Source organism: Streptomyces sp. WM6378 (genome assembly GCF_001279695.1).
Classification (GTDB): domain Bacteria; phylum Actinomycetota; class Actinomycetes; order Streptomycetales; family Streptomycetaceae; genus Streptomyces.
The window spans coordinates 1-113,777 of record NZ_LGDD01000234.1; the positions used below are offsets into that span (position 1 = coordinate 1).

General features: G+C 71.9%; 96 protein-coding genes, 1 tRNA gene and 1 pseudogene (1 of these 98 running past the window's edge). 50 read left to right on the top strand and 48 right to left on the bottom strand.

Features of this window, described 5'->3' with window-relative positions:
• Positions 1-92: 92 nt before the first annotated feature.
• Together ADK54_RS18325 and ADK54_RS18330 are read left to right on the top strand one after the other, a co-directional pair.
• Positions 93-1,259, top strand: coding sequence for a thiolase domain-containing protein (locus ADK54_RS18325; RefSeq protein ID WP_053726720.1), 1,167 nt, complete (start codon positions 93-95; stop codon positions 1,257-1,259).
• A 131-nt stretch (positions 1,260-1,390) separates the two neighbouring features.
• A complete protein-coding gene (locus ADK54_RS18330) occupies positions 1,391-1,627 on the top strand; it encodes a DUF397 domain-containing protein (protein WP_053726879.1) in 237 nt (78 codons plus the stop codon).
• Positions 1,628-1,826: 199 nt separating this feature from the next.
• Here the strand turns inward: ADK54_RS18330 and ADK54_RS18335 are convergent, their stop codons facing one another.
• The gene (locus ADK54_RS18335; protein ID WP_053726721.1) at positions 1,827-2,888 is read right to left on the bottom strand and encodes an isoafricanol synthase; all 1,062 of its coding nucleotides are present in this window, start codon (positions 2,886-2,888) and stop codon (positions 1,827-1,829) included.
• 301 nt (positions 2,889-3,189) lie between these two features.
• On the opposite strand from ADK54_RS18335, the gene ADK54_RS18340 reads away from it, so the two are divergent.
• The 3 genes from ADK54_RS18340 to ADK54_RS18350 all read left to right on the top strand — a co-directional run bounded on the left by ADK54_RS18340 (position 3,190) and on the right by ADK54_RS18350 (position 8,367).
• Positions 3,190-6,078: an ATP-binding protein gene (locus tag ADK54_RS18340; RefSeq protein WP_053726722.1), complete on the top strand. Its 2,889-nt coding sequence runs from the start codon at positions 3,190-3,192 to the stop codon at positions 6,076-6,078.
• 177 nt (positions 6,079-6,255) lie between these two features.
• Positions 6,256-6,756, top strand: coding sequence for a hypothetical protein (locus ADK54_RS18345; protein ID WP_053726723.1), 501 nt, complete (start codon positions 6,256-6,258; stop codon positions 6,754-6,756).
• A gap of 282 nt (positions 6,757-7,038) precedes the next feature.
• Complete coding sequence (locus tag ADK54_RS18350; protein WP_053726724.1) at positions 7,039-8,367, top strand: N-acetylmuramoyl-L-alanine amidase; 1,329 nt, start codon at positions 7,039-7,041, stop codon at positions 8,365-8,367.
• 72 nt (positions 8,368-8,439) lie between these two features.
• On the opposite strand, the gene ADK54_RS18355 is transcribed toward ADK54_RS18350, so the two are convergent.
• Positions 8,440-9,573, bottom strand: a complete 1,134-nt coding sequence (locus tag ADK54_RS18355; protein WP_078966457.1) for an aminoglycoside phosphotransferase family protein — start codon at positions 9,571-9,573, stop codon at positions 8,440-8,442.
• Between the two features lie 233 nt (positions 9,574-9,806).
• Here ADK54_RS18355 and ADK54_RS18360 point away from each other — a divergent pair, with 233 nt between their 5' ends.
• On the top strand, positions 9,807-11,300 hold the full coding sequence (locus ADK54_RS18360) for a hypothetical protein (RefSeq protein WP_053726726.1): 1,494 nt from the start codon (positions 9,807-9,809) through the stop codon (positions 11,298-11,300).
• A gap of 66 nt (positions 11,301-11,366) precedes the next feature.
• Here ADK54_RS18360 and ADK54_RS18365 read toward each other — a convergent pair whose 3' ends face one another.
• Both ADK54_RS18365 and ADK54_RS18370 read right to left on the bottom strand, forming a co-directional pair.
• Positions 11,367-12,800 (bottom strand): PP2C family protein-serine/threonine phosphatase, encoded by a 1,434-nt coding sequence (locus tag ADK54_RS18365; RefSeq protein ID WP_053726727.1) that lies wholly within the window; start codon positions 12,798-12,800, stop codon positions 11,367-11,369.
• Positions 12,801-13,044: 244 nt separating this feature from the next.
• A complete protein-coding gene (locus tag ADK54_RS18370; protein WP_107090560.1) occupies positions 13,045-13,692 on the bottom strand; it encodes a DUF1275 family protein in 648 nt (215 codons plus the stop codon).
• A 135-nt stretch (positions 13,693-13,827) separates the two neighbouring features.
• Between ADK54_RS18370 and ADK54_RS18375 the strand changes: the two genes are divergently transcribed.
• Both ADK54_RS18375 and ADK54_RS18380 read left to right on the top strand, forming a co-directional pair.
• Positions 13,828-14,598, top strand: coding sequence for a DUF2127 domain-containing protein (locus ADK54_RS18375; protein WP_053726728.1), 771 nt, complete (start codon positions 13,828-13,830; stop codon positions 14,596-14,598).
• A gap of 83 nt (positions 14,599-14,681) precedes the next feature.
• On the top strand, positions 14,682-15,086 hold the full coding sequence (locus tag ADK54_RS18380) for a hypothetical protein (protein ID WP_053726729.1): 405 nt from the start codon (positions 14,682-14,684) through the stop codon (positions 15,084-15,086).
• Positions 15,087-15,090: 4 nt separating this feature from the next.
• On the opposite strand, the gene ADK54_RS18385 is transcribed toward ADK54_RS18380, so the two are convergent.
• Positions 15,091-16,092, bottom strand: a complete 1,002-nt coding sequence (locus tag ADK54_RS18385) for a cytochrome c oxidase assembly protein (RefSeq protein ID WP_420717329.1) — start codon at positions 16,090-16,092, stop codon at positions 15,091-15,093.
• Positions 16,093-16,291: 199 nt separating this feature from the next.
• On the opposite strand from ADK54_RS18385, the gene ADK54_RS18390 reads away from it, so the two are divergent.
• Both ADK54_RS18390 and ADK54_RS18395 read left to right on the top strand, forming a co-directional pair.
• The gene (locus tag ADK54_RS18390) at positions 16,292-17,524 is read left to right on the top strand and encodes a cytochrome P450 (protein WP_053726880.1); all 1,233 of its coding nucleotides are present in this window, start codon (positions 16,292-16,294) and stop codon (positions 17,522-17,524) included.
• A 31-nt stretch (positions 17,525-17,555) separates the two neighbouring features.
• Complete coding sequence (locus ADK54_RS18395; RefSeq protein ID WP_053726731.1) at positions 17,556-17,768, top strand: ferredoxin; 213 nt, start codon at positions 17,556-17,558, stop codon at positions 17,766-17,768.
• Positions 17,769-17,786: 18 nt separating this feature from the next.
• Here the strand turns inward: ADK54_RS18395 and ADK54_RS18400 are convergent, their stop codons facing one another.
• On the bottom strand, positions 17,787-18,356 hold the full coding sequence (locus ADK54_RS18400) for a TetR/AcrR family transcriptional regulator (protein ID WP_053726732.1): 570 nt from the start codon (positions 18,354-18,356) through the stop codon (positions 17,787-17,789).
• On the bottom strand, positions 18,353-19,828 hold the full coding sequence (locus tag ADK54_RS18405; protein WP_053726733.1) for an MFS transporter: 1,476 nt from the start codon (positions 19,826-19,828) through the stop codon (positions 18,353-18,355). Before ADK54_RS18405 ends, ADK54_RS18400 begins: the two co-directional genes overlap by 4 nt.
• 169 nt (positions 19,829-19,997) lie before the next feature.
• Here ADK54_RS18405 and ADK54_RS47575 point away from each other — a divergent pair.
• Positions 19,998-20,090 (top strand): annotated as a pseudogene (locus tag ADK54_RS47575) (phosphodiesterase); the annotation flags it as partial.
• Here ADK54_RS47575 and ADK54_RS18410 read toward each other — a convergent pair.
• The 5 genes from ADK54_RS18410 to ADK54_RS18430 form a co-directional block, all read right to left on the bottom strand.
• Positions 20,087-21,634, bottom strand: a complete 1,548-nt coding sequence (locus tag ADK54_RS18410) for an alpha/beta hydrolase (RefSeq protein WP_053726734.1) — start codon at positions 21,632-21,634, stop codon at positions 20,087-20,089. The pseudogene ADK54_RS47575 and the gene ADK54_RS18410 overlap by 4 nt on opposite strands.
• Positions 21,635-21,767: 133 nt before the next feature.
• Positions 21,768-22,670, bottom strand: coding sequence for a nitroreductase/quinone reductase family protein (locus tag ADK54_RS18415; RefSeq protein WP_053726735.1), 903 nt, complete (start codon positions 22,668-22,670; stop codon positions 21,768-21,770).
• 368 nt (positions 22,671-23,038) lie between these two features.
• Positions 23,039-23,710 carry a hypothetical protein gene (locus tag ADK54_RS18420; protein WP_053726736.1) on the bottom strand — a complete coding sequence of 224 codons (672 nt, stop codon included), beginning with the start codon at positions 23,708-23,710 and terminating at the stop codon, positions 23,039-23,041.
• Positions 23,711-23,780: 70 nt separating this feature from the next.
• Positions 23,781-24,998, bottom strand: a complete 1,218-nt coding sequence (locus ADK54_RS18425) for a cytochrome P450 (protein WP_053726737.1) — start codon at positions 24,996-24,998, stop codon at positions 23,781-23,783.
• Between the two features lie 133 nt (positions 24,999-25,131).
• Positions 25,132-26,271, bottom strand: a complete 1,140-nt coding sequence (locus ADK54_RS18430; RefSeq protein WP_420717330.1) for a hypothetical protein — start codon at positions 26,269-26,271, stop codon at positions 25,132-25,134.
• Between the two features lie 204 nt (positions 26,272-26,475).
• On the opposite strand from ADK54_RS18430, the gene ADK54_RS18435 reads away from it, so the two are divergent.
• The 4 genes from ADK54_RS18435 to ADK54_RS18450 are packed head-to-tail and all read left to right on the top strand — an operon-like array spanning position 26,476 to position 29,410.
• Positions 26,476-26,940, top strand: coding sequence for a MarR family winged helix-turn-helix transcriptional regulator (locus tag ADK54_RS18435; protein WP_053726739.1), 465 nt, complete (start codon positions 26,476-26,478; stop codon positions 26,938-26,940).
• Positions 26,937-27,764 (top strand): ABC transporter ATP-binding protein, encoded by an 828-nt coding sequence (locus ADK54_RS18440; protein WP_053726740.1) that lies wholly within the window; start codon positions 26,937-26,939, stop codon positions 27,762-27,764. The genes ADK54_RS18435 and ADK54_RS18440 overlap by 4 nt, the downstream gene beginning before the upstream one ends.
• Positions 27,724-28,587 (top strand): ABC transporter permease, encoded by an 864-nt coding sequence (locus tag ADK54_RS18445; RefSeq protein ID WP_053726741.1) that lies wholly within the window; start codon positions 27,724-27,726, stop codon positions 28,585-28,587. Before ADK54_RS18440 ends, ADK54_RS18445 begins: the two co-directional genes overlap by 41 nt.
• A gap of 22 nt (positions 28,588-28,609) precedes the next feature.
• On the top strand, positions 28,610-29,410 hold the full coding sequence (locus tag ADK54_RS18450; RefSeq protein WP_053726742.1) for a class I SAM-dependent methyltransferase: 801 nt from the start codon (positions 28,610-28,612) through the stop codon (positions 29,408-29,410).
• Positions 29,411-29,441: 31 nt separating this feature from the next.
• On the opposite strand, the gene melC2 is transcribed toward ADK54_RS18450, so the two are convergent.
• The 4 genes from melC2 to ADK54_RS18470 all read right to left on the bottom strand — a co-directional run bounded on the left by melC2 (position 29,442) and on the right by ADK54_RS18470 (position 32,899).
• Entirely contained in the window at positions 29,442-30,269 is an 828-nt protein-coding gene (gene melC2, locus ADK54_RS18455; protein ID WP_053726743.1) for a tyrosinase MelC2, read from the bottom strand.
• Positions 30,270-30,344: 75 nt separating this feature from the next.
• Positions 30,345-30,734 carry an apotyrosinase chaperone MelC1 gene (melC1, locus tag ADK54_RS18460; protein ID WP_053726744.1) on the bottom strand — a complete coding sequence of 130 codons (390 nt, stop codon included), beginning with the start codon at positions 30,732-30,734 and terminating at the stop codon, positions 30,345-30,347.
• Positions 30,735-31,155: 421 nt separating this feature from the next.
• Positions 31,156-32,247: a phosphatidylinositol-specific phospholipase C domain-containing protein gene (locus ADK54_RS18465; protein ID WP_078966458.1), complete on the bottom strand. Its 1,092-nt coding sequence runs from the start codon at positions 32,245-32,247 to the stop codon at positions 31,156-31,158.
• A 205-nt stretch (positions 32,248-32,452) separates the two neighbouring features.
• Positions 32,453-32,899 (bottom strand): subtilase-type protease inhibitor, encoded by a 447-nt coding sequence (locus ADK54_RS18470; RefSeq protein ID WP_053726745.1) that lies wholly within the window; start codon positions 32,897-32,899, stop codon positions 32,453-32,455.
• Between the two features lie 334 nt (positions 32,900-33,233).
• On the opposite strand from ADK54_RS18470, the gene ADK54_RS18475 reads away from it, so the two are divergent.
• The gene (locus ADK54_RS18475) at positions 33,234-34,166 is read left to right on the top strand and encodes a LysR substrate-binding domain-containing protein (protein WP_053726746.1); all 933 of its coding nucleotides are present in this window, start codon (positions 33,234-33,236) and stop codon (positions 34,164-34,166) included.
• A gap of 18 nt (positions 34,167-34,184) precedes the next feature.
• Here the strand turns inward: ADK54_RS18475 and ADK54_RS18480 are convergent, their stop codons facing one another.
• Positions 34,185-35,339 carry a D-alanyl-D-alanine carboxypeptidase family protein gene (locus tag ADK54_RS18480; RefSeq protein WP_078966459.1) on the bottom strand — a complete coding sequence of 385 codons (1,155 nt, stop codon included), beginning with the start codon at positions 35,337-35,339 and terminating at the stop codon, positions 34,185-34,187.
• Positions 35,340-35,366: 27 nt separating this feature from the next.
• Entirely contained in the window at positions 35,367-35,831 is a 465-nt protein-coding gene (locus tag ADK54_RS18485) for a hypothetical protein (RefSeq protein ID WP_053726747.1), read from the bottom strand.
• Positions 35,832-35,990: 159 nt separating this feature from the next.
• On the opposite strand from ADK54_RS18485, the gene ADK54_RS18490 reads away from it, so the two are divergent.
• From ADK54_RS18490 to ADK54_RS18505, 4 genes are all read left to right on the top strand, one after another.
• Positions 35,991-37,220: a carbohydrate-binding protein gene (locus ADK54_RS18490; protein WP_053726748.1), complete on the top strand. Its 1,230-nt coding sequence runs from the start codon at positions 35,991-35,993 to the stop codon at positions 37,218-37,220.
• A 213-nt stretch (positions 37,221-37,433) separates the two neighbouring features.
• Positions 37,434-37,925, top strand: coding sequence for an LPXTG cell wall anchor domain-containing protein (locus ADK54_RS18495; protein ID WP_159047833.1), 492 nt, complete (start codon positions 37,434-37,436; stop codon positions 37,923-37,925).
• Between the two features lie 97 nt (positions 37,926-38,022).
• The gene (locus tag ADK54_RS18500) at positions 38,023-38,673 is read left to right on the top strand and encodes an RNA polymerase sigma factor (RefSeq protein ID WP_053726750.1); all 651 of its coding nucleotides are present in this window, start codon (positions 38,023-38,025) and stop codon (positions 38,671-38,673) included.
• A complete protein-coding gene (locus ADK54_RS18505; RefSeq protein ID WP_053726751.1) occupies positions 38,670-39,173 on the top strand; it encodes a hypothetical protein in 504 nt (167 codons plus the stop codon). Before ADK54_RS18500 ends, ADK54_RS18505 begins: the two co-directional genes overlap by 4 nt.
• 12 nt (positions 39,174-39,185) lie before the next feature.
• On the opposite strand, the gene lepB is transcribed toward ADK54_RS18505, so the two are convergent.
• From lepB to ADK54_RS18525, 4 genes are all read right to left on the bottom strand, one after another.
• The gene (gene lepB / locus ADK54_RS18510) at positions 39,186-40,058 is read right to left on the bottom strand and encodes a signal peptidase I (RefSeq protein WP_078966474.1); all 873 of its coding nucleotides are present in this window, start codon (positions 40,056-40,058) and stop codon (positions 39,186-39,188) included.
• 167 nt (positions 40,059-40,225) lie between these two features.
• Positions 40,226-41,338, bottom strand: coding sequence for an alpha/beta hydrolase (locus ADK54_RS18515; RefSeq protein ID WP_053726752.1), 1,113 nt, complete (start codon positions 41,336-41,338; stop codon positions 40,226-40,228).
• A 189-nt stretch (positions 41,339-41,527) separates the two neighbouring features.
• Positions 41,528-42,286, bottom strand: coding sequence for a hypothetical protein (locus ADK54_RS18520; RefSeq protein WP_053726753.1), 759 nt, complete (start codon positions 42,284-42,286; stop codon positions 41,528-41,530).
• Between the two features lie 70 nt (positions 42,287-42,356).
• Positions 42,357-42,872 carry a YceI family protein gene (locus ADK54_RS18525; protein ID WP_053726754.1) on the bottom strand — a complete coding sequence of 172 codons (516 nt, stop codon included), beginning with the start codon at positions 42,870-42,872 and terminating at the stop codon, positions 42,357-42,359.
• 168 nt (positions 42,873-43,040) lie between these two features.
• Here ADK54_RS18525 and ADK54_RS18530 point away from each other — a divergent pair, with 168 nt between their 5' ends.
• From ADK54_RS18530 to ADK54_RS18540, 3 genes are all read left to right on the top strand, one after another.
• On the top strand, positions 43,041-44,246 hold the full coding sequence (locus ADK54_RS18530) for a sensor histidine kinase (protein WP_053726755.1): 1,206 nt from the start codon (positions 43,041-43,043) through the stop codon (positions 44,244-44,246).
• A 3-nt stretch (positions 44,247-44,249) separates the two neighbouring features.
• On the top strand, positions 44,250-44,900 hold the full coding sequence (locus tag ADK54_RS18535; protein ID WP_053726756.1) for a response regulator: 651 nt from the start codon (positions 44,250-44,252) through the stop codon (positions 44,898-44,900).
• 316 nt (positions 44,901-45,216) lie between these two features.
• Positions 45,217-46,926: a ricin-type beta-trefoil lectin domain protein gene (locus ADK54_RS18540; RefSeq protein ID WP_234392122.1), complete on the top strand. Its 1,710-nt coding sequence runs from the start codon at positions 45,217-45,219 to the stop codon at positions 46,924-46,926.
• Between the two features lie 8 nt (positions 46,927-46,934).
• On the opposite strand, the gene ADK54_RS18545 is transcribed toward ADK54_RS18540, so the two are convergent.
• On the bottom strand, positions 46,935-47,531 hold the full coding sequence (locus ADK54_RS18545) for a Type-2Aa cytolytic delta-endotoxin (protein ID WP_053726758.1): 597 nt from the start codon (positions 47,529-47,531) through the stop codon (positions 46,935-46,937).
• 281 nt (positions 47,532-47,812) lie between these two features.
• On the opposite strand from ADK54_RS18545, the gene ADK54_RS18550 reads away from it, so the two are divergent.
• The 3 genes from ADK54_RS18550 to ADK54_RS18560 all read left to right on the top strand — a co-directional run bounded on the left by ADK54_RS18550 (position 47,813) and on the right by ADK54_RS18560 (position 52,493).
• Positions 47,813-49,300 carry an aldehyde dehydrogenase family protein gene (locus ADK54_RS18550; protein WP_053726759.1) on the top strand — a complete coding sequence of 496 codons (1,488 nt, stop codon included), beginning with the start codon at positions 47,813-47,815 and terminating at the stop codon, positions 49,298-49,300.
• A gap of 87 nt (positions 49,301-49,387) precedes the next feature.
• Complete coding sequence (locus ADK54_RS18555; RefSeq protein ID WP_053726760.1) at positions 49,388-50,929, top strand: APC family permease; 1,542 nt, start codon at positions 49,388-49,390, stop codon at positions 50,927-50,929.
• On the top strand, positions 50,910-52,493 hold the full coding sequence (locus ADK54_RS18560) for a GMC family oxidoreductase (RefSeq protein WP_053726761.1): 1,584 nt from the start codon (positions 50,910-50,912) through the stop codon (positions 52,491-52,493). The genes ADK54_RS18555 and ADK54_RS18560 overlap by 20 nt, the downstream gene beginning before the upstream one ends.
• A 48-nt stretch (positions 52,494-52,541) precedes the next feature.
• Here ADK54_RS18560 and ADK54_RS18565 read toward each other — a convergent pair whose 3' ends face one another.
• The gene (locus tag ADK54_RS18565) at positions 52,542-53,015 is read right to left on the bottom strand and encodes an Lrp/AsnC family transcriptional regulator (RefSeq protein WP_053726762.1); all 474 of its coding nucleotides are present in this window, start codon (positions 53,013-53,015) and stop codon (positions 52,542-52,544) included.
• 59 nt (positions 53,016-53,074) lie between these two features.
• Here ADK54_RS18565 and ADK54_RS18570 point away from each other — a divergent pair, with 59 nt between their 5' ends.
• Positions 53,075-54,283 carry a trans-sulfuration enzyme family protein gene (locus tag ADK54_RS18570; RefSeq protein WP_053726763.1) on the top strand — a complete coding sequence of 403 codons (1,209 nt, stop codon included), beginning with the start codon at positions 53,075-53,077 and terminating at the stop codon, positions 54,281-54,283.
• Positions 54,284-54,307: 24 nt separating this feature from the next.
• On the opposite strand, the gene ADK54_RS18575 is transcribed toward ADK54_RS18570, so the two are convergent.
• A complete protein-coding gene (locus ADK54_RS18575; protein ID WP_053726764.1) occupies positions 54,308-54,796 on the bottom strand; it encodes a hypothetical protein in 489 nt (162 codons plus the stop codon).
• Positions 54,797-55,033: 237 nt separating this feature from the next.
• Here ADK54_RS18575 and ADK54_RS18580 point away from each other — a divergent pair, with 237 nt between their 5' ends.
• Positions 55,034-57,253, top strand: a complete 2,220-nt coding sequence (locus ADK54_RS18580) for an RICIN domain-containing protein (protein ID WP_053726765.1) — start codon at positions 55,034-55,036, stop codon at positions 57,251-57,253.
• Between the two features lie 9 nt (positions 57,254-57,262).
• On the opposite strand, the gene ADK54_RS18585 is transcribed toward ADK54_RS18580, so the two are convergent.
• Complete coding sequence (locus tag ADK54_RS18585; protein WP_053726766.1) at positions 57,263-57,649, bottom strand: PPOX class F420-dependent oxidoreductase; 387 nt, start codon at positions 57,647-57,649, stop codon at positions 57,263-57,265.
• Between the two features lie 273 nt (positions 57,650-57,922).
• Here ADK54_RS18585 and ADK54_RS18590 point away from each other — a divergent pair, with 273 nt between their 5' ends.
• A complete protein-coding gene (locus ADK54_RS18590; RefSeq protein ID WP_053726767.1) occupies positions 57,923-58,957 on the top strand; it encodes a methyltransferase in 1,035 nt (344 codons plus the stop codon).
• A gap of 21 nt (positions 58,958-58,978) precedes the next feature.
• On the opposite strand, the gene ADK54_RS18595 is transcribed toward ADK54_RS18590, so the two are convergent.
• The 4 genes from ADK54_RS18595 to ADK54_RS18610 form a co-directional block, all read right to left on the bottom strand.
• Positions 58,979-59,446, bottom strand: coding sequence for a hypothetical protein (locus tag ADK54_RS18595; protein ID WP_199826993.1), 468 nt, complete (start codon positions 59,444-59,446; stop codon positions 58,979-58,981).
• A gap of 80 nt (positions 59,447-59,526) precedes the next feature.
• Entirely contained in the window at positions 59,527-59,961 is a 435-nt protein-coding gene (locus tag ADK54_RS18600) for a hypothetical protein (protein WP_107090561.1), read from the bottom strand.
• A gap of 57 nt (positions 59,962-60,018) precedes the next feature.
• Positions 60,019-60,759, bottom strand: coding sequence for an SDR family oxidoreductase (locus ADK54_RS18605; RefSeq protein WP_053726768.1), 741 nt, complete (start codon positions 60,757-60,759; stop codon positions 60,019-60,021).
• A 182-nt stretch (positions 60,760-60,941) separates the two neighbouring features.
• Positions 60,942-61,451, bottom strand: coding sequence for a MarR family winged helix-turn-helix transcriptional regulator (locus tag ADK54_RS18610; RefSeq protein WP_053726769.1), 510 nt, complete (start codon positions 61,449-61,451; stop codon positions 60,942-60,944).
• 136 nt (positions 61,452-61,587) lie between these two features.
• On the opposite strand from ADK54_RS18610, the gene ADK54_RS18615 reads away from it, so the two are divergent.
• Positions 61,588-62,004: an organic hydroperoxide resistance protein gene (locus tag ADK54_RS18615; protein ID WP_053726770.1), complete on the top strand. Its 417-nt coding sequence runs from the start codon at positions 61,588-61,590 to the stop codon at positions 62,002-62,004.
• A 17-nt stretch (positions 62,005-62,021) separates the two neighbouring features.
• Here the strand turns inward: ADK54_RS18615 and ADK54_RS18620 are convergent, their stop codons facing one another.
• The 5 genes from ADK54_RS18620 to ADK54_RS18640 form a co-directional block, all read right to left on the bottom strand.
• A complete protein-coding gene (locus ADK54_RS18620; RefSeq protein WP_053726771.1) occupies positions 62,022-62,975 on the bottom strand; it encodes an NAD-dependent epimerase/dehydratase family protein in 954 nt (317 codons plus the stop codon).
• Positions 62,976-63,225: 250 nt separating this feature from the next.
• Complete coding sequence (locus tag ADK54_RS18625; protein WP_053726772.1) at positions 63,226-64,728, bottom strand: MFS transporter; 1,503 nt, start codon at positions 64,726-64,728, stop codon at positions 63,226-63,228.
• 138 nt (positions 64,729-64,866) lie between these two features.
• Complete coding sequence (locus ADK54_RS18630) at positions 64,867-66,411, bottom strand: carboxylesterase/lipase family protein (RefSeq protein WP_053726773.1); 1,545 nt, start codon at positions 66,409-66,411, stop codon at positions 64,867-64,869.
• A 168-nt stretch (positions 66,412-66,579) separates the two neighbouring features.
• The gene (locus tag ADK54_RS18635) at positions 66,580-66,783 is read right to left on the bottom strand and encodes a hypothetical protein (RefSeq protein ID WP_053726774.1); all 204 of its coding nucleotides are present in this window, start codon (positions 66,781-66,783) and stop codon (positions 66,580-66,582) included.
• Positions 66,784-67,061: 278 nt separating this feature from the next.
• Complete coding sequence (locus tag ADK54_RS18640) at positions 67,062-69,629, bottom strand: DEAD/DEAH box helicase (RefSeq protein WP_053726775.1); 2,568 nt, start codon at positions 69,627-69,629, stop codon at positions 67,062-67,064.
• 213 nt (positions 69,630-69,842) lie between these two features.
• Between ADK54_RS18640 and ADK54_RS18645 the strand changes: the two genes are divergently transcribed.
• Entirely contained in the window at positions 69,843-71,177 is a 1,335-nt protein-coding gene (locus ADK54_RS18645; protein WP_234392123.1) for a serine hydrolase domain-containing protein, read from the top strand.
• Between the two features lie 57 nt (positions 71,178-71,234).
• On the opposite strand, the gene ADK54_RS18650 is transcribed toward ADK54_RS18645, so the two are convergent.
• On the bottom strand, positions 71,235-72,944 hold the full coding sequence (locus ADK54_RS18650; RefSeq protein ID WP_159047834.1) for a PQQ-binding-like beta-propeller repeat protein: 1,710 nt from the start codon (positions 72,942-72,944) through the stop codon (positions 71,235-71,237).
• A 196-nt stretch (positions 72,945-73,140) separates the two neighbouring features.
• On the opposite strand from ADK54_RS18650, the gene ADK54_RS18655 reads away from it, so the two are divergent.
• Complete coding sequence (locus ADK54_RS18655) at positions 73,141-74,043, top strand: hypothetical protein (protein ID WP_234392124.1); 903 nt, start codon at positions 73,141-73,143, stop codon at positions 74,041-74,043.
• Between the two features lie 53 nt (positions 74,044-74,096).
• On the opposite strand, the gene ADK54_RS18660 is transcribed toward ADK54_RS18655, so the two are convergent.
• A complete protein-coding gene (locus ADK54_RS18660) occupies positions 74,097-75,881 on the bottom strand; it encodes a M4 family metallopeptidase (RefSeq protein WP_053726777.1) in 1,785 nt (594 codons plus the stop codon).
• 397 nt (positions 75,882-76,278) lie between these two features.
• Here ADK54_RS18660 and ADK54_RS18665 point away from each other — a divergent pair, with 397 nt between their 5' ends.
• From ADK54_RS18665 to ADK54_RS18675, 3 genes are all read left to right on the top strand, one after another.
• Positions 76,279-80,043, top strand: a complete 3,765-nt coding sequence (locus ADK54_RS18665; protein WP_063802005.1) for a helix-turn-helix domain-containing protein — start codon at positions 76,279-76,281, stop codon at positions 80,041-80,043.
• Between the two features lie 202 nt (positions 80,044-80,245).
• Positions 80,246-81,121: a C40 family peptidase gene (locus ADK54_RS18670; RefSeq protein ID WP_053726778.1), complete on the top strand. Its 876-nt coding sequence runs from the start codon at positions 80,246-80,248 to the stop codon at positions 81,119-81,121.
• Between the two features lie 44 nt (positions 81,122-81,165).
• The gene (locus tag ADK54_RS18675) at positions 81,166-81,543 is read left to right on the top strand and encodes a hypothetical protein (RefSeq protein WP_053726779.1); all 378 of its coding nucleotides are present in this window, start codon (positions 81,166-81,168) and stop codon (positions 81,541-81,543) included.
• Between the two features lie 116 nt (positions 81,544-81,659).
• Here ADK54_RS18675 and ADK54_RS18680 read toward each other — a convergent pair whose 3' ends face one another.
• On the bottom strand, positions 81,660-82,643 hold the full coding sequence (locus ADK54_RS18680) for a trypsin-like serine peptidase (RefSeq protein ID WP_159047835.1): 984 nt from the start codon (positions 82,641-82,643) through the stop codon (positions 81,660-81,662).
• Positions 82,644-82,814: 171 nt separating this feature from the next.
• On the opposite strand from ADK54_RS18680, the gene ADK54_RS18685 reads away from it, so the two are divergent.
• Positions 82,815-83,849, top strand: coding sequence for a PHP domain-containing protein (locus tag ADK54_RS18685; protein ID WP_053726781.1), 1,035 nt, complete (start codon positions 82,815-82,817; stop codon positions 83,847-83,849).
• Positions 83,850-83,935: 86 nt separating this feature from the next.
• Here the strand turns inward: ADK54_RS18685 and ADK54_RS46080 are convergent, their stop codons facing one another.
• Both ADK54_RS46080 and ADK54_RS18690 read right to left on the bottom strand, forming a co-directional pair.
• Positions 83,936-84,109 (bottom strand): hypothetical protein, encoded by a 174-nt coding sequence (locus ADK54_RS46080; RefSeq protein WP_159047836.1) that lies wholly within the window; start codon positions 84,107-84,109, stop codon positions 83,936-83,938.
• 78 nt (positions 84,110-84,187) lie between these two features.
• Positions 84,188-85,345 carry a serine hydrolase domain-containing protein gene (locus ADK54_RS18690; RefSeq protein ID WP_053726782.1) on the bottom strand — a complete coding sequence of 386 codons (1,158 nt, stop codon included), beginning with the start codon at positions 85,343-85,345 and terminating at the stop codon, positions 84,188-84,190.
• Between the two features lie 187 nt (positions 85,346-85,532).
• On the opposite strand from ADK54_RS18690, the gene ADK54_RS18695 reads away from it, so the two are divergent.
• The 5 genes from ADK54_RS18695 (at position 85,533) to ADK54_RS18715 (ending at position 88,255) form a co-directional block, all read left to right on the top strand.
• The gene (locus ADK54_RS18695; protein ID WP_053726783.1) at positions 85,533-85,718 is read left to right on the top strand and encodes a DUF1059 domain-containing protein; all 186 of its coding nucleotides are present in this window, start codon (positions 85,533-85,535) and stop codon (positions 85,716-85,718) included.
• Positions 85,719-85,881: 163 nt separating this feature from the next.
• Positions 85,882-85,955: transfer RNA gene (locus tag ADK54_RS18700), tRNA-Met, on the top strand.
• A 317-nt stretch (positions 85,956-86,272) separates the two neighbouring features.
• Positions 86,273-86,716, top strand: a complete 444-nt coding sequence (locus ADK54_RS18705; protein WP_053726784.1) for a lamin tail domain-containing protein — start codon at positions 86,273-86,275, stop codon at positions 86,714-86,716.
• 215 nt (positions 86,717-86,931) lie between these two features.
• The gene (locus tag ADK54_RS18710) at positions 86,932-87,456 is read left to right on the top strand and encodes a DUF3592 domain-containing protein (protein WP_053726785.1); all 525 of its coding nucleotides are present in this window, start codon (positions 86,932-86,934) and stop codon (positions 87,454-87,456) included.
• Positions 87,457-87,544: 88 nt separating this feature from the next.
• Positions 87,545-88,255, top strand: a complete 711-nt coding sequence (locus ADK54_RS18715; RefSeq protein WP_053726786.1) for a ribonuclease H family protein — start codon at positions 87,545-87,547, stop codon at positions 88,253-88,255.
• A 73-nt stretch (positions 88,256-88,328) separates the two neighbouring features.
• Here the strand turns inward: ADK54_RS18715 and ADK54_RS18720 are convergent, their stop codons facing one another.
• Positions 88,329-88,952, bottom strand: coding sequence for a hypothetical protein (locus ADK54_RS18720; protein WP_063802006.1), 624 nt, complete (start codon positions 88,950-88,952; stop codon positions 88,329-88,331).
• A gap of 308 nt (positions 88,953-89,260) precedes the next feature.
• Positions 89,261-90,394, bottom strand: coding sequence for a glutamate--cysteine ligase (locus ADK54_RS18725; RefSeq protein WP_053726787.1), 1,134 nt, complete (start codon positions 90,392-90,394; stop codon positions 89,261-89,263).
• Positions 90,395-90,828: 434 nt separating this feature from the next.
• Here ADK54_RS18725 and ADK54_RS18730 point away from each other — a divergent pair, with 434 nt between their 5' ends.
• The 7 genes from ADK54_RS18730 to ADK54_RS18760 all read left to right on the top strand — a co-directional run bounded on the left by ADK54_RS18730 (position 90,829) and on the right by ADK54_RS18760 (position 104,186).
• Positions 90,829-91,263, top strand: a complete 435-nt coding sequence (locus ADK54_RS18730) for a DUF6299 family protein (RefSeq protein WP_053726788.1) — start codon at positions 90,829-90,831, stop codon at positions 91,261-91,263.
• Positions 91,264-91,616: 353 nt separating this feature from the next.
• Positions 91,617-92,888, top strand: a complete 1,272-nt coding sequence (locus tag ADK54_RS18735; RefSeq protein WP_107090562.1) for an MFS transporter — start codon at positions 91,617-91,619, stop codon at positions 92,886-92,888.
• 94 nt (positions 92,889-92,982) lie between these two features.
• Positions 92,983-94,275: a non-ribosomal peptide synthetase gene (locus tag ADK54_RS18740; RefSeq protein WP_053726789.1), complete on the top strand. Its 1,293-nt coding sequence runs from the start codon at positions 92,983-92,985 to the stop codon at positions 94,273-94,275.
• A 166-nt stretch (positions 94,276-94,441) separates the two neighbouring features.
• Complete coding sequence (locus ADK54_RS18745) at positions 94,442-97,618, top strand: non-ribosomal peptide synthetase (protein WP_053726790.1); 3,177 nt, start codon at positions 94,442-94,444, stop codon at positions 97,616-97,618.
• On the top strand, positions 97,618-99,501 hold the full coding sequence (locus tag ADK54_RS18750; protein ID WP_234392125.1) for a non-ribosomal peptide synthetase: 1,884 nt from the start codon (positions 97,618-97,620) through the stop codon (positions 99,499-99,501). Before ADK54_RS18745 ends, ADK54_RS18750 begins: the two co-directional genes overlap by 1 nt.
• Before the next feature lie 46 nt (positions 99,502-99,547).
• Positions 99,548-101,341, top strand: coding sequence for a non-ribosomal peptide synthetase (locus ADK54_RS18755; protein ID WP_234392126.1), 1,794 nt, complete (start codon positions 99,548-99,550; stop codon positions 101,339-101,341).
• Positions 101,331-104,186: a condensation domain-containing protein gene (locus ADK54_RS18760; RefSeq protein ID WP_053726792.1), complete on the top strand. Its 2,856-nt coding sequence runs from the start codon at positions 101,331-101,333 to the stop codon at positions 104,184-104,186. The genes ADK54_RS18755 and ADK54_RS18760 overlap by 11 nt, the downstream gene beginning before the upstream one ends.
• Before the next feature lie 139 nt (positions 104,187-104,325).
• Here the strand turns inward: ADK54_RS18760 and ADK54_RS18765 are convergent, their stop codons facing one another.
• Positions 104,326-105,165 carry an SAM-dependent methyltransferase gene (locus ADK54_RS18765; RefSeq protein WP_053726793.1) on the bottom strand — a complete coding sequence of 280 codons (840 nt, stop codon included), beginning with the start codon at positions 105,163-105,165 and terminating at the stop codon, positions 104,326-104,328.
• Positions 105,166-105,508: 343 nt separating this feature from the next.
• On the opposite strand from ADK54_RS18765, the gene ADK54_RS18770 reads away from it, so the two are divergent.
• Positions 105,509-106,141: a hypothetical protein gene (locus ADK54_RS18770; protein ID WP_234392127.1), complete on the top strand. Its 633-nt coding sequence runs from the start codon at positions 105,509-105,511 to the stop codon at positions 106,139-106,141.
• A gap of 98 nt (positions 106,142-106,239) precedes the next feature.
• Here ADK54_RS18770 and ADK54_RS18775 read toward each other — a convergent pair whose 3' ends face one another.
• Complete coding sequence (locus tag ADK54_RS18775; protein WP_078966463.1) at positions 106,240-107,451, bottom strand: sulfite oxidase; 1,212 nt, start codon at positions 107,449-107,451, stop codon at positions 106,240-106,242.
• Between the two features lie 255 nt (positions 107,452-107,706).
• Here ADK54_RS18775 and ADK54_RS18780 point away from each other — a divergent pair, with 255 nt between their 5' ends.
• Complete coding sequence (locus tag ADK54_RS18780) at positions 107,707-109,089, top strand: FAD-binding oxidoreductase (protein ID WP_053726794.1); 1,383 nt, start codon at positions 107,707-107,709, stop codon at positions 109,087-109,089.
• 27 nt (positions 109,090-109,116) lie between these two features.
• Here ADK54_RS18780 and ADK54_RS18785 read toward each other — a convergent pair whose 3' ends face one another.
• The 4 genes from ADK54_RS18785 to ADK54_RS18800 form a co-directional block, all read right to left on the bottom strand.
• A complete protein-coding gene (locus tag ADK54_RS18785) occupies positions 109,117-110,523 on the bottom strand; it encodes a lipase maturation factor family protein (protein WP_053726795.1) in 1,407 nt (468 codons plus the stop codon).
• A gap of 143 nt (positions 110,524-110,666) precedes the next feature.
• A complete protein-coding gene (locus ADK54_RS18790) occupies positions 110,667-112,595 on the bottom strand; it encodes a glycoside hydrolase family 5 protein (RefSeq protein WP_053726796.1) in 1,929 nt (642 codons plus the stop codon).
• A gap of 192 nt (positions 112,596-112,787) precedes the next feature.
• Positions 112,788-113,363 carry a TerD family protein gene (locus tag ADK54_RS18795; RefSeq protein ID WP_053726797.1) on the bottom strand — a complete coding sequence of 192 codons (576 nt, stop codon included), beginning with the start codon at positions 113,361-113,363 and terminating at the stop codon, positions 112,788-112,790.
• 57 nt (positions 113,364-113,420) lie between these two features.
• Positions 113,421-113,777, bottom strand: the 3' portion of a protein-coding gene (locus tag ADK54_RS18800; RefSeq protein WP_053726798.1) for a hypothetical protein. The gene runs 333 nt beyond the window's last position; the window shows 357 of its 690 coding nt (coding positions 334-690); its start codon lies off the right edge, out of view; its stop codon occupies positions 113,421-113,423.

A 113,777-nucleotide genomic window follows, 5' to 3' on the forward strand; every position in this document is an offset into this window, starting at 1 on the left:
GCCGTCGAGCGGCTCGCATGGCTGGCCGTACCCCACCGGGACCGAGAGGTCACAACCCTATCCACCAGGGCTGCAGAAGGGATGGTCCTCTAGTGAGCAAGGAACCCGTGGCCGTCGTCGGCGTCGGCCAGACCAAGCACGTGGCCGCCCGGCACGACGTCTCGATCGCCGGACTCGTCCGCGAGGCCGCCGGGCGGGCCCTGGACGACGCCGAGTTGACCTGGTCCGACATCGACGCCGTGGTCATCGGCAAGGCGCCCGACTTCTTCGAGGGCGTGATGATGCCGGAGCTGTACCTGGCCGACGCGCTCGGCGCGGTCGGCAAGCCCATGCTGCGGGTGCACACGGCGGGCTCGGTCGGCGGATCGACCGCGCTCGTGGCCTCCAACCTGGTCGCCGCCCGCGTGCACAGGACCGTGCTGACCCTGGCCTTCGAGAAGCAGTCCGAGTCCAACGCCATGTGGGGCCTTTCGCTGCCCGTGCCGTTCACGCAGCCGCTGCTCGCCGGGGCCGGCGGCTTCTTCGCGCCGCACGTACGGGCCTACATGCGGCGCACCGGCGCCCCGGACACGGTGGGTTCCCTCGTCGCGTACAAGGACCGGCGCAACGCGCTGAAGAACCCGTACGCGCACCTCCACGAGCGCGACATCACCCTGGAGAAGGTCCAGGCCTCGCCGATGCTGTGGGACCCGATCCGCTATTCCGAAACCTGCCCGTCCTCCGACGGGGCCTGCGCGATGATCCTCACCGACCGGGCGGGCGCGGCCCGTTCGCCCCGGCCGGCGGCCTGGGTGCACGGCGGCGCCATGCGCAGCGAGCCGACCCTGTTCGCGGGCAAGGACTTCGTGTCGCCCCAGGCGGGCAAGGACTGCGCGGCCGACGTGTACCGGCAGGCCGGCATCGCCGACCCGCGCCGCGAGATCGACGCCGTCGAGATGTACGTGCCGTTCTCCTGGTACGAGCCGATGTGGCTGGAGAACCTGGGCTTCGCCGCCGAGGGCGAGGGCTGGAAGCTCACCGAGGCCGGCGTCACCGAACTCGACGGCGACCTGCCCGTGAACCCGTCGGGCGGCGTCCTGTCCACCAACCCCATCGGCGCATCCGGCATGATCCGCTTCGCGGAGGCGGCCCTCCAGGTGCGCGGCCTGGCGGGCGAACACCAGGTGGACGGGGCCCGCAAGGCGCTCGGCCACGCCTACGGCGGCGGCTCTCAGTTCTTCTCGATGTGGCTGGTCGGCGCCGAACCGCCCACCCGCTGAGAGCCGTACGCGACGGACGGGCCGCGGTACTCCTTCCGTGGCCTGTCCGTCACAGCGGGCGATCGCTAGTCTGGCCCCGGACGACAGAACCGGGGAGGAGCACGGACGTGGACACCACCACCCAGCACACCTTGCAGGCTCTTGCGGGGCACACCCGTTCCGGCTGGGACAAGCCGGAGCTCGATCTCAGCAAGGCCGAGTGGCAGTCGAGCAGTCAGGGCGCGGGGGACGTCCAGATCGCCTTCGTCGAGGGCTTCATCGCGATGCGCAACAGCGGCAGCCCGGGCAGCCCGTCGCTGATCTTCAGCCCCGCCGAATGGCGGGCCTTCGTGATCAACGCCCGGGACGGGGAGTTCGACCTCACGTAGCGGCTCTCCTCGCCCGGAGATCCTGGAGCGGAGCAGTGCGCGCGGCCGACCGTCGCCCCCGGGGCGGCGGCTCCGGACGCGCGCACCGCGCTGCTGGGGCCGCAAGGGGCCGGTCAGTCCCGCAGGGACGAGCGGGCCGAAGAGGCCGCTGGAGTCCTCAACGACCTTTCCGCTCACGCCAGTTGAGCAGTCGCTCCTCTCAGCCCTCGGCGGCCTGCTCCGGGAACAGCTGGGCCCAGGGCCGCTGGCGGCCCTCGCTGACGGCGGCGATGCCCGCCTCGCCGTACCGGGCGGTCTCCAGGGACCAAGCCAGATTGCCGCTCATCAGGGCCCGCATCCCGTCGACGTAGTCGTCCACCTGAGCCCTCGCCCGCTCGGGCAGCGAGGTCTTGTCGAGCCGGACGCCGAGCTCGGCGGTCAGCTCCTGGAAGCGGGCGATGCGGGAGTTGGCCGTGGCGGCCACCCGCCGCACGGCCTGGTCGAGGGTGCACATCTCCTGTCGGAGCAGGATGATGACGCTGTTGTTGACGTCGCCCGCGGCCAACTCCTTGTCCACGGACACCATGTCGTTGACGAAGATCACCACATCGGCCGTGATCTCCCGCATCTCGGCCAGCGGCTCCCCCTCGTGCAATTCCCTGGGCAGCGTGTAGCCGCCGCAGCGCTCCACGAGGTCCAGGCAGGGCTGCACGCCTATGGAGTCCCGTCGGCCGCGCAGGAACCCGGGCAGCGACAGAGTGCCGTTGCGGGTCCGGTTGAGCGCCTCCCAGTGATAGGCCGTCAGATACTCCCGCCAGTGCGCGCGGAAGCGGTCCTGCCACAGCAACGGGGCGCCCGCGGTGACCCGTTGCCACAGATCACGGAAGCTTTCGGCGAGCCGGTTCGTCGCCTCGCCCGGCACCGGCGGCTGGTCACCCATGGTGCGAAGCACCGTGTCGATCTGGCGGAGCACGACGTCGGGCCGTTTGCCGAGCGGGCCGTCGAACTGGTCGTCGAAGACGAAGAACCACGCGTTGAGGTCCGTCGCCAGTGCGAGATGCGCGTCCGAGGCGTCCGGATAGAAGTACGCCATCAGGCGTTCCAGGCCCATCGAGTCGTACTCGGCCGTCGCCTGCTCGCCCGCCAGCATGCCGAACTGATGGAGCCAGTCCAGCGTGTGCTTCCGGGCAAGGTCGTGCCGGGGATGACGGCGAGGCGGAAACGGAATGTCGACGGAACCGGTCCGCGTCCGGGCCGACCGGACTCTGCCAGTGCTGCCCATGTGGCACCGCCTCCTTAGTGCTCCGTACGTCTTTCAATCATCAACGGGGCCGCGGCCCGGGAGAAGTCGTGTTGCGCCGGAGCCCGACAGCGCACAGGGGGCGTGCGCAGCGCCCCTTGGCGCCCCTCATTGACACTCCGACCCCGACCGTCCACGGATTCAGCCAACGTAAAGGGTCAAGGAGGAGACGGAAGTCGGTTATTCATGTCACGGTACGTGTCCGGGGGCGTAGGCTCGGTGCTACTGCCAGAAGGGGACCGCTGTGGCGGAGACGAGGGGCCGGGGCGGAGTTCCGCGCCGGATGCTCTTTGAGCGCGACGAAGAACTGCTGCTGTTCGACGGCATGTTGAACGACCTGTGCGGCCGCGCGGGCGAAGGGAGCGCGCCCAACGGCGGCCTGCTCGCCATCGCCGGAGCGGCAGGCCTGGGCAAGACGACACTGGTGGCCGAAGTGCGCCGCAAGGCCGCGGCCCGCGGCTGCACCTTGCTGGCCGCGCGCGGCAGCGAGCAGGAAGAAGGCGTGGCCTTCCACGTCGTACGCCAGCTCGTGCAGCCGGTGCTCGCGGCATCGAGCGAGGCCGAACACCGCAAAATACTGGGGAGTTGGTACGACATCGTCGCGCCCGCGGTCGGCCTGGTCGCGGGCCAGAGCGGGGTCGCACCCGACCCACAGGGCGTCCGGGACGGCCTCGACTGGCTCGTCACCCGCTTCGCCGTCCAGTACGCACCCGTGGTGCTCGTCGTGGACGACGCGCACTGGGCCGACGAGGAGACGCTGGCCTGGCTGAGCTCGTTCGCGCTGCGCGCCTCGGACCTGCCGCTGCTGATCGTCGTCGCCTACCGGCCCGAGGAACTGCCGCGCCACGCCACCGAGTTCCGCAGGCTCGCCACGCGGCACGGCTCGCGTCCGCTCGACCTCGCGCCGTTCACCCCGGCCGCCGTCAGTGACCTGGTGCGTGACGTGCTCGGCGAGGGCGGCGACGAACTGTTCGCGCGCGAATGCTGGGCACTGACCGCGGGCAACCCCTACGAAGCCGTCGAACTCATCGCGAGGATCCGCGACCGCGGCATCAAACCGCAGTACGTGAACGCCACCGAACTGCGCGAGCTGGCCTCCGCCGTGCGCGGCAGCGGCCTCATCGAGCGTCTCGAACGGCTCGGCCCGTCCGCGTTCCGGCTCACCTGGGCCGTCGCCGTGCTCGGCACCGACGCCGACCGCGAAATGGCCGCGGGCGTCGCGGGACTCGGCGCCGAGGAAATGGCCGACGCGGTCAACCGGCTGCGCGAGGCCCGCATCCTGGCCCCGCAGGGGGACGGCCCCGGACGGCTCGACTTCTTCCACCCGCTCGTCGGGACCGCCGTCTACCGCGCCATCCCGGCCGCCCTGCGCGTCGCGATGCACGGCCAGGCCGCCTTCGCCGTCACCGAGGCCGGACTCGGACCGACGTCCGCGGCCCGGCACATCCTGGAGATGCACCCCGAGAACGACCGGTGGGCGGTGCGCCAGCTGCGCGCCGCCGCCCGCGACTACCTGCGGGCGGGCGCACCCGACGCGGCGAGGCGCTGCCTGGCCCGCGCGCTGCGCGAACCGCCCGCCCTGGAGGAACGCGCGGAGGTGCTCTTCGAGCTGGGCTGCTCGGCACTGCTGAGCGAGCCCGCCACCACCGTCAACCACCTCAAGGCGGCCCTCGAAGAGAGCGAACTCGCCCCGGAACTGCGCGAAGCCGTCACCTACCGCCTTGCCCAGGCACTGGCTCACACCGACCGCATGGGCGAGGCCGCGGCCATCGTCGCCGCCGAGGCCAAGCACGCCACCAACGCCCGCACCCGGCTGCGCATGCAGGCCGAGACGTTCCAGTGGAACGCGTTCCGCGCCGACGAGGAGGACTCCCCGGCCCGCTCGCGCAGCCTCGCCCGGCTCGCCGATCACCTCAACGGCCGCGGCAAGGCCGAGCGGTACATCCTGGGCCTGCGCGCCTGGGACGCCATGGTGCGCGGCGAACCCGCCGAGACCGCCCTGCGCTACGCCGAGGAGGCGCTGGAGGGCGGGCTGCCCTGGACCGACGACAACTGGGGCTTCGAGGTCCCGGTCATGGTCGCGCTCGTCTTCATGTATTGCGACCAGCCCGGCCGCGCCGACGAGCTGTTCAACCAGGGCATCGCCGACTGTGAACGCAAGGGCTGGCGCGGCGCCCACCTGTCCTTCGGCCTGACGCTGCTCGGCTACATCAAGTTCCACCGCGGCCGGCTCGCCGAGGCCGAGGACCTGGTGCACAGCGGACTGCGGATCGCCGACCGGGTCGGCCAGCAGATCCCCGCCCAGTGGTTCGCGCTCGGCATCCTCATCGAGATCCTGCTCGCCCGCGGCCGCATCCAGGAGGCCCAGGAACTCTCCGACACCTACAACTACGGCCAGGTCGTCCCGGGCGCCGTCGTCTACCCCGACTCCGAGACCGTCTACAGCGAGCTCCTGATCGCCCGGGGCCTGCGCACCGACGCCGAGGCACGGCTGCGGGCGGTCGGCCGCAGGCTCGAACCGCGCGGCATGCGCAACCCCATGTGGTGCCCGTGGCGGCCGCTCCTGGCCCAGACGATCGCCCACACCGATCCCGGCGAGGCCGCCGACATCGCGCAGGAGGCGGTGGACATCGCCCGCCGCTTCGGCACCCCGGGCGCCATCGGCCGAGCCCTGCACGCGGCGGCCAAGGTGGCCTCCGGCGCCGACAGCCTGGCCCTGATGGCCGAAGCCGTCCGCCAGCTCGAACGGTCCCCGGCCGCCTACGAGCTCGCCCAGGCCCTGGTCGACCACGGCGCGATGCTCAGTCGCGCCGGGCTGCCCCAGGACGCCGCCGACCTGCTCATGCGCGGACTGGAGAGCGCCGCGCTCTGCGGTGCCGACGCCCTGGCGGCACGGGCCCGCGAGGAGCTCGCGGCCTCCGGCCTTCGCCCGCTCCAGCTGCGCGCCGTCGACTCCGACTCGCTCACCTCCCAGGAGAAGGCGGTGGCCGAGCGGGCCGCGCAGGGCTGGGAGAACAAGCGGATCGCGGAGGAGCTGAGCATCAAGGAGCGCACCGTGGAGCTCCTGCTGTCCGGCGCCTTCCGCAAGCTCGGCACCGACCGCAGCGGCCTGGCCGGGCTGCTGCCCCACCAGACCCGGGGCTCCGGCGTCCGAGGAGTGCCCGGCGCCTGAGAACCCGGGTCCGAACCCCACCGGACGGCCCCGGCCCCGAGCCACCAGCTGGCAGGGGAGCCGGGGCCGCGCCGTACGGCGGCCGGTGCGGACGCCCTGCCCGCGCGGGCCCGCCGACCCGCCCAGGCCCCCGGGCCCGGCTCCGCCCGACCGCCCCGGGCACGTACCATTGACGGCATGTCCTTCCTCCGCCGCCGCAGCGCCGCCACTCCCGCGGGCCCGGACTTCGATGTCCTGGCCATGGACCCGGGAGACTGGCCCGGCAACCTGGGCGCCGGCCTGCTGCCCGCCCCCGACGGCAGCTGCCAGGGTGTCTTCCTGCGCTACGACCTGTTCGGCGGGCGCGGCCCCGCGATGATCATCGGCAATCTGCCGGAGGGCTCCCCGGCCCGCGAGATGGCCGAGGGACAGGTCCCCTTCGAGGTCGCCCAGCTGCTCGTGGCGCTGGAGAACGACGAGCCGATCGAGGTCGTCAGCACCGAGGACATGCCGGTGATGCAGGGCGACAACCTCCTCATCGTGCGCCGCCTCAAGCTCTCCGAAAGCCGTATCTCCTGCGTGCAGTTCGACCGCAGCGACAATGTCCTCGTCACGATCGCCAGCTGGGACCGGCCGATCACCGACGACCTGTACGCCCTCCTGAAGCCGCTGCCCGCGGAGCTCTTCCAGCAGAACTGAGCCACACACCGGCGTTTCGCCGCACAGCCCGGCACCTTCCGTCCAAGGTGCCGGGCTGCTGCACGTCGTCCCCGACCGTGAACCGGCCCCGCCCCACGGCCCGTTGACCGGTCCCGCCACCAGCAGGTCAGACGCCCTGCCAGAGGTCTGGGCCACTGATACAAGTCAGCGCGCCCGAGGGGTACTTGACGAGCCGTCATCCCGGGTCACACAGTGTCCCGCGCGTACCCACGCGCCGCACGGCGAGAGAGCCCATGCACCTCCCGGCAAGAAGGGTTGTCCATGACGTCCAAGCAGAGGATCAGACTCGCGCTCGCGACCGCGACGGCCGGCGCCCTGGGCCTCGCCCTGGCCCCCGCCTCACCGGCGAGCGCGGCCGCGGGCGGCACCGAATGCCCCCGCGTCCTGAAGTGTGACTGGGTTCCGGCGGCCTACCAGCAGACCGGCGACCCGGCCAACAAGGAGGCGTACGGCAGCTACGACCTCTCGGACCGCCCTCACACCAACAAGATCAAGTACATCGTCCTGCACGACACCGAGGAAACCTTCGCCACCACCCTGAAGATCTTCCAGGATCCAACGCGGGCCGCCTCCGCCCACTATGTCGTGCGCTCCAGTGACGGCCACGTCACCCAGATGGTGAAGACCAAGGACGTCGCCTGGCAGGCCGGCAACTGGTACATGAACTCCGAGTCCATCGGCATCGAGCAGGAGGGCTACGCCACCGAGGGCGCCACCTGGTTCACCCCCGAGATGTACCGCTCGACGGCGGCCCTGGTGCGCTACCTCGCCGCCAAGTACGACATCCCGCTCGACCGCCAGCACATCCTCGGCCACGACAACGTGCCGCCCACCACCCAGTCCGGCACCGCCGCCATGCACTGGGACCCGGGCCCGTACTGGGACTGGAACCACTTCATGACCCTGCTCGGGAGACCCGCCGAGCCCACCGGCCGCCCGGGCGGCCAACTGGTCACGATCAACCCGCAGTTCAAGCAGAACCTCCAGGCCGTCCGGGACTGCGAGAAGAACATCGACCTGCCCGTGCAGCCCTCCAGCGCGGTCCCGCTGCACACCGAACCCTCCACCACCGCCCCGCTGTTCGCCGACCCTGGGCTCCACCCGCCCGGCCAGCCCGGCACCAACTGCGCGGGCGACTGGGGCAGCAAGATCAGCGCCACCCAGCAGGCCGTGGTCGCCGGCCGCAAACCCGGCTGGACCGCGATCTGGTGGTACGGCCAGAAGGCCTGGTTCCAGAGCCCCGAGCACACCCGCACCACCACCCCGACCGCCGGCTACGTCGTACGCCCCAAGCCGGGCCTGACCGATGTGCCGGTCTACGGAACCGCCTACCCGGTGGCCCGCGACTACCCGGCGGACTTCACGGCGCCCCGCGTGAGCGCCCCGCTCGGCTACACCATCAAGGCCGGCCAGTCCTACCCCGGCGGCGAGCCGACGCCCGCGGGCTACTACTACGCCCCCACCATCGACTCGTCGTACCCCTACGACCACACGTACTTCCCCGGCAGCACCCGCTTCGTGACGGTGCAGATCGGCCACCGGATCGCCTTCGTGAAGGCCTCGGACGTGGACGTCGTCCGGGTGCGCTGACGCACGACAGCGCGCTGCGCGCCCAGTGTGTCGGCACTGGACGCGCAGCACGCTTCCCCCTCTGCCCGGCGGTCAGCGCGTCCCGACCGCCGCCCGCACGGCTCGCCGCGCCAGCGCGCAGTCGTCGTGCAGCCTGCGCAGCAGCAGCCGCTGCTGCTCCCCGGCGGACAGCACACCCGGCGGGGGGTTCTGCGCCGGGCTCGCCGGTGCGGCGTCCCGCATCGTGCGCTGCACCGCCGTCTCGTACGTCCTGATCTCGCGGGTCAGCACGAGCATCAGGTTCACCAGGAAGGCGTCCCGCGAGGCGGGGCCCGCCGCCTGAGCGGCCTGGCTGATCCGCCGCCGCTCCATCGGGGCGTCGCCGAGGACCGCCCACAGCGTCGCCAGGTCGTACCCGGGCAGGTACCAGCCCGCGTGCTCCCAGTCGACCAGGACCGGACCGGCCGGTGAAAGCAGGATGTTGGAGAGCAGCGCGTCACCGTGTGAGAACTGCCAGTCGACCCGGCCGGACAGGGCCAGACCGTGCACCAGTTTCTGAAGGTCACTCAGATCCCGGTCGGTGAACAGGCCGAGCTCGTGGTAGCGGGCGATCCTCGGCGCGTAGTCCAGCGGCCTGCCGAACATCTCGGCGGGCGGCCGCCAGGCGTTGATGCGCCCGATCGCCCCGAGGGCGGCCCTGACATCGGCACGCGGCGGAGCCTCGACCGGGTGCCGTTGCAGGGCCGCCGCCCGGCCCGGCATCCGCTCGATCACCAGGGTGCAGTTGTCGGGGTCGGCGGCGATCAGCCGCGGCACCCGCACCGGTGGGCGGTGCCGGACGAAGGCGCGATACGTAGCTATTTCGTGCCTGAACCGCTCGGCCCAGGCGGGGGAGTGGTCCAGTAAACACTTGGCGACGGCCGTCGTGCGTCCTGTCGTGCCGACGATCAGCACCGAGCGTCCGCTGTGCCGGAGCACCTGCACCGGATTGAACTCCGGACAGATGCGCTGCACGGAGGAGATCGCGATGCGCAGCTGCGCGCCCTGCGGGCCGGACAAGTCGATTCTCCCGCTGAGCGGCTGCGTGCCCGCCCCGGGCCGGCGCGGCATCCGGGCCGCACCGTAGGCCGACCCGGCGTGGGTGGGATCGAGGTACGGTCCGCCACCCGCCCCCAGAGGACGGTGCGGCCGGGGCGGCGCGGACACGGAGGACGATGCTGTGTACATGGGGTGACAGATCCCTTCGTGTGCCGACAAGTTGCGTGCGCTACCCGTCCCGGTGGCCGAGCCGCACCCTGGGGAATGGGGTCCGGCCCCCGGGTCGGGGTGGCGCTCTCTTACCTGACACCCGGCCGCGGGTGGCACACCATCTGGCGTGCCCTGGCGAACCGTGGCGAATACTCGCGCCGCATCTGACAGGGGGATTACTGTCAACTCAGCCGAGAACCTGGGGGCTTGACGTGAGCGGACAACCCAACACCCGCCTGAACGACCTGTTCGGCCTCGCCGGCTGGTCCAAGGGCGAACTCGCGAGAATGGTGAACCGGCAGGCGGCGGCCATGGGCCACCCCCAACTGGCGACCGACACCTCGCGGGTGCGGCGTTGGATCGACATGGGGGAGACCCCGCGCGATCCGGTGCCCAGGGTGCTGGCGGCGCTGTTCACCGAGCGACTCGGCCGTGTCGTGACCATCGAGGACCTCGGGTTCGACCGGCACGGGCGCGCTGGAAAGCGGAACAACGTCAGGAACACGAAGAATCCGGACGGCCTTCCGTGGGCGCCCGAACGGACGGCAGCGGTCCTCACCGAATTCACGGGAATGGACCTCATGCTCAACCGACGCGGTCTGGTGGGCGCGGGCGCCGCGCTCGCCACCGGCTCCGTACTCAGCAGCGCCATGCACGACTGGCTGCACACCGACCCCGTACTCTCGGCCGACGCCCCCCGCCTCCACGACCCCCTGCACGCCGATCCCGCCGGGTTCGACCGCTACGAGGCCGCCCCCATCGGATCGCAGGAGATCGACGCCCTGGAGCGTTCGGTCGAAGTGTTCCGTGCCTGGGACGCCTCGCGCGGCGGCGGGCTCCAGCGCAAAGCGGTGGTGGGCCAGCTCAACGAGGTGGGCGGCATGCTCGCCTACCGCCACCCCGACCACCTCCAGCGGCGCCTGTGGGGCGTCGCCGCCAACCTGGCTGTCCTCGCGGGCTGGATGTCCCACGACATCGGCCTCGAACCCACCGCGCAGAAGTACTTCGTCATCGCCGCGCACGCGGCCCGCGAGGGCGGCGACCGCCCGCGCGCCGGCGAAGCCCTCTCGCGGGCCGCCCGCCAGATGGTCCACCTGGGCCGTCCCGGCGAAGCCCTCGACCTCATGAAGCTCGCCAAGTCCGGTTCGGGCGAGGAGACCCTGCCGCGCACCAAGGCGATGCTGCACACCATCGAGGCGTGGGCGCAGGCGTCCATGGGGCGCGGCCAGGCGATGCGCCGCACCCTCGGCGAGGCGGAGGAGCTCTTCGTCTCCGACAAGGGCGATGTGCCGCCGCCCAGTTGGATGCAGATGTTCGACGAGGCGGATCTGCACGGCATGGAAGCCCTGGCCTTCCGTACGCTCGCCGAGCACGATCCGGCGGCGGCCACCATCGCGCAGCGCCACGCCAAGCAGGCGCTTGAGCTGCGGGTGGGCGGACGGCAGCGCTCGAAGATCTTCGACTACATCTCGCTGGCCTCGGCCTGCTTCATCGCCGACGACCCGGAACAGGCGGACCGCTACGCCCGCCTGGCGCTGGTGTCGATGGGGGAGACCTCCTCGCACCGCACCTGGGACCGGCTCCGCGAGATGTACCGGCTCACCGGCCAGTACGCGAGCTACGCCAAGATCCAGGATCTGCGGGAGGAGATCGAGCTGGCGCTGCCCCAGGCGCCGGCGAAGCGGAGCCGGATCGCGGACATCTAGAAGGGGGTTGTACGCCCGACGCGTACAACCCCCGGGCCCCCCTCGGGCCGTTCCTCCGCCTGTGCGTCAGGGCCCGATGCGGGCCACCAGCACACAGGCGTCGTCCTCGCGCTCGTGCTCGCCGAACTCCTCGACGATCATCCGCACGCAGTCCTGGGCTGTGCGGCCGCCGTCGAAGAGCGGGGCGAGTTCGAGCAGTCGGCGCTGTTCCGACGCCTCGGACGCGCCCCGCCGGGTCAGCCCGTCGGTGCCGAGGACGAGCAGGTCGCCCGCCTGGAGCGTGACCTCGGCCTGGCCGTAGGACGCCCCGTGGGTGGCGCCGAGCAGCACCCCCTCCGGTGCGCCGAGCGCCCGCCCCGTCCCGTCGCGGAACAGCAGCGGGGCGGGGTGGCCCGCCTGGGACCAGGTGAGCCTGCGCCCGGCGGGTTCGTAGCGACAGCAGACCGCGCTGCCCAGGGCGGGCTGCACGGTCGTCTCCAGAAGCTGGTTGAGGTGGCCCATCAAAGGGCCCGGGCCGATGCCCGCGACGGCCATTCCGCGCAGTGCGCCGAGCAGCATCGCCATGGCGCCGGTCGCCGTCACACCGTGCCCCGTGAGGTCGCCGACGGTCAGTAACGAGGCCCCGTCGGGGAGTTCGAGCGCGTCGTACCAGTCGCCTCCGATGAGGGCGCTGGAGGAGGACGGCAGATAGTGCGCGGCGATGTCGAGCGCGCCGGGGCCGCCCTGCGGGAGTCGCAGGGAGCCGCGCCACGGTGGCAGTACGGCTTCCTGCAGCTCGACCGCGAGCCGGTGCTCGGTCTGGGCGATGTGGCGTTGGCGCTGCAGACAGTCGCGGCTCTCCCGCACGGCTCGCTGACTGCGCCGCAGCTCGCTCACGTCGCGCAGGACGGCCCACATCGAAGCGGTGCAGCCGTCGGCGTCGAGCACCGGTTCGCCCATCATGTGGAGCGTGCGGACGCTGCCGTCGGTCCGTACGATCCGGAACTCCCCGTCGATCGGCCGGCCGTCCACCAGGGCGCCGGTCACCATCGAGGTCAGCAGGGCCTGGTCGTCGGCGAACACCATGGTGGGCAGTTCGTCGAGCGACAGGCCGCCGCTCTCGGGCGACCGCCCGAAGATCTGGAAGAGCTCCTCGGACCAGCTCACCGCGTCGGTCAGCAGGTTCCATTCGGCGCTGCCGACCCGGCTGAGCAGGGTGTCGGCGCCCGGGTCGTCGCTGAACGCGCTCTCGACGGCGAGTGCGGCCGCGTCCTCCTCCTCGGCGCTCAGCCCCTCGCGCAACTGGTCCAAGTGCGAGCCCAGGTCGTCGAGTTGATGGACCGCCAGGTCGCACAGGGCGCGCTGCCAGCGGCCCTGCGCGTCGTCGTCGTCCACGAACGCGTCGCGGCGCACCGCGTCCACGCCCCCGCGCAGCCGACGGGTCTGCGTGATCAGTGCGTCGACCGTGCCCCGCTCGGGCGGTTGTGGAGCGGGACGGTCCGCGAACAGATGGGACGGCATGACGTTCTCCGATGCGGCCGCGGTAGTGCCTGGTCTGATGAAGTGGACCGGTAACGACTGTTGCACAGGGAGCGATGCCCCGTAAGGGATTTGGCAACACTCGATACGGTGGTGCTTTTGGCATATGCCAAAGGCGAGCGGTTTCGCCTGTCGTGAGCGGGGGTTACCGCCGGGCATATGCGGCTGGTCCGATCGGCGGGCCTTCTCGCGCGGCGGCCGGCCGGCGCCGCTGCCGAGCCGCGGACTAGGCCTGCGCGGAGGCCGATTGGCGCGGCCGGAGGGTGAGCGCGGCCGCGCAGAGCACGGCCCCCACCGCGCCCGCCGCGGCGGGCGACCACCAGTCGACCAGGGACGTGCCGGCCGCCCCCGCCACGACGGCCACCAGGCGTCCCGCCACCCAGTGGTCCGCCTCCCGCACCTCCCGCTTCGCGAGCCGCCCCGCGAGGCCCGTGAACGTACCCGTGAAGTACGTGGTCGGAGTGCCCCACGCCCGCGCCTGCACCCCCATCGCGAGGGCCGCCGCGAGCAGCAGCACCAACTGCGAGCCGAGCGAGCGCCCGAGCCCCAGCGCCCAGCCGGCCGCCGTGAGCGCGAGCAGTACGGTCTGGGCCGCGAGCAGCAGCCGGGGCGCGAGGCGGTGGGCGCCGAGGGCGGCTCCGGCCGCGCCGAGGGCGTACCCGAGCAGCGCGGTCAGGGCGCGGGGCACCGCCTCGCGGTCCCCGGCGCCCACCGATGCGCCGACCAGGACGAGGTTGCCGGTCATGACCCCCGCGAACACTTTCCCCAGACAGAGGAAGGCGAACGCGTCGGTGGCCCCGGAAGCCGCGGAAAGGACAAGGAGGAACTTTTCGTCGGACCGGGCGGCAGAAGTTGTCGTGATCGCGGAACTCATCAGCGCATTCTCGTCTCCTTAGCAGAACGGAGGCGGCAGGGACCCGACCCCGTGGCAAGTCCACGACAAGAGTCCACTACGGTCCCTGTGAGTACACCGGTCCGCGCGCGTCGCGGGCCTCACGGGAGGAAGAGCATGAAGATCGACTGGGACCGGCGCACCTGTGCGCGCCGCGGCCACGTGACGTACGCGCCGCAGGAGGACGTGCTGCGCGACCGGTTGCGGGCCGACACCGGTCTCGGCGAGGCCTGGCGCTGTCTGCGCTGCGGAGACTTCGCCCTGGGCGCGCCGCACGGCTCCGGGCCGGCCGACGAGGCGCCGCTGGTACCGCGCGGAAAGGTCCTGCGCGATCTGTTCATCCTGCGCTTCCTGGCCGTCGAGCGGGCCGTGCGCGGCGTGTTCATCGTCCTGGTGGCGCTCGCGGTGTGGAAGTTCAGCAACAGCCAGGACTCGGTGCGCCAGTTCTTCGACGAGTACCTCGACGTGTTCCGGCCGGTCTTCCGCCACTTCCACTACGACCTCGACCACTCGCCGGTCGTCGGCACCATCCAGAAGACCTTCGACTACAAGCACTCCACGCTGGTGATCGTCGCGGTGGCGCTGCTCGTGTACGCGCTGATCGAGATCGTCGAGGGCGTCGGCCTGTGGCGGGCCAAGCGCTGGGCCGAGTACCTCACCGTCGTCGCCACGGCGATGTTCCTGCCCCTGGAGATCTACGAGCTCACCGAGAAGATCAGCTGGGTGAAGATCGCCACCCTGACGATCAACATCCTCGCGGTCCTCTACATCCTGCTCGCCAAGCGCCTGTTCGGCCTGCGCGGCGGGTTCGCCGCGTTCGAGGCGGAACGCCACAGCGCCTCGTTCATCGAGGTGGAGACGACGGCGGGCGTCGCGGCGCACCGCTGAGGCGTACCGATCTCTTGTCGGGTACAGATACAGACAGCGTGCGGCAGGTCCGCCGCACCGAGCGTCCCTGGGGGATGACAACCATGAACGAACCGCACTCCACGCCCACTTCGCGGACCGGCCGGGGTCCGCTGCGCCGCGCCGCCGTGCTGCTCGCCCTGCTGCTCGGCACCGCCCTGGTGGCGGGACCGGTCGCGGCCGAGGCCGCACCCCGTACCACGGTGGTGGCCTCGACCGCCCAACAGGCCACCTCCGTACGGGACTTGGCGCAGCCGGTCCAGGCGGCGGCGCAGGCCGGCCGGCACACCGTCGCGGGCAAGTCCAGCGTCCTCGCGTCGAAGAAGTCCAAGTCCAAGAAAAAGAAGAGCAGCTTCTTCAAGAAGCTCGGGATCTTCCTGCTGATCCTGGTGATCCTCTTCATCGCGTTCGTCGTGTTCGTGATCTGGTTCATCGTGAGCCGGCTGCGCAGGCGCCGCGACCGGCACTGAGCACTCAGTCGCCGGGCCGCTGACGCATCCGCTGCCCGACCGTTCCGCCGTCGGTCTCCCACCAGGGCCGTACGAGCTCGGTGTCCTCCGGCCGTCCCGCGATCGGGGCGGCCGGAGCCAGTTCCACGTCCAGGCGGCGGTCGAGCACGACGCGCTGGGCTCGGTCGGCACGCGACCACTGCACCAGGATCGCGAGCAGGAACGGCAGCGACACCAGCTCCGCGATGGTGATCATCGCGCCGCCGCCGAGCTGCTGGTCACGGTGGACGTCGGGCGCCCAGGCGGGTGCGTGGTGGAGGTACCAGGAGCCCGCGATCAAGGTGCTGTGGGTCATCACCACGATGCCGGGCACGGCGTCGATCAGGCCGTCGACGAAGACGAGCGCGGCCCGCACCGGGTGGCTGCACCAGGCGGGCAGGGCCTCCTCGCGGGTGAGCACCGGCAGCACGAACAGACTCCCGGCGAGCAGCAGCTGGAGGTACATCAGCTCGTGCAGCGGGCCGTGGCGCAGCGCGGTCTCGAAGTACGGCGTGAAGTAGATGCACAGCTCGGAGGCGAGCACCAGGCCGGTGCTGACCAGCGGGAAGGTGAGGAAGCGGACCAGGCGCCCGCTCATCGCACCCTTCAGCCGGCCGGCCCCCCGCTCGGGCAGCGCGAGCACCCCGAGCCGCAGCGGGTCGCCGAGCGCGAGGCCCAGCGGCGCGATCAGGTCGAGCAGGACGTTCTGCACGGCGGCCGGCCAGAACAGCTCGGTGTCGTACACCGCGAGCGCCGACATCGTGGCGACGGCCAGGCTGCCGAGCCCCAGGAACACGAAGGCCGCGATGCGCGGCAGCGGCCAGCGCTCGCCCCGGCGGCGCAGCCGCAGCACGCCCCAGCCGTACAGGCCGCCCAGGACGACGATCAGCAGCAGCGCCGCCGCGTCCGGCTGCCACACCGACAGCAGTCGCCCCGTCGTCAGCTCGGGCAGGCCGCCCGCCGCCTCGCTCAGCGTCATACCGGACATCCGGCTCGATCTCCTCACCGGCCCGTGACGTACGACGGGCCGCCAACACGCTAGACCCGCCGCTCCGGGGCTCTCGCACCGGCCCCCGCGGGCGCTCGGCCGAAGGTATGGATTCGGCCGAAGAACGTGTAGACGTCATAGGTGCCCGAGGCATGTAGTGGAGATCGGCAAGACGGAACCCTTCGCTTGCGAGGTCTACATGACAGGCAGCAACACCAGCGTCAACACGGACCACACCGCCACCGACACCGGCAGCGTCGCCTTCCCGCAGGACCGCAGCTGCCCCTACCAGCCGCCCACCGCATATCAGCCGTTGCGCGACGAGCGACCGCTCGCCCGCGTCCGGTTCTACGACGGCCGCACCGTGTGGATGGTCACCGGGCTCGCCGAGGCGCGCGCCCTGCTCGCCGACCCGCGGCTCTCCTCCAACCGGGAGAACCTGGCCTTCCCGTCGCCGACGGCCCGCTTCGCCGCGATCACCAGGCGGCGCACCGCGCTGCTCGGCGTCGACGACCCCGAGCACGCGACCCAGCGCCGGATGCTCATCCCGAGCTTCACCCTCAAGCGCACCGCCTCACTGCGGCCGCAGATCCAGCGGACCGTCGACGAGCTGCTCGACCGGATGATCGAGCAGGGGTCGCCCGCCGACCTGGTCAGCGCCTTCGCGCTGCCCGTGCCGTCCATGGTGATCTGCGCGCTGCTCGGCGTCCCCTACGAGGACCACGAGTTCTTCGAGGGCCAGTCCCGCAAGCTCCTTCGGGGGCCGGAGACCGCCGACGTAGAGGCGGCCCGCGACGCGTTGGAGGACTACTTCGTCCGCCTGATCGACCGCAAACAGAAGGAACGCGGCGACGGGCTGCTCGACGAACTCATCGAGCAGCGCCTGAACGAGGGGACGCTGGACCGCCAGGAACTGGTGGATTTCGCCACCATCCTGCTGGTCGCGGGCCACGAGACCACCGCCAACATGATCTCGCTGGGCACGTTCACGCTCCTCCAGCACCCGGAACAGCTGGCCGAGCTGCGCTCCGAGGCGGCGCTCGTGCCGGCCGCGGTCGAGGAACTCCTGCGCTATCTGTCGATCGCCGACGGGATGCTGCGGGTGGCCCTGGACGACATCGAGATCGGCGGCCAGACCATCCGGGCCGACGAGGGCGTCGTCTTCTCGACGTCGATCATCAACCGGGACAACGCCAGCTACGAGGCCCCCGACCAGCTGGACTGGCACCGCACCAGCCGCCACCACGTCGCCTTCGGCTTCGGCATCCACCAGTGTCTGGGCCAGAACCTGGCGCGGGCGGAGATGGAGATCGCGCTCCGCTCCCTCTTCGACCGGCTGCCCGGCCTCCGCCTGGCGGTGCCCGCCGACGAGATCCCGTTCAAGCCGGGTGACACCATCCAGGGAATGGTCGAACTCCCCGTCGCCTGGTAGCGCGGCAGGGGCCGACGGAAAGGAGCCGCACATGCGGATCAGCATCGACAAGGACGTCTGCATCGGCGCGGGGCAGTGCGCGTTGACCGCCCCGAGCGTCTTCACCCAGGACGACGACGGGTTCAGCGCGCTGCTGCCCGGCCGCGAGGACGGCGGCGGCGACCCCCTGGTCCGCGAAGCCGCCCGGGCCTGCCCGGTGCAGGCCATCACCCTCCACGACCAGCGAAACACCCTTAACGACTAGCGAAACGTCCGGTTTCGGTCACTCCGAGCCGGTGATCATCCGCTGCACAGCCGGCGCGTACAGATCCGCCAGCTGCTCGGGCGTGGCGCGTTCCCCGGCGCCCGGCCGGTGCAGGCTGAGGGTCGCGCCCAGGCCCAGCAGCAGACCGGCGATCAACTCGGCCCTCAACTCGCTGTCCCCGCCGCGCAGTTGACCGGCCAGCCGGGACGTGACCTGCTCGCGGAACCGCTCCCGCAGCAGTGTCCGTTCATCCACGTTCCCCAGCGAGAACACTGCCCGCAAAAGCGGATCCCCCTGATCCTCGCGCCGCATCCGCACCATCGTGAGGACCAGGTGCCGCCCGAGCCCCTCAAGGGGCGCCGCGAACAGCGCGTCGGCGGCGGGCTCGAAGTCCGCGACCGTGTGGAAGAGCCGCTCCTTGCTGCCGAACCGCTTGACGATGAGCGAGGCGCTGACCCCCGCGTCGGCGGCGATCGAACGCATCGTGACCTCGGCGTACGGGCGCAGCGTGAACGCCCGGCGGGCCGCCCGCAGGATCGCGTCCCGGCCCGTCTCCGTGTCGCCGCCGGTGGCAGGCTGCCCCGTCATGCGCTCTCCTCGGCCGTCGTACGTCCCGTCGCGGCCTCGGCGCGGTCCGCCCCGACGGTACCGGTGGCGGGGGCGGTGCGGCCCGGCAGGAACAGGGTTGCGACCAGTGCGGCGAGGGCCGCGCCCGAGGCGATCAGGAACACCAGGAGATAGGCGTGGAGCGTCGGTGCGGTGTGCCCGCCGGCCTGGAAGGTGACGTTCGCCAGGACCGCGGCCACCACCGCGCTGCAGCAGGCCTGGCCGACCGAACGCATCAGGGTGTTGAGCCCGTTCGCGGCGCCCGTCTCGCTCACCGGGACCGCGCGCATCACCAGGGCCGGCAGCGCCGAATAGGCGATCGCGGTGCCGCAGGACACCACCGTGGCCCCGGCGATGATCAGCGGCAGGCTGTGGCTGGTGAAGAACCGCACCCCGTAGCCCACCGCCATGACGGCGGCCGCCAGCGCGAGCGCGGCCTTCGGGCCGTACTTCGCCGAGATCTTGGCCGACACCGGGGACAGCGCCACCATCGCGAGCCCGCCCGGCAGCAGGCAGAGCCCGCTGACCACGATGGACGCGCCGAGCCCGTACCCGGTGGCCTTCGGCTCCTGCACCATCTGCGCCGTGACCAGCGAGTTGGCGTAGAAGGCAAAGCCGATCAGGAGGGCCGCCACATTGGTGAGCAGCACCGCGGGCCGCGCCGAGACCCGCAGGTCCACCAGCGGCGAGCGGGTGCGCAGTTCGTACGCGCCCCACAGCGGCCAGATCACCACGGCCGCGCCGAGCAGGGCGAGAGTGCGCGGCGAGGTCCAGCCCCAGTCGGCACCCTGGGTGATGGCCAGCAGCACCGCGACCAGCGCCGCCGAGAGCCCGAGCGCGCCCACGGCGTCGAACCGGCCGCGCGAGCGCAGCGGCGACTCGGGCACGCACCACAGGACCAGGGCGATGTCGAGCACCCCGAGCGCGGCCGACGCCCAGAACATGGTGTGCCAGTCGAAGTGCTCGACGACCAGCGCCGCGACGGGCAGTCCCACGGCCGCGCCGATGCCCAGCGTCGAACTCATCAGGGCCACCGACGAGAGCACCTTCGCGGGCGGCAGTTCGTCCCGCATGATGCTGATGCCCAGCGGAATCACCGCGAGCGCCGCCCCTTGCAGGGCGCGGCCCGCGATCAGGATCCCGATGTGCGAGCTCACCGCGCACATCACCGAGCCCGCCGTGAGCACCCCGAGCGAGACGAGCAGCAGCTTTCGCTTGCCGTACATGTCACCGGCCCGGCCGAGCACCGGCGTGAAGACCGCCCCGGTGAGCAGCGTGACCGTGACCAGCCAGCTCGCCGCGGCCGGGGTGCTGCCGGTCAGCGCGGGCACATGCGGAAGCAGCGGCACCACCAGCGTCTGCATGACAGCCACGACCACGCCGCAGAACGCGAGGACCCCGACGAAGAAGCGGGGGCGCGGCGGGTCGGTGGCCGCGGGTATCGCTGGGGGCATGACTCTCCGTATGACTGGAATGAGGGCAGGGGTGTACGTCCGTTCACCCCCAGGGTAAACGCTTGTGCACCCCCTGTTGCCCACCGGGGCGGTCTCTCCTCGGGGTCAGTCCTTCGCGCTCCGGTGCCTGCGGTAGTGCCGGGCGGCGCGGGCCCGGTTCCCGCAGGACGGCCCGGCCGACCGCGACCAGCCGCCGGGCCTCGCCTTCCACGTCCTGGGCGAGGGCCGACGGCTGACCACGCACTACCGCGTGGTGATCTAGCCCCGCACCGCGGGCTGCGGCAACGGCGTGCCCGCGCACGTCGTGTCCTTCGCGGGCAGCGTGCCGTCGAGGAGGTAGTTCTCGACGTAGCCGTCCGCGCACGCGTTGCCGGTCTGGAACTGGCCGTGATCGCCGTCGTCCACGGTGATCAGGCGTGAGCCCGCAAGTGCGCGATGGGCGCGCAGCGCGCCCTCGTAGTAAGCCGCCGGGTCGTGCGTCGAGTTGAGCATCAGGACCGGCGGCAGCCCCTTCCCGGTCACCTTGATGTGCGGCGCCTTCGACCGCGGCCAGTTCGCGCAGACGGCGGCGAACGTCAACTCCCTTGCCCCGGCAAGGGGGTTGACGCGCGTTGCCTCGGCGCTCTTGGCCACCCAGTAGCCGCTGTCGCGCGTCCACGACGTGTCGCCGCAGGTGACCGCGAAGAAGTCGGCGAAGTAGTTGGCACCCATGAGGTGTTGGAGCTGCTCGGCGACCTTCTTCTTCGCGTCCGCCGGAGCGCTGTCGGGGTGTTCGAGCAGGCCCATCAGTGAGGCGAAGTCCCGGAACCTGTCGCCCGCGTTGTACATCGCGTTCGTGGCGGCGGCGTCGAGGTGGTTGGGTGTGATCACGGTGCCGTCGAGGTCGAGCGGGTGGTCGTGCAGCGAGGCCCGCAGCCGCTCGTAGGACGCCTTGGCCTCGGCGGGGGTGCGGCCCTGGTGGTAGGTGGCGTCGTTCTTCGCCAGCCACGGCAGGAAGTCCTGCTCGAACCGGCGCTGGAAGCTCATCGGCTGCCCCGTCAAGAACGACTCCCAACTGCCGGCGAAGTCGACGTTGCTGTCCAGGACGACCCGCTCGACCCGGCGCGGGAACTCGGTCGCGTAGTACGCCCCGAGGACGGTGGCGTAGGACGGCCCGTAGTAGGACACCTTGTCCGCGCCGAGCAGCGACCGGTACAGATCCATGTCGTGCACCGCCTGGTCGGTGGTGATGTACGACAGCAGGTCACCCGAATTGCGCTCGCAGTCCGCGACGAAGTCACGAGCCCTGTCGAACGTGGCGCGCAGCGCCTGCGGTGAACGGTCCCGCAGGTCCCCGCTGTTGAAGAAGCCGTCGACCTTGTCCTGGTCCGAGCAGACCACGTTGGTGCTCGCCCCGACCCCGCGCTGGTCGAAGCTGACGACGTCGTACGCCGCCGAAAGCTTCGGGCTGTGCTCGGTCAGGTTGGCCGGGCGCTGGTAGCCCGAGGAGCCGGGCCCGCCCGCCGCCATCATGAGCACGCCCTGCCGCTTGGCCGGGTCGGTCGCCCGGTGCCGGGACACCTGGATGCTGAGGCTCGGCCCGGCGTCGGGGTGGTACCAGTCGCGGGGCACGGCCATCGTGGCGCACTCCAGCGTGCCGGACACGCACGGCTGCCAGTCGAGCCGCTGGAGGCGGTAGCGGTCGGGCACGGGCGGGGTGGTGCTCTTCGCGGCGGCGCTCGCCGCACCGGCCGGCAGGGCCGCCGCGGCGAGCAGCCCGCACGCGGCGGCCGCGGCCCAACGGGCCGGCTTCCTGAACAACTGCATGTGTTTCTCTCCCCGTTGGGATCGCTCGCCTTGCGGTGAATCGGTCGAACAGATCGTCCACCGCCCGGGACCCCTGCCGCGATCCGGTCACCACCCGGATCGGGGGTGGCACGAATGCCACCCCCGAGGTGGTTCAGGGACCCGTCGGCGGGAACGGCACGGCCTTCAGGACCGGCAGCAGCTTCTCCTCCTCGTAGATCAGGTGAGCGGTCAACTCCTTTGTCATAGCGTCTAGTTGGGTGCGGAAGTCGAAGGGGTCGGCCGTGCTGAGCGTGTCGAGCAGTGCGACGAGGCCGCCCTGGATGCGGGCCACCGTCTCGTGCTCCTCGCGCAGCCGCTCCAGGGCGTCGCCCAGCGCGGGGTGGTACTGCGCGAGCCCCGGGAACATGTGGTGGTCCTCGGCGGTGTGGTGGAACTCCAGCGCCTGGCAGAACGCCAGGCAGTGCTGACGCAGTTGGAGGCCGAGCCCCGGAGCCGGGGCGTCGCCCGGGCCCTCGTGCGCGGCCCGCGCGGTGAAGTACGCGTCGGCCTCGGTGGCGACGTGCCGCAGCTGGGTGCGCAGCCAGGTGTGCACCTCCATGAGCTTGTCGGCCAGGTTGGTGACCTCGCGCGGTGCCTCGGGTCCGGGCTCCGGCCGCTCCAGAACCACGACCGGCAGGGTCCGTTCGGTCCCGGCCTGGTAGTCGCCGTATCCGGGCAGCACCCGCACGATCCGCGCGAACAGCCGCTCGCGGCGCGCCCCCTCGGCGGGTACGGCGATCGCTTCGAACTGCTCGGCGCCGAGTTCCACCCGCACCACGGGACGGGCCAGCAGGTTGTGGTACCAGTCGGGGTGGCTCGGCGCGCCGAGGTTGGAGCCGACGACCATCAGGCGGCCGCCGTCCCGGACGTAGGCCAGGGGGACGGTGTGCGACTCACCGGACTTCGCGCCGGTGGTGGTCAGCAGGAGCAGGTCGCCGCCCTCGAAGGGGCCGCCGACCTTTCCGGCGTTGGCCCGGAACTCCTCGATGACGCGCTGGTTGAAGGACATGGTCATGCGGTGTGGGATCTCCCAAGAATCAAGGTGTGTGGATGCTCGCGATGTGGCGCGGCAACGCCGTCCCCGGCACGCGCGGCGGTGGACGGTCGCCGAAAGGGGCGGCGGCCGTCACGAAAGGCGGGGCGTATCCGGGTCGTCGCACGGCGGTGCGGGGCGCCGCTCGGGACGGGTGGACGACGTGCGCGGAGGCTGTCGTCAGGCGGGGGATGCGGAGTGTGAACTCATGACACGGTCCCTCGAAAAGGGTGTCCGCCCGACTGCCGGCCGGCCCACTGCTCTTTGACCGGCGTCACGCGACACGCGGGCCATTACAGCCAGCCGCGCTCCACGGTGTCAACCCCGCGGCCCGGCACGGCTCCGGCCGGTCATGCCTGCGCCAGCGTGTTCCAGAACATCGACTCGTAGGTCTGGAGCAGCCGCCCGTAGTGCGCCCCGCTGCCGACGCCCTCGCCGTGCTCGTCGTCCGAGCCGGCGGCGACCGCCGCGACAGCCTGCTGTTCGAGCTCGGGGGCCGGGCCCGCGAAGAAGTCGAAGAACCCGCACGCCTGGTCGGTGAACCCGTACCGGGTGCGCAGCGCCGCGGCCACCCGCGCGCAATAGCCGCCCCAGGCGGCGAAGTTGGCGGTCAGCGCGAGGGCCACGCTCGGCGGTTCGCCGTTCAGCGCCAGCCACGCCACATACGCCGGATAGGCCTGGCAGCCCGCCTTCGTCTCGTACTGGCCGATGGCCTGCGGGGTGAGCCCGCAGGCGCTCTCGTACGCGCCGAGCCGTTCGAGCGCCAGCGTCTCGCCCACCACGAGCGAGCCGAAGAACTCCGCGCACGCCGTGCCCCTGCCCGAGCGTTCGGCCAGGAGCTCGAAGGCGCGCCGGTCGGAGGCGATGATGTGGCGCTGCTCCAGGGCGAGCCCGGCGAGCGCGGACAGCGGTGCGGTCCCGGCCTCGACGAGCGGCACGAGCAGATTGTCGTCCGCCGCGGGGGCGAGCGCGGCCGACGTCGCCGCGATGATGTCCTTGGCCGTGCGCGTCTGACGAGTCATCAGGGACCCTCTTCGCAAGAATGCCGGTGCGGTCCCGTCCAGCGTCTCACGCGGCCCCGCCTTCGCGTGCTCACCAGGTGACGGGCAGCCCGCGAAGGCCGCACACCCGGCTTCCCGTCGTCCAGGTCAGCTCCTCGGCCGGGACGGCGAGCGCGAGCCCCGGCAGGCGTCGTACGACCGCTTCGAGGGCGGTCCGGACCTCCACCCGGGCGAGATGCGCGCCGAGGCAGAAGTGCGGCCCGTGGCCGAAGGAGAGGTGCTTGCTGTCGGTGCGGCGGATGTCGAACCGGCCGGGCTCGGGAAACCGTACGGGGTCGTCATTGGCCGCCACCATCGGGGCGAGCACCGCCCGGCCCCGGGCCACCGCGGCGCCCGACGGCAGCGTCACATCCGCCGTCGCCACCCGCAGCAGCGCCCCGTGGCCGGGAATCTGCAGGCGCAGGATCTCCTCGACCGCGTCCGGCAGCAGTCCCGGATCGGCCCGCAGCGCGGCGAGCTCGGCCGGGTGGCGCAGCAGGGTGAGGACGCCGCGCGCGATGACGTGGGCGGTGGTCTCGTGGCCCGCGACGATCAGCCCGCACACCATCCGCACCAGCTCCGCCTCGCTGAGCCGGTCGCCCTCGTCGCGCGCCTCGATCAGCGCGTCGACGAGGTCGCCGCCGGGCGCCCGGCGGTGCTCGGCCACCAGGGCCTCGGCGTACGTCCCGAACTCGGCCAAAGCCCGCCGCCGCTCGTCGGCCGCGGCCGGCGTCAGCGAGAGCAGGGCGTCCGACCAGGCCCGGAAGAGCCCGCTGTCCTTCGCGGGCACCCCTAGCAGCCGGCAGATCACCTCGACGGGCAGCGCGAACGCGTACGAGGCGAGGAGATCGGTCGGCGGCCCCGCATCGACGATGCCGTCCAGGAGCTCCTCGGCGATGGCGCGCACCTGCGGGCGCCGGGCCTCCGCGCGGCGCGGCGTGAACGCGCCCTGCACGATGCGCCGCAACCGCGCGTGCTCGGGGCCGTCCATGCTGGTCAGCGCGCCCGGATCCGCGCCAAGCGCGTCGCCGGGCAGCATCCGGGGCGCGCCCGGGTAGCGGAGGTCGCGCGAGAAGGACGCGCCCGCGAGCACCTCGCGGATGTCGTCGTACGCCGTGGCGAGCAGCACCTCGTCGCCGCTGGGCAGCGTGACGGGCCCCAGCGGACACTCCGTACGCCGCCGCCGGTACTCCTCGGGGCAGCCGCCCAGCGGACCGGGCGGGAAGGGGAACGACCCGCTGTCGTGCGGGGGTTGCGACACCTCGGCCATGACGGCGGCTCCTCTCGGCCGGCCGCCGGCACCTGTCGGGCGGCTTCGCCGAGCATCGCATCTGACGCACCGTCATGTCATCGGCCGGGCGCCAGGGAAGTTGCCCGAGGCGGCGATTTGGGCCGGGCGGCCCTCAGGCGGGCACGGAGGCGGACCGGCGCCTTCGCCTGCGGTCCCGGGTTCTGTCGCGCTGCGGCCACAGCAGCACGTACGCCGTCGAGACGACCACGAACGCGAGCCGGATCAGCCCCCGCGCCGCATCGTCGGGCACCACGAACACGCTCCCGTACAGCGTCAGGAGCGCGAGCCAGCTCCACCACGGGACCAGCCTGCGCTGGCCGATCACGTCCCACAGGAGGGTCCCGAGCAGGACCGACGCCGTGTAGTACGTGTAGACGCTGGGGTCCAGGACGATCCGCGCGTTCGCGCCGAGCAGCACTACCGCCGCCCACCGCCCCCGCCACACCGCGATCGCGCCGAGCAGCAGACCGAGGGCCGCCTGCGCGGGGCGGTCCCAGCCGGGCGTCTCGGCGTCGGCCACCCCGAGCCAGCGCAGCGCGGACGCGGGCTGGTTGGGTATCGCGAAACCGGCGGCCGACATCGAGTGCGGGTTGGTGAGGAAGAACGGCGCCCAGGCGACGGCGACCACCGCCGCGCACCACAGCCCCGCCCGCAGCCACTGGTGGCGCGGTAGCGCGAAGAGCAGCGCGGCGAACGTCACCGCAGTCGGCTTCGAGTCCATCGCGAGCGCGAGCCACACCCCGGTGCCCACCGCGCTGTCGCGGGTCACCGAGCGGACGGCGAGCGCGGTGAAGAACAGCGCGAGCACGTCGTCGAGGTGGCCGAAGCGCACCGACACCTCGATCCACATCGGGATGAAGGCGAGACCGGCGATGAGCACCCGCTGCCGCAGCCGCTGGTGGTTGGTGCCGGTCCCCAGGAAGTACCAGGCGGCGCTGCGCCCGGCGAGCACCACGATCACCAGGCCGAGCACCGACATCAGGAGCGCGGCCAGGAACTGGCCGGTCCGTTCGGGGAACGGGTTGAAGAGCCCGGCCGTCAGGAAGCTGACCGGGCCCATCTGGAGCTCGGGGTGGTGGGCGTAGAGGTTGAGCCCGCCGGTGCCGTCACCGGAAGGGCCCTGGAAGATGAGTTCGCCGCCGGCCCGCAGATAGTGCCAGGAGAAGCCGCCGTTGGGCTCCACCACGGCGAACCACAGCGCGGTCCATGCGGAGAGCAGGATCAGATGCATCCTCTGACTGATGGCCGGCACGTGCGTTCAGCTCCTGTTTCCCTGCCCGTTGCGAATGGCGTTGCGTGGAGCACGGGAGGCCCCGGGGAAAGATGTCATGCGGGCCGAGTCCGTTCTCACAGTGGGTCCACATGTGCTCGTCGCCACACTCCGCGGGGTCCCTGCCGCGCGTGGGTCTGGGCAGGGGTCTGGCCGATACCTCTCAGTGAGAGATAAAATAGGGGCATGGCTGTCGAAGAGGCCGAACCGTTCGACGACTCCTTCGCCGATGTGCTCGCCGGTGTCCAGCGGCTCGTCCGGCGGCGACTGCGCCGCGGGCTCACCGTGCCCCGGCTGCGCGGGGCCCACATCGAGCTGCTCAGACTCGTCGCCGGCCGGCCCGGCATCGGGGTGTCGGCCGCCGCCAAGGAGCTGTACCTCGCGGGCAATTCGGTCTCCACGCTGGTCAACCAGCTGGTCAAGGACGGATACATGCGGCGCGAGACCGATCCGGGCGACCGCCGCTCGGCCCGGCTGTACGCGACGCCCGCCGCGGTCGAGCGACTGCGCGACTGGCAGCGGCGCCGCGCCGCGCTCGTCCGGGAGCAGGTGGCGCGCCTGGACGCGGCCGACCGGGCCGCCCTCGCCGCGGCCCTGCCCGCCCTGCGCCGGCTCGCCGAGAACCTGCACGAGGAAGCGGAGGGGTCATGAACGACGACGGCGCGGTGATGTGCGACGGCTTGGAGTACGCGTTCGGCGAGACCAGGGCGGTCGACGGGCTCGACCTGTCCGTCACCACGGGCGAGGTCTTCGGCCTGCTCGGCCCGAACGGCGCGGGCAAGACCACCGCGATCCGCTGCATCACCACCCTGCTGCCGGTGCCGGCGGGCCGCATAAGGGTCTTCGGCCACGACGCGGCCAGGGAACGGATGGCGGTGCGCCGGCTGCTCGGCTACGTACCGCAGCAGCTGTCGGCCGACGCGGGCCTGACCGGGCGCGAGAACGTGGCCCTGTTCGCCCGCGTCTTCGACGTCCCGCGCAGGGAGCGCGCCCGCCGCGTCGCGCAGGCCCTGTACGCCGTCGACCTCACCGAGGCCGCCGACCGCATGGCCCGCACCTACTCGGGCGGCATGATCCGCCGCCTCGAACTCGCCCAGGCGCTGGTCAGCGCGCCCCGCCTGCTCATGCTCGACGAGCCGACGATAGGCCTCGACCCGATCGCCCGCACCAGCGTGTGGGAGCACATCAACGCGGTGCGCCGGGCCACCGGAATGACCGTGCTCGTGACCACCCACCACATGGACGAGGCCGACCAGTACTGCGACCGCCTCGCGCTCATGCACCGCGGCAGGATACGCGCGCTCGGGACGCCCGCGGGCCTCAAGGCCGAGCTGCGCGAGCGCCGCGGGACCGACGATCCGCCGCCCACCCTGGAGGACGTCTTCCGCGACGTCGCCGGCCGTGGGCTCGACAGTGAGGGAGGTGACTTCCGCGATGTCCGCAGCACCCGCCGCACCGCAGCCCGCCTCGGCTGAGTCCCTCGACACCGCAGGCGCCCTCGATCTGCTCCTCGTCCCGCCGCGGCCCCGCACCGGCTGGCGCGTCCTGCCCGCCCGGGTCGGCGCCCTGTGCGCGGTCGAACTGCAAAAGCTCCGGCACGACCGCGCCGAGCTCTACACCCGGGCCGTACAGCCCGCCCTGTGGCTGCTCATCTTCGGCGAGACCTTCACCCGCATCAAGGCGATCCCGACCGGTGGCATCCCGTACATCGACTATCTGGCGCCCGGCATCATCGCCCAGTCCGCCATGTTCATCGCCATCTTCTACGGGATCATGATCATCTGGGAGCGGGACTCGGGCATCCTCACCAAGCTGCTCGTCACCCCCACCCCGCGCTCGGCGCTGATCACCGGCAAGGCCTTCGCGGCCGGAGTCAAGGCGCTCATCCAGGCGGTCGTGGTGATCGCGATCGCGGCCCTGCTCGGGGTGGCCCTGACGTGGAACCCGCTGAAGCTGATCGGCGTCGGCGTCGCGGTCGTCCTCGGCTCCGCGTTCTTCTCCTGCCTGTCGATGTCCATCGCCGGGATCGTGCTGACCCGCGACCGCCTGATGGGCATCGGCCAGGCCATCACGATGCCGCTGTTCTTCGGCTCCAGCGCCCTGTACCCGGTGTCGATCATGCCGGGCTGGCTCCAGGCCGTCAGCAAGGCCAACCCGCTGAGCTACCAGGTCGACGCCCTGCGCGGACTGCTGCTCGGCACCCCCACCCACCTCGGCCTGGACTACGGCGTACTGCTGCTCGCGGCGGCGCTCGGCATCCTGGCCGCCTCCTCGCTGCTCGGCAGGCTGGCCCGCTGAGCCGACTGCCATCATGATCGGTATGACCGAGGACAACGGATACCTCCTGGACAACCGGCAGACCGAGGCGGGCGAGCGGTTCGACGCGCTCGCCGAACTCTTCGACGCCACGACGTTCCGCCACTTCGACGCGCTGGGCCTCACGGCCGGGCACCACGTGTGGGAAGTGGGCGCCGGCGGCCTCTCCGTCCCGCGCGGCCTGGCCGAACGGGTCGGCCCCGACGGGCAGGTGCTCGCCACCGACCTCGACACCGGATGGCTCACCGGCGTCACCCTGCCGTCGAACGTCGAGGTCCGCCGCCACGACGTCGGGCAGGACGAAGCACCCTCGGGGCCCTTCGACTTCGTGCACGCCCGGCTCGTCCTGGTCCACGTGAAGGACCGGGCCCGGGCCCTGCGCTCCATGCTCGGGGCGCTGCGCCCCGGTGGCGTCCTGCTCATCGAGGACGCCGACCCCGCGCTCCAGCCGCTGCTCTGCCTCGACGAGTACGGCCCCGAACAGGAACGCGCCAACCGCCTGCGCCGAGGCTTCCGGCAACTCCTCGCCGAGCGCGGAGCGGACCTCTCGTACGGCCGCAAACTCCCGCGCCTGCTAAGGGAGTTGGGCCTGGAGAGCGTAGAGGCCGACGCGTACTTCCCCGTCACCTCGCCCGCCTGCGCCGTCCTCGAAGCGGCCACCGTGCGCCAGGTCGGGGACCAGCTCGTGGACCGGGGCCTGGCGAGCGACGACGAGATCGAGCGCCATCTCGCGAGCGTCGCCGCGGGCCGCCTCGACCTGGCCACCTCGCCGATGATCTCCGCATGGGGCCGCCGGCCGGCCTGAGGAAGCGACCGGCGGCCCGGCGGGGGCGGGCTCAGGCCGCCGTGTCGTACGTGTAGTAGCGCGTGTGGTCGAGGAGATCCGCCGGGGTCACGTTGTTCCACGGCCGCATCGTGTCGTGCAGGTCCACCACGTCCCGCGTTCCCGCCGTCGGCAGATAGGGCGAGCCCGGGTGCATGGCCTGCCACTGCGACCAGAGCTTGTCCACGAACGCGTGGTGCATCCAGAACACCGGGTCGTTGGGCGAGGCCCCCGTCCCCATCTGCCCGCCGACCCAGACGTGGACCCGGTTGTGCAGATTGACCCCGCGCCAGCCTTCGAGGTGGTTGCGGAAGCCGTCGGACGCGCTGTTCCACGGCGCCGTGTCGTACGTCGTCATGGCGAGGACGCCGTCGACCTCGGCCCGGGTCGGCAGCTGGGCGACGTTCACGCCGAGCGCCCGGCGCAGGTAAGTGCGGCCGTCCACCCGGACGTTGACGGGCCAGCCGCCCGCGCTCTGCGCGAACGGTCCGTCCATCACCTGGCCGTCCCGGCTGCGCCCGGTGCCGCCGAGGAAGTCGGCCGCCCACAGCGACGAACTCGGGGTGCGGTCGACCGTCCAGTCCCAGTACGGCACGGTGACCGAAGGGTCGACCGACTGCAGGGCCTGCTCGAACTCGATGAGGAATCTGCGGTGCCAGGGCAGGAACGACGGCGAGCGGTGGCCGACCCGGTCGCCCGTGTCGGTGTCGCTCATGATGAAAGCGTTGTGCGTGGTGACGAAGGCGTCGTACTTTCCGTTGCGCTTCAGCTGAAGCAGCGCGTCGACGAGGCGGCGCTTCTCGGCGGCGGTGAGATGCGCCTGATTCTTGCGAACGGCCATGGCTGTGCTCCTGGTTGGGCTGGGCTGCGGGAGGGCGGGTGAACCGGGCGGGCCTCGCGGGCCCGCTTCCTCGGCTCAGGCGAGCGGGACGAGGGTGGCGCCCTGGAGCTCCACCACGGCGGCGCGGGCGATCGCGCGGGGCGTGGGAGAGGGCTGGTAGTGGTTCACCACACTGATCCAGGTCCCGTCGGCGTTCTGCATCACATGCAGTTCCTGGCCGTCTATCCGCACGGCGTACCCGCCGCCGTGGTGCATGTGCCCGGCGCCGGGCGCGCCCTGTATCCGGCGCCCCTGGAACACCTCGTCGAAGGCTTCGGGCGCGTCGTGTCCCTCGTGGCCGGTTCGTGCCGCGTCGGACGGCGTGCGGGCGGCGGCGGTCGAGGCGTGTGCCGAGCCGGCCAGGGCGAGACCGGCGAGGGTGCCGGCGGTGGCGCCGAGGGCCTGGCGGCGGGTGGGTCGAGACATTGGAATCCCCATTGATTCGCGGTGGGTTGGCAAGTGGTTCAGTGCCATCCCTACCGGCCAGGGCCACGGAGCAAGAAGTCCGGACGAATTGGTTGGCCGCTATGCGGACATGTCCCGATTCGAAGTGCAGTGTTCAACAAGGGGGTTCTTGCTGAACACTGGTCACCAGACCGCCATTCGTGAAGATTCCCCGGGGAATATGCCAAGTCTGTGAAAATCTTGTTGCCTCGGTGGACTGGCTGTGGTCGGCCTCACGCCCGGAAGGTGACCGGAAATGCCCGCCTGTGTTCGGCCGGTGGCTTGAACGGGCCACGGGCGGCCGCCGTGGCCGAGCAGAACCGCACGGACGGGGCGGCGGCCGTCAAGTCGCCCACCGAATGGGCCGGTTGAGATCCGCCGCCCCGGTCCGTGCGGGTTCCCGTCAGCCCACCCCGCGGGGCAGGGCCAGCGACTGGACCTGGGGAAGAGAGGTCCAGTCGTTGGAGGCGACACTGGCGTGGGCGGCGGCGAGCCGGGCCACCCGTGCCTGGGCGTCCGCCGGGGACGGGTTCTTGTCGTCGAGGGCCGGGGCCACGTTCTGCGCGTCGGTCATGACGACGAAGTAGTGGTGCGCGTCGTACCAGTTGGTGTCGATCGAACCGTTCGTGTACGTCGCCGCGTCACCGTCGAAGACCACGAACCACGGACGGATCGAGGTGTCGGCATAGCGTGAACGGGGGTCGCCCGCCTGGGCGTTGTGGACCGCCGGGAAGACCTGGGCCTGCCCCGTGCGTCCGGCAGCCGCGAGGTCACGCAGGTAGCGGGCGTACTCGACGTCCGTCCACAGGCTGTCGGTGGGGTTGCCCTCCTCGACCGTGCCCGGGATCACTTCGAGCATCACCTTGCCCGCGAGCGCCGCGCGGGTCGGCCAGTTGCCCGCGTTCGCGGCCTCGTCGAGCGTGGCGTACTGGCCGCCGCCCGGCTTGGCGAGCAGGTCCGCCGGGCGGAAGACCGCCGAGCCGAGGTGGTCGCTGATCGCCTGGTCGAGCTTGGCGGGGCCCATGCCGTACGTGGCCTGGAAGCCCGCCTTCATCTCCAGCTTGATGACCAGCGGCGGATGTCCGGGGTGGGCGGCGAGCCAGACCCGTACGTCGTCCAGGCAGCTCTCCAGGTTCTTGTTGGCGCCGCCGGTGTAGAGCTGGCCAGGGGTGCTGGCGTTGACGCAGTTGTTGCTGTTTCCCAGCGGGTTGGAGTGGCTGACCTTCCACTCCTTGGTGATGAAGTCGTCCCACACGTCGAGCTCGATCATCGACGTGCCGGTGTCGAGGGCCTGTGCCAAGTACGGGAAGGCGGCCGGGTCGTAGGTGTTGTGCAGGCCGGAGACGGTGGCCCCGGACAGCGGCAGGGTCTCCGGCCCCGCCGCGGAAGCGCTGCCGCCGGCACCCGCCGTGGTGAGGGCGAGGCAGGCGGCGAGCGCGCCGAGCAGGGCTGTGCGCGGCCGGGGCGTGAATCGTCTGGGCCGGGGATCCGACACGGGTCCTCCTAGTGGGGGGTGACTCTCCGTCAGGACAGTGCCATCGTCGGGTGAAGCGACGAAGACATGTCAAGTAACGCGAGTTGGATTCCTCCTGTCACCCCCTGCGGCCGGTCCGGCCCGAGGATGTGACCCGCGGGGCCCCGCCCGAGGGTGAACCCGGCCATGTATGGGCCGAGTTGAAAGCAGGCTCGGAGCCGGCCGCCTAGAAGTTGAACACGGCCTCGGAGCCGGCCGCCTTCATGCAGGAGTTGCCGTAGGTCTGTACGTGGCTGACCCGCTTGCCGTTCCAGACGCCGTCCGCCCGGACCGTGACCGGGTTCCACACCTTGGTACAGATGCGTGGGGCACCGCTCGCGGAGAGGGCGGTGAAGTCGCCCTGCGCGCGCTTGAGTTCGGCACAGGCCGCGGCCGGCGCGGGGTGCGTGCCCGACGGCGTCGGGGTGCAGCTGAGGGTGACCGCACGCTGGACGGAGGCGCCCTCGTCGCCGGTTCCGGCCTCGATGCTGATCACGAGCGCGGACGGCGGGTACAGGCTCATGGGCTTCATGGCGTCGGCCGGGGCCGCGGTCGCGCTGCCGAGTCCCGTACCGACAAGTCCGTTGGCCAGCAAGGCGACGGCGAGGGCGCTGACTGCTGCGATCTTCCGCATTTCGAACACTCCTGGGGGTTGGTTTCCGAAGAACGAATAGGAGTCTCTCCCGCAGCTGAGAGCTTCGCGCAACACACCGGAAACATTCGGTCACGCGAAGTGACCCGAGGGAGTCGCATCCATGCAGGACATCGCACTGGTGTGCAGGTCGCCGACCTCCCCAACGTCGGCCAAAAGAAAGGCGTGTTGCTGGATGCTTGGTCGATTTCAAGGCAAACGAAAGCTGGATTCTGGGAATCTTAGGCCGAATTGAGGACTGGTCAGAGCGTGACTCTGTGGTGGGGGAGAGCTGCGGCCCGGTGGGTGCGATCTTCGCGCGATTAGGATCCGGGGCATGGAGCTTCGACAGCTGCGGTACTTCGTCGCGGTGGTGGAGGAGGCCAACTTCACCCGCGCCGCCGCCCGTCTGCATGTGGCACAACCCGGGATCAGCGCGCAGATCCGGCAGTTGGAGCGGGAGCTCGGCCAGCCCCTCCTTGACCGCACCGGCGGCTCGGTCACCACCACCGAGGCGGGCGAGGCGGCACTGCCCCACGCGCGGGCCGCGCTGGCCGCCGTCGACGCGGTGCGGCACACCGTGGACGAGTTCACCGGGCTGCTCCGCGGCCACGTCACCATCGGCGTGGTCCCCGGAGTCGTCACCCAGGATTTCGACGTGGCGGCCTTCCTGGCCGACTTCCACGACGCCCACCCCGGCGTCGAGATCACGCTCACCGAGGACACCTCCGAGCGGATGCTCGCCGCGCTGCTCGCGGGACGGCTCGACATCGCCCTGGCCGGACTCGCGCAGGACGCGGTGCCGCCGGGGATCTCGCTCGAAGTGGTCGTCGACGAGCCCCTGGTGGCCGCCGTCGCCCCGGGGGACCCGCTCCTGACTGCCGGCCGCACGGAGGTCCGCCTCGCCGAGTTGGAGGGCCGCCCGCTCATCAGCCTGCCGCGCGGCACCGGCCTGCGCGCGCTCCTCGACCGGGCCTGCGCCGAAGCAGGAATCCGGCCGCGCATCGCCTTCGAGGCGGGCTCCCCGCAACTCCTGGCCCGGCTCGCCGTGCGCGGTCTCGGCGTCGCCGTGCTCCCCGCGTCCCCCCACGGCGCGGGCTACGCCACGGGCCTGCGGACCCTGCGCATCACCGAGCCGGAACCGCGCGGCCGGATCGCCCTGGCCTGGCGCACCCAGGGCCCGGCGGGGCCGGCGGGCCGGGCCCTGCTGGCCCGGCTGCGAGCCGCGCTCGCCGGGCCGGCGCCCGCCGGCCGAACAGGGCCGAGCTGACGCGTGCGCGGTGGGCGCTCACTCCACGGGACGCTCTTCGCGAACCCGGCCCGTGCGGCGGCGCACCAACAGGACGAACGTTCCGGCGACGGCGAGGCCCCCGGCCACGGAACCCGCCACCGGCCAGACCGAATCGCCTTCGTCCGCCGCACGGATCGGCTTCGCCGCCGCCGCGTGCGTGATCTGCGCCTGGCGCCTGGCCGACTTGGTGGGCCGTACGGGTTCCAGGGAGCCCACCGCGTCGACGCTGTCCCAGGCCCTGAAGCCCCAGTCGAGCAGGCTGCGGGCCTCCTCGTAGACCGTGAATCCGCCGCCGGCCTGTGGATTCATGACGGTCACCAGCAAGGTGCGCTCGCCCTGTTTGGCGGCCGCGATCAGGGTGTTGCCCGCATGGGTCGTGTAGCCGTTCTTGACCCCGATGATCCCCGGATACCGGGCGATCCCGTCGGTCCCGGACAGCAGCCGGTTGGTGTTCACGATCCCGTACGAGCCGCCTGTGCCGGGGAACTGCGCCGACGCGGTCGAGCAGTATTCGGCGAAGTCCGGGCGGGCCAGGCCCGCCCGGGCGAACACCGCGAGGTCGAACGCGGAGGAGACCTGGCCCGGGCTGTCGTAGCCGTCGGGCGAGACGACCTCGGTGTCGAGCGCGCCGAGCCGCCGGGCCTGGGCCTGCATCTGGGCCGCGGTCTCCTCCCAGCCGCCGTTCAGCGAGGCAAGGACGTGCACGGCGTCGTTGCCGGAGCTGAGGAACACCCCGCGCCACAGGTCGGACACCTGGTAGGTGTGCCCGGACTCGACGCCCACCAGACTGCTGCCCGGGCCGATGCCCGCGAGGTCCTGGTCGGAGACCGTGTGCCGGTCCTCGGCGCGCAGATGGGGGAGCGCCGTGACCGCGAACAGCGTCTTGAGGGTGCTGGCCGGCGGCAGCTTGCGATGGGCGTCCCGGGCGGCGAGGACCTTGCCCGTGCGGGCGTCCGCGACCACGTACGAAAGGGCCGACACGTCACTCGGAAGGGCGGGCGCGTCCCGCCGAGGGCGTACGTGTTCGCCCGTCGGCGGGCCCGGCTGGGGCGCGGCGGCGGAGCTCTCGGGCGTCGGAGCGAGGCAGCACAGACCGATGGCGGCAGTGGCGGTGAGAGCAGCCATGGAGCGGAATCCGGATCTGATGACCATTCAGCCACCGTAGGAACAGAACGGACATCACGCAGGTCGGCTTGTGCCGTCCGGCCTACACGGCAGGCCTCCGGCGGCGGCCAGGCCGGGGTCCGGCCGCACGACCGCGCCGACGTCGCGGTCGCTGGACGCGGTGAGCCTGCGGACCAGCTCGGCGAGGCCCGACAGCGGGCCGAGGGCCTCTTTGACACTGTCGGCCGAGGCCGCACCGCTGCGGGGCTGCGGCAGCAGGGGTTCGTGCTCGACGGGATGGAGGCGGTACGGCGGGGTCGGTGGGACGCCGTGCGCCAGGACCTCGCTCTGCTCCCGCCAGTGCCGGGCGTCGTGCGGCTCGCCGTACGGCTCGATCGTCGTGGCGTCGTCCACCAGCGGGCCCATCGCCGCCCCGGCCGGCTCGTCGCGCAGCACCTGCGCGGACAGGGCGTGCAGCCGCTGCTCGGCCGGCACGTACCGGGCGGCCGTGTGCACGGCGGCCGCAGGAATCTCAGCCATCCGATGCATGTGCCGCGCTGTGCGCCCCTTGTGGCCGGTTCTGTTCGCGGGGGCCCGTTTCCTTTGTTCAAGGAACAGCAATGGTCTAGTCCAAGTCGTTGACGTGTTCCGGCCACCGCCCAATTCTGGGAGCCCCTCCCACCCCCAGGAGACCTCGACATGAAGCCACTTCGTGCTCTCCTCTGCGGCGCCGCCAGCGCCGCACTGGCAGCGGCCGGGCTCACCGCCTTCGTCACCGGTCAGGCTTCGGGCGCGACCGCGGACGCGGCCGGGCTCGGCGGCCGCTGGTACGCGGCCGCGCCCTATCTGATGCCGCTGGACAACAACCCGCCCGACACCTCCGCCATCATGGACGCCACCGGCCTCAAGGCCTTCCAGCTCGCGTTCGTCCTCGCCCCCAACGGCGGTGGCTGCAGCCCGACTTGGGGCGGTACGGCGCCCGTCTCCTCCGACACCGCGGTCGCCGGAACCATCTCCTCGATCCGCGCCAAGGGCGGCGACGTCTCGGCCTCCGTCGGCGGCTACGGCGGCACCAAGCTCGGCCAGAACTGCTCGGACGCGGCCTCCACCGCGGCCGCGTACCAGCAGGTGATCACCAAGTACCAGCTCAAGGCGATCGACTTCGACCTGGAAGAGCCGGAGTACGAGAACACCACCGCCATCTCGCACGAGATCGGCGCCGCCAAGATCCTCCAGCAGAACAACCCCGGCCTGTACGTGTCGGTGACCACTGCCGGAACCGCGGACGGCACCGGCTGGTTCGGGAAGCAGATGCTGAACGAGGCCAAGACGCAGGGCTTTGTGCCCGACAACTTCTCGATCATGCCGTTCGACGGCGGGTTCAGCGGGGCCGCTGCCCAGACGGGCGCGCTGACCAACTTCAACTCGATACTCCAGTCGACTTTCGGCTGGGACGCGGCGACCGCCTACGCCCACGAGGGCTTCTCCGGGATGAACGGCCGCAGCGACTCCGGCGAGTTCTTCTCGCAGGCCGATTTCCAGACGGTGCTGGACTACGCGACGAGCCACGGCATGGCCCGCTTCACCTTCTGGTCCCTCAACCGGGACCGGCAGTGCAGCCCGCCCGACAACAACGGCACGACGTCGGGCACGTGCAGCAGCGTTCCGCAGGCCGCCTGGGACTTCGCCAAGTACTCGGTGAAGTTCGCCGGGGCCACCCCGCCCTCCTCGCCCCCGCCGTCCTCCGCGCCGCCCTCCTCGCCGGGCGGCACCTGCGCGGTGGCGGCCTGGAGCTCGGGCGCGGTCTACACGCAGGGCAACGAGGTCTCCCACAACGGCCACAAGTGGAAGGCCAAGTGGTGGACCCAGAACGAGGAGCCCGGGACCACGGGGGAGTGGGGGGTCTGGCAGGACGAGGGCACCTGCTGAACCTCCCACGGCCCGAGCTCCTTTGAGGAGACGGCTCCGGCCCGCGCGCCACACCGCGCCGGGCCGGAGCCGTCCCCGTGCATGGGGACGAGGGGGTTTCACCGGCCCCGGAAGTTTTTTCGCGGACGAGCGGCAACCCCCGTCGCCACCGCACGTCGTCAGGGGTGAAGGCGCAATTACCGCGCCGCCCCGCCGACCGTGGAGAAGCACAACGTGACCGTCCCCCAGCACAGTCCCGACCGCCCCGCCTCCCGCAGCCCCCGCCGGCTCGCCGGCGCCGCGGCGGCGACCGGCCTGCTCCTCGCCCTCGCCGTCCCCGCGCTCGCCGGTACGGCGTACGCGGACGGGCCGAGTGCCCAGCCCAAGCGCCCGGCCCCGGCCGCGGCGGCCGACGCGAGCGCCGTCCCGTCCTCACCGGTCAAGCGCGCGGGCGAGGGCAAGCAGCCGGCCGAGCCGCCGACCGCGCAGCCCGCGGCCGCACCCCCGACCGCGCAGCCGAAGAGCCCGGCGACGCACGGTGTGGAGGCGCCCGGCACGGCGGCTGGGCCCGCCGCACCGGCCGCCGCCCCCGCACCCTCGGACCAGAAGGAGCTGGCCCATACTGGTTCGTCCACGACCACCACGGTGACGGGCGCCGGAGCCGGCGCGCTGATCCTCGCGGGCGCCGGAACCGTCTACGCCGTACGGCGGCGGCAACAGCACTGAGAACCGGTGTCCGGACGGGGTTCGGACACCGGCACCGAGGCACCCCACGGCCCCGCCCACGACGAGGGCGGGGCCACGCCTGCGCACCGAGGAACTGATGGAGTACACCGCCGCACCGCACCCGGCCATCCCCTTCGCGCCGAGCCGACTCGCCCCCCGGTGGCGTGGACTGCTGCGCCGGGGCCGCACCACACCCCGCGAGGGACGCGTGGAGGTGTTCGGCCGGGGCCGGTCGGGTGACGCCTGCGAGCCCGGGGCCGCGCCGCCGACGGTCAGCGAGCTCTACCACGCGCACCGGCTCAAGATGGTGCATCTCGCGGTCATGCTGGTGGACGACCGGGCGAGCGCCGAGGACGTCGTGCAGGACGCGTTCACCGCGCTGTACCGCCGCCACGGCGAGCACATCGACGAGATCGACAACGCGCTCGCCTATCTGCGCACCGCCGTCGTCAACGCCTCGCGCTCCGTGCTGCGCCGGCGCCGCACGGCCCGCGGTTACACCCCGCCCCACATACCCGACGCACCCTCGGCGGAAGAACGCGTCGTCCTGGACGAGGAACACCGCGAAGTCCTCGCCGCGCTGGGGCAGTTGACGGTGCGGCGCCGCGAGGTGCTCGTCCTGCGGTACTGGAGCGACCTCACGGAGGCGGAGATCGCGACCACCCTCGGCATCAGCCGGGGCTCGGTGAAGTCCATCGCGAGCCGGGCCCTCGACTCGCTGGAGAAGATCCTGGAGGCACGGGCATGAGCGGACACTGGAGCGGGCCCGAAACCCCCGAGCGTCCGGTCGAGACGCGGCTGCGCGGCGCGCTCGCCGCCCGCGCGGACGGCATCACCCACGCGGATCTGCGGCCCGCCGACCCGCCGGGACCCCATCTGCACCGCACCCCGCTGGCCCGGCTGCGGCTGCGCCGGTTCGCCCTGCCGCTGGCCGGGCTCGCCACGGCCGCTGCCGTGGCGGTCGGCTACGTCACGCTGGCGCCCGGCCACGACGAACAGCGCCCGCTGCCGGCCAACTCGCCGGGTCCGGTCCAGCCCCCGCCGACGCCGACGCCGGCTCCGTCCAAGACACCTGGCCCCGTACCGTCGCCGCCTGCGGACCCGCCGTCGGGCGACCGCTCGAAGTCGGGGAGCGAGACGCCCACCCCGCCCTCGTCGAAGCCCGGGGCGGGCCCGGTCACGGGAGCACCGTCGCGCGGCGCCACGCCCCGCGGGCCCGCGCCGCCGTCCGCGCCCGCGACGCGCTGACGCCGGGGCCGGTCAGTCGCGGCGGCCGCTGATCCGTCGGCGGCGCACCAGCACCGCGGGCACCGCGCCCGCGAGGGAGAGCGCGCCCGGCGCGAGAGCGGCTGCGGTGTTGATGCCGGACTGGTCGAAGGTGTCGGGGACGGGCAGCGTCGCCCAGCGGGATACGGGCCAGGCGACCACGAAGGCGCGGCCCACGGCGTCGCCGACCGGGACGAACCCGTGAGTCTTGTCGTTCTGGTGGTAGCGGGAGTCCGCGGAGCGCTGCCGGTTGTCGCCCATCACCCACATCTTGCCCTTGGGCACGGTCACCTTGAACTGGCCGCCCTGGTCGTCGGCCGAGCACGGAGTGCCGCTGGGATTGACGTACGGCTCGACGAGCGGCTCTCCGTTGACCTTCAAGGGGCCGGTGCCCTTGCACTCCACGGTGTCGCCGGCGACCCCGATGACCCGCTTGATCAGGTCCTGTTCGTTGGCCGACGGCATGACCCCGACGAACGACAGGATCTTCTGCACGACGTTCGGCTGCGAAGTCGACTCTCCGTCAAGCCAGTTGGCGGGATCGTGGAAGACGACGACCTCGCCGCGCCCCGGCTCCGAGCCGAACCAGGGCGTGAGCTTGTCGACGAGGACGCGGTCGCCGGGCCGCAGCGTGTTCTCCATGGACTCGGACGGGATGGAGAACGCCTGCACCAGAAACGTCTTGATGAGGAGCGCGAGCACCAGCGCGACACCGATGAGGATCGGCAGTTCCCTCCAGAACGAGCGGTGCTTCCCGGCTTTGGGTCGGTGCGGTCCGTGCGGTTCCCCACCCTCGGTCTGTGGGCTTCCGTCCGCGCCGATCGCTGAATTCCCCACGCCCGCTCCTCCGTTCGTACCGAGGCCCATGCGCCGGGCGGCGTGGGTCCACGACCTGACCAACGAACGGTAGTTCCGGGCGGTCCTGATCACCGTGGTCTGCGGGGGGTGTTCGCCCGCATTCCTGCATCCGAAGGACCCGGGTACGCGAGAGCCCCCGCCGGACGGCAGGGGCTCCACGGCGCGAGGGGTGCGGGTCAGGACGCGGGCTCGGGGCCCTGCATGTGCTGGCTGATCCACTGGATGAGGCCGCCGTTGGCCATGTTCGGCACATACGTCTTGGCGTTGTGGTCGCCGCCCTGGATGACGCTCAGCTTCGTCTTGACCGGGCCCTTCGTGTACTTCTGCACGAAGTCCTCGATCTTCGGCTTGGCCTGCGCGTCGGAGCCCGCGGTGCCGACCTGGAAGGCCAGATAGACGTCCGGACCCTTCGCGTCGATCAGCTTCTGGGCGAGCAGCTTCGGGTTGTTCTCGGCCTTCTCCTTGTCGTGCCCGGCCCACAGGCGGGAGTCGGGGACGATGTCGGGGCCCGAGGCGATGACCGCCTTGAACTGGTCCGGCTTCTGCAGCACGCTCTTGAGGCCCGCGAAGCCGCCGGTGGAGGAGCCCATGAAGGCCCAGCCGTCACGCGACTTGATCGTACGGAAGTTGGCCTTGATGAGGTCGGGGACGTCCTCGGTGAGCCAGGTGCCCATCTTCGGCTGGCCCGGGATGTCACTCGCGTCCCAGTACAGGCCGCCCGTGTCCGGGTGGGGGTTCAGGACCGGCATCGCCAGGATGAACGGGAGGCTCTTGCCCTCCTTGGACCACTGGGAGATGCTCGCCTCCAGCTTGAGGTCCGTGCCCATCCAGTAGTTGGTCGGGTAACCGGCGCCGCCGGGCAGCGCGACCATGACCGGGAAGCCGCTCTTGGCGTACTTCGGGTCCTTGTACTCCGGCGGGACCCAGACCCAGACCTTGCCCTTGAAGCCGGACTTCTTGCCTTCGAGGGTCGTCACAGCGATCTTGGTGTCGTTCTCGGGGACCGTGCCGGCCACCGTGAACTTGGCCTCCGGGCCGGTCGGCATGAGGACCTTGGAGTTGGCCCCCTGCGCCGAGCCACCCCCGGGCTTGTCCCCACCGCCCGCGCCGCCGTCCTGCCCGAAGCTGATCGCGTCGCCCTTGTCCGAGAAGACGTCGAAGTAGTTCAGGACGGGCCACGCGATCAGGCCGAGCACGACGAGCGACACCACGCCGAGTATCCAGCGCTTGGCGCGGCTGGCCCGGCGGTGGCCCCGAGACTGGTAGGCCCCGTTGCGGGGGTTGGTCATTGCGATCGCTCCGGATTGGTTCTCTGGCCCAAGGGCATGCCTGTTTCGTTCACCAGACGGGATGGGCAACAGTGACCAATGGGTTCCGGATTTATCTTACAAATCTTGTGAAAGTGACTGATCCGTCAACGGTGGTTGCGGAGCGTCCTCGCCGTTCCCGGCCCGGCGCCGCGACCGGACGCCCTCGGTTCAGGGTCGCAGGCCGTGGCGCACCCACGCGTTGGGTTCCACATAGCTGACGCGATCGTGACGGGTGTCACAGTGCACCGGGACCAGGGCGGCCGGCACCTCGATCTCGCCGTCCCGGTCGAAGGGGAGGCCGGTCCACCGGCGCCACTCGGCCGGTGTCCCGCTCACCGTCATCGACGCGGCGGCCGCCTTCTCGATGGTGCCGCCGGCCCTGACGTGGACACGCAGCCACGGGTCGGCGGGCAGCCCGTCGTCCCTGACCTCGCGCATGTACTCGGCCATGGGCACCCGAGGCCGGAGGTGCTTGGCCGTGGGGCGTACCGGCGCCACCAGGGCGCCAAGACCCTGGCGTCGCACCGCCTCGCGCATCGCGGCCAGCATGCGGTGGGACAGTCCGCGCCCGAGGTGGCCGACGTCGATCGTGATCTCCAGCGCGCTCGCCGTCGTCAGCGGACGCCCGCGCCGGAGGTCGTCGAAAGCCCACGCCAGGACCTGGTCCCAGCCCCGGTCCGGCATCTCCTCGCGGCCGTCGAGCGCCGCGTCGAAGGGCACGCTGTATCCGCGGGCGATCGGCCGGCCGCCCTCGGTGGCCACCACGCAGTACTGCGGGAACTCCTCGGGCACCCGGCCGAGCAGGGCGTAGCCGACCAGGTCCCGGGCCATGAATTCGGGCCAGGTGTCGCTGATGTCGTAGAGCCGGGAGGCCAGTTCGGGCCGCTCGGCGAGCGTGCTGATCTCGATGTTGTCGCTGTGCGTCACGGGACTGGACCCTGTCAGAGGTCCGTCGTTCCTACCAGTGCTTTTGGCCCCGGCTGATCCTCGGCCGACGTCACGGGCGCGTGCACCGGACCCGCACCGTCATGTCGAGACGGCGCCCGGCCATGCCAGGGGACGCGGTCACCCCGAACGCTGTGCGGTCGACCCTGGCCGTGGCGACGGCGGTGAACGCGCCCGTCGACGAGGTGGACTCCGCTATGGACAGGCTCAGCGGGCGGGCGATGCCGCACACGGTGAGCGTGCCGAGCACGTTCGTGCCGTCGAGGCGGTCCGCGGTGAAGGTGATCAGTGGGTGGCGGTCGGCGTCGAGGAAGCGCGGCGAGCGTACGGCGGCGTCCCGCTGCCGGCTGCCGGTGCTGAAGCTCGCCGTGTCGATCTCGGCGCTGACGCTCGACGCGTCGAGCGGCTCGGTGATGTCGACGGTCCCGGACCGGATCGCGAAGCTGCCGCTCACCGGAAGCAGCCCGAACACGTGCCGGGTCCGGAAGGTGACGGTCGAGCCGCCCGGGTCGATCGCGTAGCGCCCGAGACCGGGGGCCGCCGCGGTCCTGTCCTGATTCGTTTCCATGACTCGATTCCACCGCGGAACGGGTGCCGGGCGGCAGGGCGGGCGGTCGGGTTCCGGGGCGACGAAAGAAGGGCCGCTCGGGGCGGCATGCGACTTTCGTAGGGTGTGCCCGGACCGGAAGGTCTGCTGTCGCGATCCCTCGCCCGGGGATGACCTACCGTAAGCCGCATGAGTGACGGACCGTGGCCCCGTCGGCATCCGCTCGCCGTGGATGCGGCGCTCGCCTTCTGTTTCGCCCTGGGCGACACCGCCATCACGCTGGTCGGCGCGACCTGGTGGCCCGAGCGGCCCGGGCCCCTCGCCTGGACGCTGCTCGGCCTGCAGGCGCTCGCCTGCCTCTCGCTGGTGGCCCGCCGCCGGGCCCCGCTGACGGTGGTGGCGGTCCTCGGCGCGTTCACGCTGGCCGTGACCCTGCTGATCTCGCCGGTGCAGGCGCTCACTCCCGCGAACCCGGGCAACGTATGGGCCCCGTTCTCGACGGCCCTCGCGGCCTACGGCCCTCTCTTCTACGGGAAGAACGCCCGCAACCGGCGCATGGCGTTCCTCGTGCTCGGCATCTTCACGCTGATCGTCGCCCGGGCCTGGCAGCCGTCCATCACGGTCATCACCATCGGCCTGCTGCGCACGGCCGTCGGCCCCCTGCTCGCCCTGTACTTCGACGCGCGCAGGCGCCTCGTGTGCGCCCTGACCGAGCGCGCCGAACGGGCCGAACGCGAGCGCTATCTCCTCGCCGAGCGGGCGTGCACCGAGGAACGCGCACGTCTTGCCGGTGAGATGCACGACGTGGTGACCCACCGGGTGAGCCTCATGGTGCTCCAGGCGGGCGCGCTGCGCGTGACGGCCTCCGACGAGGCGACCCGGCGCGCTGCCGAGGAACTGCGGGCGGCCGGCTGCCAGGCCCTTGAGGAACTGCGCGACCTGGTCGGCATTCTGCGCACCGCACCGGAAGACGACCCCACCCCCTCGCTCGACGGGTTCGCGGCGCTGGTCGCCGAGTCGACGGCGGCGGGCGTGCCGGTGGAACTGGCCGAGCGGGGCGACCGGTCGCTGGCCTCACCCGTGGTCGGCCGCACCGCGTACCGCACCGTGCGCGAGGCACTGACCAACGTGCACAAGCACGCCCCCGGGGCGCGCGTCACCGTCGAGGTCGAGTACGACGAGCGGCGGGTCCGGGTCGCCGTGCGCAACACCCGGCCGAGCGGCGGCCCCAACAGCGAGCTGGCACGCACCGGTTCGGGCCTCGGTATCGCGGGGCTGCGGCAACGGATAGAGCTCGTGCACGGAAGCCTGCGGGCCGGTCCGGAACCGGACGGCGGGTTCTGCGTCGAGGCCGTACTGCCCGCCTTTGTACCGACAGCGGAATCGATGGTGTGAGCTGTGGTCCGAGTGGTTGTCGTGGACGACGAGCCGATGGTGTGCGGATTCCTCCGTACGATCCTGGGCTCGGCCGCCGACATCGAGGTCGTCGCCGAGGCGCACGACGGGGCGGCGGGCGTGGCAGCGGTGCTGCGCCACCGGCCCGATGTCGTCCTCATGGATCTGCGCATGCCGGGCACGGACGGGATCACCGCCATCGAGCAGCTGGCCCGGCGCCCGGACGCGCCGCCCATCGTGGTGCTCACGACCTTCGACGCCGACCAGTACGTCCTGCGGGCGCTGCGCGCCGGGGCCTCGGGGTTCCTGGTGAAGTCCACCCCGCCGGAGGATCTCATCGGGCTCGTCCGGGTGGCCGCCGAGGGGCACACCGTTCTGTCGCCCGCCGCCGCCCGGCGGCTGATCGCGGCCTCGACCGACGGCCTGACGGCCCGCGACCGGGCCCGCGAACGCGTCGCCCGGCTGACCGAGCGCGAGGCCGAGGTCCTGGCGGGCCTGGGGGAGGGGCTCTCCAACGCGCAGATCGCGGCCCGGCTCTATCTGTCGGAGGCGACCGTCAAGGGCTATGTGTCGCGCATGCTCGACAAACTCGAATGCGCCAATCGCACCCAGGCCGGGCTGCTCGCCCACGAGGCGGGTGTGGTCGCACCGTAGCGGTGCCTGGCCAACGTCCTGGATTCGTACGGCAGTTGAGTCGGCGGCGCGTCCGGCCTGCGCACGTGCGTGCGGGGCCGTTCGCCGCCCCCGGACGGCCCGCGGCCGGACACGCCGTGGCAATGCCGGGCTCGGTGCGGGCGGCGGCGGATGCTTGTTTGTGCTCGTTGAATGGGAGCCATTGACAGATACGAGCATCAGTACTGCACTGGCGGGTGCCCTCCGGCAGGCTCGTGCCGGCGGGATCGGCACCTTCCCCTGCCCTCCGACGCATCCCGCCCGGGCCCCAACCGGCCGGGCCAGGAAGGAATCTGTCGTGCCGTCACTTCCCATGCGCCGCCGCAGAACCGCCGCTCTGCTGGCCGCGCTCCTGGCCGTCCCGCTGACCGCGACCGGTGCCCTGGCCGCCCCGGCCCCCGCGAAGCCCGCGGCCGCCCCCGCCCACAGCGGGCAGGTCGCAGCGACCCCGCCGATGGGCTGGAACAACTGGGCGCACTACATGTGCGACATCAGCGAACGGACCGTCGTGCACAACGCCGACGCGCTGGTCTCCAAGGGCCTCGCCGCCAAGGGCTACAACACGCTGACCGTGGACGACTGCTGGATGACCAAGAGCCGGGACGCGGCGGGCAACCTCGTCGCGGACCCCGCGCGGTTCCCGCACGGCATGGCCTGGCTCGGCGACTACCTGCACGCGCGCGGCCTCAGGTTCGGCATCTACGAGGACGCCGGCTGGGGCACCTGCGGCGGCTACCCCGGCAGCGGACAGCCCAAGGGCGGCGGCCCCGACCACTTCGCCCAGGACGCCGCCACCTTCGCCTCCTGGGGCGTGGACTACCTCAAGCTCGACGGCTGCAACCTGTACGTCTCCCCCGGCCAGACCAAGGAAGGCGCCTACCGCCAGGCGTACGACGCCGAAGCCGCGGCCCTGGCGGACGTCGGCCGCGACATCGTCTTCTCCGAATCGGCGCCCGCCTACTTCCAGACCGGCGAATGGGGCAACCCCGGCTGGTTCAACGTGCTCTCGTGGGTCGGCAAGGACGGCCAGCTCTGGCGCGAGGGCTACGACATCGCGACGTACGACCCGAACAAGCCCGACGCGAGCCGCTGGTCGAGCGTGCTGACCAACTACGGCTACAACCGCTGGATCGGCCGCTACGCCGGACCGGGCAACTGGAACGACCCCGACTTCGTGCTCGCCGGGGCACCCGGCCTGACCGCCGACGAATCCCGCAGCCAGGTGGCGCTCTGGTCGATGATGGCCGCGCCGCTGATCCTCTCCTCCGACGTGGCCGCCCTCAGCCCGGCCGGGCTCTCGGCCCTCGGCAACACCGCTCTCGTCGCCATCGACCAGGACAGCCTGGGACGGCAGGCCGGGGCGGTCGCCACCAACGGCACCACCGACGTCCTGGCCCGCCCGCTGGCCAACGGCGACCGGGCCGTCGCCGTGCTCAACCGGTCCTCCTCCGCGCGGAACATCACCACGACGCTCGCCTCGATCGGCCTGCCCGGCTGCAAGGTGAGTGCCAAGGACCTCTGGAGCGGGGCGAGTTCGACGACGTCATCGGCGCTGACCGCGACCGTGCCCGCCCACGGCACCGCGATCTGGCGGCTCACCCCGGGCAGCGGCTGCGCCCCCGCCGTCCCCACCGGCCAGCTCACCGGCAACGGCGCCAACTGCGTGGACGTGTCCAACAGCGGCACCGCCAACGGCACTGCGGTGATCCTCTATCCCTGCACCGGCAACGCCAACCAGCGCTGGACCCTGGCCGGCGACGACACCGTACGGGCGCTCGGCAAGTGCCTGACCGCGAGCGGCACCGGCGCCGGAAGCGCCGCCACCCTCTCGGCCTGCACCGGCACGGACGCCCAGCGGTGGACCACCGACCAGGACGGCACGCTCGTGAACGCCGGATCCGGGCTCTGTCTCGACGTGTACGGAGGCGGCACGGCGAGCGGCACCAAGCTCGACACCTGGACCTGCGGCGACCACCAGGCCAACCAGACCTGGGCGCTGCCCGTGTGACGACGGCGTCAGGCCGTGACGGCGAGCTCCTGCCGCACGCTGATCGCATCGAGGCGGATCGTGACCGCCGCGGTGTCCTCGGCGCCCAGCGACAGGAGCTTCGCCTTGTCCGCGGCCACGCACACCTCGACCCGGAAGGCGACGACGTACAGGTGGCCGCCGGTCTCCTCGTCCTGGAGCGCGAAGAGCAGGTGGTAGAAGTAGCGGGTGCCGTCCGCGCCGTCCTGGAAGGCGAGGTGCGCCGCCCCCTCCTGCTCCCCGAGGCCGAGGAACACCCGGGCCAGCGCGGCATCGGCCCTGTCCCAGAACGCCGGGTTCTCGAACGGCTCGACCAGCGCCTGGCGCACGGCCTGCTTCAGGGTGAGCACCATGACCTGCACCGGAGCGGTCTCCTGAAGGCCGAAACCGGGGATGATCTTGACGACGGAGCTGTTCGGCAGCGCCCGCGCGGCCGACCGTACGGCCCCGAAGTCGAAGTCCCCGGCCGCCGGAGCGATCGCCTCCTGGAGCGCGGCCTCGGCGGCCCGCGCCTGTTCGAGCGCGTCCGGACCGACTTCGACGACCGCCTTGAAGGCGGCCCTTGTGCTGGTGGCCCGGTCAACCATGGCTGCTCCCGCGGGGGTTGGAAGTGATCAATCGCCGACGCGCCAGTATGCACAAGCGGCCCCGAACCGGCAGTTCGATCTCACATTCCGTACGCGAAGTGACCTGCGGGCGTTCGCGATTCACCAAGAGTGACCGTATGTGACGGCATGCACGTCTCTGACCTGCACGGACCACGGAAAGTGAGGCCCGTCACTTCGGGTGATTTTTTCGGCATGTTCCCCGCATGCCGGGGCAGGGGCGGTGATGGCCCTGTCCCAGCACTCATCGGAGGACCCGAACCATGCCCGAGCTCTTCATCGACGGCCAGTGGAACGTCGCCGTCGACGGGCGGACCCGTGAGATCCGGTGTCCGGCCGACGGCACCCTGGTCGCCACTGTCGACGAGGCGGGCCCCAAGGACACCGCCGCCGCGATCGCCGCGGCCCGTGCCGCCTTCGACCACGGCCCGTGGCCGAGGACGGCACCGGCCGAGCGCGGTGCGCTCCTGCAGCGCGTCGCTGACCTGCTCGTACGCGACAAGGAACTCCTCGCGCGGGCCGAGTCCCTCGACACCGGCAAGCGGCTCGTCGAGTCCCGCTACGACATGGACGACATCGCGAACTGCTTCCGCTACTTCGCGGCCCTCGTCGTCGCGCAGGGCGCGGGCCGCGTCGTCGACACCGGGAACCCGGTCGTCGACAGCCGCGTCGTCCAGGAGCCGGTGGGTGTCTGCGGGCTGATCACGCCGTGGAACTACCCGCTGCTCCAGACCGCCTGGAAGGTCGCCCCGGCGATCGGCGCGGGCAACACCTTCGTGCTCAAGCCGAGCGAGCTGACCCCGCACACCGCCATCCACCTCATGAAGCTCCTTGCGGAGGCGGGCCTTCCGGCGGGCGTCGCCAACCTGGTGCTCGGCGCGGGCGCCGAGGCGGGCGCGCCGCTCGCCGAGCACCCCGACGTCGACCTCGTCTCCTTCACCGGCGGGCTGGTGACCGGCCGCCGTATCATGGCCGCCGCAGCGCCCACCGTGAAGAAGACCGCGCTCGAACTCGGCGGCAAGAACCCCAACATCGTCTTCGCCGACGTCGCCGTCACCGACGCGAGCTTCGAAGCCGCCGTGGACAACGCGCTGACCGCCGTGTTCCTGCACTCGGGGCAGGTCTGCTCGGCCGGCACCCGGCTCCTGGTCGAGGACGCGCTGCACGACCGGTTCGTGGACGAACTCGTGCGCCGCGCCAAACTGATCCGGCTCGGCGGCCCCTTCGACGAGCGGGCCGAGACCGGACCGTTGATCTCCGCCGCCCACCGCGACAAGGTCGAGGCCTACGTCGCCGCAGGCATCGCCGAGGGCGCAGTGCTGCGCTGCGGCGGCGAGCGCCCCAACTCGCCTGATCTGGAAGGCGGTTACTACTACCCGCCGACCATTCTCGACGAGTGCCGGGCCGGTATGAGCGTGGTGCGGGACGAGTCCTTCGGGCCGGTCCTGACCGTCGAGCGCTTCACCGACGAGGCCGAGGCCGTGCGCCTGGCCAACGACACCATCTACGGCCTGGCGGGCGCGGTGTGGACCACCGACGAGTCCAGGGCCCACCGCGTCGCCGCCGGACTGCGGCTCGGCACCGTATGGATCAACGACTTCCACCCGTACGTCCCGCAGGCCGAATGGGGCGGCTACAAGCAGTCCGGGACGGGACGGGAGCTCGGGCCCGCGGGCCTGGCCGAGTACCAGGAGACCAAGCACATCTGGCGCAACACGGCCCCCGAACCCCAGCGGTGGTTCGAGAGCTGAGCCGCTGACCCCTGACCGGCCGCCCCCGCGGACGGCCGGTCACCGCCCCCGTGCCCTCCTGAATCCCTGCCTACTTGGAGTCTGGTCATGAGCATGACAAAGGATGACGCCGAGCTCCGGGAGTTCGGCTACAGACCCGAACTCAAACGCACCCTCGGCAATTTCCACACGTTCGCCGCAGGCATCAGCTACATCTCGATCCTCACCGGCACCTTCCAGTTGTTCTACTTCGGCTTCGGCTTCGGCGGGCCCGCCTACTGGTGGTCCTGGCCGCTGGTCTTCGTCGGCCAGCTGATGGTCGCGCTGTGCTTCGCCGAACTCGCCGCCAAGTACCCGGTGGCCGGCTCGGTCTACAACTGGGCCAAGAAGCTCGGCGGCCCGCACGTGGGCTGGCTGGCCGGCTGGATGATGCTGGTCGCCTCGATCGTGTCGATCGCCGCCGTGGCGCTGGCCTACCAGGCGACCCTGCCGCAGATCTCCAAGGCCTTCCAGATCGTGGGCGACGGCACCGGCACCTACGACGTCGCCACCAACGCCGTGATCCTCGCCGCGGTGCTCATCCTCTTCACCACCCTGGTCAACGCGTTCGGCGTCAAGCTGATGGCCCGCATCAACACGGCGGGCGTCTTCCTCGAACTCGTCGCCACCGTCGTCCTGATCGTCCTGTTCGCCGTCCACGTCGTACGCGGCCCCTCCGTCGTGCTCGACACCCACGGCCACGGCGGCAGCGGCAGCTTCGGCTACATGGGCGCCTTCCTCACCGCGGCGCTCGCCTCCGCCTACGTGATGTACGGCTTCGACACGGCCGCCTCCCTCGGCGAGGAGTCCGTCGACCCGTCCCGCAACGCGCCGCGCGCGATCCTGCGGGCGCTGCTCGCCTCGTTCGTGCTCGGCGGCCTGATCCTGATCCTCGCCCTGATGAGCGTCAGCAGCCTCGACGGCAAGGGCATCACCACCGACGGCCTCCAATACGTCGTGCTCGACGTGCTCGGCGACACCGGCGGCAAGCTGATGCTCTGGTGCGTCCTGATCGCGGTCACCGTGTGCGCGCTCGCCGTGCACACCGCGGCCATCCGCCTGGCGTTCGCGATGTCCCGGGACAACAACCTGCCCGCCGCGTCCCTGATGGCGAAGGTCAGCCCGCGCTTCAAGACCCCGGTGGCGCCCGCCGTCGTCATCGGCGTACTCGCCCTGGTGATCCTCCTGGTGAACATCCGCCAACCGCAGATCTTCTCGGTGGTCACCAGCATCGGCATCATCATGATCTACGTCGCCTACCTCCTGGTCACCGCGCCCATGCTGGTCGCCCGGCTGCGCGGCAAGTGGACCCCGGCCGGCGACGGCAAGTTCTCGCTGGGCCGCTGGGGCCTGCCGGTGAACATCGTCGGCGTCGTGTGGGGCGGCTTCATGACCGTCAACCTCGCCTGGCCGCGCGCCGAGGTCTACAACGCCACCGCCCCCTACCACTGGTACCTGCGCTGGGGCGCCTTCCTCTTCGTCGGAGCCGTCCTGCTCGGCGGCTTCGCCTACTACTGGTTCGTCCAGCGCCACCGCACCGGCGTCCTCGCGAGCCATGCCGCATCGGAAACCGAAAGTGAGTCAGACACCCATGTCCACACAGCCCACTGAATCCCCCGTCCGCACCGAGGAGTTCGACTACGTCGTCGTCGGCGGCGGCACGGCGGGCAACGTGGTCGCGGCCCGGCTCAGCGAGGACCCGTCGGTCACGGTGTGCGTCCTGGAGGCAGGTCCCTCCGACGTCGGCGACGACAACGTCCTCAAGCTCGACCGCTGGATGGGCCTGCTCGAATCCGGCTACGACTGGGACTACCCCGTCGAGCCGCAGTCCCACGGCAACAGCTTCATGCGGCACGCCCGCGCCAAGGTGCTCGGCGGCTGCTCCTCGCACAACTCGTGCATCGCCTTCTGGGCGCCCGCCGAGGACCTCAACGCCTGGGAGGCGGCGGGATGTTCGGGCTGGGGAGCCGCCGACATCTTCCCGCTGTACCAGCGCCTTGAGACCAACGACGCCCCCGGCGACCACCACGGCCGCAGCGGCCCGGTGAAGATCCGGAACGTCAAGTCGGCCGACCCGTGCGGCGCGGCCCTTCTGGAGGCGTGCGCCCAACAGGGCATCCCCACCACGCAGTTCAACGACGGCCGGACCGTGATCCGCGGGGCCAACTGGTTCCAGATCAACTCGGACGAGAACAACATCCGCCAGTCGTCCTCGGTGGCCTACCTCCACCCCGTGATGGACAAGCGCCCCAACCTCGTCGTGCGCACCGGGGTGCGTGCCAAGAAGCTCCTCATCGACGCCAACCGCCGCTGCACCGGCGCCGAGTACCTCGACCCGGACCTCATCCACACCCGCACCGTCACCGCGCGGCGCGAGGTCATCGTGTCCTGCGGCTCGATCGACACCCCGAAGCTGCTCATGCTGTCCGGCATCGGCCCCGCGGCCCACCTGCGCGAGGTGGGCGTGGACGTCCTGGTCGACGCCCCCGGCGTCGGCGAGAACCTCCAGGACCACCCCGAGGGCGTCATCATGTGGGAGGCCAAGCAGCCCATGACGACGGCCTCCACCCAGTGGTGGGAGATCGGTATCTTCGCGGACACCGAACCCGGCCTTGAGCGCCCGGACCTGATGTTCCACTACGGCCAGGTGCCGTTCGACATGAACACCGCCCGGTACGGCTACCCGACCACCGAGAACGCGTTCTGCCTCACCCCCAACGTGACGCAGGCCAAGTCGCGCGGCACCGTACGCCTTCGCACCCGCGACTACCGCGACAAGCCGATGGTCGACCCCCGCTACTTCACGCACGAGCACGACGAGCGGGTCATGACGTACGGCCTGAAGCTGGCCCGCCAGATCGCGGCGCAGCCCGCGCTGAGCGGCTGGGCGGGCGCCGAGCTGGCCCCGGGCCCGGACGTGCGCACGGACGACGAGCTGCTCGACTACATCCGCAAGACCCACAACACCGTCTACCACCCCGCCTCGACGGTGAAGATGGGCGCCGACGACGACGCCATGGCGCCCGTGGACGCCCGGCTGCGCGTCAAGGGCATCGACGGACTGCGGGTCTGCGACGGATCGGTCATGCCGGAGCTCGTCACCGTCAACCCGTGCATCACCACGATGGCGATCGGCGAGAAGTGCGCCGACCTCCTGAAGGCCGACGCGCGCTGACGCCCGCCGACCGGTTCCGGGCCCCCGCACAGCGGCCCGGAACCGGTCCTAGGCCGGTGGCAGCAGGGGCCCGCAGTCCCACTGCTGGAAGATCAGCCGGGTCTCCACCCGGGCCACCTCCGGCCGCGAGGTGAACTCGTCCAGGACGAGCCGCTGGAGATCCGCGGTGTCGGCGACGGTCACATGCACCAGGTAGTCGTCCGGGCCGGTCAGGTGGAACAGCGACCGGGACTCCGGCAGCGCCCTGACCCGTTCCACGAACGGACCGATCAGACCGCGCCGGTGCGGACGCACCTGCACGGAGAGCAGCGCCTGGAGCCCCCGGCCCAGTTTGGCCGGATCCACGCGCAGCTGATAGCCCAGGATCACCCCGGTCCGCCGCAGCCGCGCGACGCGGTCCAGGCAGGTGGAGGGCGCCACGCCGACCTCGGCGGCGAGATCGCGGTAGGTCGTGCGGGCATCGTTCTGCAGAAGGCGCAGAATGTGCAGATCCACCGGGTCCAGTACGACGGATTCAGCCATGGCCCGAACGTAACACGGGGTACGGCGCCCGGGGCCCGGTGACTGTTCACAGTGGCCCCATGGACGCCGACACCACACCTGTGGACGCCTCAACCGTGGACACCCTCGCCGTGCACGCGGGCCGCGAAGACCTCGCCGCCCTCGGCCTGCACGCCCCGCCGATCGACCTGTCGACCACCTACCCCTCGTACGACAGCCGGGGCGAAGCGGCCAGGATCGACGCCTTCGCCGCCACCGGCGAGGCACCCGAGGGCCCGCCGGTCTACGGCCGGCTCGGCAACCCGACCGTCGCCCGCTTCGAGACGGCCCTGGCCCGCCTGGAGGACACCGAGGCGGCCGTCGCCTTCGCCAGCGGCATGGCGGCCCTGTCGGCCGTGCTGCTCGCCCAGCACGCCACGGGCCTGCGCCACGTCGTCGCCGTGCGCCCCCTGTACGGCTGCAGCGACCACCTCCTGACCGCCGGGCTGCTCGGCAGCGAGGTCACCTGGACCGACCCGGCGGGCGTCGCGGACGCGATCCGTCCCGACACCGCCCTGGTCATGGTGGAGACCCCGGCCAACCCGACCCTGGCCGAGGTCGACCTGAAGGCGCTCGCCGAGGCCTGTGGCACGGTGCCGCTGCTCGTCGACAACACCTTCGCGACCCCGGTGCTCCAGCGCCCCGCACACAGCGGCGCCCGCCTCGTCCTGCACAGCGCGACCAAATACCTCGGCGGCCACGGGGACGTGCTCGGCGGGGTCGTCGCCTGCGACGAGGCCTTCGCCCGCAGACTGCGCCAGATCCGCTTCGCCACCGGCGGCGTCCTGCACCCGCTCGCCGGCTACCTGCTGCTGCGGGGCCTCGCCACCCTGCCCGTCCGGGTGCGCGCCGCCTCGGCGACCGCCGCCGAACTCGCGGCCCGCCTGGCCGCCGACCCGCGCGTGCTGCGCGTCCACTACCCGAAGGTGGGCGGCGCCATGGTGGCCTTCGAGACGCTCACCGACCCGCACGACGTGATCGCCCGGGTCCGCCTGATCACCCCGGCCGTCAGCCTCGGCAGCGTCGACTCCCTCATCCAGCACCCGGCGTCGATCAGCCACCGCATCGTGCCCGAGGACGACCGCGCCTCCTCCGGCGTCAGCGACCGGCTGCTGCGCATGTCGGTCGGCCTGGAGGACGTCGAGGACCTGTGGCGCGACCTCGACCGGGCACTGGGATCCGACTTCTCAACTCTGGCCGTGCGTACGGGAGTTCACGCCACCGAGGAGACTCGGCTCGCCGACGCCTGAGCGGACGGACCGGGCGAAGGGGCCTCAGCGGGACGTCTTGTTCCGGGTGAACTCGTCCTTGCTGCCGAAGCCGTTCCAACTGACCTCCAGGGTGGAGCCGTTGAGCCTGGCCGTGCCCTTGGTGCGGGTCGTGTTGCCGTCCGGGCACTTGAGGAGCAGCGTCGCCGTACCGGCGGCGCTGCTCGCCGTTCCGTTGCACAGGTGCTCGCCGAGTACGGACGCGTTCTTTCCCTTGATGACGAGGGCGACGGGCTTGCCCTGGGTGACGGCCACCCAGTCGCCGTCGATACCGCCGGCCGCCGGTGAGGTGCCATGTCCCTTGCCCTGAGCGGGAGTTGAGGGGATGCCCGGACCGCCGGGCGTCTTGGCGGGGGAACTGCTCGCCGCCGGAGCCCTGCCCGACGACGGCTTGTCGGAGGCCTTGTCCGAGCCGCCGCTGCTGCACCCCGAGGCGAGAAGGACGCCGGCGAGCCCCACGGAGGCGAGGCCGGTGGTACGCAAGAACCTGTGCACTGCTGATCGTCCCCCTGCGAGCGATTTCCGGACGTGTCAAGCTACCAGCCGCCCGTCCCGCGTACGTGAACTTCTTCCGTACCTGAACTCTTGACGGGCCCGCCAGGGGCTCCTAACTTCACACCTTGAAGAAAGCCGTGAACCCCTCGCGTCACTCGTGACGCCCTCCCCGCACCTCGTAACTCCTCCCGTACACCCCCCACTTACTCCGTGCACCCCGCGGTACAGGATGGACGTATGAGAACTTCCGGATCCCCCACCCGGCCCCCGCACGCCAGAACCCGGACCACCCCGCTGCTCGCCCTCGGCGCCCTGCTCGCCTCCTTCGTGTCCGCGACCGCCCTCGCCCCCACCGCGCAGGCCGCCGCGCTGCCCACGGGCTGGGTCACGGTGGCCGCCAGGCACAGCGGCAAGTGCGTGGACGCGGCCGCGGCGGGCACCGCCGACGGCACGGCCGTCCAGCAGTACGCCTGCAACGCGAGCGCCGCACAGCAGTGGCGGTTCGAGCCGACCGGCGACGGCTATGTGCGCGTCGACAACCGCAACGACGCGAGCAAGGCGTGGGACGTCACGGACGTCTCGACCGCCGACTCGGCTCCGGTCCAGCTGTGGTCGTACAGCGGCGGCGCCAACCAGCAGTGGCTGCCGGTCCAAGAGGCGGGCGGCGCTTACCACTTCGTCAACCGCAACAGCGGCAAGTGCCTGGACGTGCCGGGCGCCTCGACGGCGGACGGCGCCCGCATCCAGCAGTACGCCTGCAACGGCACCGCGGCCCAGTCCTTCAGCCTGGACGCCTCGGGCGACCCCCAACCACCCGCCGGGACACCGGACTTCGGGCCGAACGTCACGGTCTTCGACCCGTCGATGTCCGCCTCCACCATCCAGGGCCGGCTCAACCAGGTCTTCGCCCAGCAGGAGAAGAACCAGTTCGGCGCGCAGCGCTACGCCCTGCTCTTCAAGCCCGGCACGTACTCTGCCGACGCCAACGTGGGCTTCTACACCCAGGTCGCAGGTCTCGGACTCTCCCCGGACGACGTCACCATCAACGGAGCCGTGCACGCCGAAGCCGACTGGTTCCAGGGCAACGCCACCCAGAACTTCTGGCGCTCCGCCGAGAACCTGTCGGTCAACCCCACGGGCGGCAGCGACCGTTGGGCCGTCTCGCAGGCAGCGCCGTACCGCCGCATGCACGTGCGCGGTGACCTCCAGCTCGACGACGGCGGCTGGTCCAGCGGCGGGTTCATCGCCGACTCGAAGATCGACGGACAGGTGCGGTCGGGCTCGCAGCAGCAGTGGCTCTCGCGCGACAGCCAGTGGGGCAGCTGGAACGGCGCCAACTGGAACATGGTGTTCGTCGGCGACGTCAACGCCCCCGCCAACAGCTTTCCCAACCCGCCGTACACCACGGTCGCGCAGTCACCCGTGACCCGCGAGAAGCCCTTCCTGTACGTGGACGGCGCCGGCGCGTACAAGGTGTTCGTGCCCGCCCTGCGGACCAACACCCAGGGCACGACCTGGGCGGGCGGCAACCAGCCCGGCGGCTCGCTCGGCATCGACACCTTCTTCATAGTGAAGCCGGGCGCCACCGCCGGTGACATCAACCAGGCACTCGCCCAGGGCAAGAACCTGCTGGTCACACCCGGTGTCTACCACCTCGACCAGACCCTCGACGTAACCCGGCCCGACACCGTCGTGCTCGGCCTCGGACTCGCCACCCTCGTCCCCGACAACGGCATCACCGCGATGGACGTGGCCGACGTGGACGGCGTGAACGTGGCCGGCCTGCTCATCGACGCGGGCACCACCAACTCGGGGACGCTGATGCGGGTCGGCCCGAGCGGCGCGACCGCCCGGCACAGCGCCGACCCGACCTCGCTGCACGACGTGTTCTTCCGCATCGGCGGCGCAGGCGTCGGCAAGGCGACACAGAGCCTCGTCGTCAACAGTGCGGACGTCATCGGCGACCACATGTGGCTGTGGCGGGCCGACCACGGCAGCGGCGTCGGCTGGACCAGCAACACCGCCGCCAACGGCCTGATCGTGAACGGTGACAACGTCACCATGTACGGCCTGTTCGTCGAGCATTACCAGCAGCACCAGGTCCTCTGGAACGGGAACGGCGGCCGCACCTACTTCTTCCAGAACGAGATGCCGTACGACCCGCCCGGCCAGGGCTCCTGGATGAACGGCTCGACGCGCGGCTACGACGCGTACAAGGTGGCGGGCAATGTGACCAGCCACGAGGCCTGGGGGCTCGGCAGCTACTGCTACTTCAGCGCCGACCCCTCGGTGGTCGCCGACCGGGCCTTCGAGGCGCCCAACGCGTCCGGGATCCGCTTCCACGACATGGTGACGGTGTCCCTCGGCGGCACCGGAACCATCGGCCATGTCATCAACAACAGCGGGGGACCCTCCAACTCCGCGAGCAATGTGGCCGACCTGGTCTCGGGACCGTAGCGGCCCCGGTCAGGAGTCGAGGGTGATCCGGACGGCCACCGTGCCGCTCGTGCCGCGCCGCAGCCGGCTGCCGAGCAGGGTGAGCCGTCCGAGCACCCCGTACTTGCGGCGCAGCAGCGCCCGGCAGGCGTCGGTGGCGGCCGCGTCGCAGATCACGGCCGTCGCCGGGTGCTGCTCGCCGGTGGGGTTGCCGCGCACGTCGCAGGGCCCGGCGAGCACCTCGGGCCGGTTGCGGATGCGCTTGACCTTCCAGGAGTCGCTCACCGTCCAGATGACCAGGGCGTCGCCGTCCCGGACGACCCACACCGGGGTGGCGACGGCCGTGCCGTCCTTCTTGTAGCTCGTGACGAGCAGGTACTTACCGGCGCCGAGCCGGTCCAGCACGTCGGAAGTCATGACGCCATCCTCAAGGTCGGCGAAGCGAAGCGGGTGGGAGGCCTTTGTAGCAGGTGAGTGCCTGTCCCCTGGTGAGACACCCGGCTCCTCGTCCCGGTGGGACACCCGGGCGCGCGGCCGCCCGCCCGGCGCGCGCGGCCCTTGTCCGGAAGCCGACTTGACGCCCCTCGCGACCCGGCGAACCCGCACCGGGGTGCGGGGCGCACTGCGAGGATGGGAAGGCACGCCTTTGTGGTGACAAAGGCAAATCTCCCGTGACGACAGGAGCGGACCGTGGCGACCAGTCCGGACAGCCCGATCGACCCCACCGACCCCTTCAACCCCTCACCGCTCAATCGGCTGCTGTTCGGCCAGGTGTACTCGGCTGCGGTCCGGGCCGTGGCGGTGCACCGCATCGCCGACCAACTGGCCGACGGTCCCCGCACCGTCGAGGATCTCGCCGCGAGCGCCGCTCTGCACGCCGATTCCCTGCGGCGCGTGCTGCGTCTGCTCGCGATGCACGGGCTCTTCAGCCAGGACGAGAAGGGCGCCTTCGCGCTGACCGATTCGGGCGCTGCGCTGCGCACGGACGTGCCCGGCTCGCAGCACGCGGCCGCCATGCTGATCACCGACGAGATGTTCAGCCGGTCCGCAGCCGGAATTCAGGACACTTTGCGCACCGGAAAGACGCCTTTCGAAGCGGCCTACGGGGTGCCGTTCTTCACCCACCTCGCGGGCTCGCCCGCCGAAGGGGAGCTGTTCGACGCCGGGATGGCCTCGATGTCCGGCCGGGTCGACGAACTCGTCGCGGAGAGCTACGCGTTCCCCGGCAGCGGAACCGTGGTCGACGTGGCCGGTGGCCGGGGCGGATTGCTGCGCGCGGTGCTCAGCCGCGAACCCGCCCTGACCGGCGTGCTCTTCGACCAGCCGAACACCGTGTCCGACCACCTGCTCGACACCGAAGAGGTGCGCGGACGCTGGAGCGTGGCGGGCGGCGATTTCTTCTCGGAGGTACCGGCCGGCGGCGACCTCTACTTGCTCAAGCACATCCTGCACGACTGGAACGACGAGGACTGCCTGCGCATTCTCGGCGCGATCCGCCGGGCCGCCGCCCCGGGCAAGCGGCTCCTCGTGGTCGACGCGGTGCTGCCTGACAACGGTGACGCACACCCCGCCGTGGAGCTGGACATCATCATGCTGATGCTGGTGAAGGGACGGGAGCGGACGGCTACGGAGTTCGAGAACCTGCTCACCCGGTCCGGATTCAAGCTGAACCGCATCCTGCCGACCCCGTCGCTGCCGTCGATCATCGAGGCCGAAGCGGTGTGAACGGACTCGGCCGACCGGTCCTCAGAAGGCCGTCGCCAGGTTGCGTACGAAGAGGGCGACGACGCCGATGACGGCGAGGATGATCATCCAGGACACGAAGCCGGTGTGCCGACTCCTGCGCACCGGCTTCGGGGACCGCTTGGCCGCCTTGGCCTTCTTCGGTCTGCCGCGTCTTGGACGCTCGCTCATCGGCGCGGGCCCAGCCGCGGTGTCGGCGAGCAACCTCCGGCAGACGGCGGCGAGTTCACTCGTGCCCTCGGTGAGAGTGGCCACCGCCTCGGAGCGCGCAGGGGCGGTGGTGCCCCCGTCGAGGATCCGGCCCGCGCGGACAAGGACCTGGTCCTGGCCGCCGGTGGGGGAGAGGCTGATCCAGCGCTCCACGTGGGCCCCGCGGATGACCACGGTGCCCGACCGCTCGCGGTACAGGGTGTGCTCCCGCCACAGCAGCGCGGCCAACTCGCCTGCGATGTCCCGTAGTTGCGCGCTCACGCTTCCCCCGTCGTCCCCGGACAATCGAACAAGCATGGCACTCTAGCGGCAGCCGGTGCGCCTCGCGAACCGGCCCCGCCTCATCCCGCCGGTTCGACTTCGAGGTAGTGGTGGCGGCGCGGCCCGCGGTACTCCAGCGCCACCCACCCCAGCGGCCGCAGTACGGCGGCGCAGCGCCGCAGCGACTCGTTCGCCGCGTACTCGGCGCCGCTGCCGGGCGGCCCCAGCCACTCGACGCGGACGCCGGTGGCCCCTTCGGCGGCGCTGACGCGGTAGCCGGTGGCGTACCGCTTGCCGTCCGCGTCGACGGCGGACGGTTCGATGCCCGCCGCCTCCAGGGCCAGCGCGATCGCCCGCACCGGCTGGAGCCGCTCCCACCGCGCCGGTCCCGAGACGTCCATGACCCGGCGGATGTGCAGCAGCCCCTCGAAAGCGGTGCGCACGGCGGCCTCCCGGCCGGCATCCGGGGGCGCCATGGGCCCGTCCCCGGTGGCCGCCTCGAACGGTTCTGTCATCCGCCCCTCCTGAACTCCCAGCACGCTGGCCGACGTCGCACCGTGTCGAGCCGGGATTCACCGCCCGCCGGCGACCCTGAGGATCGCACCGGTGGTGTACGAGGCGTCGGGCGAGAGCAGCCAGGCGACGGCGGCGGCGACCTCGCCGGCCTCGCCGGGGCGGCCGAGGGGGATCGCCGAGGCCATCCTGGCCGGCCGGTCGGGGTCGCCCATCGTCGCGTGCATATCGGTGTCGATGATGCCGGGGGCGACCGCGTTGACCCTGATGCGGTCCTGGCCGAGCTCCTTGGACAGGCCGAGGGTCAGCGCGTCGGCGGCCGCCTTGGACGCGGCGTAGTGCACGTAGTCGCCCGGGCTGCCCAGCGTGGCCGCCGCGGAGGAGATGTTGACGATGGCGCCCCCGCCGTTCGCGGCCATGTCGCGGGCGGCGCGCCGGCAGCAGAGCAGATAGCCGAGGACGTTCACGTCGACGACCTGGCGAAGCACCTCGGTGCTGGTGTCGGTGAGGCGGCCGAGCGGGCCGCTCACTCCGGCGTTGTTGACCAGGCCGGTCACCGGCCCGAGCTCGGCCGCGGCCGTGTCGAACAGCCGCTCCACGTCCGCCTCTTGAGAGGTGTCGACCCGCACGGTGACACAGCGGGCCCCCGCCGCACGCACCGCCTCGGCGATCTCCTGCGCGGCCGCGCCGTTGCTGATGTACCCGAGCGCCAGGTCGTGCCCGTCCGCCGCGAGGCGGACGCAGGTCGCCGCGCCGATTCCCCGACTGCCGCCTGTGACGATGGTGACCGGACGTGACACGTGCTGCCTCCCGCGCTTGCTGGTGTGTGCATGGTTGGACAGCAAGTCCTATCGCACGCGCGGCAGGTCGCCGCCGGGACCCCCACCCGCAAGGTGAACCAGAGGTGGTCCAGACGCGCGGGGGATCCGACAGGAGGGTCCAGGGCTGTGCCCTCTTCGGGACTCACCCCTCGGCTCGGGACTCACCCCTCGGCACAGACCGCCTCGTCCGTGTCCGTCGGCATCGGTCCCTGGGCGGCGTCGAGGCCCTCGGTGAGGGTGGACAGGAGGGTGCGCAGGGTGTGGAAGTCCTCCGGGGGGAGATTGACGGCCCGCGCGATGTGGTGCGGCACGGCCAGCGCGCGCTCGCGCAGGGCCGTGCCCTGTTCCGTGAGGCGGATGGTGACGGAACGCTCGTCCGCCCGGCTGCGGTGCCGCTCCACGAAGCCCGCCGATTCGAGCCGCTTGAGCAGCGGCGACAGCGTCCCCGAGTCGAGCCTCAGCTTCTCGCCGATCCTCTTGACCGGCAGCTCCCCGTGCTCCCAGAGCGTCAGCATCACCAGGTACTGCGGGTACGTGAGCCCCAGGTCCTTCAGGAGCGTGCGGTAGACGCCGTTGAATGCGCGCGAGGCCGCGTGCAGCGAGAAGCAGAGCTGGAGGTCGAGCCGCAGATAGTCCTCGTCGTGCGGGCGGGCGGAGGGCGTGGTCACCATGCGGCCAGGTTAACACGCGCGCCATTTAGTTGTGCACAACTTAATTGTGTGCTTCAGTTGATTCCGGGCAGCCGAGGCTTCCCCGTACGGAGCCGCACCGACTCGGTACGGACGGACACGAGAGGAACCGATCACCATGGACGCGCTCTACACCGCAGTGGCGACCGCCAACGGCCGCGAAGGCCGCACCGTCAGCTCCGACGGCCAGCTCGACCTGCCCCTCGCCTTCCCGCCGGCCCTCGGTGGCAACGGCCAGGGCACCAACCCGGAGCAGCTCTTCGCCGCCGGCTACGCGGCCTGCTTCGCCAGCGCGATGGGCTCCGTCGCCCGCCAGCTGAAGCTCGACGTCAAGGACGTCTCGGTGACCGCCGAGGTGGGCATCGGCAAGGACCCCGCCGACGGCGGTTTCGGCATCGGTGTCGTCATGCGCGTCGAGCTCCCCGGGCACCTGGAGGGCGAGAGCGGCGCGAAGCTCGTCGAGCTGACCCACGCGGCCTGCCCCTACTCGAAGGCGACCCGCGGCAACATCCCGTTCGAGATCGTCATCGAGTAGCGGCCCGCGCGCCGCGGTCAGGCGCGCTCGGCCAGCAGGCCGCGGTACCACGCCAGGGTGGCGTCGAGGGTGTCGCCCATCGCGATCGGCGCGGTGCGGAACGCGGCCTCGAAGGCCCCCGAGCTCACGATCTGCGGCTCGGTGTGCTGATAGAACATCTCGGCGTACGCGTCCATGAAGACCTGGTCGAACGGGCCGAAGGGGCGCGGCTGGTCGAGCGTCACGATCTTCAGCGGGCGGCCGACCCGGTCCTCGATCATCCCGAGCACCTCACGGGTGGTCACGGCCGATGCCGTCGGGAGGTGCCAGACCCGGCCGTCGCCGTGCGGGCTCTCGCCGAGCGTGGCGAGCCCGGCGGCCACCGCGCGGATGTCGGTGTAGCTGTGCGGGAGGTCGATGTCGCCGAGCGTCAGCACTTCGCCGCCGGTCAGCGCCCCGGGGAAGACGGCCGCGCCGAGCGTCGAGTTGAAGACCCCGGGGCCGACGAAGTCGGCGGACCGGCCGAGCACCACCGAAGCGCGTGCCTCGCGGTGCGCGGCCAGGTACCTGTCGTCGAGCTCGGCGCGCATCCGGCCCTTGTGGGTGGTGGCGCGCCACGGGGTGTCCTCGGTCATGACCTCTCCGTGGGTCTCGCCGTACGGGTAGAGCGTGTCGAGGACGACCAGGCGCGCGCCCTGCGTCTCCACGGCGCCGAGCACGGCTTCCTGGATCCGAGGCATGACCTCGACCTGGAGCTGGTAGGCGACATTGACGCAGTGGTAGACGACCCCGGCTCCGCGCACCGCTGCCGCGGCCCCCTCGGCCGATGCGACGTCACCCTTCAGCCGGTCGACTCCCGCTATCTCGGGGCCGGTTCCCGACCGGTCGACGAGGCGGACCGGGTGGCCGCGGTGCGCGAGCTCGGTGGCCAGGGCCGTGCCGGCCGGGCCCGCGCCGAGAACCACGTGCAGGTTGCTTTCGGTGTGCGACATGTCGATTCCCCTCATGGCCGGGACGGCGTCAGCCCCCGGCTGCGTTATGTGCAGTGGCGTTAGTTAGAGACTATAACTCTGGCGCGTGCTTGACGCAATGAAGAGATGGGTTCGTCAAAGGCGCGCTGTTTCAGGGCAGCCCTGTGCGGCACGGCGCCCCAAAGGGGCGCGGGGAACTGCGCGATCAGCCCCCACCGGCCCGCGGATGAACCACTCCACTCGCCGCGGGGCGCTCGGCCGCGGCCCGGACCTACGCCGCCGGTGCCCCCGGCGGCGTCGTGCCCTCGGCCGATGCCGCGAGCCGCGCGGACAACGGGGCGGCGATGTCCTCCAGGGACTTGCCCTCCGCGTCGATCGCGAGGAACGCGGCCACCACCCCGGCCGCCGTCATCAGCGCCGCGCCGATGCCGAAGGCGATGACGGCGTCGCCGACCACCCCGCTGGACGTCAGCGCCGAGAAGACCAGCGGCCCCGAGATGCCGCCCGCGGCCGTACCGAGCGCATAGAAGAAGGCGATCGCCATCGCGCGCGTCTCCATCGGGAAGATCTCGCTCACCGTGAGGTACGCGGAACTCGCCCCCGCCGACGCGAAGAACAGCACCACACACCAACACGCCGTCATCGTCGTGGCGTTGAGCCACCCCTGGGCGAAGAACCACGCGGTCACGAAGAGCAGAACGCCCGACAGCACATACGTACCGGCGATCATCCTGCGCCGGCCGACCGTGTCGAAGAGCTTGCCGAGCAGCAGCGGGCCCAGGAAGTTGCCGAAGGCGATCACGGCGAAGAAGTAGCCGGTCGTTCCGCTGGAGACGTCGAAGAACTTCACCAGGATCGAGCTGAACCCGAACGTGATCGCGTTGTAGAGGAAGGCCTGCCCGATGAACAGGGCGAAGCCGAGCACCGCCCGCTTGGGGTAGGCCTTGAACAGGGTCCGGGCGATCTCGACGAAGCCCACGCTCTCGCGCTGCTCGATGGTGATCGACCGCCCCGGCGGCGGGAGCCGCTCGCCGGTCTGCTCCTCCACCTCGTGCTCCACGTCGTCGAGCAACTGCTCCGCGCCCTCCTCGCGGCCGTGGATGAACATCCACCGTGGACTCTCCGGTACGTGCCGCCGCACCAGCAGGATCACGAGACCGAGCACGACGCCGAGGGCGAAGGTGAGCCGCCAGCCGACGTTCTCCGGCAGGATGTCGGTGTTGAGCGCGACGACGGAGAGCAGCGCCCCGCCCATCGCGCCCAGCCAGTAGCTCCCGTTGATGATGAGGTCCACCCGGCCGCGGTACTTGCTCGGGATCAGCTCGTCGATGGCGGAGTTGATGGCCGCGTACTCGCCGCCGATGCCGAACCCGGTCAGAAAGCGGAACAGGAAGAACCACCACGCCGAGAAGGACAGCGCGGTCATCGCGGTGGCCGCGAGATACACCGCGAGGGTGACCAGGAACAGCTTCTTGCGCCCGAACCGGTCGGTCAGCCAGCCGAAGAACAGTGCCCCCGCACAGGCCCCCGCCACATACAGCGCGGCGCCAAGGCCTGTGACCTGGGCGTCGGTGATCGCGAGCCCGCTGCCGTGCTCCGAGAGCCGGCTCGCGATGTTCCCGACGACGGTGACTTCGAGCCCGTCCAGGATCCACACGGTGCCGAGACCGATCACGATCATCCAGTGCCAGCGCGACCAGGGCAGCCGGTCCAGCCTCGCCGGCACCTCGGTCGTGATGGTCCGTGGCCCCGGGCCCCGCACCGCGCCGCTCATGAACCGCCTCCTGCCGCCGCGAGCCGAAACCGCACCTGCCGGACGCGAGTACCCGGCGCTCACCGGACATACTCCCCGCAATCGCCCACCCCCAGTCGGACCCGAACAGGTGGCGCGCCCCGCGGCCGGCAGCGGCTCTCAGACGGACGGAACGGGATCCGCGTCCTGGCTCAACTCCAGGGCGGAGAAGGCATGTTGGGCCCAGATGTGACGCGATGTCTCGTGCGGGTACGGCACGGTGTGCGGCTCGGCCGCGAACACGCGGGTCAGCCGGCCCTCGGTGCGGTAGCGGGCCCAGCCCGGGTCGCCGTGCGCCGCGAACGCGGTCCACGCGCTGCCCATCGCCTCCGAGACGGCCACGGCCTCGGCCGGCGGCTCCGCGCCGAGCACCATCGTGGCGATCCCGCCGCGCAGCGTGCCGAACACCAGCGGCACATCGAGCCCGTGGCAGGCACCGAGCACACCGCCCAACGCCGGTGCCCCCCAGGCCAGTTCATAGGTGTACGTGGTGCCGCCGCTCATCGCGTGCGCCTCGGCCAGGTGCAGGCTCGGCATCCGGAACAGCCAGTCCGACATGACCAGGTCCTGCATCGTGGTCGGGTCGGCCTCCGGATGGCCGGCCCGGTAGGCCGCCGCCCCCTCGCGGCCCGGCGCGAACCTCGCCAGGGTGGTGTCGGCCTCCTCCTGGGTGACCTTTCCGTAGCGGCCCGCCATCACCGTGAACAGCCGTGCCTCGTCCCGGGTGTGACCCGCGATCAGTTCGATGTCGCGGCTCCGTCCGGCGCGCAGCGCCTCCCAGGGCGAACGGGGAAGCACCTCGCCGTCGACCACCGGCGCGAACGGGAGGTGGGCGTGGGCGATCCGGCCCCAACGTGCCCCGTACTGCGTGATCTTGCCGAGCACCGCGTCCGCCGCGTCCCGCAGGGCCTTCGGCGACACCGGAGCCAGCGCGTCCCGGGTGGCGGGCAGGCCGAGCTCGCCGGCCACGCTCGCGCCGACGTCCGCGGCCAGCGCCGGACTGAAGACCGTGCCCGGGACGCTCTGCGCCACGGCCCGGTGGAACAGACCGGCCGCCCTGGGCATCGCCAGCAGGGCCGCGATCGCGCCCGCCCCCGCGGACTCGCCGAAGACGGTCACCCGGCCCGGGTCGCCGCCGAACCCCGCGATGTTGTCCCGCACCCACTCCAGGGCGGCGACCTGGTCGAGGAGCGCCCGGTTGGGCACCGCGCCCTCGAAGTGGCCGTACCCCTCGGCGCCCACCCGGTGGTTGAAGGTGACGACGACCGTGCCGCGGCGGGCCAGCGCCGTCCCGTCGTAGGTGGGCCCGTCGGACGAGCCGACCAGGAAGGCCCCGCCGTATATCCACACCATGACGGGCAGCCGGGCCGACCCACTCGGATCCGGCGACCAGACGTTGACCGTCAGCCACTCGTCCGAATCGCTCGGGCTCTCGGGACCCGAGCCGAACCCCAGGCCGAGCGACTGCGGGGGAGTGGGGCCGAACGAGAGGGCCTCGCGTACGCCGTCCCACGGCAGGGCGGGCGCGGGCGGGGCCAGGTGCAGGGGGCCGACGGGCGGCTGGGCGAACGGGATGCCGCGGAAGACGGCCATGCCGTCCGCGACGCGTCCGCGGACGGTTCCGGAGGTCGTACGGATCTCGGGTGCGGGCGTGCGTCCGGTCATGCGATGTCCCTTCTCGGCAGCGGGACTCCACGATACGGAGCCGAGGAGGGGAGGAGAGTGGCGGGTGCAGCATGACGGGCCCCAACTCCGCCTCTGGCATCGGTAGTTGGTGCCAGGCGCGGAGGGGAGCGGCGGGCGGACGGAGCGTGGCCCGCCCGCCCGGCCGGGCTACGGAACTTCGCGCAGGTACAGCGCGCCGCAGGTGTGGCAGAAGGGGTGGGCGCGGTCCGTGCCCCAGGCGTCGTCGGGCTGTTCGTCGGCGCCCTCGACCAAGTCGTGTCCGCACATGGCCTGTTTCTCGTCGCCGCGGACCATGTGCCATTCCTTCAGGGTGTCGCCGTCGGGTCTTTCGGCAACGATGCGATGGCGCACTGGTGACTCCTCATCCGTATCGGGCCGCGCCCGGCCGCCCGGCCGCGGACGCCGGGTACGCCCCGGCCTTTCGACACTGTCACCGGTACCGCGCCGACGCATGCGGAACACCCGCCGAAGGTGACACGGCGGCTGTCATCGCGCGGCGTGTTCCATGAGCGCCCCGGCCGTGGTTCGGGTCCGGCGGGCCGGGGCGGGCCCGGACGCGGCCGTCGGCTCGTTTACGAGTGCCGATCGACGAGGCGGACCGCCGCCTGCGCTGATCCGGCGGACGGCCGCTACGCCCAGTCGACGCCCAGCTGGGCGAGCGCGCTGCGCTGGGTGTGGCTGAGCCCGGCGCGCCGGGTCTTGGTGTTCGAGTACCAGATGCCCAGTTTCACGACGGTGCCGTCCGGCAGCGTCTCCTCGTGCCCCCGGGGAATGGTGGTGCGGGCTTCCCGTTGGACGTACTGCCCGAGCGCCGCGAGGCCGCGGGTGAAGGCGGCCGACGCCTTGCCCGTGCCGGTCTTCGCGCCCGGGCGGGGCGGTTTCGCGGGCCTGAGGCCGAGCGCGGAGAGCCGTTCCCGCTGGGCCTCGGACAGGGCGCGCCAGTCCTGCCGCTGCCGCTCGGCCCAGCGCCCGAGGTCGTCGCCGTCGAAGGTCACCCCGGGCCGGATGTCGGGAAGGGAGCCGTCGGCGGCCACGAGGTCGCGCAGCACGGCGTACTGCCGCTGCCAGTCGAGGGGCCAGGGGCAGTTCCAGTCGGGGTCGATCGCGGCCAGCTGGGCCGCCCGGCGCCCCGCCCGCTCCGGGTCCTTGCCGAGCCCGCCCGTCCGGCGCAGATTGGCCAGGTGCTGCCCGACCGGCTCGTCCAGCCAGACGGCGTCCTGGCGGGGCGCCAGATGGTCGTGGGCGCGGTGGAAGGCGCGGAACGCCGCGAGCTTGCCCTCCCACGCCTCGTCGCCCGGCTCCCAGACCATCCCCGCCTCGTCGAGCTGGAACTTGCGGTGCTCGTCGAGTTCGCCGGTCCGCAGCGCCCGCCGCTGCTGGGCGACCCACCGGCCGAGCGGGAACCGGGTCACGCCCAGGGCGACTTCGGTGTCGTACGGGACGGACACGAGCCCGGTGTGGTGGTGCTCGGCGCGCCAGCGGCGCAGCGCGTTCAGCCCCTCCAGCCACACCAGCGACTCGGGGCGGTAGACCCGGGTGCGCAGGAACGCGGCGACGGTGGCCGGGTCGCGCGGCGTCGAGAAGCGCAGGAGCGGGTTCGCGGCGTCGTCGGGGGACTCGACGATCCGGCCCCGGCTGTCGCGGCGCAGGCGCGGGTGGCGGCCGCCGTCGGCCGCGCGGGTCAGCGCGTGCGAGGCGAGCTGCTCGACGAGCCGCTCGTCGTGCGAGCGCAGCCCCTGCAGGACGGCCACGAGCGGCGCGTAACTCGCCGAGGCGATCATGTCCCGCGGGTCCTCGTCGCGGCCGAGGAAGACGGGCACCAGGATCCGGGCGGTCTTGGTGGTGCCGTCCGGATTGGGCCGCAGCGCCCGGCCGATGTTCTGGACGATCTCGACCTGGGAACCCCGGGTGTCGGCGAAGCAGATCGCCTCCACACCGCGCGCGCCGACGATGTCCACGCCCTCGCCGAGCACCCGGACACTCGCGAGGAACGCGCGGTGCACGCTGCGTCCCTTGGCGTCGGTGCCGTCCGCGAACTGCCGCAGCACATCCCGCCGTTCGGACACCAGATGGTCCCCGCACAGCCACTCGGCCCACACCCGGTCCGCCGGGACGTGGCGGTCCGGTTCGAGCCCGTACGGCTCGGCCTGCGAGGGCGGAAGCTTCGCGGCCCGGCGCCGCGCCCTGGAGCCGACCTCGCTCGTATACAGCTCGGCCGCGGTCTCCGGGAGCCGAGCGGCGAAGGCCTTGGCCTCCTCGACGCGTTGGTGGAACGTCATCACGGTGTGCAGGTCGTGCGCCGCCGCGTGTTCCAGGAGCGCGGTCTGGAGCAGCGCCAGGCGACGGCCCCGCCGCTCCTCCTCCGAGGCCCGGGCGCGCAGCGGCGCGGGGTCGCGGATCTCCAGTACGTCGATCTCGAAACCGGCCAGGATGCCGCGCTCGACGGCCTCGGCGAGCCCGAGCTGGACGATCTGGCGGCCGTAGGTGGCCGAGTCCGTGGTCATGCTGGCGATCTCCTGCTCCCGGCCGTCCTTTCCGCGCGGGGGCCGGGGCGCGGCGAGGATCCGCGGGGTGGCCGTCAGGTACAGCCGCCGGCCGGCCGGGATCCGGTCCTGGTCGTGGACGGCCGCCCAGGGGCGCCCGGTGTCGCCGGCCGTGCGGTGGGCCTCGTCCACCACGGCGAGGTCGAACGGGTCGAGCCGCTGCCCGTACATCAACTCACCGCCCGCCAGGGCCAGTTCGAGCGGACCGGGCACTTTCTCCACCCCGGGCGGGGCCCCTTCGTCGGGGTCGTCCCGCTCCACCAGTGAGGCGTACGTGGCGAGCACGACGACGGGACCCCGCCCGGCCCACAGGGCCAGCTGAATGGGGTTGGTGGTGCACCGCACCCCCAGCCCGTCCAGGACCTCGTCCCTCTCCAGGGAACACACCGCGACCATCGGGGAGCGGTGGCCCACGGCTCGCCAGGCCCGCGCTGTCTGCACCAGGAGGTCGAGGGTGGGCACGAGCACCAGGATCCGGCCGCGCGGGAGCATCTCCAGCGTGGCCGACGCGGCGGTGTAGGTCTTGCCGCTGCCCGTCGCCGACACGACGGTGGCCCGGGCCCCGCCCTTGGGCACGTCGGCGCGCGCCGGGAAGCCGAACTCGGCGAGGATCCGCGCCTTCGCGTCCACCTGGTGCTCACGGAGCCTGATCACGCACGCCCACCGTTCCTCATCGCTGCCTCCGGCCACTTGCGACGTCCGGAGAAGGAAAACTCTAAGCCCCGCCCGCCTGCCGTCCCGTGGCCGAGAGCGGCTCGTCCGTTCGGTGCAGTGCGCAGGATCAAGATCGGTCGCCGGGAGGATTTGCCCGGACCGGGCCCCTTGCGACAGTTGATGCCCAGTTCGCCCATCCGAAAGGGAGACTCCATGCTCTTAGACCGCCCTGAGCGTCGCCACCGCGCACGCGTCGCCAAAACCACCGCCGCCCTGGCGGTGGCCCTCCTCGCGACCGTCGTCCCGGCCCAGGCCGCGCCCGCCCCCACGGCCCTTTCCACCCCCGACGCGACGGCCGCTTCGGCCGGTCTGGACCGCAAGGCGCTCGGCGCCGCGCTGGACGCGGTCCACGCGGCGGGCATGTACGGCGTGAACACGGAGGTCAGAGACGGCAGCCAGGCGTGGCAGGGCGCCACGGGGCTCGCCGACGTCGGCGCGGGCCGCCCCATGAGGCCCCAGCTCCAGCACCGCGTGGGCAGCGTCACCAAGGCGTTCACCTCGGTCGCCGTGCTCCAGCAGGTCGCCAAGGGCCGCATCGACCTCGACGCCCCGATCGGCCGCTACCTCCCCGACACCGTCCCCGGCGAGCGCGGGCAGGCGATCACCGTACGGATGCTGCTCAACCACACCAGTGGCATCGGCGACTACATCCCGGGCGCGTTCCCCTCCCTGCTGGAGAAGTCGACCAAGAGCCTGGACGACAACCGCTTCCGCTACTTCCGGCCCGAAGAACTGGCCCGCCTCGGCGTCGAGGCCGAGCCCACCGGCAAGCCCGGCGAGAAGTGGTCGTACTCCAACACCAACTACATCATCGCCGGGATGCTGATCCAGAAGGTCACGGGCGAGGACCCCGAGGCGTACATCACGCGCAACGTCATCCAGAAGGCGGGGCTGCGCAACACCTACTTCCCGCGCTCCCCGTACATATCCGGACCGCACCCCAGGATGTACGAGTCGTTCTACGGGCTGATCGACCCGCCGCGCGACTACAGCGTGTACGACATGTCGTGGGGCGGGACCGCGGGGGCCCTCGTCTCGACGACGGGCGACCTCGACGACTTCTACCGCAAGCTGCTGCGCGGCCATCTCCTGCCCGCCGCGCAGCTCCACGAGATGCAGACCACGGTGCCGGTGCTCGGCGAGAACGGCGAGGTCGTGATGGGCTACGGCCTCGGTGTGGCCGCCGTCGACCTGCCGTGCGGGCGGTTCTGGGGGCACGACGGAGCGGTGTTCGGAGCCGGGACGTCCGTCCTGTCCAGCCCGGACGGCCGGCGTCAAATGGCCACCGCCTACAACCTGATGAAGTATCAGAAGCTGGACAAGGACGGGAAGGTGCAGCCGAGCCCGATCGACGCCGCGCTCGACGGCTTCTACCTCCAGGCGCTGTGCGGCAAGGACGCGGGCGACCGGACGGGCAAGCCCGCCGCCCCCGCCGTGCCGCTCCCACGCACCCAGGATCTCGCCCCGGCGACGGCCCCGCGCCTGTGACCGATCGCCCAACCTGCCTCGGCGGTCCGCGCTTCGGACCGCCGAGGCCCCGGTGGGTCAGCCGAACGACAGGGCCGCGTTCACCCTGGCGTTCGGCGTCGGGTTCTCCACCCGGTTGTTGAGCATGAACAGCCGGCCTCCCGCCCAGGCCAGGTGCGGCGAGAAGAAGCTGCGCTGGGCGTCGGCGGCGGCCGGGGGGCTCTGCAGGAACACCTGCGGAACGCCGCCCGCCGGGGCCAACGTCGCGACCGCGGAGCCCAGTTGGGGCCCGGCGTCCAGGTAGACCACCACCTTGCCGTTCTCGACGGCGAGCGGGCGCACCTTGCGCGCCTGGGGCGGGTTGGAGCGCCACTTCTCCTTGCCGGTGTTCAGGTCGACGGCGACGACCTGAGTGCCGTCGGCGTCCTTGGTCATGTCCGTGTCCTTGCCGTCGGCCGCGACGTACAGCGTCTGGGCGTCGGCCACCGAGCCGTAGCAGTACTGGAGTTGGTCGACGCTCTGCCCCCAGCCGCTGCACGTACTGGGCATCTGGAACTTCGGCTCGGTCTGGGAGCGGAGCTTGCCGTCCGGGGTGAACGCGAGGATCTTCCAGGTCTTGCCCTCGTGGGGGAGCGCGGTGACGACCAGCGGGTCCACCGACAGGACCTGGCCGATGCGCCAGCCCTTCTCGTACTGGTAGTTCCACTTGGCCTTGCCCGTCACCGGGTCGAGCTCCTGGAGCAGGTCGCCCGGCTGGTCCTTGAAGTCGTTCGGGTTGAAGCAGAACCCCGCGCTGATCAGCCGGGCGCCGCCGGCGAAGCCCTGGGGGCTGCAACCGCCCTGCCCCTGCAGGTCGTACAGCTTGTGGCCGTCGGTGACGGAGAAGCCGGTCGCGCCGCCCGACCAGGCGACCGCGACGGTGTCGCCGGAGATCGCCATGTTGAGGGTGAGCGCGGAGTTGGTGGGCTTGTCCTCGGCCCTGACCGCCTTCCAGCCCGCCTTGCCGGAGGCCAGGTCGATCTGCTGGAGGACCTTGCAGTGGGCGCCCTTGGTGTTGCTCTCCAGCACGCCGACGACCAGCTTGTTCTGGGCGGACGGCGCCCGCGGCACCCCGCACAACGGGGTGTCGAAGGTGACCTTCCACCGCTCCTTGCCGTCGGCCACCCCGTAGCCGGTGACCTCCTTGTACATCGCCTTGACCATCACGTCGCCGACCCGCCACGGGCCGTACTGCCAGGCGCCGTCCTTGACCAGCGGAGTCCTGTTCTCGTTCAGCCAGACGTGTGCCTGGCCCGCCGTGATGCCCGCGTTGGGGTCGTAGTCGCCCCCGCCGTCGCCGGTGCCCTTGCCGTCGCCCTGGTCGACGGAGGGCGAACCGGAGGGAGTGGGGGAGGCACTGGGCTCGGCGACGGGCTTGCCGCTGTCACCGCCGGTCGTCGCGAGGTAGACCCCGCCGCCGATCACCAGGAGGCCCGCCACTCCGGCGGCCACCATCAGAGCTCGCCTGCCCCGGAACGGGGCGCGGCCGGCCGGGGGCGGCGCCATCGGCGGCTGCTCCGGCGGCCCGAATCCGCCCGGCTGCGGCTGTGCGTAAGGGTTTCCCGGTACGGGCCCCTGCCCCGCAGGCATCGGGTGTCCCTGCCCGTAGCCGGGCCGGACCGGTGGCGGCTGCCGCTGCTCCGAGGCGGGTGGCAGCAGGCCGGCGCCGGGCCACTGGAAGTCGTCCGGCCGGTGCGGATCCAAGTTCCCATCGGGGTCCGGCAGTTCTCCGGAGTTACGAGCGGTCATGCGTCCAGTGTGACGGGTGGGGTGGATTCTGTGGAGTGGCTTTCTGACATGGCAACAGCGGGGTGAGTCTCGGCAGCCTCCATGCCGTACGGGAGTTGAACGTGGCCTGATTCGAACCGGCCGTGTTCCCAAGCGCCGCCGCCGTCCCCAATGCTCTGCCGGGGAAACGGCGACGGAGCGAGAGGGGACGGGCACGATGACCGATGCTCAGCGGACCGGCTCGGCAGTGGGCGGCGGGGTGGGAGTGGCGGGCACCGCGGCCGCGGAGGGCATGGCCCCGTTCGACGACCTCTACGATCAGCCCGATCCCCGGGCCTACTTCAGGGTGCTCGGCCCGCTCGAATACCGCACGCCGGGCCACGCGCAGCACATCTTCCGGCGGCTGCGGTCCGCACTGGACGCGGCCGCTCCGCCCGACGGTCCGCCGCTGACCGCGCTCGACCTGTGCTGCTCGTACGGCATCAACGCGGCCCTGCTCAACCACGACGTGACGCTGGAGGACCTGTACCAGCGCTACACCTCGCACGAGGCCGTCTCGATGAGCACGGCCCAACTGGCCGAGTGGGACCGGGAGTTCTACACCGCGCGACGCCGTCGCGACCCAGTCCGCGTCGTCGGGCTCGACATCGCCCCGCACGCCGTCGCCTACGGGCGGGCCGTCGGGCTACTCGCGGACGGGTTCGCCGAGAACCTTGAGGACGCCCCGCCCAGCCCGGCCCTGCGCCGCGCGGTGCGCGAGGCTCGGCTGATCACCGTGACGGGCGGCACCAGCTTCCTGTCGCCACGCACCTTCCGGCCGCTGCTCTCCGCGGCGCGCGGACCGGTGTGGGTCGCCTCGTTCGTGCTGCGCACCACCGCGTACACGGAGATCTCCGGGTGCCTCGCCGCGTTCGGCCTCGCCACCGAGCGGGCCGCGCCCACCTTCCCGCAGCGCCGCTTCACCGACGAACGCGAACGCCGCTATGCCATCGACACGGTGACCGCGGCCGGGCACGACCCGGAGGGCAAGGAGTCGGACGGCTACTTCCACACCGCCCTGCACCTGTCGCGTCCCACCAGCGATGTGGTGATGACACCACTCGACACCCTGGTTCCATAGCCGGACACACCACTGCCGCCCCGCACTTCGCGGGGCGGCAGTGACGTGCTCGGTCAGTTGCCGGACGGGGCGTTCGCAGCGGTCACGTTGACGGCGGCCCAGGCCTTGTCCACCGTCTTGTACTCGGTGCTGCTCGCGCCGTACAGGTCGGCGGCCGCGCTCAGCGTGGCGGTGCGGGCGTCGTGGAAGTCGGTCGTGGAGACCATGTACCGGGTGAGCGCCCGGTAGAAGATCTGCGTCGCCTTGTCCCGGCCGATGCCGGCCACCGTCGAGCCGTCGTAGGTCGGCGAGTCGTAGGCCACCGAGTTGATGGTCTTCTTGCCGCTGCCCTCGGCCAGCAGGTAGTAGGCGTGCGAGGAGACGCCGGAACCCGCGTGGACCTCGGTGTCGTACGACGCCGTCGACCAGTAGTCGACCGTGCCTTCGAGCTTGTCGAGGGACGGCTTGTCCAGGCGGCGCAGGAACTTCTGCTGCAGGCCGAGCTTCTCGCCCATCAGGTAGTTGGGCGGGTTGTTCGGGTTGTTGGTGGCGAACTCGACGTTGCTGCCGAAGATGTCGGCGAGCGACTCGTTCAGCGCGCCGGGCTCGCCGAACTGGTTGTCGTTGGCGTCGACACGGGTCGGCTGGAGGTTCGCCGTGGCGTCCACGACACCGTGGGTGAGCTCGTGGCCGGTGACGTCGAGGACGACGAGGGGCTGCGCGAAGGTCTGCCCGTCACCGTCGCCGTACAGCATGCAGCCGCAGTCGGAGGACCAGAAGGCGTTGCCGACCTTGCTGCCGAAGTGCACAAGGGCGTGCGCGCCGGCCCCGTCGTTCTTGATCCCGTTGCGGCCGAACGTCTTCTTGTAGAAGTCGAGGGTGCTGGTGATGCCGTACTGCGCGTCGACGGCGGCCGTGGAGCGGTCGCTCGCCCTGCCGGTGCCCCAGCGGTTGGTGGTGCTGGTGAACGCCTTGCCGCCGGTGAACTGCTCCAGCTCCTTGTTGCCCGCATCGCGGGTCTCGGTCTGGCCGCGGCTCGGGTCCTTGAGCGTGAAGGCGCTCTTCGCGGTCTGCGTGGTGGTCAGCGACACGCTGCCGACGAACAGGGACGAGCCGGTGCCGGTCGCCTGTGCGGGGAAACCGGTCGCGGCGGACGAGGCGAACGGGGCCGGCGAGGCCGTACCCAGCGCGGGGCTGAGCTTCTGGCCGCTCTTGCGGAGCTTCTCCTGGACGCTGGGCGACAGGAACGAATCGCTGGCCGGGGTGTTGCTGAGGACCGTGCCGGTGGCCGCGTCGACGACGACCGTACGGCTGCCGGACTCGGCGGTGGAGCTGTCCTTCACCTGGATCTGGTAGGCGAGCGCCGAGCGCCCGGCGCGGGCGTCGACCACGAGCTGGGCGGCGCCGGCGGTGCCCTTCGCGATGGCGGCGGCCTTCGCCTGGGCCTGTCCCGCCGTCACCTTGGCGCTGGTGGTGGGAACGTCGACCTGGTGGCGCAGTGCCCGGGTGACACCGGTGTAGCCGGATCTGGCGTCGAGGTGGATGACGAGGTCGCCGCCGAGGACCGGGAGTCCGCGGTGCGAGCGTATGAAGCGGACGTGCTGCTTGCCGTCGGCGTCGACCAGGACGTCGGTGGCCTGAAGTGTGTCGTCCTTGCCGACCCCGGTGGCGGCGGAGTGGGCGACGGCCGCGGTGCGGGCCGCGTCGATCACCGGCTGGAAACCGGCGCTCGCGGCGGGGGCGGTGGCCCCCTGGGCGGTCGGGGCGGCGAAGGCCGTGGCCCCGCTTCCCGCCGTGATGGTGACGGCCGTGGTGACGGCCAGGGCTATCGCCAGGCTGCGTATGTGGGGTGTACGCACGGTGGGGGGTCCTTAGAGGGTGCGGGGGCGGTCGGCTCAACAACCACCCGTACGCACGGTGCTGTTGTGCACCGTGGGGACCGTGTGGTCCCGGCCGAAACCCTGCTATGCCTGGCATGAACATGTAAAGAGGGATGATCGAGTTCTGCGCTCCCGGAACCCAGATTTAACAATTGCCCGGGACTTCGATGGCCGGAAGGTGTCCAACTCCCCTCACCGGCCCAGATGCATGATCACGCCGAGGGGTTGCCCGCCCCGCGCAAGGTTTGGGCGAAGGTCCAGGTACGGAGTTCGCGTTGCCCAACGAACCCGGCTCGTACGTCTGTTGCCGACCGGAACCCGACGAAGTTCGTCCTTTTCAGGCGTACGCCCCGTCCGTCACGGAAAGGTAGGTGCCGTGCCAACGGACGACGAAACGGCCGACGGATTCGCAGCGGAGCTGCGGCGCCTGCGAGGCCTGCGCAAGGTGTCCCTCACGGGACTGGCCCGCTCGATCCACTACAGCAAGGGATACCTCAGCAAGATCGAGAACGGCAGCAAGCCGCCCACCCTCGACGTCGCCCGCCGCTGCGACGACGCGCTAGGCGCCCAGGGCGAACTCGTGCGCCTGCTCCCCAAACCGGCGGCCGTGCCCGCTGCGCGCACCGCGCACGGCGGCCCCGCCGAGACGGCCCTGTGCCCCTACCGCGGGCTCGCCGCCTACGGGCCGCAGGACGCCGCGTGGTTCTACGGCCGCGAGAGCGCGACGGCCGAACTGACCGGACGGCTCGCCGAACGGATGGGCCGCGGCCCGCTCGCCGTGGTCGCCCCCTCGGGTGCCGGGAAGTCCTCGCTGCTCCAGGCCGGGCTGCTGCCCGCGCTGCGCCGCGGCGCCCTTCCCGTACCCGGCTCCGACGGCTGGCCGGTCGTGGTGTGCACCCCAACCGCACACCCGCTCAAGGAACTTCTGCGCTGCGCTGCCGACGTGCTCGGCGCGGCGGGCGCGGAGATCACCCCCGAAGCGCTGGCCGCGCGCCCGCGCACCCTGCTCGACGCCTGCGCGGCGCACGGCCGCAGCCCCGGCCTGGTCCTCGTGGTCGACCAGTTCGAGGAGGTCTTCACCCTCTGCGAGGACGACCGCGAGCGCCGCGACTTCGTCGCGGTCCTCCACTCCCTGGCCACCGCCCGCAACCTCGACGGCGTCACCGCCCGCGCCGCCGTCGTGGTCGGCCTGCGCGCCGACTTCTGCGGCCGCTGCCTGGACCACCCGCACCTCGTGGAGGTCTTCACCCACGGCCTGTTCGCGCTCGGCCCGATGTCCACCACCCAGCTGCGCCAGGCCATCACAGGACCCGCTGAACGTGCCGGGCTCAGCCTCGAACCAGGCCTGGTGGAACTCCTGTTGAGGGATCTGGGCACCGACTCGGCGGCCTCCGTCGGCTCGCTCCCCCTGCTCGCGCACGCCCTTCTCGTCACCTGGCAGCAGCGCACCAGCCGCACCCTGACCGTGGCCGGCTACGAGACGACCGGCGGCATCCACGGCGCGGTCGCCCGCACCGCCGAGTCGGTCCACGCCCGGCTCGACCCGGCCGAACAGCTGACGGCCCGCCAGCTCCTCGTCCGCCTCGTGCACGTGGCGGACGACAGCGCACAGACCCGCAGACCCGTCGAACGCGACCTGCTGATACGGCAGTTGACCGACCCCGAGTCCGGCGCCCGCGCCCTCGACGCCTTCGTCCGCGCCCGCCTCGTCACCGCGGGCAGCGAGGCGGTGGAGATCACCCACGAGGCCCTCCTGTACGCCTGGCCACGGCTGCGCGGCTGGATCGACGCCGACCGGGCGGGCCTGGTGATGCGCCAGGAGGTCTCCGACGCCGCGACCCAGTGGGTCCGGGCCGGCCGCGACCCGAGCCTCCTCTACCGGGGCACCCGCCTGGCCGCCGTGCGCGACCGGACGCAGCAGGCCTCCGACCGTGCCCAACTCGGGCCGGTGGAGCGCGAGTTCATCGATGCCTGCGAGGCCGAGGAAGGGCGCGGGGAGCGCACGGCCCGGCGCCAGACCCGGATCCGCCGCGCCCTGCTCGTCACCCTCGCCGGGCTCCTCGCGGTCGCGGTGACGGCCGGAGCCCTCGCCTTCCAGCAGCGTCAACGGGCCCTGGACCAGAGCCGCACCGCCCAGTCGCAGGCCCTGGCCGTGCGCTCGGGTGCGCTGGCCGCCGGGCAGCCGGAGGCCTCCATGCTGCTGGCCGCCGACGCCTACCGCACCGACCGCACCCCGCAGGCGCGAGGCGCCCTGCTCAGTACCCAGGCGCAGTACTTCGACGGGCGGCTGCGCGGCCACTCGGGCCCGGTCAACTCGGTGGTGTTCAGCCCCGACGGCAAGACCCTCGCGACGGCCAGCTCGGACGCGAGCGTGCGGCTCTGGGACACCGTGAGCCACCAGGTGACGGCCACCCTGACCGGCCACACCGGAGCGGTCACCTCGGTCGCCTACTCCGCCGACGGCACACGCCTGGCGACGGCGGGCGCGGACGGCACCGTCCGGCTCTGGGACGCCGCCACCCACCGCATGACCGCGATCCTGCCCGGCCACCAAGGGGCCGTCCGCTCCGTGGCGTTCAGCCCCGACGGCCACACCCTGGTGTCGGGCGGATCCGACCGCACCGTACGCCTGTGGAACGTGCCCGACGGCACCCCGAGCGCCGTCCTCACCGGTCACACCGACGCGGTGATGGCGGTCGCCTTCGCCCCCGACGGGCACACCGTGGCCTCGGCATCGGCCGATCGCACCGTACGGCTCTGGGATGTGACGGACAGTCAGCTGCCGGTGATCCTCACCGGCCACAGCGACCAGGTGCTCGGCGTGGCGTTCAGCCCCGACGGCCACACCCTGGCATCCGGCGGCGCCGACCGCACCGTACGGCTGTGGAACCTGCCCGACGCGACCCTGCGCAGCGTCCTGACCGGGCACAGCGACGACGTCAACGCCGTCGCCTTCACGCGGACCGGAGACACCGTCATCAGCGCCAGCGGCGACGGCACCGTCAAACTGTGGGACGCCGTGAACCACCGGGTGGTCGCCACCCTGTCCGGCCACACCGACTACGTCCTGGCCGTCGCCGCCGGGCCCGACGAACGCCTCGCCACCGCCGGGTTCGACCAGTCCGTGGTGCTGTGGGACCCGGGCCGCTCCGCGCTCACCGCACGGCCGTTCACCGAAGCGTGGCAGTCCGCGTTCTCACCCGACGGCAGCCTCCTCGCCTCGGCGGAGGCGGACCGCACCGTCCGGATCTGGGACGTCGCCCACCACCGGCTGCGCACCACCCTCACCGGCCACGACGGCTCGGTGTTCGCCGTTGCCTTCTCGCCCGACGGGCGCCTCGTCGCCTCCGCGGGCGCCGACCGCACGGTCAGACTCTGGGACGCGGCGACCGGCCGCCCCGAGGCGACCCTGACCGGCCACGACGGCTCGGTGTTCGCGGTCGCCTTCTCGCCCGACGGTCGCCTTTTCGCCTCGGCGAGCGCCGACCGCACCATCACCCTCTGGGGCGTCGCCACGCGGAAGCCGTACGCCACGCTCCACGGCCACGAGGACTTCGTCAACGCCGTCGCGTTCAGCCCGGACGGCCGCACCCTGGCCACCGGCAGCGACGACCTGACCGTCCGGCTGTGGGACGTGAACGACCCGGGTCACGGGCCGCGTTCCGTCCTTCGCGGCCACACCGGCTCGGTGCGCTCGGTCGCCTTCGCCCCCGACGGCCGCACCCTGGCCAGCGGCGCCAACGACGGCACCGTACGCCTGTGGGACGTCGCCCGCGGCACGGCGGCCGGCGCTCTCGCCGGGCACAGCGGCTCGGTGCGCGCGGTCGCGTTCAGCCCCGACGGCAAGACCCTCGCGAGCAGCGGCAGCGACCAGACCGTACGCCTGTGGAACCCCGATCGCGGCGAGCAGATCGCCACCCTCAGCGGACACGCCGGCGCCGTCTGGGGCGTCACCTTCGACCCCGGCCGGCCCGGCACGCTGGCGAGCAGCAGCAACGACGGCACCGTCCGGCTCTGGAACACCGACGTACCCCGCCAACAGGCCGAGGTGTGCCGCCTGTTGGGCGACACCGGGCCCGAACGCTGGGCCCACCTGCTGCCCGACCTGCCCTACCGGCCCCTGTGCCCGTCCGTCAACTGACCTGCGGACCCGGGGGTGTTTCCCGCGTGTTTCCCGTTTCCCGTCGGCACGGGAGACGGCCGCCACCTCGACAGCGACCCTCCGCACGGCACAGTCTCGAACCACCGCGGCAGATGATCCGGCTCCGCACAGGAGCATCTGCCGCGTGCCAGGCACCGGCCCGGCGCACGCACGGAACGTACGACGAAACGGGGAAACAGACATGCACCATACGCTGGTCAGAGCGCGGCGCACCCTCGCCGCGGCGGGCATCGTGGCGGCCTGCGCCATTGTGCCCGCCGCCCAACTCTCCTCTGCAGCACCCCAGTTGAGGGTGGCCTCAGCGGCCGCCGGAGGCTGTGACGTGCTCGCCCCCGGAGCCTCGGCCACCGCCGAAGCGGCGGTCCGGGCGGCCTGCTCCCAGCTCGGCATCTGGTACACGTGGGGCGGTGGCCACGGACCGCAGCCCGGCGCCACCTACGGGCAGATCGACCCCACCGACCCGGCCAGCAACCACGACCCGGAGCGGCTCGGCTTCGACTGCTCGGGCCTGGTCCGCTACGCCTACGCCCGGGCGACCGGGCAGGACATCCTGGCCGGCAACTCCAACAGCCAGTACCACTCCTCGCACGTCACCGCACGCTTCGGCGCGGCCCAGGGCACCGGGCCGCTGCTGCCCGGCGACCTGATGGCCTGGGGCGGCGACAACTCCATCCACCACATCGCCGTCTACCTCGGCGCGGGCAAGATGGTCGAGGCCCGGCAGTCCGGCACCCATGTGATGGTCAGCGACGTGCGGCTCGGCGGCGACTACAACGGCGCCGTACGCATCGGCGCGGACCCGGGCCAGAACGGCACCTTCTCCACCTGGGGCACCGACGTGTGGACGCACGCCGAACCGTCCACCACGAGCGCCCGGGTCAACAAGTTCACCGGCCCGACCCGCGTGAAGGTCGGCTGCCAGAAGCACGCCCAGCTCGTCGAGGCCGAGGGCTACCGCAACGACGCCTGGTCCTACCTGCCCGACTACAAGGCATGGATCACCAACATCTACATCCAGGGATCCGCCTGGCTCGACGGCGTCCCCACCTGCGCCTGAACAGCCCGGCCCACCTACGCACCCACACCCGCAAGGAGTTCACCGTGAACGCACGCAAGAAGATCGCCCTGTTCCTCTCGGCCACCGCGCTGACCGCCGGCCTCACCGCGACCGGGCTGCCGGCCGCCGTCGCCGCACCCGCCGGGCCCGCGGCCGAGTGCGGGGTCCGCTCGGACGGACGGCTGTACTGCGGCAACGCGGTCGGCGCGAAGGGCTACGCCGACCGCTCCTACCGCTCGGCCACCCGCGGCACGCTGACCACCGACTTCAACTGGTTCGTGTGCTGGGGCCACGGCGACCCGCACCAGGGCGGAAACGACATCTGGTACTGGACGCAGCTCGACAACGGCGCCTGGGGCAACGTCCCGGCCGTCAGCCTGAGGACCGGCCAGGACCCCGCCCCCGGCCTGCGCGAGTGCTGACCCCGGCACCCCTCTAGAGCACCGGGCCGCTCGTCGATCCCCCGACGGGCGGCCCGGCCAACTCGCATTCCTGTCGCTGTAATTGATGGTGCGTCAGGGGCTGATCGGGTGGCTCGTCACGGGAAGAGCAGGGAATCCTGCGGCCCGATTCCCTGCGCCGTCGCGAACAGTGAACTGAGCCCCGCGTCGAAGCGCGCGGTGTACGAGACGTCGTCCGCGAGGCCGCCGCCCCGCTCGGCGCCGCCGAGCACCCCGACCACGGTGCTCCCGCCGTCCGGCGCCGAGATCACCCACGGGCTGCCGGACACCCCGGTCGAGAAGCCCGCACACCGGGCTTCGCGGAAGTCGCCGTAGGCGGGCCGGGAGTCCACCGTGCAGGTGTGCTGGCCCGGCCTGTCGTGCGGATAGCCGATGAGGGTGACCCGGGCGAGGACATCGGAGAGCCGTTCCGGGTGCGGGGGCACACGGAACGCGGAGCCGACCGCCTCCTGCACGCTTCTGCCGCCGACCCGGGCCACCCGCACGAAGGCCCAGTCGTACGGCCAGTTCTCGGCGCCGTCGCGAGCCCCGGTGAACCGCGGGTCAGGCAACGCGGCCAGGACCGGCCACTGGCCCTGGGGGGTGATCCCGTCGTGATAGCCGGGCGCGAACGAGGCCCCGTCCAGCGGAAGGCAGTGCGCCGCCGTCACCAGCAGATCGCCGTGCCTGCTGTCCACCACGGCGGCCGTGCAGGACTGCTCACCACCGGGCCGCAGGAAGACCCCCACCACCGGGTACGAGCAGGCCGACCGCAGGTCGTGCGGGACCGGGCGGAGGTGCTCGGCCGCACACGCCGCCGACTGTTGTGGGCGCGAGCCGCGGTGGCCCGCGCCGTCGACCCCGGAACCGTCGAGGGAGCCGCTGTGGTGCGCGGCAGCCGCCCCGGGCGGTCCGGCCGAGGGCCCGGCTGCCCGGGCCGGCGAGGCGACCGCGGTGGCGGCCTCGTCGTCCCGGGCCGGGCAGATCGTCAACGTGCAGGTGAGCACCGTGATCAGAACCGCCCACCGGGCGACTCCGAGCATCGCCCCGAGCCGGCCGCCACCGTGCGTATTTCGTCTCATAAGCACCCTGGCGAGGCTAGGGCCCGGACACCGGAAGGAGCCGCGTCGACACGACCGCCATCCGGGCTCAAAACGTTCGGGCGGCCTCGGCACCGCCGAGACCCTGCGAGCGGGCGCCGGCTGAGGGAAGCTGGGAGGGTGCACGCGGGGCCCCGCCCGCAGGAGGTGTCCATGGATCCCGTGTCGGCCCTGAGGCGGATCGCCTTCCTCCTCGAACGCGGCCAGGGCGCCACGTACCGCGTACAGGCCTTCCGTACCGCCGCCGCGGCGATCAAGGACATGCCGCCGGACGAGGTCGCGGAACGCGCGGCCGTGGCCGGGCGCCTGGAATCGGTCAAGGGGATCGGCCCGAAGACCGCACAGGTGGTGCGCGAGGCACTCGCCGACCAGGTGCCGGGCTACCTCCAGCGCCTTGAGTCGGAACTGGAGGCCGCGGCGCCGCTCGCGATGGGCGGCGACGACCTGCGGGCCGCGCTGCGCGGCGACTGCCACATGCACTCCGACTGGTCGGACGGGGGCAGCACCATCGACGACATGGGGCGTACGGCCGCCGAGCTCGGCCACGAATGGGCCGTGCTCACCGACCACTCGCCGCGGCTGACCGTCGCGAACGGGCTGACCGCCGAGCGGCTGCGCAGCCAGCTGGAGGTGGTGGCCGAACTCAACGAGCGCTGGGCGCCGTTCAGGCTCCTCACCGGCATCGAGTGCGACATCCTCGACGACGGCTCCCTCGACCAGGAGGACGAACTGCTCGACCAGCTCGACGTCGTGGTCGTCTCCGTCCACTCCAAGCTCCGGATGGACGCCGCCGCCATGACCCGGCGCATGGTCGCGGCCGTCGGCAACCCCCTGGCCGATGTGCTGGGGCACTGCACCGGACGCCTGGTCACCGGGCGCGGGCGGCCCGAGTCCGAGTTCGACGCGGACGCGGTCTTCGCCGCCTGCGCGGAGGGCGGCACCGCCGTGGAGATCAACAGCCGCCCGGAACGGCTGGACCCGCCGCGCCGCCTCTTGACCCGGGCCGTCGAGGCGGGCGTCCTGTTCGCCATCGACACCGACTCCCACGCCCCGGGCCAGCTCGACTGGCAGATCTACGGCTGCGCGCGGGCCGAGGAGTGCGGCGTCCCGCCGGAGCGGGTCATCACGACCTGGGCGATGGAGGATCTGCTGACCTGGACCCGGAGCCGCGAGGCCCCGGCGGGATGAGCGGGCCTGGACGAGAGGGCCCGCATGCGAGAGCCGGGGCGTTCACCCAGTGCTGGGTGGAGCCCCGGCTCTCGCATCGAGTGGGTTCAGCCGCGGTCGACCCCGGCGTCGCGCATCGCCTGCTCGGTCCGCTCCTGCTCGTCATCGGCATGCTGCTTGTCGGCGCGCCCGGAGATCTGCTGTCTGGCCTCGGAGGCCTTCGCCCTGGCCTGTTCGGCGGCCTGCCGCGCCTTGTCCTGGAAGTCTTCGGCCTTGACCATGGAGATTCACTCCTGCATGTGGGTGGGGTGTAACCCCTTCACCGTGGCACGCCCCGTCACCCACCGCACGCCAAGAAATCACACAGCGTGATGGTCGGTGGCGTACCGCCAGAAGTCATGCATCAGGGCGGCCGGGGTCGGCCCGGTCATCTCCACCTGGCTCAGCAGGATGGTGACCTCGCCGGTGGCCGGAACGACATAGGCCGCGGTACCGGTGCCGCCGACCCAGCCGTAGCGCCCCGGCACGTTCCACGGCTCGACGCGCTCGATGTCGACCGAGCCGCCGAATCCCCAGCCCTGGCCCTGCAGGAACAACGTTCCGGCTGCGCGCTGCGCGGGGGTCAGATGGTCGGTGGTCATCTCCCGCACCGCCTCGGGCGAAAGCAGCCGTCGCCCCTCGACGGTCCCGCCGCCGAGCAGCAGCCCGGCGAAGGCGTGCAGGTCGTCGACGGTCGACACGAGCCCGCCCGCGCCGGACGGGAACGCGGGCGGGGTGCTCCACTGCCCGTCGGGGGCATCGACGAGCTCCAGACCGCCCGACGGAAGGGGCCGGTAACAGCTGGTGAACCGGCCCAGATCGCGAGCCGGCACCGAGAACCCGGTGTCGGTCATGCCGAGCGGTTCGAAGAGGCGCTCGGCCAGGAACTCGGGCAGCGTACGCCCGGAAACCCGGGCGATCAGGACGCCCTGGAGGTCGGAGCAGAGGTTGTACAGCCAGGCCTCGCCCGGCTGGTGCAGCATCGGAATACGGGAGAGCCGCGCGAGCCATTCGTCCGGCGCGGGCACTGACTGCGGGCGCGGGGGAGCCTGGTGGAGCTCGCTGAACAGTGGCGCGACGGCCGGCAGGGAGAAGTCGGACGGGAAGCCGTACCCGGCACGGAAGTCCAGCAGATCGGCCACCGTGATCGGCCGTTCGGCGGGGACGACGTCGTCGACGGGGGAGAGCGGCGTACGGACGACCATGGGCGAGGCCAGCTCCGGCAGCCATCGGGCGATCGGATCGCCCAGCGCGATCCGCCCGTCGTCGACCAGCATCATGACCGCCGCGGCGGTCACAGGTTTGCCGATCGAGGCGATACGGAAGATCGAGTCCCTGGTCATCGGGGAGGTGCCGCTCGTGTCCTGGGAGCCGGTGACCGCGCGCTCCACGCGGTCACCACGGGCCACCAGGGCCACGGCGCCCGGCACCGTCCCGTTGTCGACGTAGGTGTCGAGGATCTTCTGCAACGCGCTCATGGGCCCACCTTCTGGAAGTCCGTCGGAAGGGAGACTCCCTCTGGGCCAGAAAATCATCGCTCGTCGCCGTGCGCCGTGCGCCGTGGGGTGCACCCGGCGCGACCACCAGTCACGTGAAGTAGCCCCGCCGACGCGGGGAAACGGTGAGATCCTGGAACCGGGATATTTCGCCCCGAGGAGGCATCTCATGCGTAAGGTCGCTGACTGTCGGGAGTACCCGAGCGATTCGAATTGCAGCCTGACGATCTCCGGTACGGAAGAGGAAGTCGTCCGGGCGGCCGCCGAGCACGCCGCATCGGTGCACGGCCACACCGACTCACCCGAACTCCGCGAAGAGGTAAGGAAGATGCTGAAGGACGAGGCCACCGTCTAGCGCCCGCCCCAGCAACCCGGACCAGGATCGACCATCCCTGCGGGCCGTTCCAGGTAGGCGTCTGGCCCCGCGCCCCGAGCGGACCCGACTGGGCCCGAGTGGACGCGGGCGGATCCGAGTGGTCAGAGCTCCGCCGCAGGTGGCGTAGGGTGGTGTTCACCGACGCGGGGTGGAGCAGCTCGGTAGCTCGCTGGGCTCATAACCCAGAGGTCGCAGGTTCAAATCCTGTCCCCGCTACGAGAATTCGGCCCCCGGCACTCAATGTGCCGGGGGCCGAATGCGTGAGGTGGCAGCCCGCGGGTATGCCTCCTCGACCCGGCAATCTGTGGGGACCCTGTGCGTCGGGCTCGCTGGGGTGGGTGTGCGCGGGGGCGTGTGCGCTCGGCGGGCTGAGGGTGTGTCGATGTCCGGGTTCTGTTACGCGTTGAACCACCCGCGTCGGCCGGTGCGGATGAGGTCCAGAGTGTGGGTGTCTGGCAGCGAGAAGCGCCGGACATTCGCACCGTCGGACGGTCGCGCAGCCCGCTGCCCACCGTCCTGAACTGGGGGTTTCCATGTCCGCACGTTCCATATCCCGTGTCTTCGCCGTCCTCGCGGCCGGCGCCGCACTCGCCGGCGCCACGGCTCTGCCCGCCACCGCCTCCGCTCCGCGCTCGCCGATCACCTTCGGTGCCATCCAGTACGACAGCCCCGGCAAAGACGACGGCTCGCAGCGCAGCCTCGACGCCGAGTGGGTCACCGTCACCAACACCGGTCGCTCCACCGTCAACCTGAAGGGGTGGACGCTCAGCGACCGCAGCCACCACGTGTACACCTTCGGCGGCTTCACCCTGGGCGGCCACGCCTCCGTACGTGTTCACACCGGGATCGGCCGCAACACCCGTACCGACGTGTACCAGAACCGTCGCGCCTACGTGTGGAACAACACGGGGGACACCGCCACCCTGCGCGACAACCACAACCACGTCATCGTCACCAAGTCCTGGGGCCGCCACTGATCCCGCCGTGCACCAACTGGTGGACGCACAACGGTAGTTGACGCGGCCGGCACACCTCGGGGAGGGGAGTGCCGGCCGTCGCTCTGCCCGTACGTTCATGCCTCTGGCCTCGGAAAACGGAACCGACGCACCCCGCCGCCCATCTTCTCGGGCGACGTTTGGCCGCGGGTGGGGCTCTCGGGGTGCTCGGGGCCTTCATGAGGGTGGGGTGGGGAATGTTCGCTGTAGGTGGGGCCTTCGGGGTGGTGTTCGGATGTGTGGGTCTGCTGTTCGCCGTGGTGGGCATCGGGGCACTGGTCTGGGTGGTCCGCAAGGTGTCGGAGCACAAGCGCACCCTGCGTGAGGGGGTGATGGCGCAGGCCCGCTGTCTGGAGGCCTATGTGGTGCGCACCCACCGTTCCGATGGGCCCGTGCACCACCAGCGCCGTCTGATCGTCGGGTTCCGTGCGGGCGACGGGCGTGATGTGCGGGTACGGGTGACATCACAACAGCCGTATGTGACGGGCGACCCGGTGGCGGTGCGCTATCTGGCGAACCGCCCCGAGCGCGCGGTCGTGGACGAGGCGCCGACCGGTATCGGGGCGGTGTCGTGCCTCTTCGGCGGAGCCATGGTGGTCTTCACCTGCGTGGGCCTGTTCTTCGCCGCGATCGGCTTCGGCGCGGCCGTGTTCCTGGGTGCCTCGGCCGACGACGGTGGTCCGGTCCCCCTGCCGGACCCGTATCTCACCGCCGGGCCCTGAGAGCCCGAGTCTGCCCCGATCGGTCCGGGCGAGGGACTCCGATGTGGGCGATTTCTGGTGTGGGGGAGGGCGGTGGGATGATGGCGCGATGTCTGATCGTGTTGTTGTTGCCGCTTGTGACGGGGCCTCGAAGGGCAATCCCGGCCCTGCCGGATGGGCCTGGGTGATCGCCGACGCGGAGGGGCGGCCGGAACGCTGGGGCGCGGGGCCACTCGGCACCGCCACCAACAACGTCGGCGAGCTCACCGCCCTGGAGCGGCTCCTCGAAGCAGTCGACCCCGGCACCCCCATGCAGGTGCGCATGGACTCCCAGTACGCCATGAAGGCGGTCACACAGTGGCTGCCGGGCTGGAAGCGCAACGGGTGGAAGACCGCGGCGGGCAAGCCGGTCGCCAACCGTGAACTCGTCGAGCGCATCGACGAGTTGCTGGCCGAACGGGAGGTGGACTTCGTCTATGTGCCCGCGCACCAGGTGGGCGGCGACCCGCTGAACGCCATCGCCGACCAGGCCGCGAGCGACGCGGCCACCACCCAGCGCGCCGCCGGCACGGCGCTCGGCGACCAGGAGATGCCGGTACCCGCCCCGGCTCGCGCCAGCACGACGCGGGCCAGGCCCACCGCGCGCAAGACGTCCTCCGCGGCCAAGTCGCCTGCCTCGGGCGCCGGTTCGGGCAAGCCGCGGACCATCAAGGCGAAGTTCCCCGGACGCTGCCCCTGCGGCCGGCCCTACGCCGCGGGCACTCCCATCATGAAGCGCGAGCAGGGCTGGGGCCACCCGGACTGCAGCCCTGTGGTGTGAGGCACGGGGCTGCCACGTCACCTGTCCGGTCGGTGGCGTCGCGTGTGCCGGCCGAGGCGGCACCGCGCGCCGGTCAGTCGGTGGCCACGGGGGTGACGGCGTCCTCCCCCTTCTTGACGTCGCTGTCCGCCCGCTCTGCGGACGTGTGGGTGTCGCCGCTCTCGGGAGCCGTGTAGAACACGGACCGGTTCTGTCGGGTGCGCTGAGCCTGCCCCTTGGCCACGAGGTTTTCGAGGGTGTTGCGCACCACGGTGCCAGCGATGCTGCGGCCGGGGTGCGCGTCGGTGAGACCCGCCGTGATCTCGGCCGCGGAGCGCGGCTCACCGCTCTGCGCGAGGTGCGTCGCGACGAGCTCCCGCAGGGTGGGAGCACCCCCGGACGCCTTGGCCTTGGCGGCGGGCTGCGCCTGCTTCTTGGCGGCGCGACCTGCGGACTTGGAAGCCGAACGCGCCTGAGGGATGCGCGGGACGGAAGCCCCGGCGGCCTTCTTGGACGCCTTGCCCGGTGCGGGCACGGCAGGGGTGCCGATGGCCTGCTGCATGGAGGCGAGCAGGGCGTGGTTGTTCTCCAGGACGCTCAACTGCTCCTGGAGCGCACTGATCTGGCCGGCGATGTGTTCGCGTTCGGCGACGTTGCTGTCGAGATCGCTCTGGATCTGGGCAGCGTACTGGGACTGGAGCGTGGTGCTGTCCGGCACGAGTCGTTCCTCCGGGGGCGTGTGCGTACGTGATTGGTGCCGGATGTTACGCGCCTCCTCTGTGTAGGGGCACCCACTTGACAGTAGATGAGACCGCTCAGGGTGAATGAATCCTGCGGGCAACCGCTCTGCGGGGGCACGCCGAGTAATGTCGAGCCCTGAGATGAGGGCGTTTCCACCCCCGCTCGCTTCCCGGTCCCGATGTGCTTCGGGGGTCGGATGGTGTTGTGTGAGCCCGGCACCCATCTGCGAGGCGCAAGGTGTGGGGCGCTGTCACACCTCGGCGCCCAGGTTCAGCTGGCGGAGCGTCATTCCGGTGTCGTGTACCGGAGTTCCCGCTCGCCCAGGGTGCGCCGCACACATGCCGCGACCACACGACTGAGGCTTCCGGTGCGGGCGAGCAGCTCGCGCTGAAGGCGGGCGCCGTTGCCGCGGGCGAGCAGTTCCGCGGTTGCCTTGTGGGCCCAGGCGAAGTCCCCGCTGTCTTCGAGCGCCTCCCGTACGTGGTCGAAGAGCGCCCGTATGACGACGCGTGCGGGGGTCGGCCGCATGGTCAGCGGGTGCAGCAGGTCGCCGTCGAGCCCCGAGCGCGCGGCCCGCCACGCGGCGAGCCGCAGCAGCTGCACCCCGTGCCCCAGCGGCGGCCGCCCCCTGCGCCAGTCCCGGGCGGCGGTCTCGACCAGCGCGCGGACCAGACACGCCACGAGCAGCGCGGTGGTGGCCTCCAGGCACACATCCGCCACGCGGACCTCCACCGTGGGGTAGCGGTGGGAGAGCCGGGCGTCGAAATAGATCATCCCCCGGTCGTGCACCACCCCGCTCGTCACCATGTCGTCGACCTGGGAGTGGTAGCGCTCGGCCGAGCCGAAGACACCCGTCGGACCGGACATGGGCCACCGCCCCCACACCCTGCTGCGGTAACTGCTGTACAGGGTGTCGTTGCCCTGCCAGTACGGCGAGTTCCCGCTCAGCGCGGTCAGGACGGGCAGCCACGGCTGGATCCGGTCCACGACGGCGACGCCCTCGTCGTCCGATGCGACCGACACATGCACGTGGCATCCGCAGGTGAGCTGTTCCTGGGTCGTCAGACCGAACTGCTCCTCCATCCACTGGTAGCGGCGGCCCACGTTCACGGCGGGCCGGACGGGCAGGGGAGAGGTCGCGAGGGCGACGACCGCCGCTCCGGCTTCGGCCGCGTGCCGGGCCGCCTCGTGGCGCCAGTGCACGATCTCCGCGCCGAGTTCTTCCATGTCCGTCTGCGGCCGGGTCCCGAACTCCAGCTGCTGACCCTGCAGTTCACGCGCGAACGTGCCCTTGGCCGGGCCGTCTTCGCCGGCGGCGCTCTTGGCCAGCCGGGCCAGCACCTCCGAGGACAGGGCACACGGCTGCCCGCTGCCCGGATCGACCAGGAGCAGTTCCTCTTCCACGCCTACGGTGCGCAAAATGACGCTCCCATCCTGTCCGGGCGCCCGTCGGGCGGCACGGAAAACGGCCGGGGGCACCAGCATGCACGGCCGGTGCCGCCCGCGGCTCCCGGTGAGGGGGCCCTCTTTCGGTCACACCCGGGAGGGCCGGGCACCGCCGGCCCCAGCGGCTGCCGCGGCAGCTCTGCCGTCACTCGGGTCACGGTCGCGCTGCCCGGCCTGACACGCCACCGACCGGGGGGAATCCCCGGCGGGCGGGCGCCCGGGCGGTATTCCTTGGGGCGCGAGGCACGGGCGCTGGCTCCGTCGCCCTCGCGCCACCGGACGAAGTGCCACTTCATCAACCGCCACCACATGGGCCCCGACCACATGGACCCCCAGCACACGGCCCACCACCACACATGAACGTCGCACACCACGCGAACGTACGTACGGACGTAGGAGATCTGCCGATGCGCGTAAGACTTGCTGCCGCCGGGGCCGTTGTCGCCGCCGGAGTCCTTCTCGGTGCGGCTTGTGTCCCGGCCGCCGCCGCCTCGAACACCCTGTCCGCCGATGAGACCGGGACGGTCTCCACGGACGGCACCGTCACCCTCTCGGGCACCTACCGGTGTTCCGTCCCCGCGGGGTCCGGTCCGGTCTTCGTGGCGAGTACGGTGCGGACCGGCGACGAGGGTCACGGCATCGGCGGCACGTCCGCCAGGTGCGACGGCGCCGAACACACCTGGGTCAACCAGGGCAGGGTCTCGGGCGGGACACCGGTGGCGCCCGGGTCGGCCAAGGTCGAGGCGACCCTGGTGCAACTGAACACCCGCAGCGGCCTGCCGCTGCCCGCCATCCTCGCCGCCGACTGGCACGCCGTGGACCTGCGCCCCGCCAAGGACTGACGGCTGCTCCCCACGCCGTTCCGGCACCCCCGACGTCTGGGATCGCTTCTGGTTGCCTCCGCAAGTGTGCGAGCGGTGAGTTTCGGACATACCTGCATTCATGGGGTGCGGGGGTGCACTGTCCCTTTAAAACCCTCGTTCGAGGGCGGGGAAAGTCCTCTGCCGACGGGGCTCAACTTCTGTAATTCATCCGGCCGTTGCCCTGATCTGGCCGTTGATTTTCTTGATCGTCTGTCAGGATGGCGCAAGAAACGACCGAAAGTGTCCTGTTTGTTTTGACTCCTGATCGTCCTGCGGTGAAGGTCTCGTGCATGTCCCCTTCGTCCCGGGCCGCTCCCAGTGGCCTGCTCCGTATGCGCGATTTCCGATTGCTGCTCGCCGGAGCGGCGGCCGGGCAGGTCGGCGCCCAGGTCACCCTGGTCGCACTGCCGCTGGTGGCCGTGCTCGAACTCAAGGCGCCCGCCTTCCAGGTGGGACTGCTCACCGCCGCCGAGACCGCCGCGTTCCTGCTCATCGGACTGCCCGCGGGGGCCTGGGTCGACCGGATGCGCAAGCTGACGCTGATGATCCGCGCCGACGCGGTCCGCAGCCTGGCCATGGCCAGCGTCCCGCTCGCCGCCGCGGCGGGCGTGCTGACCATGGCCCAGCTGTACGTCGTCGCCCTGGTCGTGGGCGTCGCGACCGTCTTCTTCGACGTCGCCCACCAGAGCTATCTGCCCCAACTCCTGCCCAGGGAGCACCTGGTGGCCGGCAACGGCGCCCTGGAGACGGTGCGTTCCTCGGCGCAGGTGGCCGGCCCCGGGCTCGGCGGCGGCCTCGTACAGCTCGTCGGAGCACATCTGGCGATCGTGGCCGACGCCATCGGCTACGCCGTCTCCGCCCTCTTCCTCCTCGCCATCCGCCGCCCCGAGAGCAAGCCGGAACCGGTCCCCGGCGCCTCCCTGCGCAAGGAGGTCGCGGAAGGCCTGCGCTTCGTGCTCGGCCACCCGCTGCTGCGCGTCATCGCGGGTACCACCGCGCTGGGCAACTTCTTCACCGCGATGCTCATGGCCACCCAGACCATCTTCCTGGTCCGGGTCCTCGACCTGCCTCCGGCCGCCATAGGCGTGATGCTCTCGGCGTCGGCCGTCGGCGGACTCGCCGGCGCGCTCTGCGCGGGCCGCCTCGCCGCTCGCTTCGGCCAGGCCCGCATCATCTGGCTGTCGGCCCTGGCCACCGGCCCGTTCGCGCTGCTGTGGCCGCTGTCCGGCAAGGGCCTGGCCGCCGCGCTCTTCGCCATCGCCTCCGGCGTGGTCTTCTTCGGCGCCGTGGTCTACAACGTCGCCCAGGTGAGTTTCCGTCAGACTCTTTGCCCACCACGCCTATTGGGGCGGATGAACGCCACCCTGCGCTTCATGATGTGGGGCACCCTGCCGCTCGGCGCACTCGTCGGCGGCGCCGTCGCGGACGCGTCCGGCGCGCGCGCGGCCCTGTGGATCTGCGCGATCGGCTTCCTCGCCGTGCCGCTGCCGCTGCTGCTCTCGCCGCTGCGCCGGATGCGCGATCTGCCCGAGACCGCGCGCACCGAGGACGGCGCCCGGCAGGACGCGACGCCGGGACACGACGAGACCGTCCCCGTCGCCTGACCCACCGTCCTTCAGGGCAACTCCCCTTGGCTGCACGCCAGTTCAAGCCCGCGACCCCCCGCCCCGAGAGTTCCCAACCCCGAGAGAGGATCACGTGCTCCCCAGCATCACGGGCCAGTATCTGGCTCGCTACCAGCGCCTCGGCGCAGGTGACCCGGCGGCCGGACTGCTGCCCGTCACCGGGGCCCAGCGGCGCTTCCTGCTCGTACGCGCCCTGGATCCCGCGGGCCGCGCCGACATCGTCCCGATGTTCTTCGCCTTCCCGCGCGGCACCGTCGACGAGGCACGGCTGCGTGCCGCCGCGAACCACCTGGCGGCCCGCCACCCCGTACTGCGCTCGCGGCCGTGCGTCGTGCGTGGCACGCCCGCGCTGCGGCCCGAACCGGCGGACGTACCGCTGGAACACGTCGACCGCGCACCCGGCGAGGGTGCCGAGGACGCGCTGCGCCGGACGCTGGCCGGCTGGCCGGCCGACGGCCCGCCCCTGCGGCTGTTCCTCGCCGACGGCGGCCCGCACGCCGAGGAGGAACTGCTCGCCGTCGTCCTGGACCACACCGCCTGCGACGGCCAGTCGCTCGCCCGCATCGTCGAGGAACTCGGCGACGCCTACCGCGCCCGCCTGGGACCGGACGACCTGTCGCCCGCCGAGGTGGCCGCCGAACTCGCCGCCTACCGGGACGCCGTCCTGCGCCAGCTCGACGCCGAGGACCGCGCCGCCTCGCCCCGCGCGCTCACGTACTGGGGAGAGCGGCTGCGTACGGTCCGCGAGCAGGCCCCGCTGCCGGGCTCCCGGCCCATATCCGCCGAACTGCCCACCGGAGCCGTGGAGTTGAGGCTCCCATCACCCGCCGGAGGCGTCCCCTTCCCGGCGCTGCTCGACGCCTGCCGGGCGGCCGCCGGAGCCCTGTTCGGGACGGGGCCCGTGGCTCCCGTCGGCTACCCGTGGGGCGGCCGCCCGGCCGGAGCCGAGCCCGTGCTCGGCTGCTTCCTGAACACCGTGGTCTTCCCCGCCGACACGGGCAGCGCCCCGGCGCCGGAGGTGACCGCCACCGACTGGTGGGACGACCTGGACCGCGCCGACACCCCGTTCGACGAAGTCGTGCGGGCGGCCCGGGCGGGCGGATCAGCCTGGTCCGGTCGGCTCGACGGGCTGCTCACGGTGGACGACGCCCGCCATCGAACCCCGCTGAGGCTCGGCGGGACGGCCGGCCGCGAGGTGCACATCGGCGGCCGGCAGGTCCGCGCCCCCTTCGCCGTCGCCGCCACCCAGGGCCCCGAACTCCACCTCCGCATGGTGTGGGACCGCTCGGTCCTCGACGACACCGCGGCCGAAGACGCCTTCGCGGCCCTGTGCGCGGCACTGCCCGCCGAGGCCCCGGCCCACTGAGCCCGGCCCGACCCGTCTCCCACGCGGACAACGCGGGACGACCGCGTACCCCCTGAACCCCCAGCATCCGGCCGTGCCGCGCGATCCGCGGACCGGCCGGCGCGCCGCCGCGCGGGCGCACGAACGCGCCCCGCGCCACCCGACCCGACAACCCAAGGGATCGCCCATGCTCCCCCTCTCCTCCTCGCAGGAGATCGTCTGGCTGCACGAAGAAGTGCAGCCGGGCAGCCGCGCCTACAACTTCACCGCCTCCCTCGACCTGTGGGGCACCCTCGACGTCGAGGCCCTGCGCAGCGGCCTCGCCGCCACGCTCGCCCGCCACCCGGGGCTGCGGCTCGAACTCGTCCCCGTGGCGGGCGCGATGCCCGGCCAGCAGGTGGCCGACGTCTGCCTGCCGCGGCTGCGCACCGTGGACGTCACCTGGGAGGCCGACCCCGAGGCCGCCTTCGACAAGCTGCTGCGCATCGAGGCGGAGACCCCCCTCGACACCTGCGAGGCGCCCCTGCTGCGCTGGACCCTGGTCAAGCTCGCCGAGGACCGGCACCGGCTCATCCACGTGGAACACCACCTGATCCACGACGGGCACTCCTTCGCGATCCTCCTCGGCGACGTCTTCAGCGTCTACCGGGCCCAAGTGCTGGGCGAACGAATAGAGTTGGGGACGCCCAGCTCGTACGCCGACCATGTGCGCGCCCGCGCCGGGGACGTTCGGGCCAAGGAGCTGAGCGCGAGCTTGGAGTACTGGTCCGAGGCGCTGCGCGACGCCTCGTTCGACATGCCGCTGCCCGGTCTGACCCGGCCCGGCGCGCGGCGCCGCCACCACGGCGGTCAGCTGCGCCAGTCGCTCGGCGCGGACCTCGCCGAGCGGCTGCGCGCCCACACCCGCGAGCGCGGACTGACCCCGTTCGCCACCCTCCTCGGTCTGTTCGCCGAACTGTTGCGGCGCCACAGCGGTCGCAGCCAGATGGTGGTGGGAACCGCTGTGGGCAACCGGCCGCGCGGCTTCGAGGACGCCGTCGGCATGTTCGTCAACACCATTCCGCTGCGACTCAACCTGGACTCGGGCGCTCCGGCCGAAGACGCCATGGACGAGGTGACCGACACCCTCATCCGCGCGCTCCCGCACCAGGAAGTGCCGGTCCAGGAACTCACCCGGGCCCTCGGCCTGCACACCTCGGGCGCCGACAACCCGCTGTTCAGCGTCATGTTCAGCGCCCACGACGCGGCCCTGCCCGAAATCGACGTGCCCGGCCTCGACATCACCCTGTTCGAGGGATTCAACACCGGCACCACCCGCTTCGACCTCGACGTGGTGCTGCTCCCCGACGACCGGCGCGGCGTCAGCCTCCGTCACGGCGCGGCCGGCATGACCCTCGTCTGGGACTACGACGCCGACCTGTTCGGCGAGGACGTGGCGAAGCTGCTCGCCGAGCGCTTCCTCGACCTGCTGCGTGCCTACCTCGACGCGCCCGCCACCGCCCTCGCCGACCTCGCCCTCCCCTCAACTCACGTGGAAATAGCCCATGTTGGGGTCGTGGCGCCGACCCGCGACCCGCTCGACCCGGCCACCACCCAGGACCCGTCCCTGCCCGCCCTCCTCATCGGCGCCCGCCGCCTCACCTACGGGGACCTCGATGCGCGGGTCACCGCCCTCGCCGAGCGGATGCTGGCCGCCGGAGTGACCGCCGGCCAGCCCGTCGCCGCGGTGCTGCCCCGCGGCGCCGACTCGGTGGTGACGCTGCTCGCCTGTCTGCGGACCGGCGCGGTGTACTGCCCGCTGTCGCCGTCCGACCCCGCCGCCCGCCTGGAGCTGCTGCTCGAACGCCTCGGCCCGGCACTCGTCCTCACCGCCGAGAACAGCCCGGTGCGCATCCCCGAGAGCCTCCCCAGCGCCGAAGTCGGCGCCGCCACACTGCCGTCCGCCCGCGCGGCGGAGCTCGTGCCGAACGCGGCGTACATCATCCACACCTCCGGCTCCACCGGCATCCCGAAGCCCGTCGCCGTCGGGCGGGACGCCCTGATCAACCATCTGACCGGCGCGGCCGAGCGGTTCGGGCTCGCGGCCGGAGACCGGGTGCTCCTGTTCGCCCAGCCGTCCTTCGACGTCGCCCTCGAAGAGGTGCTGCCCTCGCTGTACGCGGGCGCCTGCCTGGTCGTACCCGAGCAGGACGTGCCGACCGGCACCGAACTGGCGCAGCTCCTCGCCGCCGCCCGGGTCACCGTGGCCAACCTGCCCACCAGCTACTTCCTCGCCACCCGCGAAGACCTGCTGCCGGTGCTCAAGGAAGGCCGCTGGGCGCCGCGCCTGCTCGTACTCGGCGGCGAACGCATCCCCGCCGACGTGATGAGCGCCTTCCTCGACGACATCGACACCGAGCTCAGCGTGCTCAACGTGTACGGCGTGACCGAGGCGGCGATCAGTTCCACCGTGCACGAGATCACCCGGGACAGCCTCGTCGAGGGCGCAGAGATCCCGCTCGGCGGCGAACTGCCCGGCGAGCGGATCCACGTTCTCGACGAGGGCCTGCGACCGCTGCCCACCGGCGCGGTCGGTGAACTGGCCATCGCGGGTGCCGGGCTGGCCGAGGGCTACGTCGGCAACCCGCAGGCCACCGCGGCTCGCTTCGTCACCGTCGAAGCACTCGGCGGCGAACGCGTCTACCTCACCGGCGACCTCGGCTACCGCGGACAGGACGGCCTGCTCCGCTTCCTGGGCCGCCGCGACAACCAGATCAAACTGCGCGGCTACCGCATCGAACTCGAAGAGGTCGAGGCCGCCGCCTCCGCCGCGCTCGGCGGCCGGTCCTGCGCCGTCGTCCTCGACGAGGAAGCCAGTGGCGGACCCCGCCTGGTCGCCTTCCGCGAACGCGCCGACGAGGTCGAGGAGTGGGACGAGCAGGCCCTGCACGCCGAGCTCGGCACCCGCCTGCCCAGTGCCCTCGTGCCCGGCCGCTGGGTGCTCCTCGACACCATGCCGACGCTCGCCGGAGGCAAGCCGAACCGGGTGGCACTGGCCCGCATGGCCACCGAGCTGACCCCGGCCGCGCCCGTCGAGGAAGCGGCCCCCGGGACGGACCCCACGCTGTCGGACGACCCGGCCGTCGCGCTGCTCGCGCAGGGCTGGCGCGAGATCCTCGGGCACGACCGCTTCGAGGAGAGCTCGCACTTCTTCCACATCGGCGGCCACTCGCTGCTCGCCGCGCAGCTGGCGGCCTGGCTGGAGCCGCGCCTGGGCGAGCGTCCCTCACTGCGCCTCCTCTTCCAGCACCCGGTCCTCGCCGACCAGGCCCGCGCCCTCGTCGAAACCGCCACCCCCGCCCTCGCCATGCCGAAGGAGTCCTGATGACCGAGCAACTGATGGACCGTCAGGAAGCAGACCACGCGAACGCCGCCCTGAGCGTGCTGCACGGCGCGCCCCTTCCCAGGGCCGCCGAGGCAGGGGTGTTGTCGCGCTACGAGGAGTGGGTGCGGCGCTCCCCAGGGGCCCCCGCGGTGATCGACGGGGAGTGTCGGTGGACGTATGCGCAGCTCGACGAGGCGGCCGAGGCGGTCGCGAAGACGCTGGCCGACCGAGTCCGGCCCGGCGACCTCGTCGGGGTCTGCCTGGACCGTTCGGCGGCCCTCGTGATCACCGCGGTCGCGCTGGCCCGGATCGGCGCGGTCTATCTGCCGCTCGGTCCGCGCCCGGGTGAGCGCCGCATCGCCGCGGTCACCGAGGACATCGGTGTCGTCTGCCTAATCGGCGATCCCGAAGTCCTGGTGAAGCGTCAGGAAGCCGTCGAGCACGTCGAGTTGCCGCTGTCCGGCGAAGGCGCCAACGCCGCCTCCTCGGTCGTCGCGGCCTTCGGCCCGGTCGCACCGGATGCCCGGACCGCCCCGCCCGAGGCCCTGTACGCCGTGCTCACCTCGGGCTCCACCGGCCGCCCCAAGGCCGTCGCGGTCGCCGAACCCGCACTGGCCGCACTCCTGGACTGGTACCGCGCGGTAACCGGGCTCGCCCCCGGCGACCGCCAGTCCCTGCTGATCGGCGTCGCCTTCGACCCGCACCTCCTGGAACTGTGGGGCGGCCTCACCTCCGGCGCCGCCCTCATACCCGCGCCCGACGACGTCCGCTGGGACCCGGCCGCGCTCACCGACTGGTGGCGCGACGCCGAGGTCACCGTCGCCGTGTCGGCGACCCCGATGATCGAGCCGCTCCTGGACCGGCCCTGGCCGCAGGACCTGAAGCTCCGTCACCTCATGGTCGGCGGCGACCGGATGCGCCGCCGCCCCGGCCCCGACGTGACCGCCACCGTGCACAACGCCTACGGCCCCGCCGAAGCCACCGTTGTCACCACCGCCCACGCCATGCGGGCCGACGACGCGGACGTGCACGTGGACGCCGCGCCACCGATCGGCACCCCGATCGCGGGCGCGACCGTGGCCGTCACCGACGCCGACGGCACAGTCCTGGCCCGCGGCGAGGACGGCGAACTGCGCATCGGCGGAACCTGCCTGGCCCTCGGCTACCTTGATCCGGAGCTGACCGCGCGCCGCTTCACCGCCGCGCCGCCGGAGCTGCCGGGCGTGGACCGCATGTACCGCACCGGTGACCGGGTGCGCATGCTCGACGACGGCCGGCTCGTCTTCCTCGGCCGCCTCGACGACCAGGTGAAGATCAGCGGAGTGCGCATCGAACCGGCCGAGGTCGAGGCCGCCTTCGAGCACGACCCCGCCGTCCGCAGCGCGGTGATCACCGCACCCCGCGACGCCGAGGGCCGCGCCCGACTCGTGGCGTACGTCCTGCCGACTCCCGGCGCCACCCCCGCCGCCGACGAACTGCTCGCCGGCGTACGGGCCTGGCTGCCCGAGCAGGCGGTGCCCTCGACGGTGCGCGTCGTGGACGCCTTCCCGCTGGACTCCAACGGCAAGGTGGACCGGCCCGCCCTCCTCAAGCACGCCGAAGAGGCACCCGCGGTCGCCGCGACCGAGGCCACCCTGCCCGACGACGCGACCGCCGACGAGCGGCTCGTCCTCGCCTCGGTCCGCGACCTGCTCGGCCGCCCCGAGACCACCCTGGAGGAGAACTTCACCGACGCCGGAGGCACCTCCCTGCTCGCCGCCCGCCTCCTCGAAGTCCTGGAGAGGGAGACCCAAGTCCGGTTGCGCGCTCCGGAGTTGCTGCGCCAGCCCGACCTTCGGGCGATCGCCGCCGTCATCGACAAGCGCCGCAGGGCGGGGTCCTGACGTGCCGAACCCCAAGCCCCACCTCGACGACCGGAAGGAAACGACCGTGACCGTGGCCCGGACCGGCCTGCCCGCCCTGGTGGCGCGGCACGCCGAACACACCCCGCACGCCCTCGCGGTGGCGGACGGCGACACCACCCTGACCTACGCCCAACTGGCAAGCGCGGCACGCAGGTTGGCATCCCACCTCCACGAACAGGGCGTGCGCCCCGGCGACTTCGTGGCGCTCCTGATGCCGCGCTCGGCCAAGGCCGTCGTCGCTCAGCTCGCCCTGTGGTGGGCGGGCGCGGCCTGCGTGCCCCTCGACCCGGCGCACCCCCGGCCCCGTACTGCCGCCATGCTCGAAGACTCGGGCGCCACGCTCACCGTCGGCGACAGCAAGCTCCTCGAAGCCGCCGGAACGCCGGGCGCCACCCTGGCCCTGCCCGGCGACGAGCAGCCGGCCGGCGCGGAGCTGCCCGGCGACGGGCCCGGCCCCGACGACACCGCGTTCGTCATGTTCACCTCCGGCTCCACCGGCCGCCCCAAGGGCGTAGCGGTCCGCCACGGCGCCATCGCCGAACTCGTCACCGACCCGACCTACGTCACCGTCACCGCGCGCGACCGGGTGCTCCTCCACTCGCCGGCGACGTTCGACGGCTCCACCTTCGAGGTGTGGTCCGCGCTCGCCAACGGCGCGGCCGTAGTGGTGTGCACCACGGAGCGGCCCTCGTTCGAAGACCTGGCCAAGGAGGTGGAGCGGCACGGCGTCACCGTCGGATTCTTCACCACGGCCCTCTTCCACCAGCTCGCCGCGCGCCGCTCCCGCGTCTTCTCGCAGCTGCGCACCGTCGTCGTGGGCGGTGAGGCGATGGCCGCCCAGCCCGCCCGCGCCGTCCTGCGCGCGTTCCCCTGGATCGAGCTCGTCAACGGCTACGGCCCCACCGAAGCCACCACCTTCGCCACCACCCACCGCGTCACCGACACCGACTGCGACGGGCCCGTGCCGATCGGCCGCCCCATGGCCGGCGCCACCGCCCACATCCTCGACGAAGCGGGCCTGCCCGTCACCGAGGGCGCCCGCGGCGAACTGTGGATCGGCGGCAGCCGCCTGGCCCACGGATACACCCGGCAGCCCGAGCTGACCGCCGAGCGCTTCGTCGAGCACCCCACGTTCGGCCGCCTCTACCGCACCGGCGACCTCGTCTCCGCCCGCCCCGACGGCGCCCTCGACTTCCACGGCCGCACCGACGACCAGGTCAAGGTGCGCGGCTTCCGCATCGAACCGGGCGAGATCGAGCACGCGCTGCGCGAGCAGCCGGAGGTGGACGACGCGGCCGTCACCGTACGCCGCCCCACCCCCGACGACGCGCGCCTGGCCGCCTTCGTGGTGGCGGCACCGGGCCCGGTGCCCCGCCCTGACACACTCCTGGCCCGCCTCACCGCCCTCCTTCCCGCGCACCTGGTCCCGGCCGAGCTGACCGTCGTCGACCGGCTGCCGCTCACCACTTCCGGCAAGGTCGACCGCCGGGCGCTCGCGGACCTCGCCACGGCCGCCGAGACCATCGGCGCCGCCGAGCCGCTGACCCCGCTCCAGCAGGCCGTCGCCGACGTGTGGAGCCGCTCGCTGGGCTGCGAAGTCACCCGTCCCGACGCCGACTTCCTCGACCTGGGCGGCCACTCCCTGCTCGCCCTCGTCGTGGCCGAAGAACTGCGCGAAGACCTCGGCGTCGAACTGTCCCTCGCCGACTTCTTCACCGCCCCCACGGTCGCCGGACACGCCGCCCTGGTCGAGCGCGCCCTGCTCGCCGCCCACACCGATCTGCACCCCGACGCGCCCGAGGACACCGATGGCCACTGACACCTCCGCCGCCCTGCAGGAAGAGCTGCTGCGCAAGGCCCGCGCCCGCGCCGCCGGCCGCAGTGCGACCCCGGCGCCCGCAGCCGCCCGCGACACCGGCCCCGCCCCGCTCACCCACGCCCAGCGCCGCATGTGGCTGATGGAACGGCTCGGCCAGAACAGCGCCCAGTACAGCGTTCCGTTCGCGACCCGGCTGCACGGCCCGCTCGACGTGGACGCCCTCGGCTCCGCGCTCACCGAGCTGGTACGCCGCCACGACATCCTGCGCACCCGTTACGGCCGCAACGGCGAAGAGCCGTACCAGGAGCCGCTCCCCGCTCCCGAGAGGATCGAGGTGAGGGTGGTCGAGTCGGCGGGCGACGGCGCCGACCTCCTGACCGAGGAGGCCCGCCGCGCCTTCGACCTGGCAGCGGACACGATCCCGCGCGCCCTCGTCCTGCGACACGGGCCCGAGGACCACACCGTTCTCCTGACGTTCCATCACATAGCCATCGACGGCGGCTCGTTGGAGACCGTCGCCGATGAGATCGCGGCGTTGTACGAAGCCGCGGCGGACGGCCGCCCCCACACGCTGCCCGAGCCGCCGCAGTACGCGGACTTCGCGCGCCGCGAGCACACCGACGCGGCTCGCCTCGACGACGGTCTTGCCCACTGGACCCGCCGTCTCGCCGGAGCCACCCCGCCCCGGCTGCCCCGGCCCGCCACCCTGCCAGCCGACGCGGCCGAACACCCCGCCGCCACCCGCGCCACCGAGCTCGGCGAGCAGGTGCTGCCCGCCCTGCGCGAGCTGGGTCGGGAGCGCCGGGCCACGGTGTTCACGGTGGGCCTGGCCGCAGCGTTCGCCGCGCTGCACCGCCTCACCGGCGAGCTGGACCTCGTCATCGGCTGCGCTGCCACACATCGCGAGGGCCAGGCGATGCGCGGCCTGGTGGGCCTGTGCGTCAACACCCTTCCGGTGCGCGTCGACCTGTCCGGCGACCCCGCCTTCGCCACCCTCGTCGAGCGCGTACGCGACGCGCTGCTCGAAGCGCAGCAGCACCGCGACGTGCCGTTCGACCTGATCCTGGAGCGGCTCGGCGCTACGGCCCGGGGCGACGACGGCACGGCCCTGGTGCGGGTCACCTCGGACGTCGTCGGCGAGCAGACCGCCCTGCGACTGCCGGGACTTGAAGCGCATCCCGTCGAAGTCGGCGTGGGCGAGGCCAAGTTCGACCTCACGTTCGGCCTGCTTGACGCGGACGCTCCCGCGAGTCTGGTCCAGTACGGCCGGGCGGCCCTCGACGAGGAGGCGGGCCGGGACCTGGCCGCGTCCTTCGCCGAACTGCTGACCGCCGTGGCGGCCGACCCGCAACTCCGGCTCTCCCGGTTGCCCGGCCGGCTCGCCCAGCCGCAGGCCGCCGCGGGGCACCCGGCCGAAGTCCGGTTGAAGGCCCACCCCGAGATCGCCGACGCACACGTACCGCACCCGGCGGGCGGCCCCCTGCTCGCCTACGCCGTACTGCGCCGCACCGGCGGCCCCTCACCCGCCCAGCTGCGCGCCCACCTGCGCGCCGTTCTCGGGCGTGAACTGGTCCCGGCCGCAGTGGTGTTGCTCGACGCGATGCCGCGTACGGCCGACGGCGCGGTGGACGCGGGGAGGCTTCCTTCGGGCCCTCGTCCCGCAGCGCCGAAGAGCCCTCACCTCGAAGCGGTGACGGAGGCGTTCGCGAGCCTCCTCGGCCAACGGCCCGGCCCGGACGAGGACTTCTTCGCGCTCGGCGGGCATTCGCTGGCCGCGGTCCAGCTCGCCGAGCGCCTGCGGTCCGCTCTCACGCTGCCGCTCGTCGGCCTCGACGTCATGCAGACCCGTACGCCACGGGCCATCGCGGACCTCCTCGACGCGCGTGCCGCGGAGCGGGCGACGGCCGTCGCGGCAGCCGCCTCCACCACCCGTCCGCGCCGGGTCCGCGAGGGTACGGTCCTGGTCACCGGCGGCACGGGCGGCGTCGGCGCCTTCGTCCTGCGCGAACTGGCCGCGCAGGGACGGCCGGTGCTCGCGCTCGCCCGCCCCGAGTCCGCGCACCTGGTCGGGGGCGACGGCGTCGAGGTGATCGAAGGCGACCTCGGCGATCTCGACAGCCTGCGCGCCGCCGTCGAAAGCGCGGACGCGGTGATCCACGCCGCGTGCACGTTCACCCGCCCCGAGGTGGACGTGGCCGCGATGCGGGCCATGGTCGACGCCTGGCGCGGCGGCCCGTTCGTCTTCGTCAGCAGCGTGGACGCCTACGGGAGGCCCGCGAGCGGACAGGTCGCGGAGGAATCGGCGTCGCAGGCTCCGTTGAGCGCGTACGGACAGGCCAAACTCGACTGCGAGCGGCTCCTGTTGAGCGCGGCGGGCACCGAGGGGCGCGGCGGCGCGAGTGCCGTGCGCTCGCCCATCGTGTGGGGAGCCCATGACCGACTCCGCGACCAACTGCGCTGGGGTGCTACGGGGTTGCTGTACCAGGCGGCCCTGGCCGGCCGGCCCATCGGCCTGCCTGCTGCCGGCGCCGGCGGGCACGACTGGTACGGGGCGCCGTGGGTGCACGCGGCCGCCCTGGCCCGCGCCGTGACCGCCTGCCTCGACGCGCCCGTCCATGGCGTGGCCAACGCGGTGAGCGGGCACGTGGCCTGGTCCGACCTGACCGCCGAGCTGATGACGCTGCTCGGCAGCGACAGCGTCATCACGTTCGAGGACGAGGTGCACCGCGACCTCGACCACCGCTGGCACTATCGCGCGGACCGGCTCTCGACGGCCCTGCGCCCGGCGGCGGGTGAGGAACTGCATGCGGTGCTCACTTCGATGATCAAAGGCATGGAGTCGTAAGTAGCGCCGTCCATACGGCAGTTGTGGCGCCCGCGGCACTTGAGTACGTCCGTACTGGGGTGCTTGCGGGCTCCGCACCGGCCTCGCGCGAGCCGGGTGGGCCCTTCACCAGGAGGGCCTGGTCGGCGGCCCGGGTTCGCTATCGGTGACAGGTGAAGATGCCCCAGCTCAGACGCCCCTCACGACAGGCATCCACCCACAGCGGCAGATTCTCCAGGAGGCTCTCCACATAAGCCGGGCTGATGACGTCCCGCAGTTCCGTGGCGCGACTCCGGGTCTCTTCGGTGAGCCGGAGATAGTGGGTGAGCAGCTGGTCGCTACGATCGTCGAACTCGACGTGGGGCAGGCCGAGTTGGGCCAGCTGGTGGAGATAGAACGACGGCGTGGCGAACTCCTCCACACCGAGGCGGGCCACCACCGGGCGCAGCGCCTCGGCCGGCGCGGAATCGGCCGCCATGAGGTCGGTGAAGACCAAGGCGCCCTGCGGCTTGAGGACCCGAACGGCCTCGCTGAGCAGCCGCTCACGGTCCCCGCTGTGACAGAAGGCCTCCTGCGACCACACGACGTCGAACCGCTCCGCCGGGTAGGGAATGTCCTGGAAGGAACCGGCGACCACCTCGATGAGCCCGTCGAGCCCGCGCTCGGCATTGGTCTTGCGGTGCCGGTCGTTCTGCCCCTCGCTGATGTTCAGCGCGACGACCCGGCAGCCGAACTCGGCCGCCAGATGGCGGGCCGGGCCGCCGTATCCGGACCCCAGATCCAGCACCGTGCAGGCGGGTGTGAGCCGGTCGGCGATCTTCGACGCCGCCGTCTCGACCGTGCGCCGGGAGGCAGCGGCGACCGGCTCCCGCTCGTGGGTGTAGATCCCGGTGTGGATGTCCTCGCCACCCCAGACCTCGGCGTAGAAGGCGTCGACGTCGCTCGTGTCGTAATAGCGGCGTGCCGACTCGGCGGCACCGGCCGTGCTCTCTTGGCTCATCGCTGCTGTCCTTGCCTTGCTGTTGCGCTGGCGCTTACGCGGTCGTCCACGTCTGCTGAAAGTGACGTTAACCGAGCATTCCGCCGAGATCAGGAGGGCCAATTCGGCCACGCGGGCCGGCCGTGGAGAGCTGTCGGCCGAGGCGCGCCGGGTGCGCCGAGCCATGTGGCGCGGCCACATGGGTGAGACGGCTATGGCGCGCGGCCACATGGTGGCCAAGCATATGTGGCCTGCGCACATGGCTCGGGTAGGTCGGCGACCGTTCCGCTGCGTACAGTTGTCGGCTGACCATCGGCCGGCCACAGATGTGTGGCCGACTCTGCTTCACCCGCCAGGAGTTCACGTGCTTTTCCCGCGCACCCGTCAGTCCACCCGCGGCACCGGCCGGCCGACGCCTTGGAGAGCCGCCACGGCCGGCGCCCTGGTGCTTCCGTTGGCGCTGCTCGCGTTGGAGATCCGGGCCGGGTCGCCGGCCCAGGCGCGCACACACGAGTCGGCGAAGGGCGGGCAGGGCATCGCTGCCGAGGCTGTCGCGCGGGGCACCAAGGCGCCGCTCGAAGCGACGGTCTCGGAGGGGCAGGTGAGGGAGGTCGCCCCGGGCGGTGTCATCACGTACCCGAGTGTCACCAGCTGCCTGACCGTGACGGTCCGGCTGCGCGGCGGCGGCCTGGTGGGTGCGCACGCCAGCCTGTTCCAGGTGCCGGGCGAGCTGCGTTCCGACGAGATACTGCCCGCTCTCAAGGCCCTCGTCGGCGGTCGGCCGGTGACCGCGATCGAGGTCAGGGGAGCGGTCGGCGCCTGGCACCCGAGCTACTTCACGAAGGCGATCGAGAGCTACGGCGACGGGGAACAGGTCCCGGTCCCGACCGGCCAGGACCTCGACGGCATCGCCCGCAGCGTGGCCGACGGGCTCGGCCGGGCCCGCCACATCGTGACGGTCCAGGACGTGCCCGACGGCGACCAGATCATCCGCTGACCCGCGCTGTTCTCCCCCTCCGTCGGCCCCCTCCACCGATCCGCTCCGTCGGCCCGTGCTCCTGACCCACAGCGTCGCACCTCTCGTCGCGCCGCCCGTCAGGAGCGTGGGCGGGAGTGGGCGGGGGAGTGGGCGGGGGACCCGGCGTGGTCGACGGCCCCGGCGGCGCCCGGGTCGCCGTCGTCGGGCGCGGCCAACGCCACGCACAGCACCTCCACCCGCTGTACGAGGTTGTTGCCGAAGCCTCCTCGGTTCCAACTCTGCGTCAGAGGCTGGGAGTTGCCCTCCGCATCGGTGGCCCGGACGCTCAGGACATGGGTGCCGGGCTTCGCCGTCCAGGGTGCCTGCCAGTGCCGCCAGGCCCATTCATGGCCGTGCGGCGACCCGTCGAGTTCGGCGTCGTACCAGCCGCGTCCGCCCTCCGTGCTCACCTCGACCCGTACGACGGGGGCCAGGCCGGACCAGGCACGGCCTTCCAGGAACTGCGGCCCGGGCCGCACCACACGAGTACGGGACATGAAGTCCGGGAAGCCGGGCGGGATCATCAGCGCGCGCGGGGCCATCCGGATCACCGGCTCGCCCGGATCGTCCGCCGACTGCCGGTATCGGTAGGCCACTTGCTGCTGGAACCCCGTGAACTCCGTGTTGATGACGGTGATGTCGCGCAGCCACTTCACGTGCGCCATGCCGTACCACCCGGGAACGACGAGCCGCAGTGGATATCCGTGCTGCGGTGGCAGGGGAGCGCCGTTCATCGCGTAGGCCACGACGACTTCGGGGTCGCGGCCGGTGGCCACCTCCACCGGCAGGCTGCGCCGATAGTCCTGTTCGACGCCGCGCTCCAGGCCGTGGTCGGCGCCGGTGAAGACCACATCGACGGAGTCAGGTGCCACACCGCACTCCGCTAGGAGTGTGTGCAGCGGTACGCCCGTCCACTCGGCGGTTCCGATCCCCTCGACGAGCCAGGGCTGGCTCACGGGCCTCGGCGCGAGCCGGGCCCGGCCGTTGCCCGCGCATTCCATCGTCACCCGGTGCGTGACGGCCGGGAAGGACCGCAGCGCCGCCATGTCGAGAGTGAGGGGGGTACGGACCCGGCCACGTAGGGTGAGCGCCCATGAGCCAGCATCCGCAGCCGGGATGTCGTAGTGGACCAGCACATAGTGCAACCCCGGCGGTGTGACGTCGTACCGCAGGGACTCCAGAGGCATGCCGTGATTGCGGGTCGCGAGCGCCAGTTCCTCGGGGCTGATGCCCTCGGCCGGCTCGGCGAGGCGCCCCGGTGGACTGATGGCACCGATGCGACGGTCCATGACTCCATGGTGCGCCCGGGGACCGGATCCCGGCATCTCGCCGATGCCGAGCCACCGATCACGGGCCCGTGAGCCACCGATTGCGGGTCCGCTCGTCCGGCGGGACGCTTGAAGGGTCAGCCCTGTGGCGCCCGATCGTGTTTGCGGCCGAGAAGGTGCCGGGGCACCGGCGCGCGCGTGTCACCACCGGCGGCCCAGCAGGGGAAGCGCCGGGCGGACACGGGCCCCCACCGTGCCCTCTGCAAGGAGATCGTCATGGACGGCACGACGCTGGAGGCGATGCGGACCGTGCTGCGCGGCCCGGTCATCGGCCCGAAGGACCCGGAGTACGACGAGGCCCGCACGATCTACAACGCGATGATCGATCGAAGACCAGCCGCTGTGGTGCGCTGCACGGACACCGCCGATGTCATCGACGCGGTCGACTTCGTCCGGGACCACGGCCTCGAACTGGCGGTGCGCGGAGGCGGACACAGCGGCGCCGGGCTGTGCCTGGTGGACGACGGCGTCACCCTCGACCTGTCGCCGATGCGCTGGGCGCGCGTCGACCCCGTGACGGAGACCGCCCAGGTCGGCGGCGGAAGCGTGCTCGGCGACCTCGACCACGCGGCCCACGGATTCGGCCTCGCCACCCCCGCCGGAATCATGTCCACCACGGGCATCGCCGGCCTCACCCTCGGCGGCGGCCACGGCCACCTGACCCGCAAGTACGGCCTGACCGCGGACAACCTCCTCGCCGCGGACGTGGTGCTCGCCGACGGCTCCTTCGTCACCGCCACCGAACGCGACAACCCCGACCTGTTCTGGGCGCTGCGCGGCGGCGGAGGCAACTTCGGCGTCGTCACCTCCTTCACCTTCCGGCTGCACCCCGTGCACACCGTGGTGCTCGGGGTGACCCTGTGGACGCTGGACCGGATCGGTGACGTGCTGCGGTGGTACCGCGACTTCCTGCCGCAGGCGCCCAACGACCTGAACGGCTTCTTCGCCGAGCTGGTCGTCCCGCCGGGGCCGCCGTTCCCCGAGGAGATCCACGGCCACAAGATGTGCGGCGTGGTGTGGTGCTGGACGGGCGACCCGGACGCCGCCGACAAGACCTTCGAGCCGGTGAACGAGGCGGGCCCGCCCACCTTCCACTTCACGAGCCCGATGCCGTACCCCATGCTGCAGACCATGTTCGACGAGCTGATCCCCAAGGGGCTGCAGTGGTACTGGCGAGGGGACTTCTTCGACCGGATCACGGACGGGGCCATCGACGTGCACGCCAAGTACGCGGAAGGCCTGCCCACCGACCTGTCGACGATGCACCTCTACCCGGTCGACGGCGCCGCCCACCGCATCGCCCAGAAGGACACCGCCTGGGCCTACCGGGACGCCGTGTGGTCCGGAGTCATCGCCGGCATCGACCCCGACCCAGCCAACGCCGAAGTCGTCCGGCAGTGGTGCGTCGACTACTGGGGTGAGCTGCACCCACACTCGATGGGTGGTTCCTATGTGAACTTCATCGGTGCAGGCGAGGGCCAGGACCGGGTGAAGGCCACATACCGCGACCACTACGACCGTCTGGCCTCGATCAAGCGGCTGTACGACCCGCACAACCTGTTCCACGCCAACCAGAACATCGAGCCCGCCGCCGTGTAATGGCGGGCGGATCCCGGGACGGGTGCTTCAGCGCAGTGTTGTCGGGGGGAGGAACTCGCGGGGCGCCTCACGGTGCCACCACGCTCCGGTCGCACGGAGTTCCTGCCAGGTGGTGAAGCGGTAGCGCCACATGCGGGCGCGGATGAACACCGGCGGGGCGTCCGGGAAGGGGTTGTGCCGCAGCAGACGCAGGGTGTCCCGGTCGTTGACCAGCAGCCGTTCGACGAATCCGCCGAACCAGGAGTATCCGTACGACGGCGAGAGCGCGAGGAACCAGAGCAGCCAGTCGAGCCGCAAATGATAGGGCGCGAACTGGCGCGGGAGGCGCCGCACATCGCCCGGCTTCCCGTGGAATTCGTATTCCCGCCAGACCGTTTGCGGGGTGATCTCCTCGTCGGCCGTCCCTTCGACGACGACCTCGTGCCGGATCCGCGTGATGCTTCCGAACGCTCCGTAGGAATTCACCAGATGCAGCGGTTCGTACGTCGTGTTCATACGTTGCTGATGCGAGAGGAGATTGCGGGCGGGCCGATAGCTGAGCGCCAGTACGAGCACGGCGATCAGGATGACCAGGATCTCGTACCAGAGCGGGGGACCGGGCAGCAAGGGCGGCTCGGTGATGAGGGAGCCGTCCAGGGCGGAGGCGGCGAGGACAATGGTCAGCCAGTTCAGCCAGGCGAAATTGCCGGACAGGACCAGCCACAGCTGGGTGCAGATGATGAGGCACGCGGCGATGCTCGCCACCGGTTGCGGGGTGAACAGGGCTACGGGCACGATGAGTTGGACGACATGGTTGGCGGCCACCTCGGCGCGGTGGAGCGGCTTGGGGAGATGGTGGAAGAACCAGCTCAGCGGGCCGGGCATCGGCTGGGTCTCGTGGTGGTAGTACAGGCAGGTCAGATCGCGCCAGCACGGATCGCCGCGCATCTTGATCAGCCCGGCGCCGAACTCGACGCGGAACAGGACCCAGCGCAGCAGCCACAGCAGGACCACCGGCGGGGCGACCTCGTCGTTGCCCAGGAAGACCGCGAGGAATCCGGCCTCCAGGAGCAGCGACTCCCAGCCGAAGCCGTACCAGGTCTGGCCGACGTTGACGATCGACAGGTACAGCGCCCACAGCACCGCCCAGCACACCATCGCGGCCCAGAGCGGCACGGCGTCGGCTGCCCCCGCCACCACGGCCCCGGCGAGGAGCACGCCGGTCCACGCAGACGAGGCGAACAGCCGGTCGGAATAGCGCAGTTGGAACAGGCTGGGCGCGCTGCGGAACGGCATGCGCCGGACGAAGGCGGGCACGGGCAGCATTCCGCGTTCCCCGATGAGCGCCCGGAACTGGAGGGCCGCCGACAGGAACGCCACCACGTAGACGGCGGCCAGGGAGCGCTGGAACACCAGCCGTCCGAGCCAGTACGCCGACGACGAGAACCACTCCACGGCGAAGGCGCCTCCTGGTCCGAGTGGGCAGCGGGGAGAGTGTGCGCCCTCTTCGTAGCGGGGATCGAGGTGTCGCGTCGAGGCGGTGGACGACCGCTTCACCCGCTCGCGCCAGAACCGTGATCATCGGACCAGGTCGGTTCCTACAGGGCGCGGCACAGCAGGGCGGCCGGTGCCGGGGAGGCTCCGGCGCGGGCGGTGAAGGCGATTCCGGCCGCGTATTCCGCCACGCCGCACTGCCCCTTGTAGCGGCCGTACGCGAATTCCCCGCCGGGGGAACCGGCCGGGCGGTTGTCGCCCCGGTCGAACCAGACGGTTCGCCCGGTCGTCCCGAGACGGTCGCGGGCGGGGACGCACAGGGCCGAGGCAGTCGCCTCGCCCCGCACGCCGTAGCCGGTCAGGAACTGGCCGGCCGGGCACTCCAGCTTCGTGTAGCCGCCGGCCCAGTCCCCGTGGGTGACGTACCGCTCGTCGCGTACGACGGTGTACGCGTCACCCGCCGCGCGCAGGTCGCCCGTACCCGCGTCGGTGCACAGCCCGCGGCCGCCTCCGTGGGCCAGGCCGATCAGCCGCTGGCCATCGGGGCAGACCCCCTTGCGGGCACCCGGGTCCCAGTCGCCAAGGGCCGCGACGCGCAGCGAACGCACGGCGTCCGCATGGTCGAGGTCCAGCATGTTCCAACGGGCCGGTGTCGCGATCAGGCCTGTGCGGGAAGGGGAGTCGAGCAGGGCCTGCCAGCCCGCCGCGCGCCGGTCCGTCCCGTCGAGGAGTCCGGAGCGGTGCCCGTCGGGGTCGTACCGCAGCAGGGCGAAGTCGTCGCCCTGGCCGGCCGGTCCGCGCAGGCCCACCAGCGGCCAGTACCCGAAGTCCGTGTCGTTCGCGGCGAGGTAGTCCGTGAAATTGGCGAACCAGGCGCGCGCCTTGGGGTCCGTCTCCGAGGCTCCCGTGCCGAATTCGCTGACCCACAGCGGCGCCGTGTAGTGCCGGCCCTCGTCGGTGACGAAGAACGCCTCCTGGCGCAGTACGTCGTACAGGTCGGCCGGGGACAGGTCCTGGTAGCGCGGGTCGTGGGTCTCGCCGGTGCCATAAGCGCCCGAGTGGTTGGGGCCGGTGAAGCCGTAGAAGTGCGCCGAATACACCAGCTTCCCGGACCGCAGCAGGGTGTGCGAGAGGGTGCGGACGGGGGTGAGCGTGGGGCGGCCGTGGGGGAGGCCGTCGGCCGGGATGCCGGTCCAGTTGATCCCCTCGATGATGACGAGCAGATCCGGATCGGCCGTGGTGAGGATCCGGTCGGCCGCCTCCTGCGCGGCGGTGAACCAGTCGTGGTCGTCGCCGTTGCCCCAGTTGGGGTCGTCCAGGACGTTGCGCCGCACTTCGTTGTACAGGTCGGCGCCGACCACCCGCTTGTTGTCCCGGTAGCGGCCCGCCATGAACGCCCAGTCGTCCACCCACTGGGCGGTCGACTGCGAGGTGTTCCAGCGTTCGTTGCCGTCGAGGCCGCAGCACCAACGTGCCGTGGTGGTGTGGTTGTTGAGGATGACGGCGAAGCCGTCCCCGGTGAGGGCGGACACGACGGCGTCGTACACCTGGAGCGGGGTGCTGCCCCGGAGCTGCGGGTTGGCGGCGACCGCGCCGTCCGGGACGGGGGTGGTGTCGTGGATGAGCGCGTTGGAGAAGGGGAGCCGCACACTGTTGATGCCCAGGCGGTGGAAGTCGGCCAGCAGCTGGGCGATCGGCACCCGGTCGATGCCGACGGGCATGTTGTACGAGTCCTCGCCCGCATGGTGGTTGGCGGGGTCGTCGATGTCACCGGATCCTGACCAACTGCCTTGTGCACCACCCCAGTTGGCTGACTTGAGTTTGAAACGGGCGCCGGTCGCGTCGACGATGTAGCGGCCCCGGGTGGACAGCGGCCCGGTCCAGGATTCGGCGAGCGGCCCGGTGCGCTGCGTCGGGCCCGCGGTGCTCGCGGTCACCGCGCTCGCTTGTGGTGCCGCGCCCGCGGGACTGCCGACGAGCAGAGCGGCGAGCGCGGCAAGGGCCAGTGTGCAGCGCGGCAGAAGCCCCAACATCCGTACTCCGTCTCAATTGACCGCCCTGGAAGCCGGGTTGGGGCGGTCGGCGGATATCGGATGTGACCGGCCGACAGCAGCATGGATCGCTGTTACCGTCGGGTACAACGGGCTGCGCGGTAAAGGAATCGCCAAGCGGGCCCCGCCGCCCACCCTGATGAAGAGGGGGCGGCGGGGTGTGCGGCCGGGCGGTCAGACGTTGACGCCGTAGTCGGATGCGATGCCGGCCAGGCCGGATGCGTAACCCTGGCCGACGGCGCGGAACTTCCACTCGGCTCCGTGGCGGTAGAGCTCTCCGAAGACCATCGCCGTCTCCGTCGAGGCGTCCTCGCTCAGGTCGTAGCGGGCCAGTTCGGCCCCGCCCGCCTGGTTGATCACGCGGATGTAGGCGTTGCGCACCTGGCCGAAGCTCTGGCCGCGGGCCTGCGCGTCGTGGATCGAGACCGGGAAGACGATCTTCGAGACCGGGCCGGGGACCGCGGTGAGGTCGATGTTGATCGTCTCGTCGTCACCCTCGCCCTCGCCGGTGAGGTTGTCTCCGGTGTGCTGGACCGAACCGTCCGGGCTGGTCAGGTTGTTGTAGAAGACGAAGTGGCTGTCGGAGAGCACCTTGCCGCTCTCGTTGCACAGCAGCGCGCTGGCGTCGAGGTCGTGATCCGTGCCCGTGGTCGTCCGCACGTCCCAGCCCAGGCCGACCGTGACGGCCGTCAGCCCGGGGGCTTCCTTGCTCAGCGAGACATTGCCGCCCTTGGCCAAGCTCACGCCCATGTTCTTCCTCCGTGGTTGTGCCGGTTCCGTCCCCCGATTACAACGCCCGGAACATCACTACGGTTCCCTGTTTGCGCAATCCCTGAAATGTGGATCAGTGCCGGAGGCGCGGCTCGCGGCTGCTGTGCGCTCGCGCAGATGGGGCAGGATCCCGCGCTCCAGCAGGGCCTGGCGCCAGAGCTCGTACGCTCGGACCGCCTCGGGATGCGGTGTGGGTCCGGCCTGCGGTGCGGTTCCGGCTTGTGCCGCGGGCCGGTTGCGTGCCGCGGTGACGAGGAGTGCCACAAGGCCCGGCAGCGCGCTGAGCGCGGCGAGGCCCGCGAACATCCAGCCCGCGTTGTGCAACCCCCGCGCCAAGTGGGCGTGGAGGCCGACCAGATGCAGTGCGTACCCGATGAGGAGCAGCAGGGCCGC

What these genes read in the sequence shown, in the direction of transcription:
- ADK54_RS18335 (WP_053726721.1), bottom strand. Translation starts at nt 2,888, where the DNA reads ATGGGCAGCACTGGCAGAGTCCGGTCGGCCCGGACGCGGACCGGTTCC.
- ADK54_RS18340 (WP_053726722.1), top strand. Translation starts at nt 3,190, where the DNA reads ATGCTCTTTGAGCGCGACGAAGAACTGCTGCTGTTCGACGGCATGTTG.
- ADK54_RS18345 (WP_053726723.1), top strand. Translation starts at nt 6,256, where the DNA reads ATGTCCTTCCTCCGCCGCCGCAGCGCCGCCACTCCCGCGGGCCCGGAC.
- ADK54_RS18350 (WP_053726724.1), top strand. Translation starts at nt 7,039, where the DNA reads ATGACGTCCAAGCAGAGGATCAGACTCGCGCTCGCGACCGCGACGGCC.
- ADK54_RS18355 (WP_078966457.1), bottom strand. Translation starts at nt 9,573, where the DNA reads ATGTACACAGCATCGTCCTCCGTGTCCGCGCCGCCCCGGCCGCACCGT.
- ADK54_RS18365 (WP_053726727.1), bottom strand. Translation starts at nt 12,800, where the DNA reads ATGCCGTCCCATCTGTTCGCGGACCGTCCCGCTCCACAACCGCCCGAG.
- ADK54_RS18370 (WP_107090560.1), bottom strand. Translation starts at nt 13,692, where the DNA reads ATGAGTTCCGCGATCACGACAACTTCTGCCGCCCGGTCCGACGAAAAG.
- ADK54_RS18375 (WP_053726728.1), top strand. Translation starts at nt 13,828, where the DNA reads ATGAAGATCGACTGGGACCGGCGCACCTGTGCGCGCCGCGGCCACGTG.
- ADK54_RS18380 (WP_053726729.1), top strand. Translation starts at nt 14,682, where the DNA reads ATGAACGAACCGCACTCCACGCCCACTTCGCGGACCGGCCGGGGTCCG.
- ADK54_RS18385 (WP_420717329.1), bottom strand. Translation starts at nt 16,092, where the DNA reads ATGTCCGGTATGACGCTGAGCGAGGCGGCGGGCGGCCTGCCCGAGCTG.
- ADK54_RS18390 (WP_053726880.1), top strand. Translation starts at nt 16,292, where the DNA reads ATGACAGGCAGCAACACCAGCGTCAACACGGACCACACCGCCACCGAC.
- ADK54_RS18395 (WP_053726731.1), top strand. Translation starts at nt 17,556, where the DNA reads ATGCGGATCAGCATCGACAAGGACGTCTGCATCGGCGCGGGGCAGTGC.
- ADK54_RS18400 (WP_053726732.1), bottom strand. Translation starts at nt 18,356, where the DNA reads ATGACGGGGCAGCCTGCCACCGGCGGCGACACGGAGACGGGCCGGGAC.
- ADK54_RS18405 (WP_053726733.1), bottom strand. Translation starts at nt 19,828, where the DNA reads ATGCCCCCAGCGATACCCGCGGCCACCGACCCGCCGCGCCCCCGCTTC.
- ADK54_RS18410 (WP_053726734.1), bottom strand. Translation starts at nt 21,634, where the DNA reads ATGCAGTTGTTCAGGAAGCCGGCCCGTTGGGCCGCGGCCGCCGCGTGC.
- ADK54_RS18415 (WP_053726735.1), bottom strand. Translation starts at nt 22,670, where the DNA reads ATGACCATGTCCTTCAACCAGCGCGTCATCGAGGAGTTCCGGGCCAAC.
- ADK54_RS18420 (WP_053726736.1), bottom strand. Translation starts at nt 23,710, where the DNA reads ATGACTCGTCAGACGCGCACGGCCAAGGACATCATCGCGGCGACGTCG.
- ADK54_RS18425 (WP_053726737.1), bottom strand. Translation starts at nt 24,998, where the DNA reads ATGGCCGAGGTGTCGCAACCCCCGCACGACAGCGGGTCGTTCCCCTTC.
- ADK54_RS18435 (WP_053726739.1), top strand. Translation starts at nt 26,476, where the DNA reads ATGGCTGTCGAAGAGGCCGAACCGTTCGACGACTCCTTCGCCGATGTG.
- ADK54_RS18440 (WP_053726740.1), top strand. Translation starts at nt 26,937, where the DNA reads ATGAACGACGACGGCGCGGTGATGTGCGACGGCTTGGAGTACGCGTTC.
- ADK54_RS18445 (WP_053726741.1), top strand. Translation starts at nt 27,724, where the DNA reads ATGTCCGCAGCACCCGCCGCACCGCAGCCCGCCTCGGCTGAGTCCCTC.
- ADK54_RS18450 (WP_053726742.1), top strand. Translation starts at nt 28,610, where the DNA reads ATGACCGAGGACAACGGATACCTCCTGGACAACCGGCAGACCGAGGCG.
- melC2 (WP_053726743.1), bottom strand. Translation starts at nt 30,269, where the DNA reads ATGGCCGTTCGCAAGAATCAGGCGCATCTCACCGCCGCCGAGAAGCGC.
- melC1 (WP_053726744.1), bottom strand. Translation starts at nt 30,734, where the DNA reads ATGTCTCGACCCACCCGCCGCCAGGCCCTCGGCGCCACCGCCGGCACC.
- ADK54_RS18470 (WP_053726745.1), bottom strand. Translation starts at nt 32,899, where the DNA reads ATGCGGAAGATCGCAGCAGTCAGCGCCCTCGCCGTCGCCTTGCTGGCC.
- ADK54_RS18475 (WP_053726746.1), top strand. Translation starts at nt 33,234, where the DNA reads ATGGAGCTTCGACAGCTGCGGTACTTCGTCGCGGTGGTGGAGGAGGCC.
- ADK54_RS18480 (WP_078966459.1), bottom strand. Translation starts at nt 35,339, where the DNA reads ATGGTCATCAGATCCGGATTCCGCTCCATGGCTGCTCTCACCGCCACT.
- ADK54_RS18485 (WP_053726747.1), bottom strand. Translation starts at nt 35,831, where the DNA reads ATGGCTGAGATTCCTGCGGCCGCCGTGCACACGGCCGCCCGGTACGTG.
- ADK54_RS18490 (WP_053726748.1), top strand. Translation starts at nt 35,991, where the DNA reads ATGAAGCCACTTCGTGCTCTCCTCTGCGGCGCCGCCAGCGCCGCACTG.
- ADK54_RS18500 (WP_053726750.1), top strand. Translation starts at nt 38,023, where the DNA reads ATGGAGTACACCGCCGCACCGCACCCGGCCATCCCCTTCGCGCCGAGC.
- ADK54_RS18505 (WP_053726751.1), top strand. Translation starts at nt 38,670, where the DNA reads ATGAGCGGACACTGGAGCGGGCCCGAAACCCCCGAGCGTCCGGTCGAG.
- lepB (WP_078966474.1), bottom strand. Translation starts at nt 40,058, where the DNA reads ATGGGCCTCGGTACGAACGGAGGAGCGGGCGTGGGGAATTCAGCGATC.
- ADK54_RS18515 (WP_053726752.1), bottom strand. Translation starts at nt 41,338, where the DNA reads ATGACCAACCCCCGCAACGGGGCCTACCAGTCTCGGGGCCACCGCCGG.
- ADK54_RS18525 (WP_053726754.1), bottom strand. Translation starts at nt 42,872, where the DNA reads ATGGAAACGAATCAGGACAGGACCGCGGCGGCCCCCGGTCTCGGGCGC.
- ADK54_RS18530 (WP_053726755.1), top strand. Translation starts at nt 43,041, where the DNA reads ATGAGTGACGGACCGTGGCCCCGTCGGCATCCGCTCGCCGTGGATGCG.
- ADK54_RS18545 (WP_053726758.1), bottom strand. Translation starts at nt 47,531, where the DNA reads ATGGTTGACCGGGCCACCAGCACAAGGGCCGCCTTCAAGGCGGTCGTC.
- ADK54_RS18550 (WP_053726759.1), top strand. Translation starts at nt 47,813, where the DNA reads ATGCCCGAGCTCTTCATCGACGGCCAGTGGAACGTCGCCGTCGACGGG.
- ADK54_RS18555 (WP_053726760.1), top strand. Translation starts at nt 49,388, where the DNA reads ATGAGCATGACAAAGGATGACGCCGAGCTCCGGGAGTTCGGCTACAGA.
- ADK54_RS18560 (WP_053726761.1), top strand. Translation starts at nt 50,910, where the DNA reads ATGTCCACACAGCCCACTGAATCCCCCGTCCGCACCGAGGAGTTCGAC.
- ADK54_RS18565 (WP_053726762.1), bottom strand. Translation starts at nt 53,015, where the DNA reads ATGGCTGAATCCGTCGTACTGGACCCGGTGGATCTGCACATTCTGCGC.
- ADK54_RS18570 (WP_053726763.1), top strand. Translation starts at nt 53,075, where the DNA reads ATGGACGCCGACACCACACCTGTGGACGCCTCAACCGTGGACACCCTC.
- ADK54_RS18580 (WP_053726765.1), top strand. Translation starts at nt 55,034, where the DNA reads ATGAGAACTTCCGGATCCCCCACCCGGCCCCCGCACGCCAGAACCCGG.
- ADK54_RS18585 (WP_053726766.1), bottom strand. Translation starts at nt 57,649, where the DNA reads ATGACTTCCGACGTGCTGGACCGGCTCGGCGCCGGTAAGTACCTGCTC.
- ADK54_RS18600 (WP_107090561.1), bottom strand. Translation starts at nt 59,961, where the DNA reads ATGACAGAACCGTTCGAGGCGGCCACCGGGGACGGGCCCATGGCGCCC.
- ADK54_RS18610 (WP_053726769.1), bottom strand. Translation starts at nt 61,451, where the DNA reads ATGGTGACCACGCCCTCCGCCCGCCCGCACGACGAGGACTATCTGCGG.
- ADK54_RS18615 (WP_053726770.1), top strand. Translation starts at nt 61,588, where the DNA reads ATGGACGCGCTCTACACCGCAGTGGCGACCGCCAACGGCCGCGAAGGC.
- ADK54_RS18620 (WP_053726771.1), bottom strand. Translation starts at nt 62,975, where the DNA reads ATGTCGCACACCGAAAGCAACCTGCACGTGGTTCTCGGCGCGGGCCCG.
- ADK54_RS18625 (WP_053726772.1), bottom strand. Translation starts at nt 64,728, where the DNA reads ATGAGCGGCGCGGTGCGGGGCCCGGGGCCACGGACCATCACGACCGAG.
- ADK54_RS18630 (WP_053726773.1), bottom strand. Translation starts at nt 66,411, where the DNA reads ATGACCGGACGCACGCCCGCACCCGAGATCCGTACGACCTCCGGAACC.
- ADK54_RS18645 (WP_234392123.1), top strand. Translation starts at nt 69,843, where the DNA reads ATGCTCTTAGACCGCCCTGAGCGTCGCCACCGCGCACGCGTCGCCAAA.
- ADK54_RS18650 (WP_159047834.1), bottom strand. Translation starts at nt 72,944, where the DNA reads ATGACCGCTCGTAACTCCGGAGAACTGCCGGACCCCGATGGGAACTTG.
- ADK54_RS18655 (WP_234392124.1), top strand. Translation starts at nt 73,141, where the DNA reads ATGACCGATGCTCAGCGGACCGGCTCGGCAGTGGGCGGCGGGGTGGGA.
- ADK54_RS18670 (WP_053726778.1), top strand. Translation starts at nt 80,246, where the DNA reads ATGCACCATACGCTGGTCAGAGCGCGGCGCACCCTCGCCGCGGCGGGC.
- ADK54_RS18680 (WP_159047835.1), bottom strand. Translation starts at nt 82,643, where the DNA reads ATGAGACGAAATACGCACGGTGGCGGCCGGCTCGGGGCGATGCTCGGA.
- ADK54_RS18685 (WP_053726781.1), top strand. Translation starts at nt 82,815, where the DNA reads ATGGATCCCGTGTCGGCCCTGAGGCGGATCGCCTTCCTCCTCGAACGC.
- ADK54_RS46080 (WP_159047836.1), bottom strand. Translation starts at nt 84,109, where the DNA reads ATGGTCAAGGCCGAAGACTTCCAGGACAAGGCGCGGCAGGCCGCCGAA.
- ADK54_RS18690 (WP_053726782.1), bottom strand. Translation starts at nt 85,345, where the DNA reads ATGAGCGCGTTGCAGAAGATCCTCGACACCTACGTCGACAACGGGACG.
- ADK54_RS18695 (WP_053726783.1), top strand. Translation starts at nt 85,533, where the DNA reads ATGCGTAAGGTCGCTGACTGTCGGGAGTACCCGAGCGATTCGAATTGC.
- ADK54_RS18705 (WP_053726784.1), top strand. Translation starts at nt 86,273, where the DNA reads ATGTCCGCACGTTCCATATCCCGTGTCTTCGCCGTCCTCGCGGCCGGC.
- ADK54_RS18710 (WP_053726785.1), top strand. Translation starts at nt 86,932, where the DNA reads ATGTTCGCTGTAGGTGGGGCCTTCGGGGTGGTGTTCGGATGTGTGGGT.
- ADK54_RS18715 (WP_053726786.1), top strand. Translation starts at nt 87,545, where the DNA reads ATGTCTGATCGTGTTGTTGTTGCCGCTTGTGACGGGGCCTCGAAGGGC.
- ADK54_RS18730 (WP_053726788.1), top strand. Translation starts at nt 90,829, where the DNA reads ATGCGCGTAAGACTTGCTGCCGCCGGGGCCGTTGTCGCCGCCGGAGTC.
- ADK54_RS18735 (WP_107090562.1), top strand. Translation starts at nt 91,617, where the DNA reads ATGCGCGATTTCCGATTGCTGCTCGCCGGAGCGGCGGCCGGGCAGGTC.
- ADK54_RS18745 (WP_053726790.1), top strand. Translation starts at nt 94,442, where the DNA reads ATGCTCCCCCTCTCCTCCTCGCAGGAGATCGTCTGGCTGCACGAAGAA.
- ADK54_RS18750 (WP_234392125.1), top strand. Translation starts at nt 97,618, where the DNA reads ATGACCGAGCAACTGATGGACCGTCAGGAAGCAGACCACGCGAACGCC.
- ADK54_RS18760 (WP_053726792.1), top strand. Translation starts at nt 101,331, where the DNA reads ATGGCCACTGACACCTCCGCCGCCCTGCAGGAAGAGCTGCTGCGCAAG.
- ADK54_RS18765 (WP_053726793.1), bottom strand. Translation starts at nt 105,165, where the DNA reads ATGAGCCAAGAGAGCACGGCCGGTGCCGCCGAGTCGGCACGCCGCTAT.
- ADK54_RS18775 (WP_078966463.1), bottom strand. Translation starts at nt 107,451, where the DNA reads ATGGACCGTCGCATCGGTGCCATCAGTCCACCGGGGCGCCTCGCCGAG.
- ADK54_RS18780 (WP_053726794.1), top strand. Translation starts at nt 107,707, where the DNA reads ATGGACGGCACGACGCTGGAGGCGATGCGGACCGTGCTGCGCGGCCCG.
- ADK54_RS18790 (WP_053726796.1), bottom strand. Translation starts at nt 112,595, where the DNA reads ATGTTGGGGCTTCTGCCGCGCTGCACACTGGCCCTTGCCGCGCTCGCC.
- ADK54_RS18795 (WP_053726797.1), bottom strand. Translation starts at nt 113,363, where the DNA reads ATGGGCGTGAGCTTGGCCAAGGGCGGCAATGTCTCGCTGAGCAAGGAA.